General features: G+C 62.0%; 112 protein-coding genes (2 of these 112 only partly in view). 57 read left to right on the top strand and 55 right to left on the bottom strand.

All coding sequences use genetic code 11. The annotated features are described in order from the left end of the window. From P0M12_RS16470 to P0M12_RS16460, 3 genes are all read left to right on the top strand, one after another. Window positions 1-151, top strand: the 3' portion of a protein-coding gene (locus P0M12_RS16470; RefSeq protein ID WP_003945560.1) for an ABC transporter permease subunit. The gene continues 680 nt to the left of window position 1, outside the view; 151 of the gene's 831 nt are visible here — the last part of the coding sequence; the start codon falls outside the window, past its left edge; the stop codon is at window positions 149-151. After that, complete coding sequence (locus tag P0M12_RS16465; protein WP_054825129.1) at window positions 148-945, top strand: ABC transporter permease subunit; 798 nt, start codon at window positions 148-150, stop codon at window positions 943-945. The genes P0M12_RS16470 and P0M12_RS16465 overlap by 4 nt, the downstream gene beginning before the upstream one ends. Before the next feature lie 78 nt (window positions 946-1023). Further along, window positions 1024-2106: an ABC transporter substrate-binding protein gene (locus tag P0M12_RS16460; RefSeq protein WP_031332841.1), complete on the top strand. Its 1083-nt coding sequence runs from the start codon at window positions 1024-1026 to the stop codon at window positions 2104-2106. A 12-nt stretch (window positions 2107-2118) separates the two neighbouring features. Here the strand turns inward: P0M12_RS16460 and P0M12_RS16455 are convergent, their stop codons facing one another. Then, a complete protein-coding gene (locus tag P0M12_RS16455; RefSeq protein WP_031332839.1) occupies window positions 2119-2718 on the bottom strand; it encodes a TetR/AcrR family transcriptional regulator in 600 nt (199 codons plus the stop codon). A gap of 118 nt (window positions 2719-2836) precedes the next feature. Between P0M12_RS16455 and P0M12_RS16450 the strand changes: the two genes are divergently transcribed. Further along, entirely contained in the window at window positions 2837-3781 is a 945-nt protein-coding gene (locus P0M12_RS16450) for an alpha/beta fold hydrolase (RefSeq protein WP_081557356.1), read from the top strand. A gap of 17 nt (window positions 3782-3798) precedes the next feature. On the opposite strand, the gene P0M12_RS16445 is transcribed toward P0M12_RS16450, so the two are convergent. After that, window positions 3799-4155 carry a hypothetical protein gene (locus P0M12_RS16445; protein ID WP_054188055.1) on the bottom strand — a complete coding sequence of 119 codons (357 nt, stop codon included), beginning with the start codon at window positions 4153-4155 and terminating at the stop codon, window positions 3799-3801. A 125-nt stretch (window positions 4156-4280) separates the two neighbouring features. On the opposite strand from P0M12_RS16445, the gene P0M12_RS16440 reads away from it, so the two are divergent. Then, a complete protein-coding gene (locus tag P0M12_RS16440; RefSeq protein WP_003945598.1) occupies window positions 4281-4715 on the top strand; it encodes a cupin in 435 nt (144 codons plus the stop codon). Here the strand turns inward: P0M12_RS16440 and P0M12_RS16435 are convergent. After that, complete coding sequence (locus P0M12_RS16435; protein WP_158170143.1) at window positions 4704-5909, bottom strand: cytochrome P450; 1206 nt, start codon at window positions 5907-5909, stop codon at window positions 4704-4706. The genes P0M12_RS16440 and P0M12_RS16435 overlap by 12 nt on opposite strands. Before the next feature lie 139 nt (window positions 5910-6048). On the opposite strand from P0M12_RS16435, the gene P0M12_RS16430 reads away from it, so the two are divergent. From P0M12_RS16430 to P0M12_RS16420, 3 genes are all read left to right on the top strand, one after another. Further along, the gene (locus tag P0M12_RS16430; RefSeq protein ID WP_158170142.1) at window positions 6049-6909 is read left to right on the top strand and encodes an SDR family oxidoreductase; all 861 of its coding nucleotides are present in this window, start codon (window positions 6049-6051) and stop codon (window positions 6907-6909) included. Then, entirely contained in the window at window positions 6906-7634 is a 729-nt protein-coding gene (locus P0M12_RS16425; RefSeq protein WP_007734116.1) for an acetoacetate decarboxylase family protein, read from the top strand. Before P0M12_RS16430 ends, P0M12_RS16425 begins: the two co-directional genes overlap by 4 nt. 95 nt (window positions 7635-7729) lie before the next feature. Next, window positions 7730-9787, top strand: coding sequence for a neutral/alkaline ceramidase (locus P0M12_RS16420; RefSeq protein WP_158170141.1), 2058 nt, complete (start codon window positions 7730-7732; stop codon window positions 9785-9787). 81 nt (window positions 9788-9868) lie between these two features. Here P0M12_RS16420 and P0M12_RS16415 read toward each other — a convergent pair whose 3' ends face one another. Continuing rightward, a complete protein-coding gene (locus tag P0M12_RS16415; RefSeq protein ID WP_064075146.1) occupies window positions 9869-11065 on the bottom strand; it encodes an MFS transporter in 1197 nt (398 codons plus the stop codon). A 143-nt stretch (window positions 11066-11208) separates the two neighbouring features. Here P0M12_RS16415 and P0M12_RS16410 point away from each other — a divergent pair, with 143 nt between their 5' ends. Beyond that, the gene (locus P0M12_RS16410) at window positions 11209-11655 is read left to right on the top strand and encodes a MarR family transcriptional regulator (protein WP_003945852.1); all 447 of its coding nucleotides are present in this window, start codon (window positions 11209-11211) and stop codon (window positions 11653-11655) included. Here the strand turns inward: P0M12_RS16410 and thrS are convergent. Continuing rightward, entirely contained in the window at window positions 11652-12872 is a 1221-nt protein-coding gene (gene thrS, locus P0M12_RS16405) for a threonine--tRNA ligase (RefSeq protein WP_073512031.1), read from the bottom strand. The genes P0M12_RS16410 and thrS overlap by 4 nt on opposite strands. Window positions 12873-13202: 330 nt before the next feature. Between thrS and P0M12_RS16400 the strand changes: the two genes are divergently transcribed. Both P0M12_RS16400 and P0M12_RS16395 read left to right on the top strand, forming a co-directional pair. Further along, on the top strand, window positions 13203-14477 hold the full coding sequence (locus tag P0M12_RS16400; protein ID WP_007734105.1) for a hypothetical protein: 1275 nt from the start codon (window positions 13203-13205) through the stop codon (window positions 14475-14477). Between the two features lie 2 nt (window positions 14478-14479). Further along, on the top strand, window positions 14480-15304 hold the full coding sequence (locus tag P0M12_RS16395; protein ID WP_003945623.1) for an Abi-alpha family protein: 825 nt from the start codon (window positions 14480-14482) through the stop codon (window positions 15302-15304). A gap of 67 nt (window positions 15305-15371) precedes the next feature. Here the strand turns inward: P0M12_RS16395 and hsaB are convergent, their stop codons facing one another. From hsaB to hsaA, 4 genes are read right to left on the bottom strand one after another with little or no spacing between them, the layout of a single operon-like run. Then, a complete protein-coding gene (gene hsaB / locus P0M12_RS16390) occupies window positions 15372-15956 on the bottom strand; it encodes a 3-hydroxy-9,10-secoandrosta-1,3,5(10)-triene-9,17-dione monooxygenase reductase subunit (RefSeq protein WP_003945677.1) in 585 nt (194 codons plus the stop codon). Beyond that, window positions 15953-16855 (bottom strand): iron-dependent extradiol dioxygenase HsaC, encoded by a 903-nt coding sequence (gene hsaC / locus P0M12_RS16385; RefSeq protein ID WP_158170140.1) that lies wholly within the window; start codon window positions 16853-16855, stop codon window positions 15953-15955. The genes hsaB and hsaC overlap by 4 nt, the downstream gene beginning before the upstream one ends. After that, entirely contained in the window at window positions 16855-17733 is an 879-nt protein-coding gene (gene hsaD, locus P0M12_RS16380) for a 4,5:9,10-diseco-3-hydroxy-5,9,17-trioxoandrosta-1(10),2-diene-4-oate hydrolase (RefSeq protein ID WP_007734101.1), read from the bottom strand. The genes hsaC and hsaD overlap by 1 nt, the downstream gene beginning before the upstream one ends. Before the next feature lie 10 nt (window positions 17734-17743). Further along, window positions 17744-18919: a 3-hydroxy-9,10-secoandrosta-1,3,5(10)-triene-9,17-dione monooxygenase oxygenase subunit gene (gene hsaA, locus P0M12_RS16375; protein WP_039973406.1), complete on the bottom strand. Its 1176-nt coding sequence runs from the start codon at window positions 18917-18919 to the stop codon at window positions 17744-17746. 195 nt (window positions 18920-19114) lie between these two features. Here hsaA and P0M12_RS16370 point away from each other — a divergent pair, with 195 nt between their 5' ends. Further along, the gene (locus P0M12_RS16370) at window positions 19115-20275 is read left to right on the top strand and encodes a Rieske 2Fe-2S domain-containing protein (protein ID WP_003945847.1); all 1161 of its coding nucleotides are present in this window, start codon (window positions 19115-19117) and stop codon (window positions 20273-20275) included. Window positions 20276-20277: 2 nt separating this feature from the next. Then, entirely contained in the window at window positions 20278-20649 is a 372-nt protein-coding gene (locus tag P0M12_RS16365) for a hypothetical protein (protein ID WP_007734099.1), read from the top strand. Window positions 20650-20722: 73 nt separating this feature from the next. On the opposite strand, the gene P0M12_RS16360 is transcribed toward P0M12_RS16365, so the two are convergent. The 6 genes from P0M12_RS16360 to P0M12_RS16335 all read right to left on the bottom strand — a co-directional run bounded on the left by P0M12_RS16360 (window position 20723) and on the right by P0M12_RS16335 (window position 25275). Continuing rightward, a complete protein-coding gene (locus tag P0M12_RS16360) occupies window positions 20723-21556 on the bottom strand; it encodes a hypothetical protein (RefSeq protein WP_007734098.1) in 834 nt (277 codons plus the stop codon). A 197-nt stretch (window positions 21557-21753) separates the two neighbouring features. Next, entirely contained in the window at window positions 21754-22380 is a 627-nt protein-coding gene (locus P0M12_RS16355; protein WP_007734097.1) for a TetR/AcrR family transcriptional regulator, read from the bottom strand. Between the two features lie 74 nt (window positions 22381-22454). Beyond that, on the bottom strand, window positions 22455-23711 hold the full coding sequence (locus tag P0M12_RS16350; RefSeq protein ID WP_277376567.1) for an FAD-dependent oxidoreductase: 1257 nt from the start codon (window positions 23709-23711) through the stop codon (window positions 22455-22457). Further along, window positions 23711-23902: a rubredoxin gene (locus tag P0M12_RS16345; RefSeq protein ID WP_007734094.1), complete on the bottom strand. Its 192-nt coding sequence runs from the start codon at window positions 23900-23902 to the stop codon at window positions 23711-23713. The genes P0M12_RS16350 and P0M12_RS16345 overlap by 1 nt, the downstream gene beginning before the upstream one ends. A 30-nt stretch (window positions 23903-23932) precedes the next feature. Beyond that, the gene (locus P0M12_RS16340; protein WP_007734092.1) at window positions 23933-24103 is read right to left on the bottom strand and encodes a rubredoxin; all 171 of its coding nucleotides are present in this window, start codon (window positions 24101-24103) and stop codon (window positions 23933-23935) included. Beyond that, window positions 24100-25275 carry an alkane 1-monooxygenase gene (locus P0M12_RS16335; RefSeq protein WP_099697058.1) on the bottom strand — a complete coding sequence of 392 codons (1176 nt, stop codon included), beginning with the start codon at window positions 25273-25275 and terminating at the stop codon, window positions 24100-24102. Before P0M12_RS16335 ends, P0M12_RS16340 begins: the two co-directional genes overlap by 4 nt. Window positions 25276-26088: 813 nt before the next feature. Between P0M12_RS16335 and P0M12_RS16330 the strand changes: the two genes are divergently transcribed. Next, entirely contained in the window at window positions 26089-27696 is a 1608-nt protein-coding gene (locus P0M12_RS16330) for an FAD-dependent monooxygenase (protein WP_054188048.1), read from the top strand. Here the strand turns inward: P0M12_RS16330 and P0M12_RS16325 are convergent. From P0M12_RS16325 to P0M12_RS16300, 6 genes are read right to left on the bottom strand one after another with little or no spacing between them, the layout of a single operon-like run. Then, window positions 27683-28171: a VOC family protein gene (locus tag P0M12_RS16325; protein WP_058227278.1), complete on the bottom strand. Its 489-nt coding sequence runs from the start codon at window positions 28169-28171 to the stop codon at window positions 27683-27685. The genes P0M12_RS16330 and P0M12_RS16325 overlap by 14 nt on opposite strands. Further along, entirely contained in the window at window positions 28168-28920 is a 753-nt protein-coding gene (locus P0M12_RS16320) for an SDR family oxidoreductase (RefSeq protein WP_099697061.1), read from the bottom strand. Before P0M12_RS16320 ends, P0M12_RS16325 begins: the two co-directional genes overlap by 4 nt. A 3-nt stretch (window positions 28921-28923) precedes the next feature. Beyond that, complete coding sequence (gene dmpG, locus P0M12_RS16315; protein WP_007734084.1) at window positions 28924-29967, bottom strand: 4-hydroxy-2-oxovalerate aldolase; 1044 nt, start codon at window positions 29965-29967, stop codon at window positions 28924-28926. Continuing rightward, a complete protein-coding gene (locus P0M12_RS16310) occupies window positions 29964-30866 on the bottom strand; it encodes an acetaldehyde dehydrogenase (acetylating) (RefSeq protein ID WP_054826815.1) in 903 nt (300 codons plus the stop codon). Before P0M12_RS16310 ends, dmpG begins: the two co-directional genes overlap by 4 nt. An 8-nt stretch (window positions 30867-30874) precedes the next feature. Continuing rightward, a complete protein-coding gene (locus P0M12_RS16305) occupies window positions 30875-31660 on the bottom strand; it encodes a 2-keto-4-pentenoate hydratase (RefSeq protein WP_003945480.1) in 786 nt (261 codons plus the stop codon). Between the two features lie 3 nt (window positions 31661-31663). Further along, on the bottom strand, window positions 31664-33262 hold the full coding sequence (locus P0M12_RS16300; RefSeq protein ID WP_003945578.1) for an FAD-binding protein: 1599 nt from the start codon (window positions 33260-33262) through the stop codon (window positions 31664-31666). A 115-nt stretch (window positions 33263-33377) separates the two neighbouring features. On the opposite strand from P0M12_RS16300, the gene kstD reads away from it, so the two are divergent. The 3 genes from kstD to P0M12_RS16285 all read left to right on the top strand — a co-directional run bounded on the left by kstD (window position 33378) and on the right by P0M12_RS16285 (window position 37782). After that, window positions 33378-35102: a 3-oxosteroid 1-dehydrogenase gene (kstD, locus tag P0M12_RS16295; RefSeq protein WP_007734077.1), complete on the top strand. Its 1725-nt coding sequence runs from the start codon at window positions 33378-33380 to the stop codon at window positions 35100-35102. Beyond that, a complete protein-coding gene (locus tag P0M12_RS16290; protein ID WP_003945880.1) occupies window positions 35092-35949 on the top strand; it encodes a MaoC/PaaZ C-terminal domain-containing protein in 858 nt (285 codons plus the stop codon). Before kstD ends, P0M12_RS16290 begins: the two co-directional genes overlap by 11 nt. 69 nt (window positions 35950-36018) lie before the next feature. After that, a complete protein-coding gene (locus tag P0M12_RS16285) occupies window positions 36019-37782 on the top strand; it encodes a cholesterol oxidase substrate-binding domain-containing protein (RefSeq protein ID WP_277376566.1) in 1764 nt (587 codons plus the stop codon). Window positions 37783-37917: 135 nt separating this feature from the next. Here the strand turns inward: P0M12_RS16285 and P0M12_RS16280 are convergent, their stop codons facing one another. Further along, entirely contained in the window at window positions 37918-38154 is a 237-nt protein-coding gene (locus P0M12_RS16280) for a hypothetical protein (RefSeq protein ID WP_125050305.1), read from the bottom strand. A gap of 484 nt (window positions 38155-38638) precedes the next feature. Between P0M12_RS16280 and P0M12_RS16275 the strand changes: the two genes are divergently transcribed. The 4 genes from P0M12_RS16275 to P0M12_RS16260 all read left to right on the top strand — a co-directional run bounded on the left by P0M12_RS16275 (window position 38639) and on the right by P0M12_RS16260 (window position 42176). Beyond that, window positions 38639-38926 (top strand): MerR family transcriptional regulator, encoded by a 288-nt coding sequence (locus P0M12_RS16275; protein WP_003945791.1) that lies wholly within the window; start codon window positions 38639-38641, stop codon window positions 38924-38926. Between the two features lie 133 nt (window positions 38927-39059). Then, window positions 39060-40247, top strand: a complete 1188-nt coding sequence (locus tag P0M12_RS16270; RefSeq protein ID WP_054188101.1) for a serine hydrolase domain-containing protein — start codon at window positions 39060-39062, stop codon at window positions 40245-40247. A 188-nt stretch (window positions 40248-40435) separates the two neighbouring features. Further along, entirely contained in the window at window positions 40436-41245 is an 810-nt protein-coding gene (locus P0M12_RS16265) for a PE-PPE domain-containing protein (protein ID WP_003945630.1), read from the top strand. Between the two features lie 82 nt (window positions 41246-41327). Continuing rightward, window positions 41328-42176: a sterol desaturase family protein gene (locus P0M12_RS16260; RefSeq protein ID WP_007734069.1), complete on the top strand. Its 849-nt coding sequence runs from the start codon at window positions 41328-41330 to the stop codon at window positions 42174-42176. A gap of 18 nt (window positions 42177-42194) precedes the next feature. Here P0M12_RS16260 and P0M12_RS16255 read toward each other — a convergent pair whose 3' ends face one another. Further along, entirely contained in the window at window positions 42195-43502 is a 1308-nt protein-coding gene (locus P0M12_RS16255) for an FtsX-like permease family protein (RefSeq protein WP_047269622.1), read from the bottom strand. Continuing rightward, window positions 43499-44344 (bottom strand): ABC transporter ATP-binding protein, encoded by an 846-nt coding sequence (locus P0M12_RS16250; protein ID WP_019746872.1) that lies wholly within the window; start codon window positions 44342-44344, stop codon window positions 43499-43501. The genes P0M12_RS16255 and P0M12_RS16250 overlap by 4 nt, the downstream gene beginning before the upstream one ends. On the opposite strand from P0M12_RS16250, the gene P0M12_RS16245 reads away from it, so the two are divergent. Next, window positions 44319-45068, top strand: a complete 750-nt coding sequence (locus P0M12_RS16245; protein WP_192711922.1) for an AraC family transcriptional regulator — start codon at window positions 44319-44321, stop codon at window positions 45066-45068. The genes P0M12_RS16250 and P0M12_RS16245 overlap by 26 nt on opposite strands. A 9-nt stretch (window positions 45069-45077) precedes the next feature. On the opposite strand, the gene zapE is transcribed toward P0M12_RS16245, so the two are convergent. Next, window positions 45078-46025, bottom strand: coding sequence for a cell division protein ZapE (zapE, locus tag P0M12_RS16240; protein ID WP_158170137.1), 948 nt, complete (start codon window positions 46023-46025; stop codon window positions 45078-45080). Window positions 46026-46168: 143 nt separating this feature from the next. On the opposite strand from zapE, the gene P0M12_RS16235 reads away from it, so the two are divergent. Next, entirely contained in the window at window positions 46169-46735 is a 567-nt protein-coding gene (locus P0M12_RS16235; protein WP_047269626.1) for a TetR family transcriptional regulator, read from the top strand. A gap of 10 nt (window positions 46736-46745) precedes the next feature. Here the strand turns inward: P0M12_RS16235 and P0M12_RS16230 are convergent, their stop codons facing one another. Then, window positions 46746-47906, bottom strand: coding sequence for a lipase family protein (locus P0M12_RS16230; RefSeq protein ID WP_073512038.1), 1161 nt, complete (start codon window positions 47904-47906; stop codon window positions 46746-46748). A gap of 209 nt (window positions 47907-48115) precedes the next feature. Here P0M12_RS16230 and P0M12_RS16225 point away from each other — a divergent pair, with 209 nt between their 5' ends. After that, the gene (locus tag P0M12_RS16225) at window positions 48116-48910 is read left to right on the top strand and encodes a putative protein N(5)-glutamine methyltransferase (RefSeq protein WP_047269628.1); all 795 of its coding nucleotides are present in this window, start codon (window positions 48116-48118) and stop codon (window positions 48908-48910) included. Here P0M12_RS16225 and P0M12_RS16220 read toward each other — a convergent pair. Genes P0M12_RS16220 through P0M12_RS16210 form a run of 3 tightly spaced genes read right to left on the bottom strand, consistent with a single transcriptional unit; the run spans window position 48901 to window position 51314 of the window. Beyond that, the gene (locus P0M12_RS16220; protein WP_158170136.1) at window positions 48901-49530 is read right to left on the bottom strand and encodes a TetR/AcrR family transcriptional regulator; all 630 of its coding nucleotides are present in this window, start codon (window positions 49528-49530) and stop codon (window positions 48901-48903) included. The genes P0M12_RS16225 and P0M12_RS16220 overlap by 10 nt on opposite strands. Window positions 49531-49560: 30 nt before the next feature. Further along, window positions 49561-50361 (bottom strand): ABC transporter permease, encoded by an 801-nt coding sequence (locus tag P0M12_RS16215; RefSeq protein WP_003945537.1) that lies wholly within the window; start codon window positions 50359-50361, stop codon window positions 49561-49563. After that, complete coding sequence (locus P0M12_RS16210) at window positions 50358-51314, bottom strand: daunorubicin resistance protein DrrA family ABC transporter ATP-binding protein (RefSeq protein WP_019746865.1); 957 nt, start codon at window positions 51312-51314, stop codon at window positions 50358-50360. Before P0M12_RS16210 ends, P0M12_RS16215 begins: the two co-directional genes overlap by 4 nt. Window positions 51315-51358: 44 nt before the next feature. On the opposite strand from P0M12_RS16210, the gene P0M12_RS16205 reads away from it, so the two are divergent. Further along, window positions 51359-53317, top strand: coding sequence for a glycoside hydrolase family 71 protein (locus P0M12_RS16205; RefSeq protein ID WP_277376565.1), 1959 nt, complete (start codon window positions 51359-51361; stop codon window positions 53315-53317). 30 nt (window positions 53318-53347) lie between these two features. Here P0M12_RS16205 and P0M12_RS16200 read toward each other — a convergent pair whose 3' ends face one another. From P0M12_RS16200 to P0M12_RS16175, 6 genes are all read right to left on the bottom strand, one after another. Continuing rightward, window positions 53348-54808: an MFS transporter gene (locus tag P0M12_RS16200; protein ID WP_047269629.1), complete on the bottom strand. Its 1461-nt coding sequence runs from the start codon at window positions 54806-54808 to the stop codon at window positions 53348-53350. After that, a complete protein-coding gene (locus P0M12_RS16195; protein WP_003945658.1) occupies window positions 54805-55653 on the bottom strand; it encodes a mycofactocin-coupled SDR family oxidoreductase in 849 nt (282 codons plus the stop codon). The genes P0M12_RS16200 and P0M12_RS16195 overlap by 4 nt, the downstream gene beginning before the upstream one ends. A 103-nt stretch (window positions 55654-55756) precedes the next feature. Next, window positions 55757-56896 carry a serine hydrolase domain-containing protein gene (locus P0M12_RS16190; RefSeq protein WP_232330047.1) on the bottom strand — a complete coding sequence of 380 codons (1140 nt, stop codon included), beginning with the start codon at window positions 56894-56896 and terminating at the stop codon, window positions 55757-55759. A 180-nt stretch (window positions 56897-57076) separates the two neighbouring features. Further along, window positions 57077-57487: a VOC family protein gene (locus tag P0M12_RS16185; RefSeq protein ID WP_047269632.1), complete on the bottom strand. Its 411-nt coding sequence runs from the start codon at window positions 57485-57487 to the stop codon at window positions 57077-57079. Window positions 57488-57621: 134 nt separating this feature from the next. After that, window positions 57622-58623 carry a helix-turn-helix domain-containing protein gene (locus tag P0M12_RS16180; protein WP_007734026.1) on the bottom strand — a complete coding sequence of 334 codons (1002 nt, stop codon included), beginning with the start codon at window positions 58621-58623 and terminating at the stop codon, window positions 57622-57624. Between the two features lie 31 nt (window positions 58624-58654). Further along, window positions 58655-59221 (bottom strand): GNAT family protein, encoded by a 567-nt coding sequence (locus P0M12_RS16175; RefSeq protein WP_058227269.1) that lies wholly within the window; start codon window positions 59219-59221, stop codon window positions 58655-58657. An 85-nt stretch (window positions 59222-59306) separates the two neighbouring features. Here P0M12_RS16175 and P0M12_RS16170 point away from each other — a divergent pair, with 85 nt between their 5' ends. Further along, entirely contained in the window at window positions 59307-60611 is a 1305-nt protein-coding gene (locus P0M12_RS16170) for an HNH endonuclease signature motif containing protein (protein ID WP_277376564.1), read from the top strand. A 111-nt stretch (window positions 60612-60722) separates the two neighbouring features. Here P0M12_RS16170 and P0M12_RS16165 read toward each other — a convergent pair whose 3' ends face one another. From P0M12_RS16165 to P0M12_RS16140, 6 genes are all read right to left on the bottom strand, one after another. Next, on the bottom strand, window positions 60723-61892 hold the full coding sequence (locus tag P0M12_RS16165; protein WP_003945661.1) for a lipid-transfer protein: 1170 nt from the start codon (window positions 61890-61892) through the stop codon (window positions 60723-60725). Next, the gene (locus P0M12_RS16160; RefSeq protein ID WP_020968404.1) at window positions 61889-62329 is read right to left on the bottom strand and encodes a MaoC family dehydratase; all 441 of its coding nucleotides are present in this window, start codon (window positions 62327-62329) and stop codon (window positions 61889-61891) included. The genes P0M12_RS16165 and P0M12_RS16160 overlap by 4 nt, the downstream gene beginning before the upstream one ends. Window positions 62330-62331: 2 nt before the next feature. Beyond that, window positions 62332-63324: a bifunctional MaoC family dehydratase N-terminal/OB-fold nucleic acid binding domain-containing protein gene (locus tag P0M12_RS16155; RefSeq protein WP_064075134.1), complete on the bottom strand. Its 993-nt coding sequence runs from the start codon at window positions 63322-63324 to the stop codon at window positions 62332-62334. A gap of 7 nt (window positions 63325-63331) precedes the next feature. Further along, the gene (locus tag P0M12_RS16150; protein ID WP_050657066.1) at window positions 63332-64483 is read right to left on the bottom strand and encodes an acyl-CoA dehydrogenase family protein; all 1152 of its coding nucleotides are present in this window, start codon (window positions 64481-64483) and stop codon (window positions 63332-63334) included. Further along, window positions 64468-65508 (bottom strand): acyl-CoA dehydrogenase family protein, encoded by a 1041-nt coding sequence (locus P0M12_RS16145; protein WP_003945711.1) that lies wholly within the window; start codon window positions 65506-65508, stop codon window positions 64468-64470. Before P0M12_RS16145 ends, P0M12_RS16150 begins: the two co-directional genes overlap by 16 nt. An 83-nt stretch (window positions 65509-65591) precedes the next feature. Further along, window positions 65592-67754, bottom strand: coding sequence for an acyl-CoA dehydrogenase (locus P0M12_RS16140; RefSeq protein WP_042920534.1), 2163 nt, complete (start codon window positions 67752-67754; stop codon window positions 65592-65594). Window positions 67755-67848: 94 nt separating this feature from the next. On the opposite strand from P0M12_RS16140, the gene kstR reads away from it, so the two are divergent. Then, complete coding sequence (kstR, locus tag P0M12_RS16135; RefSeq protein ID WP_003945752.1) at window positions 67849-68487, top strand: cholesterol catabolism transcriptional regulator KstR; 639 nt, start codon at window positions 67849-67851, stop codon at window positions 68485-68487. An 87-nt stretch (window positions 68488-68574) separates the two neighbouring features. Further along, window positions 68575-71115 carry a trehalose-phosphatase gene (otsB, locus tag P0M12_RS16130; RefSeq protein WP_003945932.1) on the top strand — a complete coding sequence of 847 codons (2541 nt, stop codon included), beginning with the start codon at window positions 68575-68577 and terminating at the stop codon, window positions 71113-71115. A gap of 3 nt (window positions 71116-71118) precedes the next feature. On the opposite strand, the gene P0M12_RS16125 is transcribed toward otsB, so the two are convergent. Continuing rightward, complete coding sequence (locus P0M12_RS16125; protein ID WP_007733995.1) at window positions 71119-72207, bottom strand: LacI family DNA-binding transcriptional regulator; 1089 nt, start codon at window positions 72205-72207, stop codon at window positions 71119-71121. A 139-nt stretch (window positions 72208-72346) separates the two neighbouring features. Between P0M12_RS16125 and P0M12_RS16120 the strand changes: the two genes are divergently transcribed. The 7 genes from P0M12_RS16120 (at window position 72347) to P0M12_RS16090 (ending at window position 78248) form a co-directional block, all read left to right on the top strand. After that, entirely contained in the window at window positions 72347-73297 is a 951-nt protein-coding gene (locus P0M12_RS16120) for a zinc ABC transporter substrate-binding protein (RefSeq protein ID WP_007733993.1), read from the top strand. An 84-nt stretch (window positions 73298-73381) separates the two neighbouring features. After that, window positions 73382-74260 (top strand): metal ABC transporter ATP-binding protein, encoded by an 879-nt coding sequence (locus P0M12_RS16115; RefSeq protein ID WP_047269722.1) that lies wholly within the window; start codon window positions 73382-73384, stop codon window positions 74258-74260. Further along, on the top strand, window positions 74257-75138 hold the full coding sequence (locus P0M12_RS16110; RefSeq protein ID WP_003945811.1) for a metal ABC transporter permease: 882 nt from the start codon (window positions 74257-74259) through the stop codon (window positions 75136-75138). Before P0M12_RS16115 ends, P0M12_RS16110 begins: the two co-directional genes overlap by 4 nt. A gap of 34 nt (window positions 75139-75172) precedes the next feature. Further along, on the top strand, window positions 75173-75934 hold the full coding sequence (locus P0M12_RS16105) for a 5-oxoprolinase subunit PxpA (protein WP_007733991.1): 762 nt from the start codon (window positions 75173-75175) through the stop codon (window positions 75932-75934). Continuing rightward, window positions 75931-76548, top strand: coding sequence for a 5-oxoprolinase subunit PxpB (gene pxpB / locus P0M12_RS16100; RefSeq protein WP_007733990.1), 618 nt, complete (start codon window positions 75931-75933; stop codon window positions 76546-76548). The genes P0M12_RS16105 and pxpB overlap by 4 nt, the downstream gene beginning before the upstream one ends. Window positions 76549-76605: 57 nt before the next feature. Next, entirely contained in the window at window positions 76606-77478 is an 873-nt protein-coding gene (locus P0M12_RS16095; protein WP_007733989.1) for a biotin-dependent carboxyltransferase family protein, read from the top strand. A 77-nt stretch (window positions 77479-77555) separates the two neighbouring features. Continuing rightward, window positions 77556-78248 carry an LpqN/LpqT family lipoprotein gene (locus P0M12_RS16090; RefSeq protein ID WP_039973380.1) on the top strand — a complete coding sequence of 231 codons (693 nt, stop codon included), beginning with the start codon at window positions 77556-77558 and terminating at the stop codon, window positions 78246-78248. Between the two features lie 88 nt (window positions 78249-78336). On the opposite strand, the gene P0M12_RS16085 is transcribed toward P0M12_RS16090, so the two are convergent. Continuing rightward, window positions 78337-78978, bottom strand: a complete 642-nt coding sequence (locus tag P0M12_RS16085) for a hypothetical protein (protein ID WP_047269642.1) — start codon at window positions 78976-78978, stop codon at window positions 78337-78339. 365 nt (window positions 78979-79343) lie between these two features. Here P0M12_RS16085 and P0M12_RS16080 point away from each other — a divergent pair, with 365 nt between their 5' ends. Then, complete coding sequence (locus P0M12_RS16080) at window positions 79344-80063, top strand: hypothetical protein (RefSeq protein WP_003945935.1); 720 nt, start codon at window positions 79344-79346, stop codon at window positions 80061-80063. 171 nt (window positions 80064-80234) lie between these two features. Continuing rightward, window positions 80235-81032: an AraC family transcriptional regulator gene (locus P0M12_RS16075; RefSeq protein WP_031332820.1), complete on the top strand. Its 798-nt coding sequence runs from the start codon at window positions 80235-80237 to the stop codon at window positions 81030-81032. Window positions 81033-81036: 4 nt separating this feature from the next. Here P0M12_RS16075 and P0M12_RS16070 read toward each other — a convergent pair whose 3' ends face one another. Further along, entirely contained in the window at window positions 81037-82026 is a 990-nt protein-coding gene (locus P0M12_RS16070; protein WP_003945426.1) for an iron-siderophore ABC transporter substrate-binding protein, read from the bottom strand. A gap of 200 nt (window positions 82027-82226) precedes the next feature. Between P0M12_RS16070 and P0M12_RS16065 the strand changes: the two genes are divergently transcribed. Together P0M12_RS16065 and P0M12_RS16060 are read left to right on the top strand one after the other, a co-directional pair. After that, window positions 82227-83855, top strand: coding sequence for an ABC transporter ATP-binding protein (locus P0M12_RS16065; protein ID WP_277376563.1), 1629 nt, complete (start codon window positions 82227-82229; stop codon window positions 83853-83855). Next, entirely contained in the window at window positions 83852-85633 is a 1782-nt protein-coding gene (locus P0M12_RS16060) for an ABC transporter ATP-binding protein (protein ID WP_277376562.1), read from the top strand. Before P0M12_RS16065 ends, P0M12_RS16060 begins: the two co-directional genes overlap by 4 nt. Before the next feature lie 34 nt (window positions 85634-85667). Here the strand turns inward: P0M12_RS16060 and rlmB are convergent, their stop codons facing one another. The 5 genes from rlmB to carD are packed head-to-tail and all read right to left on the bottom strand — an operon-like array spanning window position 85668 to window position 89734. After that, window positions 85668-86639, bottom strand: a complete 972-nt coding sequence (gene rlmB, locus P0M12_RS16055; RefSeq protein ID WP_003945749.1) for a 23S rRNA (guanosine(2251)-2'-O)-methyltransferase RlmB — start codon at window positions 86637-86639, stop codon at window positions 85668-85670. A gap of 2 nt (window positions 86640-86641) precedes the next feature. Continuing rightward, complete coding sequence (gene cysS / locus P0M12_RS16050) at window positions 86642-88036, bottom strand: cysteine--tRNA ligase (RefSeq protein WP_003945830.1); 1395 nt, start codon at window positions 88034-88036, stop codon at window positions 86642-86644. Between the two features lie 11 nt (window positions 88037-88047). After that, window positions 88048-88524 carry a 2-C-methyl-D-erythritol 2,4-cyclodiphosphate synthase gene (gene ispF / locus P0M12_RS16045; RefSeq protein WP_047269647.1) on the bottom strand — a complete coding sequence of 159 codons (477 nt, stop codon included), beginning with the start codon at window positions 88522-88524 and terminating at the stop codon, window positions 88048-88050. Then, window positions 88525-89223 carry a 2-C-methyl-D-erythritol 4-phosphate cytidylyltransferase gene (gene ispD, locus P0M12_RS16040; protein WP_003945606.1) on the bottom strand — a complete coding sequence of 233 codons (699 nt, stop codon included), beginning with the start codon at window positions 89221-89223 and terminating at the stop codon, window positions 88525-88527. Window positions 89224-89245: 22 nt separating this feature from the next. Beyond that, a complete protein-coding gene (gene carD / locus P0M12_RS16035) occupies window positions 89246-89734 on the bottom strand; it encodes an RNA polymerase-binding transcription factor CarD (protein WP_003945666.1) in 489 nt (162 codons plus the stop codon). 265 nt (window positions 89735-89999) lie between these two features. Here carD and P0M12_RS16030 point away from each other — a divergent pair, with 265 nt between their 5' ends. Further along, a complete protein-coding gene (locus tag P0M12_RS16030; RefSeq protein ID WP_007726888.1) occupies window positions 90000-90635 on the top strand; it encodes a lipoprotein in 636 nt (211 codons plus the stop codon). Window positions 90636-90733: 98 nt separating this feature from the next. Further along, window positions 90734-92167, top strand: coding sequence for a DNA repair protein RadA (gene radA / locus P0M12_RS16025; protein WP_003945739.1), 1434 nt, complete (start codon window positions 90734-90736; stop codon window positions 92165-92167). Between the two features lie 23 nt (window positions 92168-92190). On the opposite strand, the gene P0M12_RS16020 is transcribed toward radA, so the two are convergent. Further along, window positions 92191-92751 (bottom strand): PaaI family thioesterase, encoded by a 561-nt coding sequence (locus tag P0M12_RS16020; protein ID WP_003945494.1) that lies wholly within the window; start codon window positions 92749-92751, stop codon window positions 92191-92193. Between the two features lie 96 nt (window positions 92752-92847). Here P0M12_RS16020 and disA point away from each other — a divergent pair, with 96 nt between their 5' ends. Continuing rightward, window positions 92848-93933, top strand: coding sequence for a DNA integrity scanning diadenylate cyclase DisA (gene disA, locus P0M12_RS16015; protein ID WP_024487741.1), 1086 nt, complete (start codon window positions 92848-92850; stop codon window positions 93931-93933). A 25-nt stretch (window positions 93934-93958) separates the two neighbouring features. Here the strand turns inward: disA and P0M12_RS16010 are convergent, their stop codons facing one another. Both P0M12_RS16010 and P0M12_RS16005 read right to left on the bottom strand, forming a co-directional pair. Continuing rightward, complete coding sequence (locus P0M12_RS16010) at window positions 93959-94702, bottom strand: DUF4232 domain-containing protein (RefSeq protein WP_277376561.1); 744 nt, start codon at window positions 94700-94702, stop codon at window positions 93959-93961. Between the two features lie 97 nt (window positions 94703-94799). Beyond that, window positions 94800-95438, bottom strand: a complete 639-nt coding sequence (locus tag P0M12_RS16005) for a carbonic anhydrase (protein ID WP_007726896.1) — start codon at window positions 95436-95438, stop codon at window positions 94800-94802. A 228-nt stretch (window positions 95439-95666) separates the two neighbouring features. Between P0M12_RS16005 and P0M12_RS16000 the strand changes: the two genes are divergently transcribed. The 10 genes from P0M12_RS16000 to P0M12_RS15955 are packed head-to-tail and all read left to right on the top strand — an operon-like array spanning window position 95667 to window position 105148. After that, a complete protein-coding gene (locus P0M12_RS16000) occupies window positions 95667-96521 on the top strand; it encodes an ABC transporter permease (RefSeq protein WP_254593782.1) in 855 nt (284 codons plus the stop codon). Further along, on the top strand, window positions 96521-97366 hold the full coding sequence (locus P0M12_RS15995; protein ID WP_003945610.1) for an ABC transporter permease: 846 nt from the start codon (window positions 96521-96523) through the stop codon (window positions 97364-97366). The genes P0M12_RS16000 and P0M12_RS15995 overlap by 1 nt, the downstream gene beginning before the upstream one ends. Then, the gene (locus P0M12_RS15990) at window positions 97363-98547 is read left to right on the top strand and encodes an MCE family protein (RefSeq protein WP_003945917.1); all 1185 of its coding nucleotides are present in this window, start codon (window positions 97363-97365) and stop codon (window positions 98545-98547) included. The genes P0M12_RS15995 and P0M12_RS15990 overlap by 4 nt, the downstream gene beginning before the upstream one ends. Then, the gene (locus P0M12_RS15985) at window positions 98544-99554 is read left to right on the top strand and encodes an MlaD family protein (RefSeq protein WP_050656749.1); all 1011 of its coding nucleotides are present in this window, start codon (window positions 98544-98546) and stop codon (window positions 99552-99554) included. The genes P0M12_RS15990 and P0M12_RS15985 overlap by 4 nt, the downstream gene beginning before the upstream one ends. Beyond that, window positions 99551-100543 (top strand): MCE family protein, encoded by a 993-nt coding sequence (locus tag P0M12_RS15980; protein ID WP_037132399.1) that lies wholly within the window; start codon window positions 99551-99553, stop codon window positions 100541-100543. Before P0M12_RS15985 ends, P0M12_RS15980 begins: the two co-directional genes overlap by 4 nt. After that, on the top strand, window positions 100540-101619 hold the full coding sequence (locus tag P0M12_RS15975) for an MCE family protein (RefSeq protein WP_007726908.1): 1080 nt from the start codon (window positions 100540-100542) through the stop codon (window positions 101617-101619). Before P0M12_RS15980 ends, P0M12_RS15975 begins: the two co-directional genes overlap by 4 nt. Then, on the top strand, window positions 101619-102692 hold the full coding sequence (locus P0M12_RS15970) for an MCE family protein (protein WP_042451872.1): 1074 nt from the start codon (window positions 101619-101621) through the stop codon (window positions 102690-102692). Before P0M12_RS15975 ends, P0M12_RS15970 begins: the two co-directional genes overlap by 1 nt. Then, a complete protein-coding gene (locus P0M12_RS15965) occupies window positions 102689-103927 on the top strand; it encodes an MlaD family protein (protein WP_042923604.1) in 1239 nt (412 codons plus the stop codon). The genes P0M12_RS15970 and P0M12_RS15965 overlap by 4 nt, the downstream gene beginning before the upstream one ends. Further along, a complete protein-coding gene (locus P0M12_RS15960) occupies window positions 103924-104448 on the top strand; it encodes a hypothetical protein (RefSeq protein ID WP_042451875.1) in 525 nt (174 codons plus the stop codon). The genes P0M12_RS15965 and P0M12_RS15960 overlap by 4 nt, the downstream gene beginning before the upstream one ends. 58 nt (window positions 104449-104506) lie before the next feature. Next, window positions 104507-105148, top strand: a complete 642-nt coding sequence (locus tag P0M12_RS15955; RefSeq protein WP_042451878.1) for a TetR/AcrR family transcriptional regulator — start codon at window positions 104507-104509, stop codon at window positions 105146-105148. Between the two features lie 3 nt (window positions 105149-105151). Here the strand turns inward: P0M12_RS15955 and P0M12_RS15950 are convergent, their stop codons facing one another. From P0M12_RS15950 to P0M12_RS15940, 3 genes are all read right to left on the bottom strand, one after another. Further along, a complete protein-coding gene (locus tag P0M12_RS15950) occupies window positions 105152-106690 on the bottom strand; it encodes a long-chain-fatty-acid--CoA ligase (RefSeq protein ID WP_054826798.1) in 1539 nt (512 codons plus the stop codon). Between the two features lie 91 nt (window positions 106691-106781). Then, entirely contained in the window at window positions 106782-107561 is a 780-nt protein-coding gene (locus P0M12_RS15945) for an SDR family oxidoreductase (protein WP_064443083.1), read from the bottom strand. Further along, a complete protein-coding gene (locus P0M12_RS15940; RefSeq protein ID WP_054826796.1) occupies window positions 107561-109273 on the bottom strand; it encodes a thiamine pyrophosphate-binding protein in 1713 nt (570 codons plus the stop codon). The genes P0M12_RS15945 and P0M12_RS15940 overlap by 1 nt, the downstream gene beginning before the upstream one ends. A gap of 99 nt (window positions 109274-109372) precedes the next feature. Between P0M12_RS15940 and P0M12_RS15935 the strand changes: the two genes are divergently transcribed. From P0M12_RS15935 to P0M12_RS15915, 5 genes are all read left to right on the top strand, one after another. Next, window positions 109373-110308 carry a helix-turn-helix domain-containing protein gene (locus tag P0M12_RS15935; protein ID WP_277376556.1) on the top strand — a complete coding sequence of 312 codons (936 nt, stop codon included), beginning with the start codon at window positions 109373-109375 and terminating at the stop codon, window positions 110306-110308. Window positions 110309-110420: 112 nt separating this feature from the next. Then, window positions 110421-111860 (top strand): aldehyde dehydrogenase, encoded by a 1440-nt coding sequence (locus tag P0M12_RS15930; RefSeq protein ID WP_042451887.1) that lies wholly within the window; start codon window positions 110421-110423, stop codon window positions 111858-111860. A gap of 121 nt (window positions 111861-111981) precedes the next feature. Then, window positions 111982-113388, top strand: coding sequence for a 4-hydroxyphenylacetate 3-hydroxylase N-terminal domain-containing protein (locus tag P0M12_RS15925; protein WP_064443079.1), 1407 nt, complete (start codon window positions 111982-111984; stop codon window positions 113386-113388). Window positions 113389-113420: 32 nt separating this feature from the next. Beyond that, on the top strand, window positions 113421-114404 hold the full coding sequence (locus tag P0M12_RS15920) for a nitronate monooxygenase family protein (protein ID WP_042451892.1): 984 nt from the start codon (window positions 113421-113423) through the stop codon (window positions 114402-114404). 16 nt (window positions 114405-114420) lie between these two features. Beyond that, a protein-coding gene (locus tag P0M12_RS15915; RefSeq protein WP_054826793.1) for an acyl-CoA dehydrogenase family protein crosses the window boundary here: on the top strand, window positions 114421-115343 show its 5' portion. It continues 229 nt past the right edge of the window; the window shows 923 of its 1152 coding nt (coding positions 1-923); the start codon lies at window positions 114421-114423; its stop codon lies beyond the right edge, outside the window.

Below are 115343 nucleotides of genomic sequence, written 5' to 3'. Positions count from 1 at the left end.
ACTAACGGCCGCTCAGACGTCGTACAACGTCCCGCGAACGTGGGGAATGGCTATCGCCGCCGCCTTGCTCGCCGGTCTGGGGTACGCCGTCGTCGCAGCGATCGCCCGGCTCGTCACGCCGTGGACCAGCGCTCCGGGAGCACAGAAATGACCTCGGTACGAGGAACATTGAGATTCCTCGCCCCGATTGCCATCGCCTCGGCGCTGTTGCTTGTCATCTGGGTGGTCTTCCTCAACGCCTTCCCCCAGGTCGGCCCGCGTGTGGGAAAGACGCCGGCCGACGTCTGGGAGTACCTGTTCTCCGGCCCAAAATCCGCCGACGCTCGTTCGGGCATCGTCGACAACCTGTTCATCACTCTGCGCGACGCCGGTGTCGGCTTTGCCGTCGGAATGACTGCCGCGCTCGTGGTGGCATCGATCTTCGTCGTTTCCCGCACTGTCGAACAGACTTTCATGCCCGTTGCAATGCTTCTACGATCTGTTCCTCTCGTTGCGATGACCCCGATCATCGTCCTGATATTCGGCCGCGGAATCGTGGGTGTGACAGTCATGGTTGCGATAGTGGTGTTCTTCCCAGCCCTCGTCATGATCATGGTCGGTCTACGTGCCGCTCCAGCTCAGGCACAAGACCTCATCGCTGCGTACGGCGGGAGTCGTTGGACCGCATTGCGAATGGTGTCCGTACCGTCCGCACTTCCGGCGGTGTTCGCCGCCGCTAGGGTGTCAGTGCCCGGCGCTTTGATCGGAGCACTGATCGGCGAATGGCTCGGTAGCGGTCAAGGCTTGGGTTCGAGCATGATCAAAGCCATTCCGCGCTACCAGTACAACGAATTGTGGGCATCTATCGTGGTGATCACCGTGGTGTCGATCGTCCTCTACGCCGTGGTCGGGATCTTCGAAAGCATCGCTCTGTCTCGTTTCGGTCCTTCGGCGGGCAAGTCGTGACATCTGTTAACACGACCTCAACAAACTCTCTCTCCCAAGCAAACTGAACGAAACCGACTGGCCCTAGTGTTCCGATTCATGACGCCATTCAAGCCCGTCCGCCAGCTGGACCGCAGGGCCTTCTTCCGCTACTCCGCGCTGACCGGCATCGCAGTCGCCGGTAGTGCGTCATTGCTCGCGTGTAGCAGTGACTCCAGCAGTTCGAGTGGCGGAACCACGGACGACGGTTCCGAATTCGGAACAGTTGCAGTGCAGTTGTCCTGGATCAAGAACATCGAGTTCGCCGGTGAGTACTTCGCTCTCGACAAGGGGTACTACAAGGATGCCGGGTTCGGGAATGTAGACCTGGTGGCAGGTGGCGCAGCCGGCACCGGCGTCGAAGCCGGCCTGGACACCGGCAAGGTGTGGATCGGAATGTCCGCACCGCAGCTCACAGCCCCCGCCGTACTCGACGGACTGGAGGCAAAGATCGTCGGTGCGACATTCCAGAAGAATCCGTTTGCGATTGTCAGTTCCGCTGCGGCACCGATCAACTCACCACAGGACATGATCGGCAAGAAGATCGGCGTCCAGGATTCCAATCAGCTCGTCTTCGGAGCTCTCCTGGCAGCAAACGGCCTGACCGAAAGCCAGATGACGATCGTGCCCGCGCAGTTCGATCCGAGCCCCTTGGCAAACGGCGAGGTGGACGGCTGGGTCTCCTACGTGACCAACGAGCCGATCACACTGGCCGCCAAAGGTTTCCCCAACGCCCACTTCCTCTTCGCGGACTACAACCTGCCGTTGGTCGCCGAATCGTTCACGGTTCTCCAGTCCACCATCGACAACGAGAGGGACAAGCTCAAGGCATTCCTGAAGGCCGAGATCCAGGGTTGGAAGGACGCGGTCGCTGATCCGGCAGAGTCGGCGCGGCTTGCCGTCGAGGTCTACGGCAAGGATCAGAACCTGGAACTCGAAGAGCAGATCAAGGAAGCCACCGCACAGAACGATCTTGTGGTGTCGGCAGATACCAAAGCAAACGGGTTGTTCACGATGACACCCCAACTGATCGAACAGAACATCGCGGCACTGTCGAAAGCTGGGCTGGAGATTACAGCGGAGCAACTGTTCGACATGTCGATCCTCGAAGAGGTGTACGCCGAGAATCCGGAGTTGATCTGACTGAGCCGAGCGTCAGCGAACCTCTCGCGCGAGTACGCCCGAGATGAATAGCTGTACAAGGACCTCGGCCTTGTACCGGTCATCGGACCCAGCACCGATACAAAGGTTCCCGATGCCTTTGAGCACGTTGTACGCATCAACCCGCGAAGCAGTGCCAACGGACTCGAGCGCTGCCGCGAGGAGGGAGTCACATACCGGGACGAGGCGGTCGACGAAGTAGGTATGCAGAGCGTCGGACCCGGCGCTGTCTCCCTGCAGTGCACCGGCGAGCCCATGCTTGGTGACCAGGAACTCCACGAACAAAGCCACCCATGCCCGCAAAGCCGCCTCGGGCGTTGCACTCTCCGCGAGCATCTGTGGGCCCGCGTCCGCACACGCCTCGACTTGGTGTCGGTATACGGCGACCACCAACTCGGGACGCGTCGGGAAGTGGCGGTAGATCGTCCCCATGCCGACGCCGGCCTTCGCCGCAATCTCCCGCACCGGAGCGTCGACTCCGGACTCCACGAACACTGCTGCCGCCGCGTCGAGCAGCGCCTGCTCGCTTCGACGTGGGCGACCGACTTGCTTGGGAGAGGCGACGCGCGACTGCTCGTCCTGGGCATCAGCCATGTGCACTCCTCGCTGACTCACAACATATGTTTGCATTACGGAACAACGCTCCGTAATGTTGCGGAGCGACGCTCCGATAAACAGTATCGCAGGGTGCAGCCTCAGCAAGGAACTTGCCATGACCTCATCAATGATCGACACCCTGAACGGCATCATCGGCGCCGGCGCCCCGGTCGTCTCCGTTGCCCCCGTCGAGTTGTTCGCCCCCGATCGACCTGTCCCGCTGGAAGTACGTGTGTCTGCTCCGGCAGCAGGCACGAACCTCCCCGTTGTGGTGTTCTCCCACGGCAACGGCTGGAACCTCGATGGATACTCGCCACTCACGGCATTCTGGGCATCCCACGGATTCGTGGTGATCCAGCCGACACATCTGGACTCGCGCCGGAACGGTTTCGGGTTCGACCACCCGGTTTTCCCCACGATCTGGACCGAGAGGATCGCGGATCTCACACGCATCCTTGATCAGCTCGACACCATCGAATTTGCCGTGCCCGGGCTTGCCGGCCGCATCGACCGCAGTCGAGTTGCCGCCACTGGTCACTCCTGGGGCGGGCAAACCGCTCAGTCGCTCCTCGGAGCAAGGATCTTCGACGAGGCCGGCCAGGTCGGCCAGGACATGTCCGACAGTCGCGTCACCGCGGGAATCCTGTTCGCAGCAACCGGTCTCGGCGGCGAGAACCTGCATCCGTTCGCGCAGGCGAACTTCCCGTTCATGCGCCCCTCGTTCCAGGAACTGACGACGCCGACACTCGTCGTCGCGGGCGACCACGACCAGTCCAAGATGTCCAGCCGCGGACCTGACTGGTTCACCGACGCCTACACGCACAGCCCCGGAGCCACCGACCTCCTTTCCTTCTACGGTGCCGAGCACGCACTCGGTGGAATCGTCGGATACGAAGTCGCCGAGACCACCGACGAGAACCCAGAGCGGGTCGCCGCCATCCAACGGATGAGTACTGCCTACCTTCGGACCGCGTTGCGCATCGATGAGACCAGTTGGCCAGCGGCCCGGGCCGCGTTCAGCGACAACGCCGACCCGATCGGCCGAGTCGACACCAAGTAATGCGGCAGTGATCCAACTTATTGGCCGAAGTTGAACCTGAGATTCGCATTTATCAAAGTGTTGAGCCGCTTTCGCATTCTGACAACCTCTGCCTCGGGCGGTATCGGATCGTCCAAGAAGAGCGTCCAACGCAGCATCGTGCTGTTTCCGACCGCCTCGATGTCGAATCGGATGACGGCGTCGGGTCGGTCCGGCCAGATCGACGACCAGATCACCAACTCCGGTTCTTCAGCCCTGACGATCTCCGGTGCGATCTCGCTCTCGAGAAGTTCCAGCCAGTGCCGGGCGGGCTGGCGGTACGGATCGATCAATGCCTCGAACATGAAGCGCGCAGGCGGCGGCTGGCTCCGGCGCCTCGTCGCGACTTGCTGCATGACACGAGCGTAACCGCCTCTCAAGGGCATACCTCTGCCGTCACCCTGCAAGATCCACGAAAACCGGGATAAATCGGACACTGTCGGAGGACACTCAGGAGTACATCCGTCTGGGAGGGCCGCTCATGCGTAAACGCCATCAGGTTCTGCTTGCAGTGTCCGCAGCGATCGGACTGTCGCTGACGCCGATCAATGCGTCGGCAACACCGAGCACGGGAGTACACGGAGAAATCCTCGGGCAGGTGACTTTCGACGGCAAGGACTACATCCTGCGCCAGATCACCATCGACCCCGGCGGTTCCACCGGTTGGCACTTCCACGACGGGACGCTCTACGCGCTGATCGCGCAGGGCACGTTGAGCCACTACCGATCCGATTGCTCCGTCGACGGGATCTACAGCGCCGGAAATACTTTGATCGAACCGAGCGGTTCAGATCATGTGCACATCGGAAACAACTCGCAGACAACACCATTGGTGCTCGAGGTCGTCTACGTCAATCCGGCGGGCAGCCCCCTCTCCGAAGATGCTGCGCCTCCTAACTGCCAACTACCCGGCTGACGGGGCAGAAGAGTTAAACCGCACCGGCATCGATTCGAGCCCGGACACGAAGTTGGCCGCACGCCGCTGCAACGGCGCGTCGGTGGCAAGTTCCATGTCCGGCAGCCTGGCGAAGAGTTGCTCGAACATGATCCGTCCCTCCAACCTGGCCAGCTGATTGCCCAGACAGAAATGAGTTCCGAAGCCGAAGGCCACGTGCGGATTCGGTGTGCGGCCGACATCGAACCGTTCGGCGTTCAGGAACACGGACTCGTCGAAATTTGCCGATTCGAAGAGCAGCAGCATCTTCTCACCTGCCTTCAGCTGCGCGCCGAAGAAATCGGTGTCACGGGTCAGGGTTCGAGCCATGTTCTTGATCGGCGAGGACCACCGCAGCATCTCCTCCATTGCCAAGGGAATGGCATCGGGATCGTCGACTAGCTCCCGGCGCTGGTCCGGATGGCGCAGTAGCTGTTCCATGCCGCCGCTGAGCACGTGCCGTGTGGTCTCGTCACCGCCGATCAGGATCAGCAGGGATTCGTTGACGATTTCCTGATCGGAGAGGGCTTCGCCGTCGACCGCACTGTGAATCAACGTGCTCACCAAATCGTCGGCCGGGTCGCTCCTCCGCTCGGCGATGGTTCGCATCATGTACGCGGTGAAATCGACGTACACAACCATCATGGCCTGCAGTTGATCCTGGGAAGCGTTGCTTCCCAATGCCTTCACCAGATCATCCGACCACCGCAGAAACAACGCGCGTTCCTCGGGACGGACACCCAACATGTCGCCGATGACGGCCATGGGAAGTGGTGCCGCCAGGTCTGCGACGAAGTCGGCTTCTCCTTTCTCACAGACGGCGTCGATCAGTTGATCGCAGATCTCCCGGATACGGCCGGCCTTGGCTTCGACCTTCTTACGTGTGAAACCCGCGTTGACCAAGCGTCGACGCGTGAGGTGCTGCGGGTCGTCCATGTCGATCATCTGCGGCAATGGACCCGTTTCGGGACGGATGCCGCCGGCGTTGGAGAACAGTTCGGGATCCCGCTCGGCTGCGACGACGGCGTCGTAGCTCGCGGCCGCGGTGATTCCGTTGGCGTCGTCTCGGTACACGGGCTCGTGATCACGCATCCAGGCGTACGCGTCGCGCACATTCCCGAGGTCTCCGCTGTAGAAGCGTCCGTCGATCAAATCGAAGGTCGGTCTGGTAGCCATCACTCCACCTCTCGCACAACCCTTGCCTCAATAAGTAGAACCTGTTCCTATATAGCGTGGGGCGTTTTCACCGAAGCCGAACCGGAAAACCTCCAGAATCAGCACGCGAGCCCGCCGGAGCAACGACCAGGAGACACGCATGGACGACGACACCGCCTCAGCGGGCATACCCACTTTCGCCGGCACATCGATACTGGTGACCGGCGGCGGTAGTGGCATCGGCCTGGGCATCGCTCGTTCGCTGGTTGGGTCCGGCGCTCACGTCACGATCTGCGGACGCAACAAGGAGAAACTCGATGCTGCCGCCGAATCGATCCGGCAGTCGAGTCCGGAAGGATCGGTCAGCGCCTCTCCTGCCGACGTCACGATCGAGGCAGACGTCGTCGCTGCTGTCGCCGCGGCGGTCTCCGTCACCGGAAAGCTCGACGGAGTGGTGGCCTGCGCGGGCGGGAACGAAACCATCGCCCCGGTCACGCAACTCGACGTCGACGCGTGGCGCCGCACCGTCGACCTCAACGTCACGGGGACCATGCTGACGATCAAGCACGGCGCGCGGGCACTGGTGGCAGGAGGCGGTGGATCCATCGTCGCGATCTCGTCGATCGCCAGCAGCAACACACATCGCTGGTTCGGCGCGTACGGAGTCTCGAAGTCCGGCGTCGACCACCTGGTGCGGTTGACGGCAGACGAACTGGGCGCCAGCAACATTCGTGTCAACGCGATTCGGCCGGGGTTGACCCGAACGGATCTGGTCGCGCTCATCACCGACGGTGGCCCCATCCTCGACGACTACCTGGCCAACACTCCACTCGAACGCGTCGGTGAAGTCGAGGACGTCGCCGGCCTCGCTTCCTTCCTCCTCGGACCGCAATCCACCTGGATCACCGGGCAGATCATCAACGTCGACGGAGGCCAAATGCTGCGCCGCGGACCGGATTTCCGCTCGATGCTCGAACCCGTCTACGGCTCCGACGGACTCCGCGGGGTGGTCGCGCCATGAGCTACACGATTCTGGGCAAGAAGGTCGAGATGCCGGTCGAGGTTCGCACCGCGTCGGCCTTCATGGCGCTGTATTCGGTACCCAGCGCAACCGCGCAGTCGATCATCGACTACACCGGCTTGACGGTGCTCCAGTACCGTCCCGGTCGGGCGCTGTGCGGCCTGGTTTTTGTCGACTACATCGACGGGGATCTGGGGCCGTACAACGAATTCGGAGTGACGTACATGGTGCGCAGCCACACTGCGCCTCCCGAAACCTCGGTGCTGGGAGATCTACGTTCGCTCGCTGCCGGAACTGCAGGGGCACTCATTCACGAGTTGCCGGTGGACGGCGAGTTCACCAAGGCCGCCGGCCGGGAAATCTGGGGATTCCCGAAGGTGCTCGCCGAGTTCGACACCGAGCACGTCGGCTCGGTCAAGCGCGGATCGGTCTCTCGCGACGGCAAACTCATCACACAGTTGAGTGTGAAATCCGGCGTCAGCGTGCCGGGCGGCGGAGCCAACATGTCGTTGGCCGCGTACTCACATCTCGACGGCGCCACCAGGTGCACGTCGTGGGACATGGCACCGACCGGCGTCAAATCGCGCCCTGGTGGAGCCGAGGTTCAACTGGGCAGTCACCCGATGGCGGCGGAGCTTCGGAAACTGGGACTCCCCCGCCGGGCCCTGATGACCACGACCATCAAGAACCTGGCGATGACGTTCGGGGAGGCCACAACAATCTGAGTGTCGGCCGACGGCACCCCTTTCGGTCACGTGTGACTCGGGCTACACTCCTGGACGGTTGACCAACTCGCGTCAGACCGCCCGAAAGGACACTCGTGCAGATCACCCGACGCACCGTACTGGCAGGCGCTGCCGCCGCACCTGCGCTCGCCGCTCTGTCGACGAACCAGGCCGTCGCAGCTTCGCCGGCACGCACCGTTTCACCCGCACGCACCGACAAGTCGTCGGCGTCACTGCAGGTGGGCGTCGGAATTTCCGACGTGACCGGACCGGTCGCCGAAGTCGGCATGATGGGCTACTCGAGCTTCGATCAACGCGCCGAAGGCCTGCACCAGCGAATGCGCGCACGCGCCTTCATCTTCGAGTCCGGCGGGTCGCGGGTCGCCTACGTGTGCGTCGACAACTGCATGATCTTCCAGTCCGTTCACGACGAGGTCCTGCGCCGACTGGCCGGGAGGTTCGGTGACATCTACACCGAACGCAACGTCATGTTGACGGCCATCCATTCACACGCGGCATGTGGTGGGGCCTCGCACAACTACGCGTACAACCTCGCAGTTCTCGGCTTCGAACTGCAGGTGTTCGAAGCCGAGGTCAACGGCATGGTCGAGGCGATCAGCGCTGCGCACGAGAACCTGGCGCCAGGCACGGTCCGTTTCGGGCGGTCCGATCTCACCGATGCCAGCGTCAACCGATCGCGAGTGGCGTTCGACCTCAATCCCGAAGAGGACAAGGCCTACTACCCCGGTGGCAACGACCACCACATGCGTGTCATGCGGATCAGTCGGGGCAGCAAGGACATCGGAGCGATCAACTGGTTCGCCACCCACTGCGCCTCGCTCACGAACGAGAACCATCTCATCTCCGGGGACAACAAGGGCGCCGCGGCGTACTTCTGGGAGCACGACGACCAGGGCGTGCGCTACCTCGACGGCGACACCAGCTTCATTGCTGCGTTTCCGCAGACCAACAGCGGCGACATGTCACCCAACCTCTTCCTCGAGCCCGGACGCGGACCGACCGAAGACGAATTCGAGAACGCACGCATCATCGGGCTGCGCCAGGTTGCGGCGGCTCGAACTGCCTTCGACGCGGCGTCCGACACCGTCACCGGTGGCGTCGACAGTCGGATCATGTACCTGGACATGGCAAATCAGGTGGTGAGCGGAAGATTCACCCCCGACGGACGCGAGCACCGCACCGCTCCGGCCGCGATCGGCGCGGCAATGAGCGCCGGAAGCGTCGAGGACGGACCGGCAATCCCGATCTTCCCCGAGGGCACCCGAAACCCCATGATCGACGCCCTGGGCGGTATGGATGCTCCTGTGCCTCAATGGCTTCAGGACGCACAGGCGCCCAAACTCGTAGTCGTTCCGGTCGGCCTGCTGCCACCGGGAGGATGGGTGCCGAACGTACTCAAGATCCAGATCCTGCGGATCGGTCAGTTCTACATCGTCGGTGGCCCTGCGGAATTCACCATCGTCTCCGGATTACGAGTGCGTCGAACCGTCGCCGAGGAGCTTGGGGTTCCCCTCGAGAACGTCATCTTCCAGGGATACGCGAACTCGTACTCGAGCTACTGCACCACACCACAGGAATACGATTCGCAGCAGTACGAGGGCGGTTCGACGATGTTCGGTCGTTACACACTGCCGGCCTATCAGCAGGGGTATGCCGCCCTTGCAGCCGCGATGCGCGACGGCACCGAACCTCCTCGCGGCCCCGCTCCGGCCGACCTGTCCGGGTTCCAACCCAGCTTCGGACCTGGCGTCGACTTCGACGAGCCCTTGCCGGGAACACAATTCGGCGACGCAACCGTCCAACCCGGCGACACCTCACCGGGTGGGCAGGTTGCCGTCGAGTTCGTCACCGGCCACCCCAAGAACGACACTCACCGAAACGGGACCTTCTACGAGATCCAGCGCAATACCGGCGGATCCTGGACACGGGTCGCCGACGACAACGACTGGTCCACCAAACTGCACTGGCGCCGGGTCGGGAGCAACGGTTCCGTCGTGCGCATCACGTGGGATGTTCCGGCCGATACTCCGGCGGGTACGTATCGAGTCCAACACTTCGGTGCGTCGAAGGCTCGGGGTAGCGGCGCGATTTCGCCGTTCTCCGGGGTGACCGCCGAATTCCGCCTCACCTGACCCGCGTGAACGTATCGCTCCCCTTGTTGGACAAGGGGAGCGATACGTTCACGCGATGGGGTCAGAGCGCAGTGGACAGGTTCAGGCGGCGGTCGGGTGCAGCGAGGTGCTCGGCGTCGACGGCTCTGACGCTGCCGGGCGGTCGATTTTCGCCGCGACGAGCAAGACCAGCAGACCGGCGACAGTGACTGCCGCTCCCATCCAGATCGGGGAGGTGAAGCCGAGTCCCGCGGCGATGGTGATTCCGCCCAGCCATGCCCCGAGTGCGTTGCCGACGTTGAAGGCGGCGATGTTGGCACCCGATGCCATGGTCGGTGCTGCCGACGCGTAGTTCATGATCCGCATCTGCAACCCGGGTACCGTCGCAAAACCGAAGGCGCCCATGAAGAACAGTGAGATCACTGTCATGACCTTGCTCTCCGCGGTGGCGGCGAACACGATCAGAACGACGGTCAGGATCGCGAGAATCCAGACCAGCGCCTTCGTGAGCGAACGGTCGGCCGCCTTGGCGCCGAGGAAGTTACCGACGAACAGGCCCGAGCCGAAGAGGATGAGCAGCCACGGAACGCTGGACGTCGCGAAGCCGGTGACCTCGGTGAGGGTGAAGGCGATGTAGGTGAAGGCTCCGAACATTCCGCCGTAGCCGAGGATGGTGATGGCGATCGAGAGCCATACCTGCTTGTTGCGGAATGCCCCCAACTCTCCGCGCAATCCGCCACCGGTCGTGCTGGCGGGCGTCGTCGGGACGAGTGCTGCAATTCCGATCAGGGCGATGACGCCGATGACGGTGATGGCCCAGAACGTCGAGCGCCATCCGAGTTGCTGGCCCAGCAGCGTGCCGAACGGAACGCCGAGAACGTTGGCGATGGTCAGGCCCGCGAACATCATCGCGATGGCGCCGGCGCGCTTGTTGGGCGCGACCATGTCGGCGGCAACCACCGAGCCGATTCCGAAGAACGCACCGTGGCACAGCGCCGCGACGATGCGTCCGCCCATCATGACCTCGTAGGAGGGAGCGAGCGCGGACATCAGGTTGCCGATGATGAACAGCACCATGAGCGAGAGAAGGACCTTCTTGCGCTCGAAGCGGGTGACGGCAGCGGTCAGGAGGATCGCGCCGATCGCCACCGACAGTGCGTAGCCCGAGATCAGGTAGCCCGCGACGGACTCGGTGACCTCGAAATCAGCCGAGACCTCGGGCAGGAGGCCCATGATGACAAATTCGGTGAGGCCGATCCCGAACCCGCCCATAGCGAGGGCAATGAGACCCAATGGCATCTCGATGTTCCTTTCACAGATTTACGCGTAAGCCGTTAGCGGGCGTGTGCATTAGTTGCAGGCGCGCTATAAATAGTTGCACGCGCGCGCTACATGCGCAAGCTGGTAACCTGGAGTCGCAGGAAACGGACAAGGAGAATCACATGGGGATCGCCGACGACGCCGTCGAAATCCGTTCGCAAGGGTGGCGCACGCTCGCAGCACTGCACGGCGCCCTCGACACCGAACTGGAACGCGCGCTCCAGCGTGAGCACAAACTGTCCGTCGTCGAATACACCGTGCTCGACGCACTGAGCCGCCAGGATGGCTGGCACATGCGGATGGCTCAGTTGGCTCGCGCTGCCGCACTGAGCAGCAGCGCCACGACGCGCTTGGTCAATCGACTCGAAGATCGAGGACTATTGACGCGCATCCTGTGCGCCGACGACCGTCGAGGCATCTACACCGAGCTGACGCCGGCCGGCCGCGAGCTTCTCGAAAGCGCACGGCCGACGCACGACGCCACCCTCGAAGCCGCACTCGACGAGGCATGCAAGACACCCGAACTCGCGCCACTGGTGCGCGCCCTCCACGAGCTTCCCGTCGGCTAGAAGTCTGCCGGAAGCAGGGCACGCTCTTTGATGCCCGAGACCACCTGAGCGACAAACACACTCGCATCGACGACCACCCGCCCACCACGCGCGGGGACCAGAACGTCGACGGTGCCGCCGTGCACCTCGTTGTCTCCGATCACCGCGATGTACGGGTCACGGTGAGTGCGTGCCTCGCGGATGCGACGTCCCAACGATCCGTCAGGCGCGATCGCCACTCGAACATCGCGAGCCTCGAGATCGGCCCGCAAACGCTCGGCCTCAACCTGGTGCCGGTCGCCGACGGGCAGAATCGAGACTTGGTTGGGTGCCAGCCACGGCGGCATCCGCCCTTCGAACCTTTCGATCAAAAGCGCAGTCATGCGTTCCATCGATCCGAGCAAGCCCCGATGGATCATGACGGGGCGAGCCTTGGATCCGTCCTCAGCGGTGTACTCGAGGTCGAACCGCTCCGGTTGATTGAAGTCGAGTTGCACGGTCGAGAGTGTTTCCTCGCGGCCGTGCGCGTCTCGCACCTGGACGTCGATCTTGGGACCGTAGAACGCTGCCTCCCCCTTCGCTTCCACGTACTCGATCGAGCGTGCATTCAGCGCCCCGCGAAGGTGATCCTCGGCGTCCGCCCACTGCTCGTCGGTGCCGAGGTACTGCCCCTCTCCCCCTCTGATCGAGAGGCGGTACTTCCGTTCGGCAATCCCCAGAGTCGAGTAGCAGCGCTCGATCGCGTCGAGCGCGACGATCACTTCCGCTTGCACTTGTTCGCGACTACAGAAGACATGTGCGTCGTCGAGATTGATCTGTCTGACTCGACTCAATCCGCTGAGAACTCCGGAGAGTTCGCTACGGAACATCGAGCCGAGTTCACGAACCCGGAAAGGTAGCTCGCGATAACTACGACCGCGAGCGGCGAATACCTGAGCGTGATGGGGACAGTTAGCCGGACGAAGGAGAAATGACTCTCCGCCTATCTTCATTTCGGGAAACATGTCGTCCGAGAACTTGGACCAATGCCCAGATCTCTCGTACAACTCTTTCTTCGCCATAACGGGGGTATAGACACCCCGGCATCCGGATCGCGCTGCTTGTTCGGCGGCGAACTTTTCGAGTTCGTTCCTGATGATCGCGCCGTCCGGTAACCAGAGTGGGAGGCCCGCCCCGACGATGGGGGTGGTGGCGAAAAACTCCAGGTCGCGCCCGAGTTCGCGGTGGTCAACGCTCATGAGAGGTCTCCAAATCGTTCAAGGGGAGACGCACACGGAGCGACGAAACAGGAAAGCCCCGGGGCGATAACTCCCGGGGCTGAAAGGGTTCGGTCAGCAGTTGCTAAACGATGCGCCGGAAGAGAACCGGCGTCGTCGTGTTGTGCGCAATACTGACCATGTACGTGAGGTTACATCAACTTCCTACCCACCTACAGCCCGAATTGTCGGGCCTCTATGCTGACGCAACTGGGAAGGCGCAGCAGTAGCCAACGAAACACCCACGAAGAGCGAAGTTTCGGCAATCATGTCCGAACGTGAGGTTCTCGGATATGAGGAGGATGTGCGACGGTGCCGGACCACTTGCTCGAACAGTTGATCACCATTCCTTTGTTCACGGGAATCATCGGGTACATCACCAATTGGTCGGGCGTCCTGATGCTTTTTGCGCCGATCAACTTCCACGGGATCAAAGTGCCCGGACTCAAACTGCTCTTCCCGTTCCTCCCCCGGCGCGTTCAGGTGATCCCCGCGATCACCAGCGACGGCAGATTCGGTTGGCAAGGCATCGTCCCCTCGCGGGCGGAGAAGATGGCGTCGATCGCCGTCGACAAATCCCTCGCGAAAGTCGGCAGCATCGCCGATTTCTATCGCGTCCTGGACCCGGACAGCATCGCCGAGCACTTGGTGAACATTTCTCGCAGTGAAGTGCGCGGCGTGGTCACCAGAATCATGACGGCCGAGAATCCTCAGCTCTGGCACAACCTTCCGACGTCGGTGAAGGAGGCCGTCTTCCGCAAGGTGGAGGACGATCTGCCGGCCAGCGTGCGCATGATCACCGACCGCATCGAAGAGGACATCGACGAGTTCATCGACGCGAAGCTGATGGTGATCCGCTACCTCTCTTCGCACCCCAAACTGCTCAACGACATCTTCCGCACGATGGGCAACAAAGAGCTCAGGTTCATGCAGAACTTCGGCTTCTACTTCGGGTTCCCGATGGGCTTCGTGCTCGTCGGAATCCTCCATCTGGTTCCGCAGTGGTGGGTGCTTCCCATCGGTGGCGTGATCATCGGGTACATCGTGAACTACCTCGGAATCACGATGATCTTCGAACCGATCACCCCCAGCCGTTGGGTGCCGTGGCGGCAGGGACTGTTCCTGAAACGCCGCACCGAGATCATCGCCGGGTACGCAAAAACCCTCGCCGATCACGTCGTGACGCTCGAGAACATCGGCACCGAACTCCTCGAAGGTCCCCGCTCGGACCGAACGCGGCGGATGCTCGATCAGGTACTGCGCGAATCCGTCGACGACGCAGCCGGCTGGGCAAAGTCGGTGGTCAAGATGACCGTTGGTTCGCAGAGCTACAAGCGTCTGCCCGGCCTGGCCACCACCGAAGTGCTCGACCTGTACCCAAGGGTCTTCGAGGACGCGGAGTTCGCCGAGAACCAGTCGGAGAAGATTCGTGTCTTCGTCACCGAACGCATGAGCATCCTTTCACCGGAAGATTTCAGCGAACTACTACGCTCAGCCGTCAAGCAGGACGAGTGGCTGTTGTTCGTACACGGGGCCGTGCTGGGCTCGTTTGCCGGTTTCCTACACCTCGCAATATTCGGAGTATGAGCATGAGTGAGCACGACCATCGCATGATCGTCGAAGCGGAATCGTACGACTGGGCTGCGGACATCACGCCGGTCGAATCCGTCGAAAAGCGTCTGATCCGTAGCCTCGTCGGGCTGACCGCCACGACGACGCTCACGTCGATCAAGCTGACAGGGTGGGCTTTCGGAACAGCGAAGGAGGCGACGCGGCAGATCGTTCAGGCTGCCGCCGAAGCCGCGGCAGAGGCCGCTGAATCGGCCAATGTTCAATCCGAACGTCGGGCCGAGAACTCCAACGGAGACGGCTCGCGGACCGAGAACCTACGGGCAGCAATGGCAACTCGTACCAATCGCAAGCAGAGCGTCGAGGCCACTCTCGCGGCGCTGCGGGCACGTGGCGACAGGTTGCTGGACCGTTCCGCGGACGTGACCGATCGTGACGATCTGCACCCGGCCTACGACCGGATCCTCGACGAGATCGCACCCGACGAAGCCCGAATTCTTCGGCTGTTGGCCACCTCCGGTGCGCAACCGAGCGTGGACGTACGCACGGCGCGGCCGTTCGGAGTCGGCTCGGAGATGATCGACGAGGGTCTGTCGATGATCGGAGAACTGGCGGGCTGTCGTCATCTGGACCGCATCAGCGCCTACCTGAACAACCTGCATCGGCTCGGTTTGGTGGCGTTCTCACGAGAGCCCGTCGAGGCCGACCGGTACCAGGTGGTCGAGGTACAGCCGTCGGTGATCGAGGCGGTCAAGCGCGCCGGCCGATCGAACAAGATAGTGCGTCGTAGCATCCTGTTGACGCCGTTCGGTGACGACTTCTGTCATACCTGTTTTTCTCTGTAGGGCCTCCGGCCCTGTGCGCCTTTTTGGTAGTTACCACTACCAAAAAGGCGCACAGGGGGCTTGCCCCCTAAAGCCAGGTATCTTCTGTCGTGGTCGTCAGGAACGCTTCCAGATCGTCACGCCAGGTAGCCGGAACAGTCTTGTCCGGCTCGATGCCCGTGTACTGCCCGCGATAGAAGAGCAGCGGGCGTTCGGTCTTGATCTCACTCATCGACGACACCCGACCGAAGACGACGTAGTGATCGCCACCGTCGTGGACGGTTTCCACCGTGCAGTCGATGTGTGCAAGGGACTTGTCGATGATCGGCGAGCCCAGAGGCGATGGCGTCCAATCGATGCCGGCGAACTTGTCCGGCTCACGTGACCCGAAACGAGCACACACCGCCTGCTGTTCCTCCGCCAACACGTTGACGGCGAACTTACCGGTCCGCTCGATTGCCGCCCACGACCGAGAACCCTTGGTGGGGCAGAACAACACCAAAGGCGGGTCGAGTGACAGGGCCGCGAAAGACTGACATGCGAACCCGACAGGCTCACCGTCGTCGACTGTCGTGATGATGGTGATACCCGTGCAGAATTGCCCGAGAACCGTGCGGAACTGGCGTGGATCGATCGCCTGCTCCGCACTCACCGACGCGTCGGGCGAACTCACGGCTTCATTCCCACCGTGAAGTCGTGACCCCACAGGCTCACGGCCGTGCTTTCCCTCGCGATCCAGTTTTCGTCCTCGACCTCTAGCCCCTCACAACCGAATTCGATGTCGAACCCGCCTGGAGTCTTCATGTAGAACGAGAGCATCTCGTCGTTGACGTGGCGACCGAGAGTCGCCGACATCTTGACCTTCTTGCGCAGTGCCCGGTCGAGGCACAGTCCGACGTCGTCGGAGTTCTCCACTTCGAGCATCAGGTGCACGATGCCCGTCGGGTTGGGCAACGGCAGGAACGCCAAGCTGTGGTGACGCGGGTTGCAGCCGAGGAACCTCAGCCACGCCGGGTCGCCGTCCGCGGGCCGGCCGACCATCTGCGGAGGCAGACGCATCGAGTCGCGAAGCTTGAATCCGAGTACGTCGCGGTAGAACCGCAGCGAAGCATCGTCGTCATCGGTGGTGAGCACGACGTGGCCGAGGCCCTGCTCACCCGTCACGAACCTGTGCCCGTACGGGCTCACGATCCGGCGGTGTTCGAGAGCAGCTCCGTGGAACACCTCGAGGGAGTTGCCCGAGGTGTCCTCGAACGCGATCATCTCGTCGACGCGACGGTCCTTGAGCTGCTCCGCCGTGCCTTCCTTGAACGGAACACCGGCTGCCGACAACCTGTCACGGATATCCTGCAGCTCAGCGGCATTCGCGGTTTCCCAACCCGAGACGAGCAGACGGTCCGTGTCGTTCGGAACGATGACAAGACGCGCCGGGAAGTCGTCCATACGCAGATACAGCGATTCCGCGTCGACGCCCTTGCCCTCGATCATTCCGAGGATCTTGAGTCCGTATTCGCGCCACGCAGCCATGTCGGTGGCCCCGATGCGCATGTACGCCAGAGATCGAATACCCATCATTTACCTCCGTCGAGCAGGAAGTCGGTTGCGAGCCGGTTGAATTCGTCGAACTTCTCGAGCTGCGCCCAGTGACCGCAACCGCCGAAGACGTGGAGCTGCGCGCGCGGGATCATCTTGAGCGCGACCAGTGCGCCGTCGAGAGGGTTGACCCGATCCTCACGGCCCCAGATCAGCAACACACGCTGACGAAGCTTGTACGCCTCGCGCCAGAGCATGCCGAGCTCGAAGTCACCGCTGGAGAAGGACTTACCCATCGCCTTGGCCGCAGCCAGCGACTCGGGAGTGCTGGCGGCAGCGAAACGTTCGTCGACGAGTTCCGGCGTGATCAGCTTCTGATCGAAGACCATGATCCGCAGGAATGCTTCGAGGTTTTCTCGGGTGGGCTGGTAGCTGAACTTTCCGAGGTTCTTGACGCCCTCGGTGGGGTCCGGCGCAAACAGGTTGACACTCAGACCGCCGGGGCCCATCAGAACGAGGCGACCCGCACGGTCCGGGTAGTCGAGCGCAAAGCGAACAGCAGCGCCACCACCGAGCGAATTGCCCAGCAGATCAACGCGACCGGTGATCTCGAGCGTGTCCAGGAGATCGTTGAGCGCCGACGCACTGTGCACGAAGTACTGCGGATGCTCCGTCGGCTTGTCGGACTGCCCGTAACCGGGCTGATCGACCGCGATGACGTGAAAGCTCTTCGCCAACACCGGAATGTTGCGGGCGAAGTTAGACCACGACGACGCGCCTGGGCCACCGCCGTGCAGCAGCACGATGGTCTTGTCGTTTCCGACGCCCGACTCGTGGAAGTGCAGTTTCAGATCGGGGCGCACTTGCGCGAACCGTGAAGTGGACTCGTAGGTGAGGGCTTCTTCGGTGGTTGTCACTGAGCCTCCTCTAGACCATCGTGTCGGTGATCGGCAGACCGAATTCGCCGGTTCCGAACATGACGTAGGCGCGTTCGGGATCGTTGGCGGCGTGGACGCGACCAGCGTGAGCATCGCGCCAGAAACGCTGGATAGGAGTGCCGTTCTGCAGCGCCGTGGCGCCGGAGTTCTCGAAGAGCTTGTCGATCGAGGCGATCGCGCGGCCCGTGGCGCGCACCTGGTCACGTCGAGCGCGCAGCCGCAGTTCCATCGGAACCTCTTCGCCCGCAAGGATCAACGCGTACTCGTCGGCGACGTTGCCGGAGAGCTGACGCCACGCGGCGTCGATGTCGCTGGACGCCTCGGCGATGCGCACCTTGGCAAACGGATCGTCCTTCGACTTCTCGCCGGCGAACGCAGCGCGCACACGCTTGCCCTGGTGCTCGACGTGCGCTTCGTAAGCTCCGTAAGCCATTCCGACGATCGGTGCCGAGATCGTCGTGGGGTGAATGGTTCCCCACGGCATCTTGTAGACCGGCGCGGTGTTGTTCTCGAGGCCCGGGGCGGTCAGTTCGCTCATCGCCCGGAAGCTCAGAACGCGATGCTTGGGAACAAAAACATCCTTGACCACAACGGTATTGGAGCCGGTTCCACGCAGACCGACCACATTCCACACGTCGTCGATCTGGTAGTCCTCGCGAGGAATCAGGTAGCTCACGAAATCGACTGCGCGGCCGTCCTTGAACACCGGACCACCGAGAACGGCCCAGCTGGCGTGGTCACAACCCGAAGACCACGCCCACGCACCGTTGACTTTGTATCCACCCTCGACTACTTCACCCATACCCATCGGGGCGTAAGAGGACGAGATGCGAACGTCAGTGTCGTTGCCCCACACGTCTTCCTGTGCCTGCTGAGAGAAGAGGGCGAGGTGCCAGTTGTGTACCCCGATGATCGAGGAGACCCACCCTGTGGAACCACACGCGCTGGCGATCTTCTTGACCGCGGAGTAGAACAGCACCGGATCGGCTTCGTATCCGCCCCACTGCTTCGGCTGCAGCAAGCGGAAGAAGCCTGTTTCCTGGAGAGCCTTGATGGACTCGTCGGGGATACGACGCAGATCCTCGGTCTCCTGTGCGCGCTCGCGCAGTGCCGGCAGTAGTGCGTCGAGCCTCTGCATCACCTCGTGGCTGTCATGGTTACCCACTTCGACGCTCCCGTCTTCCTCGATCGGTTGGTTCACTTACACTTGAGACTAGAACACGTTCTCTTTTCTGTCGAGACGCTGACAAAGGTCCCGTTTGTGGCCGCAATGCTGTAACAAGTGCCCCCAAAATCTGGCGGAACCGGATCGAGTTCTATAACGTGTTCTACTAACAGCTAGAAGGGATGTGAGGTCACAATGGCGCAGATTCGCGAGATCGACGTCGGAACGGTGCAAACTCGTTTCGCCCGCGGTTGGCACTGCCTGGGTCTACTGAAGACCTTCAAGGACGGCAAACCGCACGCGATCGAGGCTTTCGGTACGAAGCTCGTGGTGTTCGCCGACAGCAAGGGCGACATCAAAGTTCTCGACGGATACTGCCGTCATATGGGTGGTGACCTCACACAAGGCGAGGTCAAGGGCGATTCCATCGCCTGCCCCTTCCACGACTGGCGCTGGGGCGGCAACGGCAAGTGCACCGGCATTCCTTATGCCCGCCGCGTGCCTCCGCTCGCACGCACCCGCGCGTGGACGACCCTCGAGCAGAACGGTCAGCTCTTCGTCTGGAACGACCCCGAGGGCAATCCGCCGCCCGAAGAGATCGTGATTCCTCGTATCGAGGGCGCGTACAGCGACGAATGGACCGACTGGACCTGGAACTCCATGGTCATCGAGGGGTCCAACTGCCGCGAGATCATCGACAACGTGGTCGACATGGCGCACTTCTACTACATCCACTACGCCTTCCCGACGTACTTCAAGAACGTCTTCGAAGGTGAGATCGCCACTCAGTACCTCAACACCACGGGCCGTCCCGACATCGGAATGGCCTCCCAGTACGGCGGCGACACGCTGCTTCGCTCCGAAGCTGCGTATTACGGACCGTCGTACATGGTCAATCCCCTGTGGAACAGCTACAGCGGATACGAGGTCGAGAGTGTTCTGATCAACTGCCACTACCCGATCAGCCCGGACTCGTTCGTGCTGCAGTGGGGCGTGACGGTGAAGAAGCCGACGGGTGTCTCCGACGAGATGGCCGACAAGTTGGCCGGCAAGTTCACCGAGGGCATCAGCGAGGGATTCCTGCAGGACGTCGCGATCTGGAAGAACAAGACCAAGATCGAGAATCCCCTTCTCTGCGAAGAAGACGGCCCCGTCTACCAGCTACGACGCTGGTACGAGCAGTTCTACGTGGACAAGGCCGACGTCACCGAGAAGATGACGCAGCGCTTCGAGTTCGAGGTGGACACCACCAAGGCAAACGAAGCCTGGCACGCCGAGGTCGAGGAAAACCTCGCACGCCAGAAGGCCGAGAAGGAAGCTGCAGCAGAAGCGGCAAAGAAGGAAGCAGAGGTCTAGTCGTGAGCGCCTCGATCGGAACCGACGCACGGTGGGCTCGTTGGGCCAAGGCACCGGACTTTGCCGGGCAAACGGAACGGCTCGAGGCGATCGCGGCCCAGACGATCGAGGACAAGCACGAATACCTCGACTCGGGTCTGCAGGAAGTCGACTGCAAGGCATGCGGCGCGTGTGTACTGGTTCGCAAGAACACGTACAAACACACCAGCGTGCAGTGGACTTCCGACCCGGCGCTGCGTTGCCACACCTTCAAAGAGGCAATTGCTTCCGGGCAGTCGACGGCATTGAAAGACGGATGCCCGAAACTGCACGACAGCATCGCCGACGCGGTTAGGGACGGCACCATCACGGTGCGTGATCCCGAGGTCAGCTGACCTGATTGTGCAGAACGAGGGCCGACCCACCACGGGTCGGCCCTCGTTTTACGTTCCAGCGCCTGCGCGTCCGTCAGGCAGGCGGTCGCACCTTTCGTGCAGCCACCGCGTAGACGTCGCTCGACGTGGTGAGAGAGTTCTTTCCGCTGGCCGCCGGCACTCCCCCGCGTAGATTCACGGCCCAGTTGAGCGCACCCAGCGGTCCACACCCGCTGGCTCCCGGCGCCGCAAACACCGCATCCGAATGTGGGACTGCCGGGAACACTGCACCGGGGAACTCACCGATAGGTTCCGACGGAGGGTTTCCGGTTGTGGTCAGGTGAAGGTTGATCGGATTCGAAACCGAACCGATGTAGCAATCGTCACCGAGCAAGGGATTAGACAGTTTCAATCGAACAGGCATGGTGAGTTCCTGCTCGAGAACCTTCAGATCCGGGACTCCCACCGATTCCACCGTCGCGCTGATCTGAGTCAGTCCCAGCGGAGTATCGATCCCGAGAGCACCTCCGGGTACCGAAATCGGATTGGAATAGACCCCGTTGGACCCGTCCTGCTTGGCGACGAACGTCTCGACGAAACTGTTGTCCGGCTGGGTCGCGTATTTCACTCCGCCCGCAACCTTGAGGCTTCCGTCCGGGATCGGCACCGAAAGTGCGCCCAATTTCATGGTCCCTCCGCGAACTACGACGCTGGCGCACGTCGTCACCTCGAGATCCTCGATCGGGCACGTGCCCCAACCGTCGAAGGTCAACGGATCAACCGCTGCCGCACCGGAGGAACCGAGCGATCCGCTGCCGGAAGACCCTGACGATGATTCGTCGGCAATTGCCACACCTGCACCGGCCATGACAAATGTTGCAACTAGCGCGACTGTCGACATCACTCGAGATTTGTTGCGGCTCTTCATCTTCGAATTCCTCCACCGTTGACGGAAATTCACGAGAGCCACCCCCTGCGGATCGCACCTCGATCTACGCCCGGCACGCTACCGAGAAGTGAGACGCGGATTCACACATAACGACGATATTTCCCACCAAAGAACTACGGCGATCACGCTCGATCGAACTTCCGTCCTAGCCCGGAAACCGTATCGATCCTGTCGACTCAGTTCGGTTCGACTGTGCCCGAACCGATGACCTGATCGAGGAACGGCCCGAACATCTCCCCCAGGTTCTCGGCGATCTGATCGGGGGTACCGAAAGACAACGTCACGTGACTGATCGCCAGACGCACTATCGTGCTGCCGAACATCTCGGCATGGATGCGGTCGACGTTCGCCCAACTGGTCATGAAGATCTCGGCCAACCTCGCGCTCGCATGTTCGAGCAGCGGAGTCCCGTCAGTGGTGACCAAGCTCAGCAGGTCGTGCTGCGGCCGGGGACCGACAATGCTGACCACCATCGGATCCCGTGCACCGGCGTCGAAGAAGGCACGGAAGGCTGCCGAGACCGCGCCCCGCGGATCCGAATGATGCAGCGTTACTTCGCGTTCCACCTCTTCGAGGAACTCGTCGACGAAACGGATGAGGTATCCGGACGCCAATCCCTGGCGGGACGTGAACTCCTTGTACAACGTCTGCCGGCTCATGCCCGCAGCTTCCGCGATATGCGCCATCGTGATGTCGTTCCACGATTTCTCGGTCAAGAGTTCGCGTGTGGCGTCGAGCGCTGACGCACGGAGGAGTTGACGAGCTGCCTCGTGGTACGGGACACGGGCACGAGCGGTGGACATATCGGGAAGATTTCCATCGCCCGTGCTCGGTGTCAAAACGGTGGACACGCAAGCCACAGAAGTCACGAGTGCACTCAGAGCACCGGTGAGGCGACAAGACCCGCCGCAAGTTCGGTCAGATCCCTGTTTGTATCGGCGAGTACGTCGGCGCTGATGTCCGGGGAGCGTTCGATAAGGGTTCGGACGGCACGAATGTCCTTCGGCCGGCCCACGCTCACAGCACCGACGATATTTCCGTCGCGCATGCAGATCGCAGTGAAGTCATAGGAGTCCAAGTCTCCTCGAACAATCACGGTGCCGTCCGCGCCTGGCCAACCCGCTACTTGAATGTTGCGGCCGAATTGGTTCGACCAACTCCAAGGGACGGATTCGAAGGGTTCTTCCTTCCCGACGATGGTCTTGGCAACTGCAACTGCGTGGTCCTGCGCAGTGTTCCAGTGCTCACCACGGTGCATGCCGCCGAGAAAACCGTTGGGCACGTTGGCCACATCGCCGATCGCGTACACATTGTCGACGGAGGTCCGGAGGTATCGGTCTACCGAAATCCCGTTGTCCACCGCAATACCCGCAGCAGCAGCCACATCGGTATCGGGCAAGGATCCGATTGCGACGACGGCCAACTCCGCTGTCCACTCGCGTCCGTCACGCGCACGTGCGGTGACGCCGTCGGCACCCGTCGTGAGCGTCTCGAGGTCGACTCCCGTCTGCAAGGCGACGCCCGCCGAGACGTGCAGCGCGGCGATCTTCTCCGCTATCGACGGTGGAAGCAGCCTGGACAGGGGCACCGGTTGCGCTTCGAGAACCTGCACACTGCAACCCAAGTCGCGTGCCGTTGACGCCACCTCCGATCCGATCAAGCCACCGCCGACCACCAATAGCGAGGATCCTTCGATCAGCTGGGATTGCAAGCGTCGCATGTCTGCGATATCCCGAAGATAGTGAACGCGCTCGGAATCTTCCGCGGCCAACCGTCGGGACCGTCCACCCGTGGCAAGAATCAGAACGTCGTAGTCGATGCTGTCACCGTCGGCTAAAAGTACTGTGCGGGAATCTGTGTCGATACTCGTGACAGTTGCGCCGATCCGAAGATCGATACCCTGCTCGTTCCAGAAAGTCGACGGCCGCAACCGAACCCGATCGAACGACGCTTTCCCGGACAGTAGCTCCTTCGACAGCGCTGGGCGGCGGTACGGCTCCTCAGGTTCGCTGCCGATCAGGATGATGCTGCCGCCGAACCCTTCCTTGCGCAGGGCCTGCGCGGCACCGGAACCAGCGATGCCCGTGCCCACGATCACGACGGTGCGTGTGTCGGGCTCGCTGACCGCTGTCATCAGCGGTCCACCTCCACCATTTCGAAATCGACTTTGGCGGCACCACAATCAGGGCAGGACCAGTCTTCGGGAATCTCGTCCCAGCGAGTACCCGGCTCGATACCGTCGTCGGGCCAGCCGATCGCTTCGTCGTATTCGAACCCGCACTGGAGGCAGCGGAACAATTTGTAAGCAGTGGCAGTCTCGGACATCGGTTTTCCTTTCACCGGTGGGTATTTCGATCAGGATTGCGTGACGAGGGTGAAGTCGACCTTCTCGCGGACGCCGCAGTCGGGGCAGCACCAGTCGTCCGGAATACTCGACCACGGCGTGCCGGGCGGAAAGCCTTCTCGCGCAGCGCCTGTCGATTCGGTGTACGTGTAGTCGCAGATCGGGCAGATGTAGGCGTTCATGCGTTCACCCCGTAGGCTGCGAGGATCTTGGCCCGCTTCTTCGGCGCGATGTTGACCTGGGTGATGTCACCTCGGTAGTGCTCGAGAACGCGGTGGTCCATCACCTTGCGCCACAGGGGCGGGACTGTTGCGAGCATGATCATGCTGGCGTAGCCGCTCGGGAGCTGAGGGGCCTCTTCCATACTGCGAAGCGCTTGGTAGCGCCGTGTCGGATTCGCATGATGATCGCTGTGCCGCTGCAAGTGATAAAGGAAGACGTTGGTGCAGATGCGATCACTGTTCCAGCTGTGCGCCGGCGTGCATCGCTCGTACCGTCCGCTTGCGGTTTTCTGACGTAGGAGTCCGTAGTGCTCGAGGTAGTTGATCGCTTCGAGCAGCGAAAACCCGATGAACGCCTGGATCACGAGGTACGGCGCGATGCCGATCCCGAACACTGCAAACGCGACACCGAACAGAACAACCGACATGAGCCAGGCGTTGAGCACGTCGTTCTTGATGCTCCAGTGCGTGGTGCCCAAACGCTCGAAGCGGGTCTTCTCGAGATGCCACGCCGACTTCAATCCCCCGCCGACGCTGCGCGGCCAGAAACCGTAGAGGGTCTCACCGAAGCGCGAGGTCGCCGGATCTTCCGGAGTCGACACTCGCACATGGTGGCCACGGTTGTGCTCGAGGTAGAAGTGACCGTAAGCACTCTGTGCGAGAACGATTTTGGACAACCAGCGCTCGACGCTCTCCTTCTTGTGCCCGAGTTCATGGGCTGTGTTGATGCCGATTCCGGCCGTCACACCGATCGTCACTGCGAGTCCGATATTGGAGAGAACGCTCAAATCCCAACGCGCCCAGATGTAGCAGGACAGGAAGAAGGCCGTGTACTGCAGCGGCAGATAGGCGTAGGTGCACCACCGGTAGAAGCGGTCGTTCTCGAGTTCGTCGATCACCTCGTCGGGCGGATTCTTCCCGTCCTCACCCGCCAGGATGTCGATGACGGGAATGAGAGCAAAAGCGATCAGTGGGCCGGTCCACCAGAAGACATTCCATCCGGTGGCGGTAACAAGCCCCACGGCGATGAAAGTTGCCGATGACGGAATCAGCGCCAGCAGCCACAAGTAGCGTTTCCGGTCTCTCCAAGTTGCGAGCCGACCATCTGGCTCGGTGTACACCAACGCCGCCATCGAATTCTCCAGTTCTCGTTCGGATCAGTGAGTGCGTCCTGCGCGGTAATCCGCGACACGAACAACATCTATGTATAGAGAGTGGACAAATGATGGCGTTTTGTCAACGATTTTCAAGGTAAAACTTTTACAAACATGTCAATTTGTACATCTAGATGAACCCTCCGTTCGGGCTGATCGCAAATCTTCCGCCACCGCGCCACACTCGCTACAAAAGTGGAATGGGGACGTCAACGTGCGCAATATGCGCCAAACACCGAGGAACAGGCCCGCTCGTCAGCCCTCGAATATTCGAGGACGACTTCGTCGTTGTCTCCCATCGGCCCCCTCCACCACACGGACGTTCGGTTCCTGGATATGTGTTCATCGAGACCCGTCGACACGTGTCCGGGTTGCCTTCACTATCCGAACCTGAAGCACTCGCCATCGCACACGCGGTCTGGTGCGTCTCACGTGCCCTCGACTCGGAATTGACTCCGGAATTCGTGTTCTCCGCGATCGCTGGGCTAAGCGTCCCCCACTTTCATCAGCACGTTTTCGTCAGACCTTTCGGCGCTCCGAGTTCAGTGAGTTGGAACGACGTCGATTCATGGGACGACGCGCCACGCGTCGACGAGGTCGAGCTCACGCTTCTGTGCAGGAGAATCGCGCTCGGCTTCGAAGACGAGCAATAGCGCAAAACAGTCGGTGCGCGGACGGACAGAAGGTGCGAGACGCAACCTCTCGATGTCCGATTTGCGCGAATTTCCCCAAAACGAAAGTTCGCTTACCCATACTGAAATGACCGACTGTCCCCGACGTGAGTGGGTCCTCATGGATACCGACGTATTGGTAGCGGGCGCCGGCCCGATCGGCTTGACCACCGCGATCGAGCTGCGCAGACGCGGTATCTCCTGTCGAATAGTCGACCCGCTCGACGAACCGCGGCAATACGCGAAAGCCGTCGGGATTCAGCCACGCACTCTCGAACTCTTCGAGAACATGGGGGTGCTCCGCCAGGCACTCGACGCCTCGACATTGATGCGCGGTCAGATCATGTACACGAACGGCGTCGAGGTCGGCCGCGTCGACCTCACCCTCCCCGAGGACGTTCCTTACTGGTTTCTCTGTCTGCCTCAGTACTCGACGGAGCGCATCCTCACCGAGCGCCTCACCGAGTTGGGAACAACCGTCGAACGCGGAGTCGGCCTCACTGCATTCGAACAGTCCGACGACGCCGTCACCTGCACCCTCAGCGACGGCAGTACCGTGACGGCTCAGTACCTGGTGGGTTCCGACGGCGCGCACAGCGTGGTCCGCAAAGGGCTGGGCCTGAGCTTCGAGGGCGGCGCATTTGCCGAGAGCTACATGCTCGGTGACGTCGAAGTCGACTGGTCGATACCCAGCGGCTACTCCGTCCGCGCCAACCACACCAGCGACGACGGAACCACCGACGATCTACTCGTCTGCATCCCACTTCCCGGACACAAGCGGTACCGCATGTCGATGCTCGTTCCGGACGAGTTGATGCCGGACGAATCGTCGAACAAAGCCGCTGTACAACACGGTTTTTCAACCGGCAAGACACCTGAACTCCATCACATCCAGGCCGTGCTCGACAGACTCTCCCCAGAGCCGACAACCGCCTCGATGCTGCGATGGTCCTCGGTATTTCGCATCAGCCACCGCATCGTCGACGCTTACAGCCGCGGACGGGTTTTTGTCGCCGGCGACGCCGCGCATATTCATCCCCCGACTGGTGCTCAGGGTATGAACACCGGGATCCAAGATGCCCACAATCTCGCATGGAAGATAGCGCTCGCAGTCAAAGGTGTTGCAACAGCAGATCTTCTCGAGACCTACGACGCCGAAAGACGACCGGTTGGTGAAGAAGTCGTCGGGATGACCGTCCGAAATGCTCGAGAAGGAATCGGTTCGGGAGAGTCCTCGATCGACACGGCAATGCGGCGCCAGGCTCAATTGTTGATCGACTACTCGGAGAGTCCGCTGAACAGCGGGCGTGATTCTTCGAGTCCGCATGTCCAACCGGGCGAACGCGCACCCGATGCGCGCGGTTTGCGCCGAGACGGTGTTCAGTACCCAATTCGGTTGTTCGACTTGCTGTCAGGAGTCGACCACACGTTACTGCTGACTTCGGACGGATCCGCGGAGAGCATCAACAGCTTGGAGAAGGTCGCCGACGCCGCAATTCGATCAGCGCACGGCTTGCTGGACGTCTACGCGATAGTGCCACCGGGAACCGTGACCGTCGACTCGCTGGTGCCGATCATCGAGGACAACGCCTCGCAACTGTGCGCCGCGTATGGGGTCGAAGGTACGGCGGCGCTGGTCATTCGCCCCGACGGCTACCTCGGATTCCGTGGTCACCCGGAGAACGTTTCCGATTACTTCACGAAATTGTTTGCCGTCAATCAGGAATGAGCGAAGCGAACATCAACCGAATCTCGGGCGAGAGCTTCATCAACTCGACGTATCCACCCAACGGCCCGGCATCGAGGTAGGAGAACTCCATGCCGGCGCCCTCTACCCGACCTTGTTGCACCACCGACATTCCGCGACGCTCGGCCTCGAGCAACGTCGCCTCGTAATCGCCTGGAACCCAAGCCATGTGATGAACTCCGACGCCGTGAGTCTCCAGGAACTCCGTGTACAGGTTGCGTCCGGACACTGGTTGGATCAACTCGAGCTGTTGGCTGCCCGCATATCCGATCGACACGTGAACGACATAGTCCGCGGGCTCACCTCGATACGTTGTGGTCTCGGGACCAAAGGCGATGTCTGGCATACGTAGCCATCGCTCCACTCCCCACTGCCGAGTGAACTCCTGTTCGGCGGCCTCGATCTCCTCGACCGCCCAGCAGATCTGGAAGATCGGTCCCGAGACCAACGGGGTCATGCCATTTTTCCGTTGTCCACCGAGTAGACGGCCCCGTGTATCGCCGAGGCGTCGTCGGAGGCGACGAAAGCCACCATCTTCGCAACGTCCTCGGCTTCCATCAAGCCACGCGGCGAGGCAACCTTCATGACGAGGTCGAAGTCGACTCCGTCGGGGAAGGTGAATCCGGTGACTTGAGGAGTCATCATGCCGCCGGGGCAGATTGCGTTGACACGCAGAGACTTTCCGGTGAACTCCATCGCCATCGCTCGAGTCAGTCCGATGAGCCCGTGCTTGGCAGCGCAGTATCCAGCCGAGTACGCCTGCCCTTCCAGCCCCGCGATCGAGGAGACGTTGACGATGTTGCCGCCCCGCTCCAGCAAGTGCGGCAGTGCTGCTCGGGAAAGGAAGAACGGTCCGTTCAGATTGACCGCAAGGTCATGTGCCCATTCGGAATCCGCAATATTCGCCGTATGACGAAGCGAGTGCGATCCCGCCACGTTGACGAGGATGTCGATACCACCGAGTTCGTCGACACACGCTTGCACGGCCGCATCACACTGAGCGGAATCCGAGACGTCCGTCGCCGCGAAACGACGCTCTCCATCCGCGCCGACCACCTCGACCATCGACTGTCGCAGCTTTTCCTTGTCGCGGGCGATACCGAAAACCTGTGCGCCCCTGCGGTGGAGTATCTCGGCCACCGCGCGCCCCAACCCTGAGGACGCGCCGGTCACCAAGGCCACTTTTCCGGCCAGTACGTCTGCCATGACCTAGGAAGCCGCTGCTTCGCGCTGGAGTTCCAGCGCGATGTCGATCAACTGATCTTCCTGTCCGCCGACCAACTTGCGCTTACCTGCGCGCACCAACAGCTCCGCGGACGACACTCCGTACCGCTCGGCCTGACGCTCGGCATGCTTGAGGAAGCTCGAGTACACGCCGGCGTAGCCCATCATCAGTGCTTGACGATCGAGCAGGCATTCCTGCGGCATTGCCGGGCGCACAACATCTTCGGCTGCATCGGCGATGGCGAAGAAGTCGATACCGGTCTTGACGCCGATCTTGTCGCAAACACCGACGAAGGCCTCGACCGGGGCGTTGCCGGCGCCGGCACCGAACCGACGGGTACTACCGTCGATCTGCTTGGCTCCCGCACGAACTGCCGCAATGGAATTGGCGACGCCCAGGCCCAGGTTCTCGTGGCCGTGGAAGCCGACCTGAGCGTCGTTGCCGAGTTCCTGAACCAGCGCCTCGACGCGATCGGATACCTGCTCGAGCACCAGTGCGCCGGCGGAGTCGACCACGTACACACACTGGCAACCCGCGTCGGCCATGATGCGAGCCTGCTTGGCCAGCTTCTCCGGCGGAATCGAGTGAGCCATCATGAGGAATCCGACTGTTTCGAGTCCACGCTCACGCGCGAGGCCGAAGTGCTGGATGGATACGTCGGCCTCGGTGCAGTGAGTTGCGATACGGCAGATGGACGCACCGTTGTCCTGTGCGATGACGATGTCGTCCTTGATGCCCAGTCCGGGCAGCATCAGGAAGGCGATCTTCGCGTTTGTCGCGGTCTCGACGGCAGCTTTGATGAGTTCCTGCTCGGGAGTCTTCGAGAAGCCGTAATTGAAGGAGGATCCGCCGAGACCGTCGCCGTGAGTGACCTCGATGACCGGCACTCCGGCTCCGTCGAGGGCACCGACGATGGCTCGTACTTCGTCGACGGTGAACTGATGACGCTTGTGGTGGGAGCCGTCGCGCAGCGACGTGTCGGTGACGCGGATGTCCCAGCTCGAATCGAAATGAATCATGTCGCTCATGCCTTCACACTCAGAAGCTTCTGGGCGATTTCCTCGCCCACCTTGGTGGCTGCTGCCGTCATGATGTCGAGGTTGCCCGCGTACGGCGGCAGGAAATCGCCTGCGCCTTCGACCTCGACGAACGTGGTGACCGTTGCATAGCCACCGGAAACGACGCTCGGTTCGTCGAACTGCGGTTCGTTGAGCAACCGGTAGCCGGGCACGTACTGCTGGATGTCCTTGACGACGCGGTGAATGGAGTCGGTGATCGCGGCCTGGTCGGCGTCTTCGGGGATAGCGCAGAAGATTGTGTCGCGCATGATCATCGGCGGGTCTGCGGGGTTGAGGATGATGATCGCCTTGCCGCGCTGTGCGCCGCCGATGGTCTCGATACCGCGGCTGGTGGTCTTGGTGAACTCATCGATGTTCGCGCGAGTTCCCGGGCCGGCGGACAATGATGCAACGGAGGCGACGATCTCGGCGTACGCCACGTCGACGACACGCGACACCGCGTAGACGATCGGAATGGTTGCCTGCCCACCGCAAGTGATCATGTTGACGTTGGGTGCGTCCAGGTGCTCACGCAGGTTCGCGGGCGGAACCACAGCCGGGCCGACCGCGGCCGGAGTCAGGTCGACGGCACGGATACCGGCGGCCTCGTAGCGTGGTGCTGCCTCGCGGTGCACGTATGCCGACGTCGCCTCGAAGACCAGGTCCGGTTTCTCCGCCTGGCTGAGCAACCAGTCGACGCCCTCGGCGGAGGTCTCGAGTCCCATCTTGCGGGCGCGTGCCAATCCTTCACTCTCGGGATCGATTCCGATCATCCATCGCGGCTCGAGCCACTCGGAGCGCTGCAGTTTGTACAACAGATCGGTGCTGATGTTTCCCGATCCGACGATCGCCACACTTGCCTTGGTCATGACTACTCCTACGTGAACTGAAGAGAGACGGAACCGAGGCCGCTGAACTCGGCTCGGAAGTTGTCGCCTGGATGAGCGTCGATCGCTCGCGTGCACGAACCCGGCAGAACGATGTCGCCGGCCTTGAGCCGAACTCCGAACGTGTCGACCTTCTGCGCCAACCACGCGACGGCGGTGACCGGGTTACCGAGAACCGCATCGCTGCGCCCCTCCGCAATCCGCTCGCCGTTGCAGGTCAGCACCGCGTCGATCGCCTTGATGTCGATGTCCGACGGGCGAACTCGTTCCTTGCCGAGAATGAACCCGGCGGAGGACGCGTTGTCCGCGATAGTGTCCGAGAGGCCGATCTTCCAGTCCTTGATCCGGCTGTCGATCAACTCGATGGACGGCGCATAGGCGACAGTGGCGTCGATGACGTCTTGTTCGGTGCACCCGGCGCCCGGCAGATCTGCTCCCAGAATGAAGGCGACCTCCACCTCGACGCGGGGGAAGCAGAAGCGCGACGTGTCGACCGGACGGTCCTCGAACTCTTCCATCTCGGCGAGCAGGTGACCGTAATCTGGCTCGTCGACGCCCATCATCTGCTGCATCGCCAGTGACGAGAGTCCGACCTTGTGTCCGACTACCTTTGCGCCACCGGCAACACGACGCCTGATGTTGATGAGCTGGATCTCGTAGGCGTCGACGACGTCGATGTCCGGATACGTGGCGATCAGCGGGCTGATCGGAGCGCGATCCCGTTCCGCCGAATCAAGATGGTCGGCAAGTTCGCCGCGGATCTGCGTCGAGAGCATCGTTCAGGCCTTTCCGACTGTGGAGAATGCGGCTGCGTGCTGACCGGCTCGTCGTCCGGAGAATACGCAGTCGGCGAGCGACAAGCCGCTCACATACGAGTTGGAACAGATACCGACGGCGGTACGGCCGGCGGCATACAGGCCAGGGATACCCTCCCCGGCCTCGTTTTTCACCATGCCGGACGATTCGTCGACCACCAATCCACCGAGCGTGAGCATCGGGCACGGATTCATCATGTTGGGCTTGATCGAGACGTCGTACATCGTGAACGGCGCAGACAGTATCGGCCTGACGAAGTCCGACGGTTTGCCCATCGGATCAGGTTGTCCGGCAGCGGCAGCGGAGTTGTGCGCGTCGACGGTGGCTTGAAGGCCGGCGACGTCTATCCCCGCTTTGCGGGCGACCTCGGCAATGGTGTTGCCACGCACTGCAGTACGCATCATTCCGGTGGTCTGCACCCGCTGGAACCACATCGACTGGTCACTTATTTGCGATTTCGCTTCGCGAACGAGTTCGGAATCTGCCAGCAGCCAACCGATTCCGCTGCTCTTCTCCGCCATCGCCTGACCGAGAGCGGCACCGTAACGGGACTCGTCGACGATTCGCGCACCGGATTCACCCACCAAAATGGAACCGAGAAAAGCACTCGGCGGGACGATGAATCGCCAGGCGGACACATTGCCGAGCTTGTCGGTGGCTCCCCCGGCTTCGATACCGAGGTTGATGCCTTTGCCGTCGTCCCCGGACGTGCCGAGCGGGATACCGCCCTTGTAGGCGGGGGCATGGGTGCGCATCATCTCGCGATTGGACACGAAGCCGCCGGCGCTCAGGATCACGCCGCCGCGCGCCTGGATGCGAATCCGCTTGGCGTGCTTCTTCTCGATCTTCGCGATGAGTGCGTCGAGAATCGTGCGCAACTGCGGTGCGTAGACGCCGGGCTTGGAGGACAGGGACCCGAGCGTCGCGTGACGGCGACGAACTCCGGCAGGTGCGTCACGCAGCGTCAGTGCTTCGACGCCGATCACCCGGCCGTCCTCGATGATCAGCCGGTCCGCTCGCGTCTGGCCGAGCAACTGGACGCCCTTCGCCTCCGCGGACTTCGCGAGCGGGCCGTACAGCATCTTTCCCGACGTGCCACGCCCCTTGGCGCGATGACCACGCGGAGCAGGTTTTGCGATGTCACGGAACCCGCCGGCCGATTCGCTACCCGAGAAGTAGAGGTAGTGCTTGTTGCTCGGGTACGACGTCTTGTACGGACAGAGTGAGGCCTCGAACGGCACGCCGTGACTGCGCAGCCAGTCGATCGACGCCGGGCTCTCGTCGACGAACCGGCGCAGAGTCTGCGGCGTCACAGCGTCACCGACCTCGCGGTTCAGGTAGGCGAGCATGGCTTCGGGACTGTCCTCGACACCGGCTTCCTTTTGAATCACGGTGCCGCCGCCGGCGTAGTAGATTCCTCCGGAAATCGTGCTGGCCCCACCGCCGAGCGCTCGGTCGATCGCCAAAACCGACGAACCGGCCGCTACAGCTTCGAGCGCCGCACTGGCGCCCGCCACACCGAACCCGACCACAAGGACGTCAACCGAAGTATCCCAGGTCACACCGCACCATCCTCAATCTCACTGCAACGTGTTTCGTTATCAATGACAACGTCCGGAAATACTTCCTGGCAGAAAGCATGGACTGACACCCCCATCATTCTATAACGTGTTCTACATGAGCAAGCAGGAATACGACATCGTCGTCGTCGGCAGTGGTGCCGCAGGTATGACAGCGGCCTTGACCGCAGCCCACCAGGGCTTGAGTGTGGTCATCGTGGAGAAAGCCGCCCACTACGGCGGATCGACCGCCCGTTCCGGTGGTGGGGTCTGGATCCCCAACAACGAGGCACTTCAAGCGGACGGTGTCACCGATACACCGGAGGCCGCACGTTCCTACCTGCACAGCATCATCGGCGACGTTGTCGCTCCCGAACGCATCGACACCTATCTCGAGCGCGGTCCCGAGATGCTCTCGTTCGTGTTGAAGAACAGCCCGCTCGAGCTGCAGTGGGTTCCCGGCTACTCCGACTACTACCCGGAAGCACCCGGCGGACGCCTCGGTGGCCGCAGTGTCGAGCCCACCCCGTTCGACGGCAACAAGTTGGGCGCCGACCGCAAGAACCTCGAGCCCGACTACGTCAAGGCCCCCAAGAACTTCGTCATCACCCAGGCCGACTACAAGTGGCTCAACCTGCTGATGCGCAATCCTCGCGGACCCCTGCGCGCCATGAAGGTCGGCATGCGATTCCTCGCAGCGAAGGCCACCAAGAAGGATCTACTGGTTCGCGGCCAGGCACTGGTCGCCGGTATTCGACTCGGACTTCAGTCCGCCGGAGTACCCATCCTGCTGAACACCCCGCTGACCTCCCTGTACACCGAAGACGGCGCTGTTCGCGGCGTCAACGTCATCGTCGACGGCGAGGAGCAGGTCATCCGCGCTCGCCACGGAGTCGTGTTGGGATCCGGCGGATTCGAGCACAACAAGGAAATGCGTGAGAAGTACCAGCGCGCACCTATCGGCACCGAATGGACCGTCGGCGCGAAGGCAAACACCGGCGACGGTATCCGCGCAGGCCAAGAAGTGGGCGCTGCAGTCGATTTCATGGACGACGCCTGGTGGGGCCCGTCCATTCCGCTGACCGGCGGACCGTGGTTCGCTCTCTCCGAGCGCACCCTCCCGGGCTGCATGATGGTCAACATGTCGGGCAAGCGCTTCGGCAACGAGGCTGCTCCGTACGTCGAGGCGACCCATGCGATGTACGGCGGTGAGTACGGTCAGGGCGAGGGCCCCGGCGAGAACATCCCGACGTGGATGATTCTCGATCAGCGCTACCGCAACCGCTACACGTTTGCCGGTATCACTCCCCGCTCCCCCTTCCCCGGCCGCTGGCTCAAGGCCGGCATCGTGGTCAAGGCGGGAACCATCGCCGAATTGGCAGAGAAGACAGGGCTTCCCGTCGCATCGCTGACCGAAACCGTCGATCGGTTCAACGGCTTCGCGCGCAACGGCAAGGACGAGGACTTCGGACGCGGTGACAGTGGTTACGACGCGTACTACGGCGATCCCCGACTGAAGAACCCCAGCCTCGCCGAAATCAGCAAGGCTCCGTTCTACGCCATCAAGATGGTTCCGGGTGACCTCGGCACCAAGGGTGGTATCTGCACCGACGTCAACGGCCGAGCACTACGCGAAGACGGAAGCGTCATCGACGGCCTCTACGCGGCTGGCAACGCGAGCGCTCCGGTCATGGGCCACACCTACGCCGGACCAGGCGCGACCATCGGTCCCGCAATGACTTTCGGTTACTTGGCCGTACTCGACATCGTCGAGCGTGCGAAGAAGGCCGAGACAACCGAAGCACCGGCAGCTGAAAAGACGGCGGTCGACCATGCCAATTGATCCGAAGATCGCACTCGGCGCCGAGCTTGCGCCACAAGAGTTCTCGTGGACCCCGTCGGACGTGCAGCACTACCACTTGGCCCTGGGGGCAGGTGCTCGTCCGCTTGATCCGAACGAGCTTCGATACCTCGACGACGAAAAGCCTCAGGTACTACCCACCTTTGCCACCGTCGCCGCCAACTTCCACGCCACCGAAGCACCGAAGGTGTCGTTCCCCGGCGTCGAAATCGATCTGGCGAAGGTAGTCCACGGGAGCCAGGAAGTCACTGTCCATCAGCCGATCCCGGCAAGTGGAAGTGGCCGCACCACAACTCGAATCGCCGAGGTCTGGGACAAGGGCAAGGCCGCGGTGATCGTGCAGGAATCCGTCACGGTCGACGCCGAGGGCAACCCGCTGTGGACAGCTCGCTCGTCCATTTTCGCCCGCGGCGAGGGTGGTTTCGGGGGTGAACGTGGTCCGTCGGAGTCGATTACGCTTCCGGATCGCGAAGCAGATGAGACAGTGGTGACGCCTGTGCTTCCACAGCAGGCTTTGCTGTACCGGATGTGTGGTGATCGGAATCCGTTGCACTCGGATCCGCAATTCGCCTCCGCGGCAGGCTTTCCAGCGCCTATCCTGCATGGACTGTGTACTTACGGAATGGTCTGCAAGACCGCAGTGGATACCATGCTCGACGGCGACAGCAGTCGGGTAGCCGGATTTCGGGCCCGCTTTGCCGGGGTCGTATTTCCCGGCGAGAACTTGAGTATCCAGATCTGGAAAGACAATGGGCGACTCCTGATCTCAGCTTCTGTACTGGAGCGCGAAGCTCCTGCCCTGGCTGACGTAGTTCTCACTCTTGTCTGATACCAACCTGTCTGATACCCACCTGTTAGAACTCACCGTAGTTCTCGAACCCGATGGAGTAGCCCGAAGATGACGGCACAAGACGAAAAGTTCCGACTGTCCCGACGAGGTTTCATGGCCGCTGGAGCCGGCGCCGTGGCAGCGACCGCATTCGCCGGCTGGACGCCGGCCTACGCCGTCCCCGCCGGCTCTTCCGGCTCCGCGGGTGGTCCCGTGTCCACCCTCACACCGCCGCCTGCCTTCCCCGAAGGCATCGCGCTGTACCAGCAGGCATATCAGAACTGGTCCAAGGAGATCATGCTCGACGCGATCTGGACCTGTTCGCCCAAGACGCCCGAAGACGTAGTCCGCCTCGCTAACTGGGGTCATGCCAACGGCTACACCATTCGTCCCCGCGGCGCCATGCACGGCTGGACGCCGCTGACCATCGTCAACGGTGCGCCGGTCGACAAGGTCATCCTCGCCGACACCACGGTCCACCTCACCGGAGTCTCCGTCAACGCCGGTGGCAGCCCAGCCACCGTCACCGCAGGACCCGGCGCGACCCTCGACGCCATCACGACCGCACTGCAGGCACAGGGCCTCGGGTTCGCGAACCTGCCGGCGCCGGGTGTGTTGACCATTGCCGGCTGCCTCGCCGTCGACGCTCACGGCGCAGCTCTCCCCGCCGAAGGCGAAGCACACGTTCCCGGACAGACTTTCGGCTCACTCTCCAACCTCGTCACCTCCCTGACCGCAGTGGTCTGGAACGGCAGCGAGTACGCACTGAAGACGTACGCGCGTAGCGACGCGGCGATCAAGCCGCTGCTGGCTCACCTCGGACGCACCTTCCTCACCTCCGTCACCTTGCAGGCCGCCCCCAACTACCGCATGCGCTGCGTCAGCCACACCGACATCGGTTGGCAGGAACTCTTCGGCGCCCGCGGAGCGTCCGGACGCACCTTCGAGAAGTTCGTCCGCGAAAACGGTCGCGCAGAAGCAATCTGGTACCCCTTCACCGAACGCCCGTGGATGAAGGTGTGGTCACTTGCCCCCACCAAGCCGCCGTTCTCGCGTGAGGTGACCGGACCGTACAACTACATCTTCTCCGACAACCTCCCGGAGCCGGTCACCGACATGATCGGCCAGATCAACTCCGGAAACCCGGGCATCGCACCGGCATTCGGGCAGATCATGTACGCCACCACCGTTGCCGGACTCGCCGCGACGTTCTCCAACGACCTGTGGGGATGGTCCAAGGACGTCCAGTTCTACATCCGGGCCACCACCCTGCGCCTGACCGAGGGCGGCGGAGCCGTCATCACCTCTCGCGCCAACATCGGCCAGGTCATCCACGACTTCACCCAGTGGTTCAACGGCCGCATGGAGTACTACCGCTCCATCGGACAGTTCCCCCTCAACGGGCCCGTCGAAATCCGTTGCTGCGGCCTCGATCAACCGTCGGATGTCGAGGTCGACTCGGCAGGCGCCCCCACCATCTCGGCCATGCGCCCTCGCCCCGACCATCCGGAATGGGACACCGCCATCTGGCTCAACGTCCTCGGCGTCCCCGGAACCCCCGGCATGTTCGCGTTCTACCGCGAAATGGAACAGTGGATGCGTAATCACTACAACAACAACGACGCCACCTTCCGCCCCGAGTGGTCCAAGGGCTGGGCGTTCGGCCCCGACAAGCCGTACACCGACACCCCGATCATCACCCAGGGCCTCCCCCAGACCTACCGCGACGGCGTCCCATCGAGCGACAACTGGGACACCGCCAACGCCGCATTCAACGCGTTGGATCCGCACAAGGTCTTCAGCAACACCTTCCTGGACCAGTTGCTGCCTTGAGGTTCAAGTACTGAGCGCACACTCTGACAACTCGACGGTCGTCGCCACTCCCCTTACTTTCGGGAGTGCGGCGGCCGTCGTGCGTTGCAGTGAGCGGGATGAAGGAGTCCCCCGCATCCCGACGAGGCAGCTGCCTCAATCGCGATCAGGATGGATCGCCTCGTGCATACTTTCCACTGCCCTGGCGTGAGTTGAGAGCTCGGACCGAGCCGACCGAATCGTGGCGCTGTCGCTGCGTGCCCCCGGCTCGGACGACGACGAGTCCTCTCCGGGGTTCGGCGCGCCATCAGCTGGATGCTCGGAGGAGCCGGTGCGCTCTTCCCTCTCCGCGCGGGCGCGCAACAACGACTCGGACTTCGGGGTATTTCGCATCGGAGCATTGTCCCAGATCCATCTCCTATGACTCACATTGAGCGCTCTCACCCCCGGTGACCAGGCCGTTCCTGAATATCAACACCTAGAATGTTCGCAACAAAATATCTACAGCGGTCAGGGTAGACATTCTCGCGAGGCTGTTGTATCTTTTTTCTCGTAGCAAGGAACGAGTCAAGAGATGCGGGAGAGATGAACTACCCGCAAGCAGTACCGCAGGGCAGGGACGTGCCGGGGCCGAATTCGTGTGTGAGTGTGTAGTCGGACCCGGCACCCCCCTTCAAAGCGGCTACCGGATGTCTTGTGCGAGTCCGGAAGTTCGAAAGAATGCAGTTATGTAAGTAAGTTCAACCCCATCCGGCCCCCGGCGCTCCTCGCGCCGGGGGCCCCGTCCGTTCAGCGAAAGAAGCGAGCCATTCCGGCAGATACACCACCGGGGGACCCCTCCGGCAGATTCGACGACGAGAACTATCCTGCGTACAGCATGGGACATGCGGCCGAGATCCTCGGTGTCAGGCAAGCTTTCCTTCGTAGCCTCGATGCCGCGAAACTGCTTACCCCACAACGCTCTGAGGGCGGACATCGCCGCTACTCCCGCTACCAGCTGCGCATCGCAGCCCGCGCGCACGAACTCGTAGCCAACGGCACGGCGCTCGACGCTGCTTGCCGCATCATCATCCTCGAAGACCAACTCACCGAAGCCCGTCGCATCAACGCCGAGCTTCAGCAAGCGCAGGACCTGCGAGAGGAACCGGACGCGGCACCCGAATGAGGACTGCACTGGAACAGCAGTTGCGCCTATACGGTCGATCTGACCCCTCCTCCTTCCAACTGCGGTAAATTCGGCCAATTGGGACATTGCTCGGCGTCGGTTGCTCGATTTCCACATCGAAGGGATCGCAGGCATGACTTCCTCCCACCACCGCGCTCGGGTGCGGCTGTCTGCTCTGTCGATCGCCTTGACCGTTGCCATTGCAACCGCTGCGTGCAGTTCCGACGATGACTCCGCAACAAACACGGGCAGCGCCTCTCCCAGCACCTCGAGCAGTCGAGAATCCACCGAGATCACGGACATCGTCCGCCGCCAAGTGGCCGACTTGGGCCTCAGTGCCGCTGTGTTCGGGGTGTGGCGAGGCGACGACGAAGTTGCTCTCGGCGCCGTCGGAGAGTCCCCTGTCGGAGTTCCGGCGACAACCGACATGCAGTTGCGCGTCGGCCAACCGATGGAACCGATGCTCTCGACAGTCCTGCTGCAACTCGACGAAGAGGGAACGCTTCCCCTCGATCAACCGATCGCGAAGTGGGAACCGAACTTTCCGCGCGCAGACACCATCACTCCGCGAATGCTGGCCAACAGCACGTCGGGCATCTCCGACTACGTGACCGATCCACAGTTCCTCAAACTCTTCACGGACAACCCGATGAAGGGCTGGACCTCTCGAGAGATCCTGGATCTTGCCAACTCCCGCCCGCCGTTGTTCGAACCCGGCACCAGTTGGGCGTACGCGCACAGCGACCTGACGCTGCTCGGCGACGTCATGGAGAAAGCGACTGGAAAACCGCTGGGCGAACTACTTCAGCAGCGCGTCTTCGATCCACTCGGGATGGATCACAGCAGCGTTGTACTCACGTCGCAGATGGACGAACCGATCCTGCACGGTTACACCAATGAACGTGGAGTATTCGAAGACTCCACTTTCTGGAATCCGACGGCGTTCCTGCACAGCGGAAACATGAACGCGCCTGTCGCCGACGTCGGAAAGTGGGTGCGCGCGCTGGGAACGGGAGAGTTACTCTCCGACAAGGCTTTCGAGCAGCAGATGGCGCCGACGACTGCGGGCTTGGGAAGTATGACGGTGGACAAGTTCTTTTCCTTCGGGACCGGGCACCTCGACGGCTGGCTGGTGATGAACCCGTCGTACGGCGGTTACAACGGTCTCGCGCTCTACTACCCCGACTCGAAGACGACGATCGTCGTCTACGCCACACTCGGGCCGACAACCAACGCGGACCTCAACAACGCCGTGTCGATGGGGAAGGAGATCGGAACCCTCCTCGAGCCGGATCACCCGCCGCAGGTACCGACGCCGTGACGCCCCACACACGCTGGTAGTAAACAGCGCCGGTCGGCAACTTCCTGTTTACGCACGGATTACCTCCAGGACTTATCGCCCCATCACCATTCTCTTCAGTACCGAACGAAACGCGTCGGACCGCGGGTTGTCTCGCCAGTGAACGAGAACGTAGATAGATGGGGACAGGCCCGATGAGGAAATACGCGATGTCAGTGGCATGCACGGTTGCAGTCACAGCGGGGGTGACTCTTGTGATGTCGGTACCTGCCGGAGCGGACCCGAATGACGGTGGGTCGTGCCCGGCCGGTGCGGTATTCGCGGTCGGCGGAACGTGGGATCCGACGGGACAAACGACGCAACCCGTCACCGACCGCTACGTCGCCCAGGGTTACGCCTCCAAGCCGGTGACCTACCCCGCCAGCTTCTGGCCGCTCGGCGAACAGACGTACGACCAGAGCGTTGCCGCCGGCGCCCAGACGCTTCGCACCGAAGTCAACGCTTTCCACGCTCAGTGCCCGGGCAGCGAGATCGTCGTCACCGGATACTCACAGGGAGCACGGATTGCCGGCGACGTTCTCGGGGACATCGCACGTGACGGATCCATTCCCCAATCGCAAGTCGAAGGCGTCCTCTACGCCGACCCTCGCAACTCGGCCGGGGGCATCGAAACCGTAGTGCCCAATGTCGTTCCGGGAGCGACGATGTCCGGAGCACGCGGCGGATTCGGAGACATCGCAGTGCAGGAAGTCTGCATCGAGGGTGACGGCATCTGCAACATGCCCAAGCCGCGTGATGCGCCCGAGGTGTTCGTGGATTCGGTCTTCGGCTACTTCACGAAGCACAACACCTACACGCCGATGATGTCCGAGCCCGCTCCGCCTGCTCCCCCGGCGCTGCCGCAGACACCGTCGGTGCCACTGCAACCGGCTGACGTCGCCACTGCGATCGTGACACGGGTCGTCGAGAACATCACTCCGTATCTGAGCGCTGCACTCGCCACCGTGCTGACGAAGTAACGCGACACCGCTTGTTCGGCTGACTGAAAGTCGACCGATTCGTACAAGTCGAGGACCACCCGCGCCGTGCACCATCGAATACATGCTCACCTTCATCGTCAGATACGGGTACGTCCCGTTCATGCTCTTGGGAATCAACGGAGCCGCAATCGCGCTGGCGGCATCCGGCGCGCCGAAATGGTCACTGGTGGCATTGATTCTCTTCGCAGTGGTCTGCTCGTTCGCGGCCGAACGGGCGCTTCCCTACGAATCTTCGTGGAATGCCCCGGGACCGGACAGGTTTCGCGACGCTGTCCATGCGTTTGTCAACGAATCCCTCATCTTGGTCAGCGTCGCGGTAATCCCGTTGATGGCCGCGGTGATTCCGTTCGACGGGCTGTGGCCGAGCGGTCTTCCGTTTGTCCTTCAGGTCGTCTTCGCAGTGTTGGTTGCCGATTTCGGCATCACCGTGGTGCATTTGATCAGCCACAAGGTTGGATGGTTGTGGCGTTTCCACGCGGTTCATCACAGCCTCGAACGGTTCTACGGTATGAACGGACTGATGAAGCACCCCGTGCATCAGACTTTCGAAACCGCCGGTGGCGTCCTGCCACTGATCCTCCTCGGGATGCCCGTTCCAGTTGCCTCGGCGCTCGCGGTTTGTGTCGCTGTCCAACTCCTGCTTCAGCATTCGAATGCCGACTACCGCATCGGCCCCCTGCGTCCGATACTCGCCCTCAACGCCGGCCACCGATTCCATCACCTGAAGTGGGCGGGAATCGGTGACGTCAATTTCGGTTTGTTCACTCTGATCTGGGATCACATGTTCCGCACTTATTCTTTCGATCCGGAAAAGCGCTTCAGCAGTGACGATCTCGGAATGGCGGCCAAGCCCGACTACCCGGACGACTACCTCGGCCAGTTGGCCGAACCGTTCCGGAGACAGAACTGACGGACGAGGGGCGGAGATTCAGCCCGCGAGTACCCGTCGCATGACGGGCTTGGCTGCAAACGCACTGGCCAACACCAACGCGATCCCCACAGCCAGGGTGACGCCCAACTGAACCAGCGCCATCGGAGTGGTCAATACGGCTGCCCCTGCCAGTGGGAAGAGGAACAGCAGTGCAGCGCCGGCGCCGGCCAGTGCCATCACCACCACGGGAGTGCGAACGTGCCTCATGCGGGCGCTGTCCATCACCTCGACAGGTGTGCCGGCCAAAGTCAGACTCCGATACAGCTCACGGTTGTCGAGGATCCCGGATACCTGGGTGAGCGCAGACGAGATGGCCGCCAACGTGAATGTTGCTCCGAGAGTGAACAACACCCCGGTTCTCATGTCCGCGAACAGGAACTCCTGCCCTGGCTGCAAATCCTGTCCCTCCCCGTTGCCGATCGCGGCGAGGAGAGATGTGCCTGCGGCAACAAAGCTGGCCATCGTCACACCGCTGACCGTGCGCCACACAGCCTTCGGATTGTCCAAGACCCGACGCGCCGCAATCAGCGAAGCACCGTCTTTGGCGCATTTGAGCATGATCCGTCCAAGCAGCGAAATGACGAACGGACCGACCAACGCAACAACGCCGAAGCAGAGACCAAGGCCCACCAGGATTGCCGCGATGCTTGCCGCGGAGCCCCCGAATGCACTCCATCCCACAAGAACCCCCACCCCAGCCACCGCGACGATCATCTTCGGTGCGGCGCTGGGATTGCCCGCCGTGACGCCCAACGGGCTCACGAACACCTGGCGCATCCCGAGCATCGACGTCAAAGCAGCCAGGATGGTCATTCCGAATACGATGCCCACCAGCGGAAGTGCGCCTAACCAAAGCTCACTCCACTCGAATGTCCGACCTTGAAATCTCAAGAGAGCTACGAGCGGCAACGCGAGGAGGTATCCCACCACACCGATCAACGCACCGGCCAAGCCCTGGATACCCGATTCCGCAGCGCACAGCGCAACGATCTGGCGAGGGGTGGATCCGATGAGTCGCAGCGAGGCAAGTCGTTCGTCGCGACGGCGCGCGCCCAAGCGGGCCGCCGCCAGACCGAGAGTGACGGCTGGAACGATCATCAACACCGAAGCAACCCCTGCGAGCGCTAGGTACGCCTCGGCTTCGGGTTCGCTCGATCTGCCCGCAAATGCACCGTAGCCGCCGAGCACCGTCAGCAACAACGTCGTCGAGGCGGCAAATGCGGACACTGGGAGCGCGAAGGTACTCAAGGCCTTTCGGCCTTCACCTCGCACCGTCATCAATGCAACGCGCGCTGTGGCCTTCATGCCGCCACCTGTGTCCCGACGAGCGAACCGGCCTGCATCATCATCGTGCGATCACACCACCGAGCGACTTCGGCATCGTGAGTGACGACGACCAACGCAGAACCGATCTGTTGAGCCGAATCACGCAACACCCTCATCACTTCCCAACTCGTCTGCGCGTCGAGTGCACCGGTCGGCTCGTCTGCGAAGAGAACGGCGGGTTTGGTCACCAACGCTCGCGCAATCGCCACACGTTGCGACTGACCACCCGACATCTGACCCGGGCGACGGTCCTGCAGACCGTCCAGTCCCAATGGCGCGAAGAAGCCGTGCGCCGTCCGCTTGGCTTCGGCGATGGACAACCCGTTGAGCACCAAGGGCAAAGCGACGTTCTCGATCGCCGGAAGCTCCGGTAACAGTTGGCCCGATTGAAAAACGAACCCGTACGACTCCCGTCGGAGCCGGCTGCGGTCGTTCTCACCGAGGTTCTCGATATGCCTGCCGCTCAGCAAGATTGCTCCCGAGTCGGGCTTGACGATTCCTGACATGCAATGCAGCAGTGTCGACTTCCCCGATCCTGAAGGACCCATGATGGCCGTGGCAGTACCGGCGCGCACTTCCAGCGATACACCTCGGAGCACCGGAACGTCGCCGTACGACTTGCCCAGCGCGTGGACCGACAGGACTGCGGGTGCTTGTGCGTTGTTCATGATTCCACCTTCTCGTGAACCCTTCGCGAACACATCGGCCCAGCGCACGATCTTCGGACTGAGCTCGGTCCTACCGGAGGATGACCGGACCCCGAGCTCTGTCAGGGTCGTCACTATGATTTCCGACATGACCTGGTCCGGCGCCGTCCACATGCAGCCCGGAATTCTCATGTTCACCGGCGCAGTGGGATCCGCGCACATGCATTCGCACGCCGCTGTTCAGATCATGATCATCGACGACGGGGACGTCACGGTCACGGACGGGGACGGCCACAGTGAAGTCGTGCGGTCCGTGGTCATTCCATCCGGGGCGGTCCACGCGTTGTCCGCCTCCGAGGGCGCGCGGGGACGAGCGATTTACGTGGACTCCACCACGGGAATGGGCCGGCGCATCAGGCCGCCTGTATCCGAGCACGGTGGTGTGGCCGACTGGTCGGACCGTGGGCGGACCGCAGTAGCGATGACGGACCGTGGCGCTGATTCGGATCTGGAATACGCAGCGAGGCTGATCGATTCACTGTCCGAAAGCAAGCAGCCGTCGAACGTACGCGCTCTTCACCCTGCACTCGAGCATGCTCTGACGATACTGCCCGAGCGACTTTCGGGGCCGATAACGGTGGCGGACACCGCCGCGCTGGTCTCCATCTCGCCCGGCCGATTGGGAAGAATCTTCAACGATCAACTGCAGATGAGTTTTTCGACCTACATTCGTTGGTTGCGGCTACGACGCGCCATGGAAGTGATGAGCGGTGGCGCAAGCCTGACAACCAGTGCACACGAGGCCGGTTTCACCGACAGCGCCCATCTCAACCGGATCTGCCACAGCATGTTCGGACTCACGCCCAGCGCCGCGACCGGCGATCTCACCTGGAATTGACGCTGCTCCTCAACTGATGCTGCCCACCGCCGACCTCGCCAGTAGCGACAGACGACTGTAGAGGCGCGCCAACCCCGGCACGTCCCGGAGGCTGCCTGCCACTTCTTCGACGTAAGCGTCGGCGTAGATCGTCAGCCGCGCATCGACGTCATAGAGAACATCGACGACATTCGCGAAACGGCGAAGGGCAAATTCCGACGCCTCGGCGAGCACCGGCACTCCGAAGATCACCCAGTCGTCGAAGCGGGCGGCGAGCGCGAGGTAATCGGCAGCCGAGGTCGAACCAGTGCACAGCACCTCGAAGTCGAACCAGACGACACCGTCTCGAATCGCCGAGCACTCCAATGTGCGTGTGTCTATCGTCAATTCGACACTTTCGCCCGAAGGCCGCGTAATTCCCGAGCCGACGAGGAATTCCCCTGTCGCAAATCGGTAGTCCCCGGCACCTGGCTGTCCCACCGTCCGATAGTCGACGGAGCCACCCAACTCGATCACCTCGAGAGTCCGCTCCATCAACTCGATCGACGGAACGAACTGCTCGTGAAAAAGCGGATTGGGAAGAAGATCGGTCGGCGGAACATTGGACGTGACGACAACAGTCACGCCTTTCGCGACGATTGTGTCGAGAACCCTTGCCATGAACATGGCGTCGGCGACGTCGTCGAGGTGGAACTCGTCGAAACAGAGCACACGGATTCCATCGACGACGTGATCCAGTGCCACGCCCATCGAGCCGAGTTCATGCGCCCGAGAGTGCAGATCTGCAAAGAACCGATGAAAGTGAATGCGCCGCTTGCCGACCGGGAGCCTGTCGTAGAACTCGTCCATGAGCATCGTCTTCCCGCGGCCGACGCTACCCCAGAGATAGATCCCACCCCCGACCTCACCGCCCGAGATCCGGGCCTGCAGTGCGTCGAGGGCTTCGCGTGCCGCCAACTGCTCTTCGTCCAGTAGCATAAGACTCCTCTACGTCTGTAGAGTCGAGGCTAGTGATCGAAGGCAAATCGAGTCAATGTGACCCTCACGACGCACCATCAGCAACATTCAACTCCAGCAACATTCAACTCCGGCAGCATGCAACATCGACAGCAAGGAACGGCATGAAGCCCGATCGCAGAGCCCTCATCGCGGCATCCGCCGTCACGATCATCGCCGAGCAGGGCCCGCGTGCACTCACCCATCGGGCGGTTGATCAGTCCCTGGAACTTCCTGCCGGTTCGACGTCGTACTATTTCCGCACTCGCGAGGCACTACTCGAAGCAACCGCATTGCACATCGTGCACCGGTCACGTTCGATATTCGACGAACTCCGCGAGAGGCCCAGCGATCCTGCTGCCCTGACGGCCGAGTATCTCGATGATCTTCTCTCGCACCGCAGACACGAATTGATCGCGAGATATGCACTGCTCTTGGAAACTCCCCGAGATTCGGCATTGCACCAACTCCTCGAAGACAGCCTGTTTTCACGGGAGAAGGCAAGGCCTGTCTTCGACATCGTTGGCGTTGACGATCCTGACGTCGCCGCCGCAAATTTTCTGAGCCTTCTGGAGGGCTTGATCTTCGACTACTGCCTCGGAGCGCGTAGCCGAGATCCCCGCTCCTCCGAAACCGTTCGGCAACTTCGGATCCCGATCGACATCTATCTGCGCGGAGTTGGTGCCGCCTGAAAGATGTTGGTCAGCAGAGGCTTCCGGTGCAGGGCCGTTGACCAGAGAACAGTGCCGCGACAAACGGGGTACTGTCTGGAACCGAAGCCGGAACGGTTCCCAGATGATCAGTGGGATAGGTATGGAATGCAAAGTCGACACCGTTGGCAGTAAGGTCGGCCGCGAACTTCAGTGTCAGCGGTGCCGGAACATCGATGTCCGACAACCCCTGACCGATGAAGAACGGGCGGTCGTATCCTGCGGTCGGCACAGTGAGCAGGTCACGCGCAGCCTCCATGAATACTGGATTGTCCAGCGACTTCGTCAGCACCTGCCCGAGCGTGACGGTGCCGTACTTCGTGCGCGCCTCGGTGTAGCACATGTTGTTCTCGACGTCGTCGAGGATGGTCTTGCCGAGCGGGGTCAGATACGAGTCGATGTCGATATCCGGCCGCGAAGCACGCAGTCCATCAAGAACGTTCGCGATGTAGACCGTCGAACCCTTGAGCGGAAGCGCCGGGAAAGCCGGACCACCGAGCGGTAGAAGATTCTCGATGTTCGAGGGGACACCAGTGGCGACAGCGCCGCGGTAGTCCAACTCCGGCGCGTAAGCAGTGGCAAGCGAAGCGGTGAACATAGTCGCCTGCCCGCCCTGCGACTGCCCCATCGCAACCCATGCGCTCGACAGGTCGTCGTCGACCGCACGAGCGGCACGCACCATGTCCACAACGCTGTGTGCAGCGGAACGACCGTCGAGATACGGGTGAACACCGGGTGTTCCGAGCCCCACGTAGTCGGTGGTCACGACCGCGTATCCCTGCTCCAGCCAGTGACCCAGATGCGTCGCGGTCCGTTCGAGTGGAACACTGCTGCTCGGCGCACACTGATCCGCGACACCCACCGTCCCGTGCGCGTAGGAGATGACCGGCCAACCACCCTCGGGCGGAGCTCCCTCTGGGCGATACACCACACCGGTACTCGTCATCGGCGCATCCTTCGGGCCCGTCGACCAGTACGTCACCTTCGTTGCGCTCACGGCACCCGGGATCACCCGGTCGGGACCGAGCAACTCCTGACTCACGACAGCACCCGGAGCATCGTTCGGTTCCGCTCCGGCCGGCGCCGCAACTGTCAACGCCACCAACGCACTCGCGCTCAGTCCGACGAGCGTCCTACACAGTCGCTTACTCACGTACTTCTCCTACCGATTGCGGTGACGGTGCATATGTGGTGATCGGCCCCACATCAGCTGATCGAGTTCAGACCATAGAACAGCCTTACCATTTGGTCAACCTAAATTTCCGCTGCGCATCAACCGTCGTGACACGCCTGCTCGGGTAGGGTGGCGGTGTTCGATACGTGCAGGTCCCCCGCGAGATCAGGAGGCCGAAAGGCTCTCTCATGTCAGCACCTGATCTCCCGACCTTCCCTGCTTCGCAGCAGAAGTCGGTGGCCGCGATCCTCCGAGCAGCAGGTTGCGTCTTCGCCGAAGACGAGGCTCGCCTACTTCTTCACACCGCACGCTCTCGCGATGAACTCGACGCGATGGTCGACCGACGAGTTGCCGGCGAACCACTCGAGCCCGTCCTCGGATGGGCCGAGTTCTGCGGCTTGCGCATTCACATCGACTCCGGAGTCTTCGTCCCACGCCGGCGCACCGAGTTCCTCGCCCGGCAGGCCTGCTCACTTGTCACCCCAGGAAGCGTCGTCGTCGACATGTGTTGCGGCTCAGGAGCTGTCGGTGTTGTCCTGCAGTCGACGCTCGACGCCGTCGATTTGTACGCGGTAGACGTGGAACCGGCCGCAGTGCGGTGCGCTCGCCGAAACATCACACCGCCCGAGCGTGTACTCGAAGGCGATTTATTCGAACCACTGCCGACGAAATTACTCGGTCGCGTGGATGTCGTCGTCGCCAATGCACCTTACGTCCCCACCGAATCGATCAGGCTGATGCCGCCCGAAGCCCGTCTTCACGAACCGCTGGTCTCGTTGGACGGCGGTACCGACGGACTGGACCTGCAGCGTCGCATCATCGCGGACGCCGCGCCGTGGCTACGACCGGGTGGCTGTCTTCTCGTCGAGACGAGTACGGAGCAGGTCGAAATGACTGTTGAAACATTCACTCGGGGAGGGTTTCTCACTCGGGTGGCAACCTACAGCGAGACCGCGTCGACCGTGGTGATCGGTCAGCGTTGAAGGCGATCGGATCCTGGCGTGGACCACTCCCGAGCGCGGGCGGCAAAGCCGTCGACAAAAAGCCCGAACGCGCGATCGACGCGGGCCCGGTCCCCGGTGGCCAGAAGATCCATCGACAGACCCCGCATTTGCGAGAGCAACAGAGTAGCGACAGAGGCAACATCGTCCTCGGGGCAACCCGCTTGTCGTAGACCGGCTTCCAGTGCCTCGATCCAATCGCCCACAAAACGGTCCAGGAACCGTCCGTAGCGGTCGCGGTCGCCGAGCGCGAGGGCGTAGATCTCGACCATCACCCGGAACCGCGGCAGGACCTCCGGCGTCGTACGTTCGGTCCACCACGCAGTCAGCACTGTCGCCGGATCGACCCCCGGTTTCATCGGCACCGCAATCGGAATGGACTCACCACGCATGTTCTCGATGACCTCGGAGAGCAGATTCTCCTTGCTCTCGAAATGGTTGAGCAACGACGCATGCGACACACCCACGGCCTTGGCGAGCTGCCTCACCGTCAATTCCCCGACACCGTTGTCGATGACGTAGCGGGTCAGCGCGTCGAGCAACTCCTCACGTCGCCCGGCGTATCTCAGGCTGCGTTTGTCGATGCGATCGGGCTCCGGCACATATCCACCCTACCGGCCGGAATCACCAGGTCAGCGGCTGACTGCCTTCTGATACCGACGAATAGCGAACGGCACGAAGACGATCAGCAAACCGAAAGTCCACAACAACGACGCAATGACCGGATTCTGCAGTGGCCACGCATCCGGAACCGTCATCGCAGGATTGGTATTGCCGAACAATTCACGCACCGCCTGGGTAACCGCCGACACCGGATTCCATTCGGCGATCACTTTGAGCGGGCCGGGAAGATTGGTGGTCTCGACAAAAGTGTTCGCGATGAACGACAGCGGAAAGATGACGATGAAGCTCGCGTTGTTGAATACCTCCGGTGTCCGGATCCAAAGCCCGACAACAGCCATGACCCACGACAACGCGTACGCGAAGAACAGAAGCAGCGCATAACCCGCCACCGCTTCGAGGAAACTGGAGTGAATCCGCCACCCGACCAGAAGACCGGTCAACGACATGACCACCAAACTGATGACGTTGATCAACACGTCACTCGATGTTCGGCCGGTCAGCACGGCAGACGGAGCCATGGGCAGCGATCGAAATCTGTCGATGATTCCTTTCTGAATGTCTTCGACCATCCCCAAACCAGTCCAGGTCGCACCGAATATGACCGTCTGCGTGAAGATTCCGGCGATCAGGAATTCTCGATACGACGTGCCCGGGACCGAGATCGCACTGCCGAACACATACGCGAACAAGAGCACGAACATGATCGGCGACAAAGTGGTGAACACCAGCAGATCCGGAACGCGCTTGATCTTGATCAAGTTTCGCCTGGCGATGGTCAAACCGTCTTCGAGCGCCATCTGCACGGTCATTTCTGATCCTCCAGTTCAGCCTGGTGCCCGGTCAGTGTGAGGAAGACATCGTCGAGAGTGGGTCTGCGCAAGCCGACGTCGAATACGCGGATGCCTCGTACCGACAGAAGATTCAGCGCCGCCACCAACGCGTCGGTGCCGTCGTCGACAGGAACGGTGACGCGACGGACATTCTCTTGAACCTGAATGTCCCCCACGGCAAGCGAGCGCAATTCCTCGCGGACGATGTCGAGATGTTCGACCTCGTGCACGCTCAATTCGATGCGCTCACCCCCGACCCGCGCCTTCAACTGGTCTGCAGTACCGCGCGCGATGACCGAGCCGCGGTCGATGACGGCGATCTGGTCGGCCAACCTCTCGGCTTCCTCCATGTATTGCGTCGTGAGCAACAGCGTGGTCCCCTGAGCCACCAACCCTTCGATGACGTCCCAGAGACCGAGTCGCGCCCGAGGATCGAGGCCGGTGGTCGGCTCGTCGAGAAACAACACCTGCGGCCGAGCAACCAATGCGCCGGCGAGATCGAGACGTCGCCGCATTCCGCCGGAATAGCCCTTGACCGGCCGATCTCCAGCCTCGACGAGATCGAACTGCTCGAGCAATTCACGCGCTCGGGCCTTACTGCTTCGGGCGCCGAGGTGATACAGCCTCCCGACCATGTCCAAGTTCTCATAGCCCGTCAGGTACTCGTCGACCGCGGCGTACTGACCCGAAGCACCGATCTTGGATCGCAACGCCCGCGCATCCTCGACCACGTCCAGCCCGGCAACCTTGGCGCGTCCACCGTCCGGAATGAGCAGCGTCGTGAATATCCTTACCGCAGTGGTTTTTCCGGCGCCGTTGGGGCCCAATAGAGCCATCACCGAACCCTCGCGCACTTCCAGGTCGATGCCGTCCAATGCCGTGACGTCGCCGTACTTCTTGACCAGCCCCTCGGCCACAATCGCTTCGGTCATGAGCCCTCCCGCATCGGTAATCCGTCGGTAGTCCGTTCCCCAGTGTGACCCAGGAGGCCGACACATTCCAGGAAATTTCGTCAGTTGCCCGGCTGCAATCACCTCCCTGGTTTCGCCGGTGCCTTTCGGCCACGAGGTACGGAACAGACCACACGTCCCAGTCCTGTCCAATACAGCCGATAAATTTCACCGACCTTTCGACGGATATATACAGGAAAGAAAAACCCGAAATTCTTGAACAAAGACCGCTTTCAGGTATTCATGATGAACGCGGCAGCGTTACACTCGTACAGCAAGTGACACTCGGGCCGGTGACAGTTGACTTATGGTGTCGAATCTCGAATTACAAATCAGACAGAGGCCGAAAAGAATTGAATCACCGATTCAGTGCACGCGGGGAAGACTCACACTTCGGGGGATCGAGAAAGGCTGACTGTGCCATGAGTATCAGAACTCGATACATCCGAACTCCGTGGATCCGAAAAACGGCGAAATATTCCTTAGAGACCATCTGCTTCACCCTGGCCGTGATTGTCGCGGCCGCACTGATCGCCGCGTACAACACACAACCACGCTCCGCCTCGACGTACACGCCGGCCTCGTTCTCGGCGAATCCTGAATCTGCAGCGCTGCCCTTCGACATTCCACCCAAGTCGGCACTGAACGGAAAGTTGGTTTTCGCTCACTACTTCCCGCCCTATCCGGTTTCGATCGACAATGCGAATCCGTCTGGCGATTACTATGCGACACAATATCTTACGGTCAACGGCGAGAACAACAAACACGTTCGCTACGGAGGATTCCTCCGCGATCGGCCGACACCGCGGCAACCCATCGCCGATACGCAGTGGCGCCAACGCGACCTCGAAAACGAAGTTCGTTCGGCAATCGCCGCGGGCATCGACGGATTCTCCGTCGACATCATCGCCAAGGCAACCGACACCAGTTGGTGGGGTTCCACCGTGCCCACAGCCCTGATCAAAGCGGCCGCAGCAGTCGATCCGAATTTCAAGATCATGCTCATGCCTGATATGAACGGCGCGTTCAAAAACATGACCGCAGCTCAAATGGCAGCAGAGATGAAACCGTATTCGACCATGGCATCATCGTTCAAATTGAGCGACGGACGACTAGTGATCTCGCCATTTCTTGCCGAAAACAAGACTGCGGGCTGGTGGTCGGAGTTCATCACTATTATGAAAAATTCTTACGGAATAAATGTGGCATTTGTTCCGGTTTTCCTCGACGCAGCAGCCAACCGGAATTCTTTTGCATCGATCAGCTACGGGATGTCGAATTGGGGTAACCGAAATCCGGCAGGAAATCCGCTCTCGGGATCGAACCCGAACTCTCCGATGGGGCTTGCTGCTGCCGCTCACTCCTTGGGAAAGATATGGATGCAGCCAGTCGCCTTCCAAGATGTTCGTCCGAGTCAGTCGATCTACGACGAGGCACAGAATTCACAGAATCTGCAGAACATGTGGCAGATTGCGATTGCGTCCAACAGTGAATGGGTACAGCTCGTCACCTGGAACGACTACAGCGAGGGAACGTCGTTCGCACCCAGCGCCGGTCATGGGCGCGCGTTACTCGACATGAGTTCCTACGGGCTGTACAGCTTCCGCTCCGGCGCCTCACCCGCGATTGTTCGCGACACCGCGTATCTCGTCTATCGCAATCAGTCGGTCTCCGCGGTCCCCGTCAATCGCTCTGCTGCCCCTATGACACTGCGCCAATGGTCATCCCCCGCTCGCGATACCGTCGAGGTTCTCACCTTCTTGACCGCTCCCGCAGTCGTCAAAGTGACCGTGGGAACCACGATTACCACCTGCAATGCCCCGGCCGGGATGAGCAGCTGCATCGCCCCGTTGAAAGTAGGTTCCATCAAGGCCTCTGTCGTTCGCGGCACTACCGAGGTGTCTCGGGTGAGTTCGCACGCGGCGGTGACGGCCACACCGTACAACCAGAATCTCGAGTACCTGGTCGATTCCAGTCGGAGATAACGGTGACGAAGATCGGGTGAGTCCGTCGACTCACCCGATCTTCGTTGCGCCATCGGTTTCGGCTGCAATTGGTAACTCGGGCCGCGATACCGCCCCCGTCCGCTCCACCCTCACTGCCAAGGTCACCGCGGCCGCCAGTGCCGATACGCCCGCTCCGATCCAGTACAAAACCGCGAACGAATGCAGGGTCGGCACAGTGCTCGCACCGATCACCACCGTCGAACCGGCCAATACCGCTGCCGCAACGGCGCTTCCGGTGGAGGTACCGACCGAACGGAGCAGGCTGTTGAATCCGTTGGCCGAGGCAGTCTGATGGATCGGCGCAGATTCGGTGATCAGAGTCGGCATGGCTGCCAGAGAAAATGCCACACCGGCCGATACCACGGCAGCGCCGATCACGATATTGACCAGCGTCGGCGTCAACAGCACACGCAAGACGTATCCGATTGCGATGACGATCGCTCCTGAGGCCAACGTGGCCTTCGCTCCCCATCGCCTCGTCACCTTCGACGACACCGGCGCCAATCCGATCATCAGGACTCCGCCCGGCATCATCGCCAGTCCGGCTTCGGCAGCCGAGAGTCCGAGACCGTCCGCCGACGCCAGGGGCAACTGAAGTTCCTGCGTTGCCGCCAACGCGCTGATGAACATGGCAAAACCGAGTAATACTGCGCAGACGTTCGAAACCAGAATCGGAGCGCGAAGGGAAGTCCGCAGATCGACCAGCGGTGCCGGCGTGTGCAGTTCCCACGGAATCCATCCACAGAGCAAGACCACGCCGGACGCGATCAGAACCAGAACCTCGGGGCTTGCCCAGCCCCATTCTGTTCCTTTCGAAACGGCCAGCAGCAGTGCAGTCATAGCGAGCGTGAGGACTGTGGCTCCCAGAAAGTCGAAGCGTCCGCGACTCTTCACAGCCGATTCCGGCACCACCAGAGGCAAGACGACTATCAGTACGACCCCGAATCCACCGGTGACCCAGAAAAGCGCGGGTAGTCCCCAGTGCGCCGAGATCACCCCAGCCATCGGCATACCGAACATGCCACCGATCCCCAACGTCGCACTCATGAGAGCTACTGCACCACTGAGCTTTTCCGGAGGAAGGACATCGCGCATGATGCTGATTCCGACGGGCAGAAGTGCCGTCGCGAACCCCTGCAACGAGCGCCCGAGGATCAATAACCAGAAACTCTGGCTGAGCGCCGCAACCATGCAGCCGACGATCATCACGGCAAGACAGACGAGCATCATCGCGCGCTTGCCGAACATGTCGGCGAGTCTGCCGATGAGAGGGGTTGCGACGGCACCGGTCAGCAACGTCGAGGTCACCAGCCAGGAAGCGGTGGAGGACGATACTCCCGATGCCGTCGCGAACGCAGGCAGGACCGGCACCACCAAGGTCTGTTGCAGCGCGACCACCACGCCGCTCAGACTCAGGACGCCGACGACCCACCCGGTCCGCGCTTTCGCGCGAACAGTCTTGTCCGTCAAGCGTTCGAGCGAGCGGCTACTCCGGCGTCGACAGGAACCACGATGCCACTCATGTGGGCACTCGCGTCGGCGGCGAGGAACAGGACTACTCGCGTGATCTCGAAGGGATCCAGCCAACCGACCGGCTGCGCATGCAGAGTCGCGTACACGGGTTCGACGTCGTCTGCCGTCGGCGATTCGAGGTCAGGCCGCATCATCGCGTACATCATGTCGTTGTGAATCATCGGCGTCGAGATGTTCCCCGGTGCAATAGCATTCACGGTCACACCCGAGTTTGCCAGTTCGAGCGACACACTCTTCGTCAAACCGATGACGCCCCATTTGGAGGCGCCGTACGCCGCCATCTGGGTGCCACCGGATCGACCCATCATCGAGGAAATCGTGATGATGCGACCGTAACCACGTTCCGCCATTCCACCTGACACGGCCGCAACGGTGTTGAACACACCGGTCAGGTTCGACGAGATGACTTCGTTCCACTGTGCCGACGTCATCGACGTGATCGGAGCGGGCACGGACACACCGGCATTCGCGACGGCGATGTCGACACGGCCGAACTCGGCTTCAGCGCGGGCAACGAGCGCGTCCATTGCGTCGCGATCAGCAGTGTCTGCCTTGACGGCAATGCACCGACGACCGGTGGCTTCCACCAAACGAACGGTTTCCTTCAGATCCTCCTCGTTTGCGAGGGGGTAGGCGACGACATCACTGTTCTCGCACCGGTCGCAGATCACGATGTCCGCGCCACGCTCCGCGAATGCGACAGCGTGGGCGCGCCCCTGACCGCGTGCGGCGCCGGTGATCAGTGCAACTTTTCCTTCGAAGCTGCCTTCGAGGCTGTTCATGCCGTCTCCTAGTTCGTCGTATGCAAGCGTGCGCTGTACTGCATGCGTACTCCGAACCCGCCCGAAAGAAACAGTCGATCCCGGACAGCGGGAATCCAGCCGGTTACTGGTAAACGGCGGTCTCGAATTCCAGGTATCCGTTGATGGATCCAGGGTCCGCGAACGGCAGAATCTGCGTTGCCCAGAACCCGCCGACGCCGGTCTGCCGGTCGATCCAGTAATAGAGGTTGGCAAGACCCGCCCAAGCCAGCGATCCGGCCGGCCTACCGGTGGGTGCCACCTCTTCATTTGTCATGAAGGAGTATGCCCATCCCTTGGGCACACCGGGGAAGAATTCCGCATCGTTGGACAGTGTCGGGAGAACTCCGGGCAACAACCCCACGTGCTGGCCTTCGAGCCCGTTCTGAACGGCTGCAGCTACCGTCTCCGACGACAACACGCGACCCGAAGTGCCCGCGCCGTCGTTGAGCCACATACGGATGAACTTCATGTAGTCGCCGACAGTGCCGTGCAAACCGTGACCACCCATGTGCACCTCGGGTTCGGCCGGAAGCTCGAATCCGATGAGCGGAGTGAGGCTTCCGTCGCTCTCACGCTGATGGATCGGCGCAAGTCGATCCTTCATCGACGGGCTCATCGTGAATGCCGTATCGGCCATCTCGAGAGGTTCGAAGATGCGCTCGCGCATGACATCGCCGAGTCGCTGACCTCGAATCGACTCGACGACCTGTCCGGCCCAGTCGATGTTGGTGCCGTACTCCCACTTCTCACCCGGGTCGAAGAGCAGCGGTGTCGTGAGCGCCGCTTTGCTACACGTGATCACGCTGGGCTGCCCATGTTCCTGTGAGAGCCGGTTGTACGACTCGTTGAAGAAGTCGTAGCCGAACCCTGCAGTGTGAAGGAGCAGCATGCGAGTGGTGATGTCACGCTTGGGTTCCCGAAGAACGGGGTTTCCGCCGGCGTCGAAACCGTCCAGGACCTTCAGCTCACCGATGTCGGGAACATAGGTCGCTGCAGGTGCATCGAGATCGAGCAATCCCTCCTCCACACATTGCAGGACAGCGGTACCGGTGATCGCCTTGGTGGTGGAGAAGAGCGCAAAGGTTGTATCGAGGGTCATCGGAACGCCGGAACCGAGAGTCCGCTCGCCCGCAGCACCCTCGTAAATGTTGCCTTCTCGATCCGTAATCATCGCGACCACACCCGGGACGCGATCAGCCCCCTGAGTTGCTCGCGCCAGCACGTCGTCGAGGCGCTGCTTCGAAAGGGGCTTCCGCGCAATATCTTCGATCGTCACTGCATTTCTCCATCCGACTTGCAACTTGTCTTGTCGAACAGAATGTAACGGCGATCACATACCCGGTTCTGCCTCGAAACGGCAGGAAAACTGTCTCGTTTCGGCAGAACCGGGCAGAGCTTGGAGTCAGCTCTGGGGCGCTCCGATATTCACCAGCCAGGAAATGCCGAATTTGTCTGTACAGGCGCCGAATTCGTCGCCCCACATCTGCTTCTCGAGCGGAACGCTGACCGTACCTGTTCCCGACAGTTGCTCCCAGTACCCGCGCAGCACGTCGCCGTCGTCGCCGCTGAGGCTGACCGTGATGTTGTCGCCGGGGTTGTACGGCATGCCGGGCGGAGTGTCGGCACCCATCAGGGTGTATCCCTGATCGGTTTCGAGCATTCCGTGCATGATCTTGTCGCCGCCTTCACCGGGATTGCCGAACTCACCGAACGTGCTCAGCGCCAGCGTGCCACCAAAGATTTCTTTGTAGAACTCCAACGCCTCACGGGCATTGCCGTTGAAGCTGATGTACGGATTGAGTCGAGTTGCCATGACGTACTCCTAGCTCGTGGGATTGCTGTCACGTTCGATTTCAATCCTTGCAGAACGCTCCGACACGAAACAACGGATCACGGCAGTTCATCGAGTGCGTAAAACGATCGTCATGACCGTTCAAACAACTGTCCTCAGAGTCGATTCCGGGTCTCGGAAGGCAACTCTCCGAACCGTTTCCGGTATGTGGCCGCAAACATACCCAGATTGACGTAGCCCCAGGCGTTGGCGATTTCGGAGACGGTTCTCCCGTCGGAACGCAACAGTTCGCCGCGTACACCCTCCAACCGACGCGCGCGCAATCGTTGCCCCGGCGTGGTGTCTCGGTACCGTCGAAATCCCGCAGTGAGCGCCCGGACACTGACACCCACCGCAGCCGCGATCTCCGATGCCGTCGGCACCGAGCGAGCAAACGTATCGATGTACTCCTCTGCAGATCGCACGTAGGCAGGTTCGGCGGAGGCGACGTCGACGCCGAGTTGCAGCCCGGCCTGCGTCGCCCACTCGTCGAGAAGCTGAGCCGCGATGAGTTCTTGAACTCTGGCACCCAGCCTTTCGCTCGACATCGCCTCAGGCGACTCTGCAATTGCGCGAACGACGTAGTCCATCAATGCCAGCCAACTCGAGCCCCGCCCGCCGATGGTGCACTTGTGCCGCCACAGACGGTCGTCGGGAACCGACCCGAACCATTGCATGGCGTGATCGGCGACAAGCTGATGCGGCACAGTGAGATTCAGCTGCAGATGATCTTCGTCGAATTCGACGAAGTAGTCGGTCCGGCTACAGTCGGCGACAAAGGTCTCCCCCACGGCAGTATTCACCGCAGTTCCTCCGCCGAGGGCATGTCGACCGTTGCCTCTGATAGTCGTCAGAACCAGAATGTTTCCGGCCTCAGGCGAACATTCACCGACGGAGACCGGAATCCCGTAACAGAATCTGGTGACGTCGATCTTGCCGACTGCCGCGGAGTACATGTCCGAAGCCGGCTTCAACCGACTTCCGATCGGCGTGACCGTATACGGCATGTAGATGTTGTCGGACCACTCCTTGATGCGGTCCCAGTCCCGAGAAAAGGCCTGGTGATGCTGCATAGTGGGCCGGCCGGCCGCGTCGATGAGCAAGGCATCCTCGAACATGGTTCGAGTATCGCACCAGGGCCCGGGAAGGTCACGCGAAGTGAGATGACGTGATCTCTGGCTGTACGGCGGCGGGTCGTGTTGCAGCAAAAAGCAGCGAATCCACCGCGGTCCCCCGGATCACCATGTGTGCCCTCATTCGCCCCTCCTCCTCCATTCCGATTTTGGTGAGCACCGACGCCGACGCCGAATTCTCCGGACGACACGTTGCCTGCACTCGCTGCGCTCCGAAGCGAGCAAAGGCGAATTCCAGAACCGCGCGCCCCGCCTCCGACGCATAGCCTCGCCCTTGGAACTTCGGGTTCACGACAAAACCGAGTTCCGCCCGCCGGTGCGCGGCGGATACTTCCCACACAGCTACCGAACCGATGACCGCTCCATCGGCCTTCGACGTGATGGCCAGGGTGAACGTGCGACGTTCGACGAGCGCAGCTTCGAGTGCCGCGTCAGCCAGGAATGCCCTGGTCACCGCGGGGGTGTTCGGCCCCCAATCAACATATCTACAGACGGCAGGGTCGGACGCGTACTGATGGACGGCACCTTCATCCGCGGCAGTGAAATCTCGAAGAACAAGGCGTTCCGTAGTCAACGTGAACATCCAGCGATCCTAGAGCGAGCCCAAAAGCACCTCTTGACTCGAACGCATGTTCGAGTATGATTTGGGGAGGGGATCGGGGGATTCAATGAGTGTCTTGTTGTCGGACGTGGTGTCGGGTTCTGCGGTGGGGTTACGTGGACGTCTGTGGCAGTTGTCGGCTGCTGAGTTACGTGCGGCTGCGGTGTCGGCGAGCGCGGAGATTCTGCGCCTGGAAGCCGTTCGAGTGGCCGTGGTCGACGAACTCTCGTTGCGTTCCGATGATCAGGTGATCGCCAGCCGCGGTGTCGGTTCGTGGTTGGCGGCGAACACCATGCTGCAGGTTCGGGACGGGAAGAAGATCGCCGCGTTGGGTGCAGCTTTGCGGCCGTTTCCGGCGGTGGCGGCTCGGTTCGATGGCGGGGATTGTTCGTTCGATCATGCTGTGTTGATCGTGGCGTTCTGTGAGTCACCGCCGAAGGGCATGCCGGAGGAAGCACTCCCGAAGTGCATCGACCTGTTGTTGGCTGCTGCGTCGGGTGTGGAGGCGACGACGACGAAGGTGCGGAACGTGATCGCGACCTTGGAGCGGTTGTTCGAATCGGATGAGATCCCGCCCGCCGAGGATGTCGATCTCAATGAGTTGCGGATCGCGTCGACGTTGAACGGTCGGGTGGTGGTGCGTGGGGATTTCGATGCCCTGACCGGTGAAATGCTGTTGTCGGCGTTGTCGAATCTGACGATGCCGACCCCGGCACCGGACGGGACTCCCGATGCCCGGTCGGCGGCGAAACGCACGGCGGACGGGTTCACCGAACTGATCCGGCGTTATCTCGATTGCGCCAAGACTGGTACCGATGGTGGTCAGCGTCCGCATGTGAACGTGCACATCAACGCTCGGGATCTGGCGGAGCACCGAGACTGCGCCGCCGCACCCGCTGCTTCTGATGACGGAATGGCTGTGTCGGATCTTGATGTCGGGCACATGCCCTGGCTCGGACCGCTGTCCGTGTCGCAGACCAGACTCCTTGGGTGCGATTGTTTCCTGTCCACGGTGCTGCTCGATGATCACGGCGCGCCCTTGGATGCGCAACCAGGTAAACGATTGGTCACCGCCGAACAGCGAGTGGCGTTGATCGCCCGGGACAAAGGCTGCGCCTTCCCCGGCTGCACGTGCGTACCCGCCTGGACCGATGCGCACCACATTAAGCACTGGGCCAACGGTGGCCCGACGGTGATGAACAACCTGGTCCTGCTGTGCCGTTCACATCATCGGCTGATGCACCGCAAAGCCGCGTTCGTCGGGAAATGGGCGATTCGGATCGGTGTCGACAACAAACCGTGGTTCATTCCGCCGCCCTCGATCGACCCCGGACAGCAACCCAGGCCGGCGAACACCACCTTCAAAACCTGAGAGGTCAAACCTCTTTGGCGACAACAGAACACGGACCGAGCACCGCATCGAAGGAGACCTCGATGCGGTGCCAACCGGCCGTGACGCTTGATGAAGCTGTGCCCACGATAATCAGCGAGTCAGCACAAGCCCCGATGTCGGCACGCCCGTTCCCGCAGTCACCAGTACATTCTCGACGGAGTCGACCTGGTTGACCGAAGTACCGCGGATCTGCCGAACACCCTCGGCGATACCGTTCATCCCGTGAATGTATGCCTCGCCGAGCTGTCCGCCATGGGTGTTGATCGGAAGCTTGCCGCCGAGTTCGATTGCGCCACCGGCGATGAAGTCCTTTGCCTCTCCCCTGCCGCAGAAACCGAGTTCCTCGAGCTGCATCAGAACATAGGGCGTGAAGTGGTCGTAAAAGATCGCCGTCTGCATGTCCGACGGGCGCAGCCCACTTTGTGACCAGAGCTGATCGCCGACAAGGCCCATCTCCGGTAAGCCGGTCAAACCGTCGCGGTAATAGCTGGTCATGATGTATTGATCTGCCCCGCTGCCCTGTGCGGCGGCAGCGATAACGGCGGGGGTGTTCTTCAGATCTTTGGCTCGTTCTGCCGAGGTGACGACGATCGCGATGCCGCCGTCGGATTCCTGGCAGCAATCGAGGAGATGCAAAGGTTCAGCGATGAATCGCGAGTTCTGATGGTCCTCGAGGGTAATCGGTTTCCCGTAGAAGAACGCCTTCGGATTGGTGGCTGCATGCTTACGGTCGGCGACGGCGATTCGACCGAAGTCCTCGCTGGACGCTCCGTATACGTGCATGTATCGCTGCGCGACCATCGCGACAAACGATGCAGGAGTACCCAATCCGTGAGGATAGGAAAAAGCGTTATCCGTGCCCGACGAATTGACCTGCGCCACAAGGCCGGAGTTCACCTGCCCGAAACGGGCACCCGATCGCTCGTTGAACGCGCGGTAAGCGACGACGACGTCTGCGACGCCGGTGGCAACAGCCATGGCGGCCTGCTGAATCGTCGCCGCAGCGGCACCGCCTCCGTAGTGAATACGACTGAAGAACTTGAGGTTCGGAATCCCCACCGAACGAGCTACTGCCACTTCGGTGTTGGTGTCCATGGTGAACGAGGTAAGACCGTCGACGTCGGCGGGTGTCAGACCTGCGTCGTCCAACGCGGCTTGAACAGCCTCGGCGGCCAGTCGCAGTTCACTGCGACCGGAGTCCTTCGAGAAATCCGTGGCTCCGATTCCGACGATCGCTGCCTTGCCGGACAATGCGCTCATTCAATGTCTCCGTTTTCAATGTCTCCATTCGAGCCCGACGCCGGAAATGCCAGTGTGACCTGTGCGGTGATGTGATCTCCCAGGCTGTTCTTGCCGACCACCGCGAGCGACACGAGATCCTCGTCGTAGGAGGTCACCGTTCCGGAGAGCGTCAAGGTGTCGTAGGCGTACCAGGGGACTCCGAGGCGGAGTTTGATCGACGTGAGTACAGCCCGCGGTCCGGCCCAATCGGTCACGAATCGCTGCACCAAGCCGGTGTCGGTGAGGATGTTGACGAAGATGTCCTTCGAGCCGCGTTTCTGTGCGAGATCGCGGTCGTGGTGAACATCTTGAAAATCGCGGGTAGCGAGCGCCGCCGAGACCACAAACGTCGGGTCGCCGTAAATCGAGAGCTGCGGAAGAACCTCTCCCACAGTGATATCCGTCGTCAAAGTCATCGTCACTCCTTCACCGCAGAAACCGCAGACACCGAAACCGGCTGCCAGGCGTACAGAGTCCAGGGAGTTCCCCCGGTCTCGTCGTCTCCGGGGAAGTCGAGGTAGACCGCCTCCACCTCCATCCCGATCGACACACTCGACGGATCGATACCGCGCAATTCGCCGAGCATCCGCACACCCTCAGGCAGTTCGACCAGGGCAACGACGAACGGCAACGACCGACCAGGAACCTTGGGGGCGTGGTGAACGACAAAGCTGAAGACCGTTCCCCGACCTGACGCCACCACGTAGTCGGTCTGCTCCGACTTGTCTTTCCAGATCGCGGGCACCGGCGGGTGCTGTACCGAACCGTCCGCACGCAGTTGAATACGCAACTCGTGTGCGGCGACACCGTCCCAGAAGAACTGCGTGTCGAGGGATGCTGTCGGACGCAGCATTCGAGATGCGTCCAGGTCCGCAGGGACGTCAGTGGAGGAACTCTCGCTGACTGGCGGCGCGAACTTCAAGATCCGGAACATCATCTCCGAGACCAGTTCTTCGCCGACCCGCCAGAAGCTACGGGTAGTGAAGAACCACCCTTCACCAAGACCTGTCTTCTTGGGTCCCACAACGTCTTCCAACACCGAGGAGATGGTGACTTCTTCACCCGGCTTCAAGTAGCGGTGGTAGATCTGATCGCAGTTGGTCGCGACGACGGAGGTGAATCCGGCCTCGTCGAGGATGTCTGTCATCCGGCCCAACGGGTCGTCGGCTTCTCGAATTGCCCCCAGACCGCGCATCGTCCATACCTGCGCCATCGCCGGCGGTGCGACTATTCCGTCGTGTCCGGCGGCGCGGGCGGCCGATTCGTCGACATAGATCGGGTTCTCGTCACCGATCGCCTCGACCCAGTTGCGGATCATCGGCAGGTTCACGGGGTCCCGGCCGGCGCGAGGAGCGCTTGGCCCGTCCTCTCGAACCCGCTCGGCAGCAGTGAGAATGGGATCTGACACGATTTGTTTCCTATCTCGGAACGCGAGGAAGCTTCAGGCCGGCGGTCGCAATCAGTTCGCGCATCACCTCGTTGACTCCACCGCCGAAGGTGATCACCAGGTTGCGCTTGATCTGCATGTCCAGCCACTCCATGAGATCAGCAGTTTCGGGATCGATCGGATTTCCGTACCGCCCGACGATCTCTTCCGCGAGTCGACCGACCCGCTGGATACGCTCGGTCGCAAACACTTTGGTTGCCGAAGCGTCGGCGATATCCACCGACTCCGAATCACTCGACGCCACTTGCCAGTTGAGCAGTTCGTTGAGGCGGTACGTCGCATGAATTTCGCCGAGCGCGCGCCGCACGTCAATGTGATCGAGCAGGTTTTCACGCTTGGCCCAATCGAAGACGTGGTCGTAAATCCCTGCGACACGACCTGCCGGACCGAGCATGACGCGCTCGTGGTTGAGCTGCGTCGTGATCAGGCGCCAGCCCTGATTCTCCTCACCCACAAGCATGTTCGCCGGAACGCGAACGTCCTCGTAGTAGGTGGCGTTGACGTGATGCGCACCGTCGCAGGTGATGATCGGGGTCCAGGTGTAGCCAGGATCTTTGGTATCCATGATCAGGATGGAGATGCCGCGGTGCCGTGAATCGGCAGACCCTGTCCGCACGGCGAGCCACACGTAATCGGCGTCGTGCCCGCCGGTGGTGAAAATCTTCTGGCCGTTGACGACGTACTCGTCACCATTTCGTGCCGCCGAAGTGCGCAGTGCTGCAAGGTCGGTGCCGGCTTCCGGTTCGGTGTAGCCGATCGCGAAGTGCACTTCACCGGCGAGGATCGCGGGCAGGAATTTCTGCTTCTGCTCCTCGCTGCCGTACTTCTGCAGGGTCGGACCGACGGTCTGCAACGTCACCGAAGGCAGTGGGACATCCGCCCGCACAGCCTCGTTGACAAAAATCTGCTGCTCGACTTCACCGAACCCACGTCCGCCGAACTCCACCGGCCAGCCGACGCCGAGCCAGCCGTCCTTGCCCATACGACGGATGACCTCGCGATAGGTAGGGCCATGCCGCTCCACGCGCATGATCTTGGCCTCTTCGGGCGAGATCAGCGTCGAGAAGTAGCGTCGAAGTTCAGCTTGCAATGCGCGCTGACTGTCGGTCAGATCGATGAACACCGGGCCCCCACGAGGTCGAGTCGCTGCGAAGCGCCGCCGAGCAGGCGCGCCAGGTCTTTTGCAGTCGAGTAGTAACGATGAAGCGGATACGTGACGTCGACGCCCAGACCGCCGTGCAGGTGGTGAAGCACCTGCATCGTGGCGGGTACTTCCTGGGCGATCCAGTACGCCATGACGTCGAGGTCCGACTGGGCGTCCAGGCCCTCCGACACGCGCCAGGACGCCGACAACGCCGCGACGTGAAGAGTCCGCGAGGTGACATAGGCGTCGGCGATCTGCTGTGAGACCGCCTGGAACGTGGCCAGCGGCTTGCCGAATTGCTCGCGTGAGCCGACATGTGCCGCAGTGAGATCGACGGCACCGGACACCAAACCGTCTGCAACGGCTCCGATACTCGCCGTGGCGATCCGGTACAGCGTCTGGACGGCTTCCTCGCCGGCACCGAGAAGTTCACCGACTGCCTCGTCCATCGTGACTGCGAACTCGGGACTGCCGGAAGCACTGGGGGTCGGCGTCAATGCGACGCCGGCGGCGGTCGGATCGACGAGAACGACTCCGGCGTCGGTGGGCACAAGAATTCTGTGTGCGCTCGCCGCGAAAGGCACGGCAAGCACCGTCCCGCTGACGCGATACCAGTCGCCCGACTGCTGCGCGGTGGTCGACGGCTGCGCCGGGAACTGCTGACCCGGCTCACCGAGCGCCGCGGTGAACACCCGTCCGGCGCCGACTCCGGTGAGCAATTCGTCCTGTTGAGCGTCGGTCCCCAGAGCGACTATGGGGAGTACACCGAAGCCGAGGGTTGCGAGAGCCGGAATTGGAGCGGCGGCCCGGCCGACCTCGACGAGGAGGGAACCGACGTCGGCGACGGAGAGTCCCTCGCCGCCCAGACGCTCGGGCAGGGCCAACGTGAGCAGGTCGGCATCGGCGAATGCCGCCCAGAGCGCGTCCGGCTCCAGTTCGCGGGCAAGGAGCGCGGTAGCCACCTCGGCTACCGCTTCCTGGGTTTCATCGGGAGTGAAGTCCACGCTGGCAATCCTGTCTCTGATGTAGAACGTGTTCTAGTTGTATCACCAACGTGGACATTTCTAAAGGCCTCTACTCACGCCGTCTAATCACGGGGCAGGCCCAGAATTCTCTCCGCGGCGACGGTCAACAGAATCTGCGTGGTTCCGCCGGCAATCGACAGGCATCGCGTGTTGAGGAACTCACGCGAGAGCGGACCCTCCACCCATCCGGCCGGGCCACCCAATTCCATGGCGAACTCTGCGACATTCTGACGCTGGCGCACGCCCACCAGCTTGCGGACGCTCGACGCCGGACCCGGATCCTGACCGTCCAATTGCCGCAGTGTCGTGCGCAATTCCAGCAGTGAGCCCACCATGGCGGTTCCGATCAGCCCACCGAGCTTGTCTGCCACCACAGGATCGGGGTCGCCGGCCAGCTCGAGCAATTCCTCCATCGCACCGCCGAGCGAAGAGCCACCGCTCATTGCGACCCGCTCGTTGGCGAGGGTCGTTCGGGCCAGTTTCCAGCCTCCACCGAGCTGGCCGACGACGCACTCGTCCGGGACGAAGACGTCGTCGAGGAAGACTTCGTTGAACAGGGCATCTCCGGTGATCTCGCGCAGCGGCGAGATTCGAATCCCAGCCGTCTTCATGTCGAGAAGGAAGTACGTGATGCCCTTGTGCTTGGGAACCTCGCGATCGGTCCTGGCGAGGCAGATGGCCCAGTCAGCTTCACGCGCAAGCGAAGTCCAGACTTTCTGGCCGTTCAGCTTCCAACCGCCGTCGACCTTTTCCGCGGTCGTGCGCAGTGCCGCAAGATCCGAACCTGCGCCGGGTTCACTGAAGAGCTGGCACCAGGTGATCTCGCCCTTGAGCGTCGGAGTCGCAAATCTTTCGATCTGCTCCGCACTGCCGTGCTCGAGGATGGTCGGCACTGCCCACCAGCCGATCACCAGATCGGGTCGGCCGATACCGACGGCCGCCAACTCTTCTTCGATCAGAATCTGTTGCGCGGCCTTGGCGCCCCGGCCGTACGGCTTGGGCCAGTGCGGCGCAAGGTAGCCCGATTCGGCCAACGCGTTGCGCTGCTCGGATTCGGGCAGCGCCACCAATTGCGCTACCTCTTCGCGAATTTCGGACCGGTCGGATTCGAGCTCACTCAAGTCGATCTGAAGGTGACGCCGTGCGCCGCCGATCGTCAATTCCGCGACGCGTGCGCGCCAATGAGACGATCCGCCCAGAATCTGCCGGAGCGACAGTGCTCGACGAAGGTAGAAGTGCGCCTCGTGCTCCCAGGTGAATCCGATGCCGCCGAGCACTTGAATGCAGTCCTTTGCCGTGTCGACAGCGGCATCCAGCGACACCGCGGCGGCCACTGCTGCGGCGATCGGAAGTTCGTCGCCCGACTCGGCAGCGACCGCACCATCCCAGGCGACGGCTCCGGCATTCTCTACGCGACACAGCATTTCGGCGCAGATGTGTTTGATCGCCTGGAACGAGCCGATGGGCTTTCCGAATTGTTCGCGAATCTTCGCGTACTCCACCGCAGTACGCAGGCTCCACGCCGCAATTCCGGCAGCTTCGGCAGCCCCAAGTACCGCCGCTAGGTCGGAAACCGATCCTGGCGCAATGTCATCGAGGATTCGGTCGGCATCGACCGTCACTCGATCGAAGGAGACTCGCGCCAGTGGTCGCGACTTGTCGATCGTGTCGACCGCTTCGTAGGTCACGCCTTCGCTGTCTCCGTCGACGAGAGCCCAGACGACACGCGAGCCTTCGTCTTCGGACACGACGCCCGCCGACACGAGTACCGATACGCCTGAATCGCCGCCCCAGGCGTAACCTCCTTCGCCATGAAGCTCGATGCCGCCGGACGCATTCGCCGTTGCCGCAACTGGACTTTCGTCCAATACGACGGCACACGGCAGCGCACCGTCGGCGAGCGTTTCGGACCATCGCTTGGCAGCGGGCGACGAACTACGCCCCACCACCAGAGCTGCGAGTGCAGTCGTGAGAACAGGACCCGGCACGAGTTCGATTGCCGCCTGCTCGAGCATTGCTGCGAGATCGACGATTTCGGCCCCGGCTCCGCCTACCGCTTCGGGAACGGCGACCGAAAATATCCCGAGAGACGCGAACTCGGACCATTTCTCCCGCCACGAAACTGCTGGTCCACGGCGTACCATGTCCATCGGCGTGGCCGAGCGAGCCCAGGCCTCTATCGATTCCTGGACCGCCCGCTGTTCATCGGTCGTGGCGATTGTCACAACTGGTTCCCGCCTCTCGATAAGTGACACAATTGTTTAGAACGTGTTCTAATATGACACCTGGCCAAGAGTCAAGGCGCGAAGGAATTTGTCGATGACCACAACATCCCGATCCCGCTCCAACGCGGTTGCTTCTGCAACGCTCGGGGACGACGATCTCAGCTCCAACGCGCAACGTGAACGCCGCAAGCGGATTCTCGACGCAACACTCGCCTTGGCGTCCAAGGGGGGCTACGAGGCTGTTCAGATGCGCGCCGTGGCCGAGCGTGCCGACGTCGCAGTCGGAACGCTCTATCGCTACTTCCCGTCCAAGGTTCACCTACTGGTGTCCGCCCTGGCACGCGAATTCGAGAAGATCGATTCCAAGGGCAAGATCCCGCCTGGAACCAGTCCGCTCGAGCGGATGCAGCTGATCCTCAGCCTCATCACCCGCGCGATGCAGCGCGATCCGCTCCTCACCGAAGCGATGACTCGCGCGTTCATGTTCGCCGACGCCTCCGCAGCGGCCGAGGTCGATCAGGTGGGCCAGTTGATGGACCGCCTCTTCGCACGAGCGATGACCGAAGAGGAGCCAACCGAAGAGCAGTTGGCGATCGCGCGCGTGATCTCCGATGTGTGGCTGTCCAATTTGGTGGCATGGCTCACGCGACGCTCTTCGGCTACCGATGTCGCCAATCGACTGGAATTGACGGTTGAACTGCTGCTCGGTGACGGAACTCGGAAACCCGAATAGACATCCTTTGTCGCATCTGTCATTTTTGCACTGATCGGCCGGAAACGTATCGAGCCAGGAGTCGCTGCATCACCTAGATTTGAAGAGGTGAGCGCACAAGATCTGTCCATCGAACTCCGCCGAGCGCTGTCAGGCGTGGCACGCACGCCGCGTCTGCTCGTAGCCTCCGACTACGACGGGACGATGGCACCCATCGTCGCCAACCCGGACAAGGCGTATCCCCGGGCGGAAACGGTGCGTGCGCTTCGCTCTCTCGCCAGCCTCGCGTCGACGACGGCTGCCGTGATCTCGGGCCGCGCCCTCAAGGATCTGGCTGCGCTGTCCCGACTTCCCGCCGAAGTGCAATTGGTCGGCAGCCACGGCTCCGAGTTCGACATCGGATTCGTTCACGCGATCGACGCCGACGCCAGGAAACTGCTCGACGAGATCGTCACCGAGTTGGGCCGAATCGCCGCCGACACCCCTGGGGCAACGGTGGAGAAGAAGCCCGCCAGCGTTGCACTGCACGTACGCAACACCAGTGCCGACGACGCCGAGAAGGCGCTCATCGCCGTCCGCACCGAATCGGCACTCTGGCCAGGCGTTCAGGTCACCGAGGGCAAATCGGTGGTCGAGTTGGCTGTCATCGCCACCGACAAGGGCCACGCACTCGACTTGATTCGCCATCAGGACGGCGCAACCGCTGCCGTCTTCATCGGGGACGACGTGACCGACGAAAAGGCGTTCAGCAGGCTTCAGGGGCCGGACATCGGAATCAAGGTCGGCAGCGGGGACACCGTCGCCGACTATCGCGTCGACAGCACCGAGGACGTCGCTGCCGCTCTGGCGTTCCTGCTCGACGAGCGTCGTACGTGGCTTTCCGGCGCCGACGCTCCGCCCATCGAGCGACTCTCGATGCTCGCCAGTCCGCGCACCGTCGCTTTGGTGACCCCGGATGCGACGCTGACCTGGTTGTGTCACCCGGAACCGGATTCAGCGGCCGTCTTCGCACACCTTCTCGGCGGAACCGGGGCCGGCCACTTCTCGGTCGGGCCTCGACGCACAGCCTTGCCGCTGAGCCAGAAGTACATCGACAGCACGATGACAGTTCAGACCCGCTGGGCGAGCCTGTCCGTCACCGACTACCTCCCCCACGACGTCCCACAGGGACGAACCGACCTGACCCGCATCATTTCCGGTCAGGCCGACGCGATCGTCTCGTTTGCACCCCGTCCCGAGTTCGGCCAGGGTCAGGTCACGCTCGAGGTCGTCGACGAGGGCATTCGGGTCCTCGGCACCAACGAGCCGTACGTACTCCGCTCCCCCGGTGTGCTGTGGAACATCGCCACCGACGGAAACCAGCAGACCGCCCACGCCATCGTCGAGCCGTCCAAGGGTGACGTCGTCCTCGAATTGCGCTGCGGAACAGAAGAAATCGGCCCGTCCGACGTTCCGGAACTCGAGCGTCGAGCGACCTCGGAGGCCTACTGGTCCGATTGGGCCAAGACGCTCGAACTCCCGAAGCTGAAGCCGGACTTGATGAAACGCTCTGCACTGACCTTGCGCGGGCTGGTTCATGCCGATTCCGGTTCCATCATGGCCGCCGCCACAACATCCCTGCCGGAAGAGATCGGCGGAGTCCGCAACTGGGACTACCGCTATTGCTGGTTGCGCGACGCCGCCCTCACCGCAACAGCTCTCGTGAGCGTCGGATCCACCGACGAGGCCGAGAACTACCTGGACTGGGTCCACCGCGTGCTCGAAACACTGCCGGGACCCGAGCGCCTGCACCCCCTCTACACGCTCTACGGGACTTCGCTACCGCCAGAGGCCGTCATCGATTCACTTCCCGGATACGCCGGCTCCCGGCCGGTCCGCGTCGGAAACGCCGCGAATCAGCAGGTTCAACTGGACGTGTTCGGCCCGATCGTCGAGCTCATCGTCGAACTGGCGAATGCACGCGAAAAGGCCGGTGATCCCGATCCTTTGAGCGACCGCGACTGGGAACTGGTGTGCGCCATGGTCGAAGCAGTGCAGCGGCGCTGGTTCGAACCCGATCACGGCATCTGGGAAATTCGCGACAACCCGCGCCACCACGTCTATTCCAAGGTTATGGGCTGGGTCACCGTCGACCGCGCCGTCGATCTTGCGACCCGCTTTTCTCGCGAGGCCCTGCCCGAGTGGGCGGAACTGCGTGACCAGATCGCCGACGAAGTACGACACAAAGGCTGGAAGGACGACGTCCAGTCGTACACCGCAGCCTACGACGGTACCGATCTCGACGCGGCGACTCTGCACATCGGACTGTCGGGGCTGATCGATCCGACGGATCCGCGCTTTGCTGCAACCGTCGTAGCCACCGAGGCCGAACTACGCAGCGGCTCAACGGTATACCGCTACCATCACGACGACGGCCTGCCCGGCATAGAAGGTGGATTCCATCTCTGTGCCGCCTGGCTCGTCGAGGCATACCTACTGATCGGGCAACGCCTGCAAGCAGAGGCGCTGTTCGACCAGTTGGTCGCGGCAGCGGGTCCCACCGGACTGCTCGCGGAGGAGTACGACCCCATCGCGGAACGCTCACTGGGCAACCACCCCCAGGCGTACAGCCATCTGGGCTTGTTGCGCTGCGCCCAACTCCTGGCGTGAGCGCTACCCCTTGATCCGACCTGATGTTCGCCCGGCCAGTAGTTCGGTGTCGAGCATCTCGACTATCGGAACGCCGGATCCGGACGGCGACATCAGGAGCGCACCGGCGCGCCGGCCCTTCTCTTCCTGGGGCTGGCGCACCGTTGTCAGTGATTCGCGCAGCGCCTCGTCGACGCCGTCGAATCCGGTGATCGACAGTTGGCCAGGTACATCTATGCCCTGCCAGCGCGCCCAGTCCAAGGCGCCGAGAGCCAGCACGTCGGTGGTGCAGACCAGTGCGGTGATCTCGGGGTTGGTCGCGAGAGCTTCCGCCGCCGCCGAGTGCCCGGACTGCGATGTGTGGACGTACCGCTCGATCACGGTGAGTGAGAGTGGGTCCATGTCGGACGCCACCATCGCGTCGCGCACTCCTTCGATCCGCTCACGCTGGACGTGGAAGTGCGGGGACTTGAGTCGTTCCTGGCTGACCACGCCGTCCATCCGGTCGCGCCCCAGCCTCATGCAGAGCACGCCGATGTCGCGGTGGCCGAGCCCGATGAGGTAATCGGCGACCTTGCGCATGGCAGCGCGGTCGTCGATGCCCACGAGGGATGCACCGGGAATCTCGCGCGGCTGGTCGCAGACGACGATCGGAATGTGACGCTCGAGCACGGCAGCGAGATACGGATCGTCGTCGGCCACGGAGTAGACGACAAAGCCGTCGACGCCCGCCTGCTGGACCACGGCTGCAGCATCCACCTCGTCGCGGCCGGGCCCGGCCGGGATGAGCAGCAAGCCCTGGCCGGCGTCCTCACACGATTCCGAGAGACCGGCAAGGAAGCTCATGGCGGCCGGGTCACGGAACGAATAACTGAGTGCTTCGGTGAGCAGAAGACCGACGGCACCGGCTTTGCGAGTTCGCAAGGAGCGGGCGACCGGATCAGGTCCGGGGTATCCGCGTCGCTTGGCCGCTTGGAGCACTCGATCCCGCAGCTCGACGGAGAGCTGATCGGGTCGGTTGTACGCGTTCGAGACTGTAGTTCTCGACACATTGAGCTCGGCGGCAAGCGACGCCAAAGTGGCTTGACGGCGTGGCTGACGGGACCGGGGCATAAACGGACGTTAGCCGTAGTGCCCGCAGACGGCGCGTTGGGGCTGAACCGAAGGTGAACTACCAGCGACTATGCGCTAATGTGTAACGGTAACGGTTTCCAATAGCATTTAGCCCAGCCTTTGTTCAGGAGAAAAGCACGTGCGTTCGTCGTCGAAATTCCGCACCGCCACCGCCCTCGCGGCCGTCTCGGTCGCCGCAGCATTCGCGCTCACCGCGTGCAGCTCAACCTCCTCGAAGGACGACGGCATCACCGTCGTCGCATCGACGAACGTGTGGGGCGACGTCGCGCAGGCCGTCGCCGGCGACAAGCTGACCGTGACGTCGATCATCAACGAGCCGTCCGCGGACCCGCACTCGTTCGAAGCGACTCCCGCCGATGCCGCCAAGATCACCGACGCATCGCTCGTCGTCTACAACGGCGGCGGCTACGACCAGTTCATCACCGACGTCCTCGACGCGGGCAAGGGTGAGCAGAAGACGGTCAACGCCTACAACCTGCTCGACGGCGGCATCCACGCCGGCGAAACCGCGGGCGAATCGCATGACGGTCACACCCACGGCGCAGTCAACGAACACGTCTGGTTCGACATCCCGACCGTCGACGCCGTCGCACATTCGGTGGCCGATCAGCTGAGCGCTCTCGATCCGGACAACGCGGCGACCTACGAGGACAACGCGAAGGCATACAGCCAGAAGCTCGCCGGCGTCACAGCGATCACCGATTCCATCGCCGCTGCTCACGCAGGCGCACCGGTGGCGCAGACCGAGCCGATCGCGCACTACCTCCTGGTCGCAGCTGAACTGAAGGACGCAACTCCCGAAGAGTTCACCAACGCCATCGAAGACGGCAACGATCCGTCACCGGCCGCAATCGCCGCAACGCGCCAGCTCCTCTCGGAGAAGCAGGCCCGCGCATTGGTCTACAACATCCAGACACAGGACAAAGTGACCCAGGATATGCGCACCACCGCCGAAACCGCCGGAGTGCCCGTCGTCGAGGTTACGGAGACTCTCCCCGAGGGCCTGGACTACATTCAGTGGCAGACGCAGACCGCGGAGTCGCTCGCAAACGCCCTCTCTGCCCAGTAATTATTTGCCCCACCATTTCCGAGAAGAACCGATCGGCTTGTGACAGAAACTTCCGCGAATACTCCTGTGCCCCCTGGTAACACCGTGCCTTCTGGTAACACCGCGCCTTCAGCGGCCTCCGTGCCCGCTGTGACGCTGAAGGACGCTCGATTGTCCTTCGGCGCCCGCACATTGTGGGACGGGCTCGATCTCGAGGTACAGCCAGGTGAGTTCATCGCCGTACTCGGGCCGAACGGGTCGGGCAAGACCTCGCTCCTGAAGATTCTGCTGGGCCAACTACAACTCAGCGGCGGTAGTGCACAGATCGTCGGCACGCCGGCACGGGCCGGGAACTCACACGTCGGGTACATCCCGCAGCAGAAATCGATCGACGACGGCCTCCCGCTCCGCGGCCGCGACCTGGTCGGCCTCGGCGTCGACGGTCACCAGTGGGGTACGGGCCTACTGCGTCGGGGTCGTCGCCGCAAGATCGTCGACGACGCCATCGCACAGGTCAGCGCCCAGTCGTTCGCCGACGCTCCCATCGGTTCCATGTCCGGCGGTGAGCAGCAGCGACTGCGGATCGCACAGGCTTTGGTCGGCGACCCGCGGATCCTGTTGTGCGACGAGCCGCTGCTCAGCCTCGACCTCGCCAACCAGCACCTGGTCTCGACGCTGATCGACAAGCGTCGGCGCAGCCATGACACCGCGGTGCTGTTCGTGACGCACGAGATCAATCCGATCCTGCCGTTGGTGGATCGAGTGCTCTATCTGGTGGACGGTAAATTCCGGATCGGGACGCCGGCCGAAGTGATGACGTCCGAGGTTCTCTCGGATCTGTACAACACCGACGTCGAAGTGTTGCAGGTTCGTGGCCGCCTCGTCGTGATCGGCACCGGAGACGCCATCGACGCGCTCGGCAGCGCAGGCGGACTACGCCCGGGAGAAGGCGTTCACCATTCTGATGAGGATCACCACCAGTGAGTAACAAGTTCACCGACGCGATGTCGCGGATGTTCGACGTGTCCGCCACCGTCGACCTACTGCAGTACGACTTCGTCCAACAGGCGTTGATTGCCGGTGCCATCCTCGGATTGTTGGCCGGCATCATCGGGCCGCTGATCGTGAGCCGTCAGATGTCGTTCTCGGTGCACGGAACGAGTGAGCTGTCACTGACGGGCGCATCCGCCGCACTTCTCGTCGGTGTGGGCGTCGGCTTCGGTGCCATCGTCGGATCCGTGGTCGCGGCAGTGCTGTTCGGACTGCTCGGAGCCAAAGCGCGCGACCGAGATTCGGTGATCGGCGTGATCATGGCTTTCGGCCTCGGCCTGTCGGTGTTGTTCCTCTGGGCGTACGACGGTCGCACGGGAACCAGCTTCTCGTTGTTGGTCGGACAGATCGTGGCGCCGGGAAACAGTGGTCTCGAACTTCTGCTGCTGTGCGCGGTCATCGTGATCGGCACACTCGGATTCATCTACCGCCCTTTGCTGTTCGCAAGCACCGACCCCGAAGTTGCTGCAGCTCGCGGTGTTCCGGTCCGGGCACTGTCGATCGTGTTCGCAGTGTTGGTCGGCATCACCGCAGCACTCGGCGTACAGATCGTCGGTGCTCTGCTGGTGATGTCGCTGCTGATCACCCCCGCAGCGGCCGCCGCGTACGTCACGGCAAGCCCACTCAAGGCCACGATCCTCTCCGTCGTGTTCGCCGAACTGGCAGCCGTCGGCGGCATCCTTCTCTCGCTGGCCCCCGGCGTTCCCGTCTCGAGTTTCGTCACCTCGGTCTCGTTCGTGATCTACCTGATATGCCGACTCTTCGGATCCGCACGTCGCAAGAATGCCGGACGGATTCCGGCGCACGCCTGAACACCGAGAGCCCATACCTACCTAGAATCGAGGTATGGGCTACAGCGTTGATCTGAACAGCGACCTCGGCGAGGGCTTCGGAGCCTGGACCCTGGGCGACGACGACGCCATGCTCGAACTTGTCACCAGCGCGAACATCGCCTGCGGATTCCATGCCGGCGACCCGACAACGCTGTTGGCGACTTGCGAATCCGCCGCCGCCCGCGGCGTCCGGATCGGCGCGCAGGTGGGGTACCGAGACCTCGCCGGTTTCGGCAGACGCTTCATCGACGTGTCCCCGAAGGACCTCACCGCCGACGTCATTTATCAAATAGGGGCACTCGACGGTTTGGCTCGTGTCGCCGGATCGCGGGTCACGTACGTCAAACCCCACGGCGCGCTCTACAACGCAATAGTCCATCACCGACGGCAGGCGCGGGCCGTGGTCGCCGCCGTCGTTGCCTATGACAGTTCGCTACCTGTTCTCGGACTACCTGGTTCGGTGTTTCTGGAAGAGGCGCGCGAGGCCGGTCTCGACGCGGTCGCCGAGGCTTTTGCCGATCGTGCGTACACGGCGGAAGGCACCCTGGTCCCCCGCACCGAGTCGGGCGCCGTTCTGCAGGACCCGACACTTGTTGCAGAGCGGGTTCGGCGAATGGTCGTCGACGGCGAGTTGGACGCAGTCGACGGGAGCACGTTGAAAGTCGCTGCCGCATCGGTGTGCGTGCACGGTGACAGTCCGGCAGCCGTCGACATGGCCGTGGCAATCCGCGCTCTCCTCGAATCTTCCGACGTCGAGATCACGCCGTTCACATGATCGCGATCCTGCCCGCCGGTGAATCCGCAGTCCTCGTCGAGTACGACGAACTGCCGAGTGTGCTGGGCAACTTCAGGGCTCTCGACGCCAGTCGGATCCCCGGAGTGATCGACCTGATTCCCGCGGCGCGAACCATCTTGATCGAGTACGACAACACGATCACCGCGCACCAACTGGTGGAGAAATGGGTACGTGGGGCCGTACCGATCGAACTCACAGCTGACGAGAGTGGGCGGCCTGCCGTCGAGATTCCGGTCCGCTACGACGGCCCCGATCTCGTAGAGGTGGGCAAGCTGACCGGTCTCGGGGTCGACGGTGTGATCGACGCTCACACGGCTGCGTCGTGGACCGTCGCGTTCATCGGTTTCGCCCCCGGCTTCGCGTATCTGACCAGCAACGAGAGAAAGCTCGAAGTTCCACGTCGATCGGACCCGCGCAGGCAGGTCCCGGCCGGTGCAGTCGGGTTGGCCGGACCGTTCTCGGGCGTCTACCCGCGTAGCTCCCCGGGCGGCTGGCAGTTGATCGGAACGACGGAACTGTCGGTGTGGGATGCCGAGCGCCGCCCGCCGGCGCTGCTTCTACCCGGCACCACAGTCACCTTTGTCCGTGCATGATTTTGGTGCAAGCATGATTTTGGTGTCTTCACCGCGCTGTTGCGGGACAATGGATTCATGGCCTGGCTCGAGGTTGTGCGTACCGGCCCGCTCGCCACAGTTCAGGACCGCGGGCGGAGAGGCTACGGCGCCCTCGGGGTCGGAAGATCCGGCGCCGTCGACATGATCTCGCATGACAGCGCCAACAGACTCGTAGGCAACACTTTTCGAGCAGCAACCATCGAAGTCACCGCTGGGGGTTTCGCTATGCGGGCCGTCGGTTCGATGACGGTGGCAGCGACAGGCGCGCGGGTGCCGCTGGCCGTCGACGGACGGCCGGCACCTGACTACGCGAGCATCCATCTGGGTAGTGGCAGCATTCTCGAATTGGGTTACAGCACAACCGGGTTGAGAACGTATATCTCTGCACGCGGTGGCGTCGACGTCCCGCAGGTACTCGGAAGCAGATCCACCGACACGCTCTCCGGACTCGGGCCGCCGCCGCTCGCCGCCGGCGATCTAGTCCTCCTCGGGGCCGAGGAAGGGACGTGGCCCACCGAAGAGTTGATTCCACCGCCGGCACCTGCACTCGGCGCGGTTCCGATCGAGATCACGCTCGGCCCCCGAAATTCCTGGTTCACCGCCGCATCCGTTCACGCGCTCCTTCACACCACGTGGAAAGTCACCGAACACACCAACCGAGTCGGGGTCCGGCTACAGGGCCAAGGGCCTTTGCATCGCTCACGCACCGGGGAATTGCCGAGCGAAGGCGTCGTGACGGGATCCATCCAGGTGCCGCCAGGCGGCCAGCCCGTCGTGTTCCTCGCCGACCATCCCGTGACCGGCGGATACCCGGTCATCGCCGTCGTTTCCGACGCCGGGATTGCGTCGCTGGCACAGCTGCGGCCCGGCAGCACCATTACCTTCAAGGCCACTACTCGGCCGTCGTAGCGCTGATAGTCTCAGCCGCGCCAGCAATGCTGCCGGCGGCGCTCGGCCGTCGCCAAAACCTGAAGGACTGTCACACTATGAGCCCTAAGAGCAGCACACTTGCTCTCGGAATAGCGTCACTGATCACTGCTGCACTCGTCTTGTCCGGATGCAGCAGTTCGGAAAGCGGCGACGCCGTCTCCAGTGATACCAACACCAGTGAGACCACTGCTTCCGAAAGTTCTGCATCCTCGCCGTCTGCCGCTGCCGCGACGCCGACTTTGCGGGACGGAACACCGTTCATCGGTGAGCGGACGACGATCGAAACCGGCGACGACCCCGAAGCGCCGAGCATCAGCGTCAGCCTCCCGCCGAGCTGGACTCACGGCGAGAACATCCCTGCCGGCGTTACGGACGCGTTGTCCAGCAACAGCCAGGAACCCAGCGGTTTCATGCCGAACACCACGGTGACGGTCGAAAACCAGGGCACCGCAACAAAAGACGAGGTTCTTGCCGCTGCGCGTGAAACGATCGCCACTCTCGACGGGTGGACCGAGGTGAAGTACACCGAGATCGACGTCGACGGACAGCAGGGTTTCCGCCTCTCCGGAACCTGGACCGCCCCAAACCTGGACGTTCCGCTCTACGCCGTCATGACGGTCGTCGCTTACCAAGCCGACGACAACTCGCCGGTCTACCTGGTCAGCTTTGCAAACCAGTTCACCGACACGACGAACATGCAGACCTCCAACCAGGTGGAAGAAATCAACACCTCGATCGAATTCGGCTGAGCACCTGATGGTTTGAATACCCGATCTCCGAACAACCGCGGCGGGCCGAGACTACGACAGTCTCGGCCCGCCGTTTCACAACTCTCGCCTAGCTCGAACCGAACAGGCCGCTGAGGGAACCGAGGCCACCACTCAACGAGCCGAGCGATCCGATTCCGCCACCGGTTCCGGGGCCAGTGGGATCAACCGGATCAACGGGATCGACCGGGTCAACCGGATCGACCACATCCGCGGCGCGGACAGTGATGGACGGGCCCAAGTTGGCGAAATTCGCACTCGACTGGAATCCGTTGCCCATCACCGTGGCACCTACCGCCAATCCACTTCCGTACACGGTTCCCGGCGCACACGAAGCAGTAACCGTGTAACTGGTCTTCATGGTCACCGGTTTGCTGCCGTTGTTGATCCAGCCGGCACTGGTCACCTCGAGCGTCGTGGCTGTCAGTTCCGGCGTTTCAGTGGTTTCGGTCATCGTCCCGCCAACGTGAAACTTCGTGACCTTCGCCGAGCCCGGGACAAAGGTCAAGCATGCGGCATGCGTCTCGGTGAACCTGCTGATATACCCGTCGATTCCGCTCTTCTTCGACACTGTCGTGTAGGTGATCGTGTCACCGATCTTCGGCGACGCATTGTCCACGGTGCGAGTAAATGTGTAGGCACCGGAAGTTGCTGTCTCGGCAGTCGCGACTCCCGCACCCAGCGCGCTTGCGCCCACAGCAAGAGCAATCACCCCCAAACCAGCTCCAACGGTGGACAGACTACGATTCCTGGATCCAAACTTTGCCACGAACAATCTCCACTCTGTGTGGTTCCAGGACAACCGAATTCATTGATTACTGAAACTTGTTGCAACCCGACTCTCGAAGTACGATACAGTCGACCTGGACATTCGCCCAGCTTTTCGTCGAAATAGTCGACAATCAGTTAACGGCAGGCAATCGACACCGAAAAAGTCCTCTTAATTCGGACTTTTCCGCAAATTCTGCCGAACTGATACATAGGCAAGCGTCCGATAGGTTTCAATGGTTACCGCGGCGCAACCTTTGAAGAGTCATCCCATCGCCGTCAGCGTGAACCCCTCGAACGGAGAATTTCATGTCACGTTTTTCAATGCGCAAAACACTCACCGGAATCGCAATCGCTGCACTTGCCACCAGCGGACTCGTGATGACCGCAGGCACCGCGAGCGCCGATGCCACCCACCCGTCCGCGGCAACGGTCAACTCCTCCAACGTCCGGATCACCAAGAGCATCGTGGGCGACGGCGAAGTTGCACCCGGCGGCAAAGTCACCGTGCGCACGGTCATCTCCACAACAGGCCACCCCGAGCGTTACGTCGACCAGTTCGTCGACCGCTACCCCGCCACGTTCAAGTACATCCAGGGCACGGCAACGGTCAACGCGTGGCACTTGATCGGCGGTCAGAAGACCGAATCCGTCACGCCTTCGGTTGACACTGCCGCCCGAACCGTGAATGTGCCCAGCACCGGCTGGCTGATCTCACCCACCGGAAGCAAGACCGTGACGATCGAGGCGCAGTACCTCGTCGCCGACGATGCACCGATCGGCTCGTACCAGGAAATGTCGAGCTCGATCGGTATCTCGACGTTCAATACCGAACAGAACATCAGCGGCGTCTACGCCAAGATCCGCGCCAAGAACCCCGGCGAGGCGGCCGCATCGGGCTCGGCAGATCTGGGCTTCGGCTCTTCTGACGGCGAGGGCGGAACCGGTTCGGCCGGATCCTCCATCCTGGACAACCCGGCCGGCTTCATCTCCGACATCATCAGCGGTGTCCTGGCCAACGGCAGCTGATTCACTCGCTCCACCTGTAAACACTCCGTCGGGGAATGTGTTCGAGGGTGGCATCGAGTCTTCGGACTCGGTGCCACCCTCGATCTTTTGTGGCGATCACACTCCGTCGCGCCTGCATCAAAGAACCAAATAGGAAAGCATTACCTAAGTCATTCGCGGTATGATCCACCGATGAGTTCCACAGGATTTCCGTACTGGGCTGTGCCGGCAGGCCGGTACGTTCCGCTCCCCTTCTCGATGACGACGTCCACCATCGGGCGTGATCAGAAGCGCGCGTGGCGTGAGATCCGCCATCCCGAACACGAACTCCTCTGGGGCGCTTCCGGCGAGATGAGCGCGTACATCGACGACGTTCGTTGGCAGATACCACCGACGGTCGGCATGTGGATTCCGGCTGGAACTCCACGGCGCATCACGCTCGGCGCATCCACCGAGGCTCGTTTCACCTATTTCCGGCCCGAGTCGTTCCCCCACCCGTGGACAAAACCCGCGATCATCGGCATCGACGACGTCGTCAAGACGATGCTCATCCATCTGCACCAGCGAAATATGCCTACCGAGGCTCGCTTGCGCGCCGAATCCGTAGTCTTCGACACGCTCGCGCCCATCGAGGCGGCTGATGTCGCAGTACCGATGCCCGCCGATCCCCGGGCCCTCGCCGTTGCACGCCGCCTGATCGCCGACCCCGCCGATCAACGCGGGCTTGCCGATTGGGCCTACGTGGTAGGCGGAAGCCCCCGCACCCTGAGCCGCGTGTTCTCTCAAGGCACGGGGATGTCCTTCACCGAGTGGCGGATTCAAGTTCGCGTCCGCGCTGCGATGTCCTATCTCGCTGCGGGCGTTCCTGTTTCGACGGTAAGCCGTCGCGTCGGATACGAAACCCCCAGCGCCTTCACCAGCGTGTTCCGCAAGGTCACCGGACGCACACCGAAGAACTACTACTCGGACGCGTGCGAGTTGTCAGCCTAACTGGTCAGAACCCGTTCATCTTCGAGACCAGTTCCGCGAAAGCATATTTCACGCTCAGCGACGTGGGTGAAGCCAAGGCCATGACTCGCGCCAGACCGAGCTGCTGAATCAGCCTGCCGTCCTTGACTGCCGGCAGGTCGGCAAACAACTTGTCCCCCATCAATCCGGGGAGCCCCTGACCACTCGCGTCGTTGAGCACGATGACGTCCGCGTCCAGTTCGTTGTACTGTTCGCGCGATGCAGTCACCGACCCCTGGGTGTCGCCGCACAGCTCTGCGCTTCCGGCCGACTGCTTCAGTCCGAGCTGGGACATCAGGATGACTCGGCCGTCGTCAGCGCAGTAATTGGTGAGGCCGTCGATGTTTCCCGAGAGGAAGGTCAAGGTTTTCCCGTTCAGATTGGGGGATCCGGCAGCCAGGTCGGCTATGGAATCGTCAGTTTCCTCGATCAGCTCGGCAGCCCGCTTCGGTTGGCCGAGTACTGATCCGATGGTCGACAACTGTTCCTGCCACGTGGTCGCCCATGCGGTCTCCTTGAACGGAATGGTGGGTGCGATCTGGGAAAGACGTGCATAGTCGTCTTCGGTGATTCCCGAGACCACTGCGATGATCACGTCCGGCTCCAACGCCAGGATCTGCTCGAACGGCACACCGGACGTGCTGTCGAGCAACGTGGGTTCGACATCGCCCAACAATTCTTCGTCCCACGGCAGGATGCCGTTCTCCAAGCCTGCCCCACTGAACGACTCCATGGCGACGGGTGTCTTGCCCAGTGCGAGGACCGAATCCTGGCTGTTCCAGCCGATCGTCACGATCCGCTGAGGTTCGGTCTCGATGGTGGTCGACCCGTACGCGTGATCAACGGTGACCGGCAGCGCGCCGGCCTCGGCCAACTGCGTCGTGCCCTCCGACGCTGTTGACTCGGTGCTGCTCTGGCAGCCTGCGAGCAGGGCAATCGCGGCCAACGCAGCCACTATTCGGGTAGTGCTCTTCATCTTCTGTCAGCTCTCTTCGCAAACGTACTTTGTTTCGACCAGCCAGGTATATCGAGACCCGATCCCGGTAATGGGGTGTCGATACTCCATCTGTCCGCTGCCGCGTAGCCCTTGGCATCTGCGAGCACTTTCCGCACTCGCACCGGCTCTACCGTAGAACTGCACAACGAGTGTTCAGATCTGGGCGAGGAGTTTCACGAGTGTCAGCGCTGCCCGAAACTCGTTCCGGTCCGATGGAGATGATCCGAGTCGGATCATTCTCCTCCGGACGCGGCCCGCGACTGGTTGCAGCCGTCACCGGGCAGGCGTCGTATCAGGTAGCTCAAGCCCTCATCCCGGTGCTGATCGGCACCGTCGTCGACCGGGCAATCGGAAAGTCCGACAGCACAGCACTTCTCGTGTGGCTTGCGGTGCTGTGTGCTCTGTTCGTGGGACTCGCTCTGTCGTGGCGCATCGCAGTTCGCCTGAACACGCAGGTCTTCGTCTACGGCGAACACGACCTACGACTGAATGCTGCCAGACGAATACTCGATGCCAGGGGGATGAAAGCTCAGCGTTCGACCGGTGAAGTTCTCACCATCTCTACCTCGGATGCCTCACACGTCTCGGGCTTCTCCTGGGTTGTCGCCGAACAGGGCTCGGCATTTGCGGGGCTCGCCGCGGCAGTGATTTCGCTTGCCTTCGTCTCGTGGCCGCTCGCACTGATCGTCGTACTCATCACCGCTGCGCAGCTCATATTCATCCACAAGATCAGCGGTCCGTTGGACGAGCGCGTGTATGCAGAGCAGAAGAAGGCAGCCGAGGCAGGCATGCTTGCAACGGATTTCACGCTGGGACTGCGGGTACTGAAGGGTTTCGGGGCTGAACCCGCCGCCCTGTCGCGATACGTCAACGCGAGCCGGGAGTCGATGAAGGCAGCGATCCGGACGGTCAGAGCAATGTCCAGCCTGACCGCGCTCAATTCCGGGGTCTCCGCGTTGGTGCTGGCTTCGGTTGCGCTTGGAGCCGCGTGGATGGCGCATCAAGGCACGATCACCGTGGGCAACTTCGTCACCGTTGTCGGCTTGAGCAGAGTGATTGCCGGTCCGATGGAAACGCTGGGGTTCTTCGGTGCCGAACTCGCTGCCAAGCGAGGTTCCGCGCGCAGACTTTCCGAACTGTTGGCCGAGCCACACCTGATCGAATCGCTGGCCGCCACGGCCACGACCGAACCTGCCAGAAGTGGAGACGCCCTATTGATTTCGGCGGACAACGGAACTGTCGTCTCAGCTCGACGCGGAGAAGTGGTGGGCGTGCGCGCTGACGATTCCGCCGATCGACTGGCACGACAACTCGCCTTTCAGACTCCGCTGGACCTCGACTCTTACTTCGTATTCGGCACCGATGCAACCGACCTCGGCCCGGACGGAGTTCGTGATCAGGTGTTCGTCTCCGCTCATGAAGGAACCGTGTTCACCGGCACCGTCTTCGACAATCTGGCTGCACCGAACGTCGACTCGTCGGCAATGACGTCATCTGCGCTCGACGACGTGTTGACGCATCTGCCCGACGGCCACCTCTCCGAGGTAGGCGAGCAAGGAAAGAAACTCTCCGGAGGTCAACGCCAACGCCTTCTCCTCGCCCGCGCTCTCCATCAACCCCAGCCGATCCTGGTCCTCCACGAACCCACCACTTCCGTGGACTCTGTCACCGAGCATCGAATTGCACACTCCCTGAGAAACTTCCCCGACAAGGCCATTCTGGTGATCACCTCGAGCCCGACCCTGCTCCATTCGTGTGACCGTGTCGTCACGATCGACCACTGCGTTCGGGAGGGAGAGTCGCTGTGACCGATACCCTTCCGGATGCATCTGCTGTTCCGGTTGCATCCGCCCTGCCGATCGCGTCGACCAAACAGACCGTCCGCGCATTGATCGCACTGCTTCGGCCACGCAAGCGAGCGCTCGCACTCACGACCGTCGTGCTTCTCTCTGCTACGGCCTGCGGCCTGTCCACCCCGGCACTGCTCGGACTCATGGTCGATGCGGTCACGGAGGGCAAACCGTTTGCCTCACTCCTGCGTATCACCGCGTTCATGCTCGGCGCAGCGGCAGCAGGGGTTGCGCTGACCTGGTGGAGCACACAGCTTCTGGCGAACGTCGCGCAGAACGTGCTGGCCGATCTTCGTGAGGACGTGTTCGCCGCCACCCTCGCGCAGCCGTCGTCACTGGTCGAGGATGCCGGAACCGGTGATCTGATTTCCCGGGTCTCGGGCGACGTCGAAGCGGTAAACACAGTCATCGCGCGAGTACTACCCGCCACCGTGTCTGCCCTGTTCATGATTTCACTGACGCTTGTCGGTGTGGGAGTGATCGATTGGCGCTTCACCGTGGCAATCGTTGCCGTTGCGCCGATTCACTATTTCGCTCTTCGTCATTTCCTCCGACGCTCCGGACCCGTCTACCGACGCTCTCGCGCTGCGCAGGCCAGGCGGGGACAACAGCTCATCGAAACTCTCGGAGGCGCAGGCACTGTCACTGCCCTGCGGCGAACAGACGAGCACATCGACCGAATCGCCGAGACCTCCGAGCATGCCATCAGCTTCGACATGCAGGCAGTTCGCCTGCGCACCAACTTCTTCGCCCAACTCAACGGCGCCGAACTGCTCGGACTGGCCGCCGTCCTGAGCGTCGGCTACTGGCTCGTGACCACAGACTCGGTGTCCATCGGGGCCGCTACCGCCGCCGCCCTCTACTTCCACAGTCTGTTCAGCCCCATCGCGGTATTTCTCTCGAACATCGACGAATTGCAGGATGCGGGTGCCAGCCTGGCTCGCCTGATCGGAGTCACCGCGATGCCCGGGCGGCCCACGAGCATTCCTGCCTCGGCTCGGTCCGAACCCATCGGCGTCGAGGTGGACCGGGTTTCCTACTCGTACGACAACTCCACCCCGGTGATCGATTCGATCTCGATCTCGATCGCACCGGGGGAACGAATCGCCGTCGTCGGAAGCAGCGGCGCCGGAAAGACCACGCTCGCCAAACTGATTGCCGGCATCATTCCCGTCGGGGACGGGCGAATCACCGTCGACGGCACACTGATTGACGACCTGAGTGATGCCGAACTTCGGCACGAAGTCGTCCTCGTCAGCCAGGAAGTTCACGTGTTCGTCGGGACGATCGCCGACGATCTCCGGTTGTGTGCACCAGATTCGGACGATGCGAAGATCGCCGAAGCCGTCGACACGATGAAAGCTCAATGGATTCATGAACTTCCGGACGGACTCGAGACCAGGGTCGGGGCCGGTGGGTACCAGTTGACGGCAGCGCAGGCACAGCACATAGCCCTCGTCCGACTGGCTCTGCTCGATCCTCCCGTCGTCATCCTCGACGAGGCGACTGCCGAAGCCGGAACCACCGCAGCCGGTCTACTCGATCAGGCAGCCGAGCTCGCAGTCACCGGCAGGACCGCCGTGGTGATCGCACACCGGCTGAGCCAAGCAGTCCGCGCCGATCGCATACTCGTCATGAGCGGTGGCCGCGTAGTCGAGAGCGGGACACATGACGAACTGATCGGCGCGGACGGTTCCTACGCTGCACTGTGGGAAGCCTGGTCGGTGCGGAGCTAGAACCCCGCCAGACTCACCCGAAAGCCGTTACAACTCAGCTGCTACGACGCCTGCGGGCGATGTCCGCCAGGACGACTCCGGCGGCAACCGAGGCGTTGAGCGACTCGACCGGACCTGCCATCGGAATCGACAGGATCGCGTCGCAGTTCTCGCGGACGAGGCGCGAAAGGCCCTTGCCCTCGGAACCGACCACGATCACAACGGGACCGCTGCCGTCGAAATCGTCGAGAGTGGTGTCGCCCTCGGCGTCGAGACCGACGACCTGAACACCCTTCGATGCCCAGTCCTTGAGCGTGCGGGTGAGGTTGGTTGCCCGAGCAATCGGCAAACGAGCGGCAGCGCCGGCGCTGGTACGCCAAGCGACAGCACTCACGCTCGCGCTACGACGCTCCGGAATCACGACGCCGTGTCCACCGAAAGCTGCGACCGAGCGCACGACGGCACCCAGGTTGCGGGGATCGGTGATGTTGTCCAGCGCGACGAGCAGCGGCGGCTCGGCATGCTTGCGCGCCTCCGAGAGAAGATCGTCCGGGTGCGCGTAGCGGTACGGCGGAACCTGCAGGGCGATGCCCTGGTGAAGACCGTTGGCGCTGAGGCGATCCAGATCGGTGCGGGGGACCTCGAGGATCGAGATGCCGGCATCCGCAGCGAGCTGAACGGATTCCTTCAGTCGATCGTCGCTCTCGGTGCCGACGGCGACCCACAGTGCAGTCGCCGGAACGCCGGCGCGTAGGCACTCGACCACCGGGTTGCGTCCGAGCACTGTCTCGGGACCGTCGAGAACCTTGCGGCCCGGACCCGGACGGCCACCGCGGCCCTGCTTCTCGTCGGCACGTGCGGCGCGCGCTGCTCGCTTTGCCGCGGGATGCTTGGTGCGTGCCTCGGCGGGCGGCGTAGCGCCACGCCCTTCGAGACCGCGACGGTGCTTACCGCCGGAACCGGCAACCTGGCCCTTCTTGGTGCCGCCCTTACGGACTGCGCCGCGCCTGCTCGAGTTTCCAGCCATTGTTACTGCCCTGCCTTAAGGGACCATTCGGGTCCGTCGGGAGTATCGGTTACTTCGATACCCGCCTTGATGAGGCGATCGCGGACCTCGTCCGCCACCGCCCAGTTCTTTTCCGTACGTGCCTGCTGCCGACGATCGAGATCGGCCCGCACCAACACGTCCAAAGCTTCCATTGCCGTCTCGGTGTCGCCACCGGACTGCGTCCAATGCTCGTCGAGTGGGTCGACGCCCAGGATCGCGAGCATGGCCCGCACCTGGCCGGCAGCCACCCGAGCCGCGTCGAGATCACCGGCAGCGAGCGCGGAATTACCCTCGCTCGCCTTGCCGTGAATCTCGGCCAACGCGATCGGCACCGACAAGTCGTTGTCGAGAGCCGCCGCGAAACCTTCGGTCCACGTACCGAGTTCGACGCCGCCCGCACGCTTGTGTGTGCGCAGGACGAACGACTCGAGCCCCTGGTAGGACTTCGCACTTTCGTCCAACGCCTCGTCCGAGTACTCGAGATTGGAACGGTAGTGCGCACTACCGAGGTAGTACCGAAGTTCTTGCGGACGAACCTTCTTGAGCACGTTCGGCACCGAGAGAACATTGCCCAACGATTTGGACATCTTCTCGCCACTCATCGTGACCCAGCCGTTGTGCAACCAGTACTGAGCGAAATCGTCGCCGGCGCACTTGGCCTGCGCAATTTCGTTCTCGTGGTGCGGAAAGACGAGATCGCGTCCACCACAATGGATGTCGAATGCCGCCCCGAGATAGAACTCCGCCATGGCCGAGCACTCGAGGTGCCAGCCCGGACGGCCGGGTCCCCACGGTGTCGGCCACGAGGGCTCACCGGGCTTGACGGCCTTCCAGAGGGTGAAGTCGCGAGGATCACGCTTTCCCTCGGCAGCGCTCTCGCCCTGATGAACGTCGTCGAGTTTGTGGCCGGACAGTGCGCCGTACTCGGGGTAGCTCTGCACGTCGAAGTAGACGTCACCGCCCGCCGCGTACGCGTGGCCGTTCTCGATCAGACGTTCCATCATCTCGACCATCTGCGTCACGTGGCCCGTGGCCCGTGGCTCGATGGACGGTGGCAGCACGCCCAGTTGGTCGTAGGCCCACGTGAACGACCGCTCGAACGTCGCCGCCCACTCCCACCAAGGTCGACCGGCGCCGGCGGCCTTGTTGAGAATCTTGTCGTCGATGTCCGTCACGTTGCGCACGAAGGCAACGTCGTTGCCGTGCGCCAACAGCCAGCGACGCAGCACGTCGAAAGCGACGCCGCTACGAACGTGTCCGATGTGAGGATCGCCCTGAACTGTCGCCCCACACAGGTACACCGATGCATGTCCGGGGGCCAACGGAACAAAATCCCGAAGGGCCCGCGTACCGGTGTCGTATAGGCGCAGGGTCACGACCAGCGATCTTACCTGTCGTGTTCGGTTGTCATGACCAACGCGGTGGCCATGGCGGCGATCCCCTCGCCGCGACCGGTCAAGCCGAGGCCGTCCGTGGTGGTCGCGGACACCGAAACAGGCGCGCCGAGAATGTCCGAGAGCACCTTCTGTGCCTCGTCGCGACGTGGCCCGATCTTCGGACGGTTGCCGATGACCTGCACCGCGGCGTTGCCGACGGCGAACTGGTTCTCTTCGAGCAGTCGGCGAACCTCGGCAAGCATTCGAGCGCCGCTCACGCCGTCCCATTCGGGCCTGCCGGTGCCGAAAACCGAACCGAGGTCACCGAGGCCCGCCGCAGAGAGCAACGCGTCACACAGCGCGTGGACGGCGACGTCGCCGTCCGAATGGCCCGAGCACCCGTCTGCTTCCTCGAACAGCAACCCGGCCATCCAGCAAGGACGACCGACCTCGATGGGATGAACATCCGTGCCGAGACCGACGCGCATCTAATTTCCGTCCTGTGAATCCGCACTCAACGCTGTCTCCGAGCTCAGGAGCGCCCGTGCAAGGACCAGGTCGAGCGGAGTGGTGATCTTGAAGGCGAGGGCGTCGCCGGGAATCGTCTGCACCGAAACACCGAGACGCTCGACCAGAGCGGCGTCGTCGGTCGCGGCGACGTCACCGGCGTCGTACGCACTGCGCAGGACGTCGGTGGAGAATCCTTGGGGAGTTTGAACCGCACGCAACTCCGAACGCAGAGGCGTACCGGTGACTGCGCCGAGTACGTCGACCGACTTGATCGTGTCGGTAACCGGAAGTACCGGGATGACAGCGGAGCTGCCGGCTCGGAGAGTGTCGACGACGCGCGCGATCAACGCCGGCGGTGTCAATGCCCGTGCGGCATCGTGCACGAGTACAAAATCTGCGTCGCCGGCAGCACTGAGGCCGGCTCGAACCGAATCGGTTCTTTCGGCACCACCGCCGACGACGTCGACGTCCGCTGCACGACCGAGGTCGGCTACGACGGATTCGACCAGTTCAGGCGGCACAATGACAACAACGCGGTCGATCGCTCCGGATTTCCGGAGTCCATCGACCGCGCGTGCAAGCATGGTGCACCCACCGAGTTCGACAAATGCCTTGGGCAACTTCTCGCCCAATCGCACTCCCCGACCTGCGGCAGGTACCAGGGCTACTACTGCCACTGTCAGCTTTGTTGTGTTGCAGTCAGGACGCGGCCGCGAGGACCTCGTCGAGAATGGTCTCTGCCTTCTCGGTGTCAGTGCCCTCGGCGAGCGCGAGCTCTCCGACGAGAATCTGACGAGCCTTGGCGAGCATGCGCTTCTCACCAGCGGAAAGTCCGCGGTCCTGCTCACGACGCCACAGGTCACGAACAACTTCTGCAACCTTGTTCACGTCACCTGAGGCAAGCTTCTCGAGATTTGCCTTGTATCGACGAGACCAGTTGGTGGGCTCTTCGGTGTGCGGTGCTCGCAGAACCTGGAAAACCTTGTCGAGGCCTTCTTGGCCGACCACGTCACGAACTCCGACGTACTCTGCGTTGTCTGCAGGAACCCGTACTGTGAGATCGCCTTGAGCGACCTTCAGAACCAGGTACTCCTTCTGCTCACCCTTGATGGTGCGGGTTTCGATAGCTTCGATCAGCGCCGCACCGTGATGGGGGTATACGACGGTGTCTCCGACCTTGAAAATCATGTGTCCCGTGCCCCTTTCGATTCCACTAGTTTAACACGTGAAAGAACCGACCACTCATCAACTGTGCAGGTCAGGGGCATCCTTGCTCGAGCGTAGGGGTTGACAGGGCTTGTTGTACGTGCATTCAACTGGTCTGGAGCACCCCTGCGTAACGGACTGAAAGCCCACGCAGACAACCGTTGTGGCGACCCGACGGCCAGCCCGCGGGACCTTATCTACTACTCTGCCTAGTGGAGTGCGAACCTGACGCCGTGGAGGACAAATCGTGACTGCTATCCGTAAGCCGACTCGTCGAGTCGCTACCGCCATTGCACTGGCTGCAGGCGCAGCCATCGCGCTGTCCGCTTGCGGTTCCGGACAGGTGAGCCAGACCGCCGTCCAGCAGGCCGCCGTGAACGGCAACAGCGCCGACCTCGGTGAGATCGCACTGCGCAACGTGCACATCGCTTACCCCTCGTCCGAGGAGTACAGCATCGAGCCGGGCGGCAACGCCGTGCTCGCGTTCACCGTCGTGAACGACAGCGCCGAGACCACGGACAAGCTCGTCAGCATCACCACCGATTACGCAGCACGCGTCATCGCAGGTGAAGAGGTAGGTGGCTTGACGATCAAGCCGCAGACGTCGCTGCAGGCCGGTCAGTTGCCCGCAGGCGAAGGCGCCGCGACCGAGGCCGAGACCCAGATCAAGAACAACGAAGAGAACGACGACGCACCCGCTGCGCTCTCTCTCGTCGTTCTGCAGGACATCAAGGCAGGCGTTCGCCCCGGCTTGACCGTCCCGATCACCTTCAAGTTCGAGAAGGCCGGATCGGTCACCGTCGACGTACCTGTCGACGCAGGCCCGCAGCTCGAGCGCAACGAGTCGGACAAGTCACCCGACGTTGCAGAAGCTGGGCACTGAGCCTCGAATCACCAAGGCGCACAATGCGCCTCGCAGAACAACTTCAGAATCACAATAGAGGCGGGGTCCATGTCGGACCCCGCCTCTAGTCTGTCCCGGTGGCCAAAGTGAAATCGAACTACCGCTGCTCCGAATGCCAGTCGGTAGTGCCCAAGTGGGTCGGTAGATGTCCGGACTGCGATTCGTGGGGCTCGATGACCGAGGTCGCCGTAGTGGCACCCGTCGCCAGTCGCGCCGGCGCCTCACTCGCCAAAGCAGGATCAAGCGCCGTGCTGCCTACGACGCCGGCCACGCCGCTGACACAGATCGACAGCACCTCGACGCAGGCCAAACCCACGGGGATCGGTGAGTTGGACCGCGTCCTCGGCGGTGGCGTCGTACCGGGTTCGGTGGTGCTGCTCGCGGGCGAGCCCGGCGTCGGAAAATCGACGCTACTTCTCGAGGTCGTCTACCGCTGGGCGATGCGCAGCGCGGATGATCGAGCGTTGTACGTCACGGGCGAGGAGTCTGCCGGTCAGGTTCGGCTTCGGGCAGATCGCACCAACTCTGTCCACGAACGGATGTATCTGGCGGCCGAATCCGATCTCGCGACCATCCTCGGCCACATCGAGCAGGTCAAACCGACACTGGTCATCGTCGACTCGGTGCAGACCATGCTTGCTGCCGACGTCGACGGGGTCGTCGGCGGCGTGACTCAGGTCAAGGCCGTCACCAGCGCCCTGACCTCCCTGGCAAAGGCCAGCGGAATCCCGGTGCTTCTGATCGGCCACGTCACCAAGGACGGCGCCGTCGCCGGTCCGCGCTCGCTCGAGCATCTCGTGGACGTGGTTCTGCACTTCGAAGGTGACAAGCACTCCACCCTGCGCATGGTCCGCGGCGTCAAGAACAGATTCGGTGCGGCCGACGAGGTCGGATGCTTCGAGCTGAGCGAGCAGGGCATCAACGAGATCAGCGATCCGTCCGGCCTGTTCCTGCATCACCGTGAAGAAGCTGTGGAAGGCACTGCCGTCACCGTGATGATGGACGGTAAGCGACCTCTACTCGGTGAAGTTCAGGCGCTCGTCGCCGCCACGCCGCTACCGACACCCCGCCGAGCCGTCAGCGGGCTCGACACCGCCCGTGTGGCCATGGTTCTCGCCGTGTTGGAACGCCGCGTCGGAGTGTCGATCTCGAAGGCCGACGTCTACGCCGCGACCGTCGGCGGTATGCGGATGACCGAGCCGGGTGCCGATCTGGCTCTCGCCATTGCGGTCGCTTCCGCCGTGAAAGCCAAACCCGTCCCCAAGGGGCTCGTCATCCTCGGCGAGGTCGGACTCGCCGGGGAGGTTCGACGGGTTGCCGGGGTGAACCGACGGCTGATCGAAGCTGCCCGACTGGGATTCACCAGCGCCATCGTGCCGGTCGATTCCGGCCCGAACATTCCCGGCATGCGCGTCAACGAAGTGGCGAATCTGGCCGAGGCACTGGCCTACGCCGGATTGATGGGCGGCAAACAAGCCCCGTCTCGCCCCAAGCTCACGCCGGTGAAGTGATCGTCGTTCGGCCGACTACCTCGTCAGACCGACGAGGTGCCGAACGGGGACGTCGGTTCGCCGTCCACGAACTCCTTGGTCTTGGCGAAGTGTTCCGAGGTGATGGTCAGAAACAGTCCGCGGGAGGTTCCCACCACCGTGTCCGGATCCGCTGTCGGACCTTCGACGATCACCGCTTCTGCACTGGTGTAGACCTTGCGGCGTACAACACCGTCGATGCGAGCCCGGAATTCGAGCACCGATCCCAACGGGATCGGCCGGGCGAAGTCGATCTCGAGGTGCCCGGTCACCACCGGCGAGCCGAGAGCCATACATGCCATACCTTGAGCCTCGTCGAATGCCGTCGACAGAATGCCGCCGTGAATGACACCTGGACCGCCCTGATACTTCTTGGCGACCTCCAGACGACCGGTCACTTCCAGTCCGTTACCAGCCCTGAAACTCATCGCCATTCCCGCAGGCTGGTCGTCGCCGCAGCCGAAGCATTTCGACCAGTGCTGAGGCAGCTTCTCGCCGGCGGCCGGAAAGAATTCGACCGGCTCCGGGACAGTCAGGTCATCAGGCAGGGTCCAGGTACTACTCATGGATAGGTAATCTAAACGGGGATCCGTCCGGCGCAGGCATCGGACCCAACCGAAGTGACATCGACCTCAGCAGGGAGTTTCTCAATGATCAGTGCGATGGCGGACACACAGTCGTCGTCGGCATTGCGAGAGACCATCGCCAGGTTGGCGCCGGGTACCGCTTTGCGAGACGGGCTCGAACGAATTCTGCGCGGCCGTACCGGCGCGCTGATCGTCCTCGGATACGACGAGGAAATGGAAGCGCTGTGTGACGGCGGATTCAACCTCGACGTGGAGTTCGCACCGACCCGATTGCGCGAGCTGTCGAAGATGGACGGCGCGGTTGTCCTCTCGACGGACGGCACACGCATCGTGCGTGCCAACGTCCAGCTGGTTCCCGATCACAAGATTCCCACCGTCGAATCCGGCACGAGGCACCGCGCTGCCGAGCGCACGGCAATTCAGACCGGCTATCCCGTGGTCTCGGTCAGTCAGTCGATGTCGATCGTCAGTGTGTACGTCGGCGGTATCCGGCATGTCATCGACGGCTCGGCCACCATACTTTCGCGCGCCAACCAGGCCGTCGCGACGCTCGAACGATACAAAGCGCGACTCGACGAAGTGACACGGCAACTGTCGGTCGTCGAGATCGAGGATTTCGTGACTCTGCGCGACGCGTTGACCGTCGTACAGCGCCTCGAAATGGTTCGCCGCGTGTCGATCGAAATCGAACAGGATGTCCTCGAGCTCGGCACCGACGGTCGCCAGTTGGCACTGCAGCTCGAAGAACTGGTCGGCGACAACGACATTGCACGTCAACTCATCGTTCGGGACTATCTTGCCGGTCCCGAGCCCATCGGCACCGCGGCGATGGACAACGTCCTCGTCGCACTCGATCGCGTCACCGACGCCGATCTACTCGATCTCACGACTCTTGCGCGTGTTCTCGGTTATCCGGGCACGATCGAAGCCCTCGACACTCCGATGACTCCTCGCGGATATCGCGTGCTGATGCGTGTACCTCGATTGCAGTTCCATCAGATCCACCGGTTGGTCGGATCCTTCGGCACTCTCCAGTCGCTGCTGGCCGCTACGGCTGCCGATCTGCAGTCGGTCGAGGGCATCGGCGGGCTGTGGGCCCGTCACATCCGTGAGGGACTTTCCCGGCTCGCGGAAACGTCGATCACCGGATCCTTCAACTAGCGGGCCTGTTCGGGCTTGCCCGCTCTCATGCGATGTTGAACGGCTCCGGGGAGCTTCGCAGTGCACCGAGCTGCCCGACAACCGTGTAAGCGCCTGCGCCCACCGGATTGCGCTCGGGGTTCTGCGCGGTCGCGCACTCGGGGGTCGACGTCGTGGCCGACCAGGCGACCTTGAACGCAGCTTGCTCGCCGGGCGCGAGATTGCGTACGTCGGCTGCGGGCTGTGGGTAGCAGTCGACGTTGGACCACAACCGGGTCTTGCCGTCGATGCTGTAGACGAGCACCTGCTGAAGGCCGCCCGCCAGATCTCGATCACAGGGTGCCGAACCGATGTTGGTGATGACGATCGTGAACGACGGCTCTTCGCCGGGAGCGAAGGTCGCCTTGTCTGCGGTGGCCTTGACTGCCAGCGACGAGTCGGCGCACTGACCGGCCGGGACCGGAGCCCCGGTGGTCGACGAAGAGGAAGAAGACGAAGACGATCCCGAAGCCTGCGTGCCCGAGCCACCTGATCCACCGGCAGCGCCGCCACCCGAGCCACCGCCACCCTCCGGCGCGTTGGAACCGGAAGGGTTGGGGGTGAAGGAGACGTCCGTCGTCAGCGAGGAACTCGCAGCGGCCGAATCGGCCTCCGGGGTATCACTTCCACCGCTGAAGAGGGCGGACGCCGCCCAGATGATCAACGCCAGTGCAATGACGGCGGCACCAATGGCCAGCGCCCGGCGACGCCAGTAGATCTCGGGGGGCAGTGGTCCATTAGGTTCCAACACGGACTCAACGGTAGTTGGCGCAGGGTCCACTAACCGTCAGCTGAGGCGGCGTGTCGGTACCCATTGTCTGCTGCCAGGTACCACTGCCCCGGAAGATCTAACCCTCGACGGTCTCAACGCTCTCGCCGATGTCGCCGACCGCGCCCTGAACTCGCATGTGACCGTCGGACAACGTGTACGTGACGCCGACGATCGCGCACGCACCCTTGTCCACCTTGTCGGCGATGATCCGGGACCTCTGCATGATCAGCGAGCCGGTCTCCACGACGTGACGGCCTTCGAGTTCGTCCACGGTGGACAAGCCCTCGTTGCGGCCCATCAGGATGGACGGAGCAACACGCTCGACCACACTGCGGATGAATCCGTCGGGAACTGCGCCCTTGTCCAGGGCGTCGAGCGTTGCCTTCACGGCACCGCAACCGTCGTGCCCGAGGACGACGATGAGCGGCACGTTGAGCACGTGAACCGCGTACTCGATGGAACCGAGCACCGAATCGTCGAGCACGTGACCTGCAGTGCGCACGACGAACATGTCGCCGAGACCCTGGTCGAAGATGATCTCGGCGGCTACGCGCGAATCACCGCAACCGAACAGCACCGCTGTGGGGTGCTGCCCATCGACGAGTTTCGCGCGGTCCGCGATTCCCTGGCTGGGGTGAATGGACGCGTCGTTGACAAATCGCTCGTTGCCTTCGCGAAGGGACTTCCAAGCGGAAATGGGGCTTGATCGTGGCATTCACTCATTGTGCACCCGCCGCATTTCGGGCTCTCGCCGGGAAGGTTGCGTGGACGCAAACGAAAGTTCCGCGTCGACATTCGCGCCCGGTGATGAAGTGGCCGAAATGGAACTTACTTCAGAGTCAGTTTCCTGATACCGTCTCCGAACGTGACCTGGAGCACTTCGAGCTCCCGAGTGTGATCGAAGAAACCCGACCAGAACGATTCGGCCGGAGAGGGGGATGGCGTGAGCACCGAAGCTACGACGACCGGGAATGGAACAACCGGGGAAACAACTGCTGTCTCCCCCGCCAAGACGAACATGCTCTCGAACCTGCTCTCCGAGATCGGACTGCTCTTCACCTTCACCGTTCGCGTGTGCGTTGCGGCGTTCACATCTCTTCGACACAAGCGCCTCGCCTGGCGTGAGGCGCTCGACCAGATGTGGTTTCTCGCCCACGTCACCTCGGTCGCGTCCGCTCTGGTGATGATTCCCCTCGGTGTCGGGGTAGCACTGCAGATCGGTGCGCTCGCAGATCAAATCGGCGCGGGTGCGTACAGCGGTGCCGTCGTCGCGTTCCTCATCATCGGACAGGCCGGCCCCCTGGTGTGCGCCCTGATCATCGCCGGTGTCGGCGGTTCCGCAATCTGCGCAGATTTGGGAGCGCGAACGATACGCGAGGAAATCGATGCACTCGAAGTGCTCGGTCTACCCGTGCTCGAACGCCTGGTCGTACCCCGGATGATCGCCATTGCCGTCGTCTGCCTCCTACTGAACTCGATAGTTCTCGTAATCGGTTTGGGCGCAAGCCTCTTCGTTCACGTCCTGATACTCGACGGCAACGCACAGAGTTTCCTGCGCAATCTCGTTCAATTCAGTCAACCCAGCGACTTCGTCGTCTCCGGCATCAAAGCCGTTGCCTTTGCTCTCATCTCGGGAATCGTGGCCTGCTACAAGGGCCTGACCGTCAAGCGCGGTGCTCAAGGCGTCGGCGACGCAGTCAACGAGACCGTCGTGCTCTCGTTTGTCCTCGTGTTTGTCGCCAACCTCGCAATTACTCAGTTCTACCCACTGTTCGTCTCGGTGAAAGGTGCCTATTGATGCACCTGCCCATCGCAATTCGTGCCAAGCGGGTCAGTTCGCGGACCGTCGACGGCCTGAGTCGACTCGGCGATCAGTTCACGTTCCACGCGCGTGTCATCACCTCGATTCCCGCAACCCTCAAGCGCTATTGGCGTGAAGTCGCCCGTCTCGTCGCCCAGGTGGCATTCGGTTCGGGCACCCTGCTCGCCGGAGGCGGCAGCGTCGTCGTGATCTTCGCGATCTCGTTCTTCGCCGGTTCCCAGATCGGACTCGAGGGCTACCGCGGACTCAACCTCGTCGGCCTCGCACCGCTGTCCGGCGTGATGTCCGCCATCGCGAATACTCGCGAGGTGGCACCACTCGTTGCCGCAATCACCCTGGCAGCCAAGGTCGGAACCGGATTCACCGCGCAGCTCGGAGCGATGCGGATCTCCGAGGAAATCGACGCGCTCGAAGTCATGGCGATTCCCTCGCTGCGGTACCTGGTCACCACCCGAATGATCGCGGCGCTCATCGCGGTGGTCCCGCTGTACCTGGTCGGCCTGTTTGCTTCGTACATGGCAACGGCGCTTGCGGTGATCCGGGTCAAAGGCCAGTCGGAGGGAACGTACGGCTACTATTTCAGTCTTTTCCTCTCTCCCAACGACATCTGGTTGTCCTTGATAAAAGTCATGGTGTTCGCGGTCGTCGTGACCCTCGTGCACTGCTACTACGGTTACACCGCGACGGGTGGACCCGAAGGCGTCGGACGAGCCGCCGGACGAGCGTTGCGCACCAGCATCGTCTTCCTTGCATTCACCGACGTCGCGATGACCATTGCGCTGTGGGGACTCAAACCTCACGTACCCGGGCTGACCGGATGATCGTCACGAATTCCAGCCGAATCACCCTGGCACTGCGGGGTTTACTCGCCGTGGTCATCCTGATCCTCGCCTACGTCTTCTTGTTCAGCAGAGGTACGGACTCCACCGGTTCCACACCGCAGGTCAGTGCTGTCGTCCCCGCCAGTGCCGGTGCGCTGCGAGTCGGATCCTCGGTACAGTACCGCGGCGTCGTCGTCGGCGCTGTGGCCGAGATCGAGCCGGGCACCACCGCTTCGACTGTCTCACTCGCGATCGACGAGGGAGCGTTCGAGGACATACCGTCGACAAGTCAGGTGCGACTGATGCCCCGCAACATCTTCGGTGACTTCTTCGTAGACTTGATTCAACCTGACGGACTCTCGCGTGGTCCTGCTCTCGTGCCGGGTACCGAATTGGTATCCGATCAGTCCGAAGTCGCGGTCCAGCTCTACCAATCGATCTCACGGATCTACTCGCTCGTTTCTTCCCTCGACCCCGCCGACATCAACGTCGCACTCACGGCAGTCTCGGACGCGTTGAGCGGCAAGGGAAACCAGATCGGCGAATCGCTCGATTCAGTCCACCAAGCGTTGGTCGGTGCGCAGCCCGTCATCGACGGACTCGGTGACGACCTCGACGACATAGCCACCCTCGCCGACAGTCTCTCGACGAGTGCGCCGGACATGCTCGCCGCATTCGAGAACTCCATCACCACATCCAAGACCGTCGTCGAGAAATCCGACGGGTTGGCGGGGCTTCTGCGTGCCGGCACCAGCACGGGAGCTGCTGCCACGAGTCTGATCGGTGACAATCGCGACCGCATGATCACCTTGGTCGACGACGCCGATTCCCTGACCGGCGCAATCACTTCGCGGCCGGACCACATCACCACCTTCTACAACGGCCTGCGCAATCTCACGATCAAGCTCCCGCCCGCGTTGGCGCATGGTCCGTGGCTCAGCACCGATCTACGGCTGTCCGTCACAGATCTGTATCCGTACGGAAAGACCGACTGCCCACAGTACGACGGAACCCGCGGACCCAACTGTCCTGCCGCCGCGACCGCGTTCGGCGGAACCGTCGGCCCGGTCGGCAGCCCTGCCGAACAGTCCCTGATCTCGGCTCTCACCCAGGGCGGTACAGCTTTGGACACTCTCGTGGCGGGGCCGGTATTTCGCGGCACGACGGTGGTGGGCGGATGAGCGTGAAGAAATCTCTGATCAGGTTCGGACTGTTTGCTGCACTGTCGATTCTCGCCACCGTGGTTGTGGTGAGCACCCTGATCAACCCAGTCTCCGGGTCGAGTTCGCAGTACCGGGCCGTCTTCGTCAATGCCTCCGGCCTGGTCACCGGCAGCGATGTTCAGATCGCCGGGGTGCGAGTAGGGCGCGTCGACAGCGTCGAGCTGGTGAACAACCAAGCCGTCGTCGGCTTCGAACTCGAATCTGCACAACGTATTCCGTCCGACGGTCGCGCTGTGGTGAGGTACGCAGACCTGTTGGGAGCGCGAACAATTTCGATCGAACCCGGACAGGCCGAACGCGCAACAGGCAACTACCTCTCCCCCGGGGCCACAATTCCCGTGGAACAGACTCAGCCGGCGATCGACCTCACCGACATCCTCGGCGGATTCCGTCCCCTGTTCGACGCACTTGACCCCGCAGAAGTCAACGAGCTTGCCGCACAGGTCGTCCAGGTATTCCAAGGACAAGGTTCCACCATCGAAAGCCTGCTGGAGCGCACTGTTGCCGTCACCGAGAACTTGACGTCCCGGGACGCGATCTTGGACCAACTACTGAACAACCTCGACCGGGTCCTTACCGTGACCACGACGAATCGACCCAACTTCGTCGAGATGATCAACACGCTCGACACACTGGTCGGCGGTTTGGCACAGGACCGCCAACAGATCTCGGCCGCAGTGGATTCCGCAGGCGCACTGACTTCTTCACTTCAGGACTTGGTGACGGGCGTGGAACCGGACTTGGCTGGCGCGCTGACTTCGATCGATCAGTCGGCTCGCGTCGTCGTCGACAATCGTGAGTCGCTGGCGACCGGTATCACCGCTTTCGATCAACTGTTCACCCAGTTGGGGATCGCGATGAGCTACGGAAGCTGGGCGAACATCTACATCTGCAACTTCCGGCTCAGCGCGCTGGACCAATCGGTGACCCTCGGCGGCCCCGAGCGTTCGGCGGTGTGCCGATGAACTGGCTCACCGTCAAGAACCCGGTCCGCAACGGAATCATCTGCATCCTCGTCGGAGTCGGTGTGGTTCTGGCCGCACTCGTTGTCCCTCAACTGATCTTGAAGGTCAAGACCAACGAGTACCACGCCGTCTTTGCCAACGCCACCGGGTTGACGCAGGACGATCCGGTCAACGTCGCGGGAGTCCCGAGCGGGGTGGTCACCTCGTTGGCGGTCAGCGGCAACTCGGTTGAAGTCACCTTCCGACTCGACGACGGCGTCACTCTCGGCGAAGACTCCCGTGCGGACATCAAGATCTCGACTCTGCTCGGCCGACGTTCGCTCGACGTCACTCCGAACGGATCGCGCTCGTTACCCGCAGGTTCGACCATCCCCATCGAGAACACGAGCGTTCCGTTCACTCTCGACGATCTCGGTCGAGGAGCACAATCCACGTCGGAAAATCTTGATCTGCAACAACTGCGAAACATGCTGACCGTGGTGTCCGACAACTCACCGGACGATCCCGAACTCATTCGCCGCTCACTCGAGGGAATCGACGCACTCTCCGGAGTAGTCAACGACAACGACGTTGCGCTCCGTTCCCTTCTCACCGGAGCGCAGCAGACGACCGCAACACTGATCGAGCAGAAGGACACTCTGGAAACCCTTCTGGGGAATGCGGATCTGGTGATGTCCACGATCGCCGACCGGCGAGATGTGCTGAATGCGCTTGTACAAGACCTCAATCAGTTGAGCACCACACTTGCCCAGTTCCTGGGCGACAACCAGGCTTTGGTCGACTCGGTCATGGGAGACATCCACGTGGTGACGGGAGTTCTGTCCGAGAACGAACAATCACTGACCACACTGCTCGACAACTTCGCCCCCAGCGTCCGCTACGTCACCAACGCGACCGGTAACGGCAACTGGCTCGACCTCAACTCGCCCTCCACCCTCATCCCGGACAATTGGTTGTGCGTCGTCGGGCTCGTTCAGGGGTGTCGATGACCACGACCGTCAAGAAACTCGCCGTGCTGGCAGCGATTGTGATCTGCGCGATCGGTGCCGTCCTGTTCGTCACGCGTGACGAACACAGACTCACTCTCACCGCCGAATTCACCTCGACCGACGCTATCTTCACCGGGAACACAGTGACGATTCTGGGAGTTCCCAGCGGGAGGGTCGAGAGCGTCACGCCGGAAGGGTCCCGGGTACGAGTGGCGCTGAGCCTGCCATCCGGAACACGTATACCCGCCGACGCGCAGGCCTGGGTCCTGTCTCCCTCGGTCATCAGTGACCGCACGATCGAACTCGGCCCCGGCTACGAGGACGGTGAGTTCCTCATCGACGGCGCGGTGATCCCTCTCGAACGCACTCACTCCCCGCTGACGTGGGACCAACTCACCGCATCGGTGAACGAATTGACGGTGGCGCTCGGCCCTGGCGCCGACGGCGGCGGGATCGGTGACCTCATCGGAGAAGGCGCCCACGCGTTGGACGGCAACGGGCAAGCATTCAACGATGCCGTTCGGTCCATCTCACAGGCCAGTTCGGTACTGGCGGGTGCAAGTCCCGACATCTCCGAACTGGTGAAGAACCTGAACACCCTCGTGCAGTTGATCGCGGACAACCAGACCAAGGTCGACTCCCTGTCGAACTCGGTGACAGTCACCGCCCGCACGTTCAGCGCCCAGCGAGAAGACATCAGCGGGGCGCTCGATTCCCTGACCACGTTGCTCGGACAGGTCTCAGCGCTACTCGCCGAACACGGCGAGGCGGTCACCGCCGATCTGGGTACGCTCGCACAGTTGGCCGGTGCAGTCGCGACCAAACAGGATCAACTGCGCGAGATCATCGAAACGGCACCAACGGGATTCGAGAACGTCGCCAACCTCGTCACCGAAGAAGGCCGAGCCAGAGCACGATTGAACGTCGCCACCGATCTCTCACAGTTCGACACGACGCGAGAACTGTGCGAGAAGATGCCGATACCGCTGTGCACCGGGCCGGGCATCGTCAATCCCATCGAATTTCCTTCGGCAGGCAGCTCCGACCTGGCACGCATCCTCGGTGGGGGCAACTGATGGCGTCGAACAAGTCCGTGGTGAGCGTTGTCGTGGCACTTGTCATCGCGGCGCCATTGACCGGCTGCAGTCTCAACTTCCAGCACCTACCCCTCGGACGCGGTCTGCCAGGAGAGTCGTACCCGCTGAACATGGAATTCGTCGACGCGTCGTTACTTCCCGTCGGCGGCGAGGTGCGGATCGGCCAGGCAGTGGTCGGCAGAGTCACGTCGATGAGCGCGCAAACCTTTGCAGCCGTGGTACATACCGAAATCGCGTCGGACATCGAACTACCTGTCGGCACCCGCGCTCGGATCGAGCTGTCGACCCCGATCGGCGATGCGTTCGTCAACCTCGAAGTTCCGGTCGATCCAGCGGGCCCCATTCTCGAACCAGGTTCCACCATCGAGCGATCGGAGACCGTGCGCGGACCCGATGTCGCACAACTGCTCGGCGCCGTCGGAACTCTGTTGAACGGCAGTGGGTTGGCGCAGGTCAAGAACATCGTCAGTGAGGCTGATCAGATTCTCGACGGCAGGGAGGAGACGATCCGCGATCTGCTTGCACGCCTTGACACTTTTCTCGGAACACTTGACGACCGAAAGGAATCGATCAATTCGGCACTGGATTCACTGAACCGGCTCAGCGCTCTGATCGGAGACGAGAGCGCCACCATCGACGAAGGCTTGCGCACACTCACACCCGCATTGGGCGTGATCGCCGACCAACGACAACCGCTCCTCGATCTACTCGACGAAACCGATCGGCTCAGTACCGCAACCAATTCCGTACTCGACCAGTCGGCCGACCAGATTTCCGAGATCACCGGACGACTGTCACCCATCCTCGACCAGTTCTCGGCAATGGGGCCGACACTGGGTGAGACGATGGCCAACCTGGACAACGCAAGAGTGCTCCTCGAGCGTGCCAGCCCAGGCGATTACGTGAACATCGACCTCGACGTCGATGTCGAGGGCACCGTGACCGGAGTGCTCAACGAGATAATCCCGGGCGCCGCACCGCCACTGCCACCTCTGCCCGCCTCCGATCGGGAACTGCCGATCACGACACCCCTGCAAGGAGGAACGCGATGAAGAACCGAACCGTCTATTTCGAGATCGCCGCCTTTCTCCTCATCGCGGTGGTCAGCACGACGTACGTACTCCGGCAAGTCGGTGCCGGAGATCCGTTCACCGGAACCTTCTCGGTCATCGTCGAATTGGAGAACGCGGCCGGAATCGCTCCCGGTTCGGAAGTGGCCTATCGCGGAGTCACCGTCGGCGACGTCGAGTCGGTGGAGGTGGACTCTGCCCAGGACCTCGTCGTGATGACGTTGAGCATCGCCGCCGACAAACAGATCCCCAACGATTCGCATGTGGCCATCAGCCAGGACACTGCCGTTCCGGTATTGAAAGTTCAGTTGTCCTCGCAGACCGACGGCGGCCCGTATCTGGTTGAAGGTTCCGTCGTTCCGACTGAGCGCACTTCGATCCCGGTCGCGTTGGGAACCGTGATTGCGAATTTCAACGCTGCTGCCGACACCGTCGATCCGGCAGACCTGCGAACCCTCTCGCACGAACTCGGCGAGGGATTGAACGGATTGGGTCCGGATCTGCAGGCGCTCGTCGACAACTTCGACGTGCTCGCGCGCACTGTCCAATCCGATCAACCGCGTGTCAACACACTCGTCGAGAACTCGCGCTCACTGTTCACTGCGAACGAGGAAAATGTTGACGCTCTTCCCGAAGTTGCACTCACACTTCGCCAATTGACAGATCAGGTACGAAACTCCGATCCGCAACTGCGCACACTCCTCGATCGAAGCCCGAGTGTTCTCGACAATCAGATACTGCCTCTCATCGAACAGAGTCGTGAGCCGTTCAGTCTGCTGTTGGCCAATTCTCTCGTCTCCACTCAGATCGTCACTGCACGGATGCCCGCCGTCGATGCCTTGTTGGTGGTGGTGCCCAAAGGATTCGAGAAGTTCGGAAGTATCGTCAAAGACGGACGGGCACAGCTTGATCTGATCACAGCACTCGGACCGGTCTGTATCTACGACACGCCCCGGCGATCGGTACAGGACACCTCACCGACCACGCTCGACAAGAACCAACACTGCGCGGACCAGTCGGGCCGGATCCAGAATCGCGGATCGCAGAACGTCCCCACCGGAACTGGAACGATCGACGGGGTTGCTGAATACGATCCTGCCCTCGGAACGGTCGCAGCCGGTGACGGAACGTCGATTCGTCTGGGCCTCAACGGTGGTCAGAACACCGTTCTCGGCGACAACTCGTTTGCCGCACTACTAGTACAAGGAACGCAATGACCGAGACAACCGAACCCCAGACGCCCACAATCGTCGACAAGCCCAAGCGGCTTCGCAAGCAGACCGTAGCGATCGTTGCCGGCGCCCTGGTCGTGGTCGCGGCGCTCGGATGGGGCGCATTCGCGACCTGGCAGAAATCGGTCGACGAAAACGCGCGTATCAGCGCCCTGGACAGCGGACGGCAATTCGCCACTGATCTTGCGACGTACAACTTCCAGAACCTCGATCAGAATCTTTCCGTGGTCCGTGACAATTCTGTCGGCGAATTCGCCGGTCAGTACGCCCAGGTGGCAGCCAACTTGCAGAACATGATCGTGCAGTATCAGGCGACCTCGTCCGCTCAGATCATTTCAGCCGGGTTGGCGAGCAGTGATCGCGACAACGCCGAGGTTCTCGTGTTCCTCGATCAGACGATCACGAACACCAACTCCCCCGATCCGAGAATCGACCGCAACCGGATGCAACTTTCGCTGGTCCGCGAGGACGGCGAGTGGAAACTGAGCAACGTGCAGTTGTTGTGACTTCGTCGCGGCGTAGTATCTCCCCGAGCATTATCGAGCGATAGCTAGGGGACCACGTATGGCCACGAAAGATTCGGCGAAGGACGCCACAGCCAGTTGGCGACGGATCGAGCCGCTCGAGCTGACTCCTATCCTGGAAGCCGCCCTCGAAGGATTCTACGACAACGGGTTCCACGGTACTTCGATACGCGAGATCGCACGCCGCGTCGGCGTGACGATCCCCGCCCTCTACTACCACCACCAGAGCAAAGAAGGGATCCTCCTTGCTCTGCTGGAGATTTCGACCAGTGACGTCCTCGCTCGTGCCCACAGCGCGTACGCCGACGGCGGAGACGACCCTCGACAACAGCTCACCAACGTCGTCGAAGCGATCGTGCTTCGTATGACGACCCGCTCTCGGTTGGCAGCCCTCGAGGGGGAAGTGCGCTACCTCAGCCCCGAACACCGACAGCGATATCGTGTCGTACGCAAGGGCGTCGAAGAATTGGTGCTCGGCATAGTCACCGAGGGTTCGGAACGAGGTCTCTTCTCAGTAGCAGACGTGCCCGAGACCACCCGCGCACTTCTCGCGATGTGCCAGTCGATTCCGCGCTGGTATCACGCCGAGGGAGAACTCACCCCGGAAGAGGTAGCTCAGAAGTACGCCGTCATCGCACTGAATACGGTTGGATGCAAGCCCGGCCGCAAGCGTGCACGTTGATTCTCATACTGTCGAATATCGCGCCCGAAGTTCGCGCTTGAGGATCTTGCCCGTAGCACCCAACGGAAGTTCCGTGACTATCTCGATGGACTTGGGGCACTTGTAGCCGGCAAGTCGGCTTCGAACGAAACCTGAAATCGAGTCGGTATCGAGTTGATGCCCTGCAGCAGCAACTACGACGGCTTTGACCGCCTCGCCCCACAGTGGATCCTCCACTCCAATGACGGCAACTTGGGATACTCCCGGATAGTCGGCGATGACCGATTCGACTTCGATGGGATAGACGTTCTCTCCACCCGTGATGATCATGTCCTTCATCCGATCGGTGATGTAGACGTAGCCCTCGCTGTCGACCCGTCCCACGTCGCCGGTATGGAACCACCCGTCGGTATCTATCGCAGCGGCAGTCTCTTCCGGCCGTCGGTAGTAACCTTCGGTCGTTTGCGGAGACCTGACATAGATCTCGCCGGCCTCGCCGACCGCAACTTCCTCGCCTTCCGGTGACATCACCTTCAAGTCCACCCAGGGGTAGGGTTTTCCGACCGAGCGCAGCAGTCCGACCTTCTCGCCGTCCACCGCATGGTCACAAGAATCGAGTTGTGTTACTGCTCCATGCGTTTCGGTCAGCCCGTAGACCTGGAACAGGGGCTTGCGGAACGTCTCGAGAGCTCGCTTCAAGACCCATGGTGTGATCGGCGAGGAACCGTAAGCGATGGATCGGAGAGTTGCGAAATTGCGCTCTCGCGCGCCTGGTACGTCGACCAGCATCCCGATGACGGAAGGCACGAGAAAGGTATTGGTGATACTCATCCCTTCCAGTACTTCCAACAGACCGGCAGGTGTGAATTCTGGGAGAACGACGTTATGGGCGCCATTCGCAAGTCCCACGAGCGCCCAACCCAATCCACCGATGTGGAACAGGGGCATCGCACACAAGCTGACCGAGGATTCGTCGAATCCCCATGGCCCGCCGGTTCGCGTGCATGCCTCCAGGTTCCTGTTGGATGTGAGAACACCTTTGGGTTTTGCCGTCGTTCCGGATGTATACAGTTGCAGTACAACGTCGTCCAGGCTTCCGCGCCATCCCGGATCGACCGAACTTGCGCCTGCCGATCGCGCTTCGTAGTCGAACTCCTCGGAACCGTCGATCTTCACGACACGCAGCTTCGCCCCTTCCGATGCCTGCACCGCCGAGACCACACCCTCGAATTCACTGTGGAAGAACAACACACGAGCGTCCGCGTCGGCGAGCACCTCGGCAACCTCGGCGCCGGACAACCTCCAATTGATCGGGATTGCCACTGCCCCGATCTTCGCTGCCGCAAGTACGATCTCGACGACTTGAGTCGAGCCTCTGTCCACCACGGCCACCCTGGTTCCAGATCTACAACCCAGGTCGAGAAGAACGTTGGCCAGCCGACTGGTGCGGAGGTCGAGCTCGGCAAACGTCATCGACCCGTCTCGACCTGTCAACGCGAGGGCGTCTGGTCGTGCAGCAGCGTGGCGTCGAGACTCATCGGCAAGGCGATATTGCGAGCACATCGTGAAAAGCCCTTTCTGGATTGGACGTAACTTCCGGCCCGGGCGCGTGGACGACACCGGGCGCTATCAGAACCGACGAACTCTCGACGAGCTATTGCATCGCCTCGATGTGTTTCATCACGTCCGGGTACCGACGTAAGTGGGCACCGCCGTTGACATCGAGAACCTCGCCCGTGATCCACGAAGAAGCATCAGAAGCGAGGAAGAACACCGCTTCGGCAACGTCGCGTGGCAACCCATTACGTCCGAGCGGAGTGTTCTCGGTGAAGTCCGCCTGAATAGCCGGCACACCGGTGAGACCCTCGACAAGTGGCGTTTCGACAAGACCTGGCGAAACCGCGTTGACGCGTATCCCCCGGTCTCCGAGTTCGAGTGCCGCAACCTCGGTGAGCATGGCGAGGCCAGCTTTGGCGGAGCAGTATCCTGCAAAACCTGCAGCCGCCTGGCGTGCGTTCAATGAGGTAATGGAGACGATCGATCCACCGGCAGTCATGGCACGCGCCGCATGCTTGATCACGAAGAAACCTCCGGTGAGACAGATGTCAACGGTTCGCCGCCAACTTTGCGCCTCCAAATCCGTTATGTAGCCCGGCAGATTCACCCCGGCACAATTGACCGCGATATCCAGCCGACCATGCTGCGCCTGGGCCCCCTCGAATATCACCTTGACCGATTCTTCGTCGACGACGTCGACCCGGACTGCTTCAGCTCGCCCACCGAGTTCTACGGCGCGTTTCCGCCCGCCTTCGATGTCGATGTCGCCTATCACGACGCTCACACCTTCGGCAGCCAGCAATTGCGCTGTTGCCCAACCGATACCGGATGCTCCGCCGATCACGACGGCTACTGCACCTTCCATTCGCCCCGGCATCAGCGAGGAATGTTCTCGTAGTACGGGACAACGATTTCGTCAGTACTTGTGACGTCACCGAGCATCATCGTCGTGATGGGGTGGACTACGTGCGGGTCCACCTCGACGTTGATACATGCGGGAACTCCCGCGTCGAACGCGCGTTTCATAGCGTCGGCGATGGAGGCGACATCCTTAACACGCTCACCGTATCCACCGAAGGCCTCGGCGACCTTCTCGTATGCGCTGTCTGCGAGTTCGGATACGACAATTCCTTCGTCCCCGTACACCGCTTCCTGGCCGTGGATCGACATTCCCCACACTGCATTGTTGAATATCACTGTCACAACAGGTATTCCATGACGGGCCATTGTGTCGAATTCCTGGATGTGGAATCCTGCCGCGCCGTCACCGGTAATGAGCACAACGGGTGATTCCGGTCGTGCCCGATGTGCGCCGATTGCGAAACCGGGCCCCACACCCAGGCATCCGAGGTAGCCGAGCCTCAAGACACCACCAACCTCTTCGGTGGTAGTGAAGAACTCGCCCCACGACGGCGCCTCGGCACCGTCCATCACGAAAGTAGTACCGGGCGGGCAGGCTTCGACGATCGCGCGCGCTGCAAAGTACGGATGCGCCTTACCGCTTTCCGTCGCTTCGTCCTCGAAACCATGCCGGTGCGCATGTTTCGCACTGGTGGCGGCATCGACCCAGGCACTCCAATCGGGCCATTGACGTTGATCAGCAGCAGTTTTCAAAGCGATGAGCGCTTCTCGACAGTCGGCAAGTATCGGAACGTCCACGTCCTGCATACGCCCGATTTCGGACGCGTCGACGTCGATCTGGACCAACCGCGCACCGGGGAACAAGCTGGTGCGTCCGCCGGTGAACATCCCGGCTCGGGCACCGACAACGAATACCACGTCGGGGGTCGGATACCCAAGGGCAGGTAACGAGCCGATCGCCAACAGTCCGCCGCCGGCCAGTCGATGGCTTGCGGGTACCGCTCCATCGGACTTCCCGGGGTAGAACACCGGCACGTCCACCGTTTCCGCGAACGCCACCAGCGCCGCGCTCGCATGGGAGAAAGTGACGCCACCTCCGATCACAATGGCGGGGTTCGTCGCTTCACCGAGCAGATCGAGAGCGGCCTCGACCGCTGCAGCAGTCGGCCCCGACCTCGCACTCACGGTGTAGTTCACCGGAAATCTCACGGTGTCTTCGTCGGCTTCACCGAACATCACGTCGATCGGCACTTCGAGCAGCACCGGCCCCGGAATTCCGGTCGTCGCCTTACGAATTGCCAGAGCAACTATCTCGGGGACGCGTGCCGGATCGGTGATGCGGTATGCCCACTTGGTCACCGGAACAGCTGCGGCAATCTGATCGAAACCACCCTGAAGCGGATTCGTCTCGGTCTCACGCATCGGCGGAGCACCGACGACGAAGATAGTCGGCGTGCGATCGAGGAGTGCATTGGTCAGCGCGGTGTAGACATTCGTGAAGCCCGGGCCGGAGGTGACTACACAAACGCCGTAATTGCCCGTCACTCGCGCGTACGCATCCGCAGCGTGTCCCGCAGTGGCTTCGTGTCGGGTGTCGGTGAGCCGGATGCCGTGACGTCGACAGGCTACGAGGAAAGCATCCAAGTGCCCTCCGTGCAGGGTGAAGACCTCGGTTGTGCCCGCTTCAGCTAGTGCTCTGGCAAGTAATTCGCCACCGTTGACAATCATGTATTTCCTTCCGGAGTTTGCCGCTTGATTAACGATCGCTAAGTCATTCCACTGTATCGTGGGTCACAGTGCGACGCCAGAGTGGCATTATGCGAACACATGGCACGAAATTCCCCTCAAACCGATCGAATCGTCATGCTGACCGAACTGCTGGCATCCGACCCCACGGCGGGGCGGAGCCTCGCCGATATCGCACGACACCTCGGCGTCGCAAAGGCGACCTGCTACCCCATGGTCGTCGCTCTCGCCGAGGCCGGCTGGCTCGTCCGTCACCCGATCCGCAAGACCTACCAACTCGGCCCGGCGCTAGTCCCCATCGGCCAAGCCGCTTCCCGCGCAATCGATGTCGTCGATCTTTCACGCACCGTCATGCAAGAACTGGCCGACACATCCGAACTGGCCTGTCTCGGATTCATCCGATCCGGCGCCGACCTCGTTGTCGCCGAGGCAATTCAACCGATCTCCAGGCGCAGCGGAACTCTCGGCTTGCGCATCGGCGACAATGTGCTGATGGCACCTCCACTGGGTGCAGGCCTTGCCGCATGGCTCGACGAGAACGACCTCCACGAATGGTTTCTCCTCGGCAAGGAGGCATTGGACACGGAGGCCGCACTTCTACGGTCGGAGTACGAGCCAATCCTCACGGCCATTCGAGAGCGCGGGTTCGCCGTGGAATGCCTTCGCCAACAAGAACTTTCAATTTCCGACGCCGTCGCCGAGATGCGCGGCCCGGGAGTCGGCGGCCAGAGGGCAGCACTCGCACTGAGAGAAGCGCGACGTCTTCTGTCCGCGGATGTCGCGGTCGGAACACTCGACCTCGACGGCAATTATCAATTGCTGTCCGTCAATGCCGTCGCCTTCGCCCAGGACTCGACACCGGCGCTGATCCTCTGCTTGGTCGATGCCCCGTCACCACTGACCGGGGAGCGGATCGCCGCACTGGGCAAGCTCGTGAGTGAAGCCGCCGATCAGGTCACCACTCTCATGCACGGCCGGACACCTCGACCATTGACATCCACAGGCGGAGCAACATAGCTTGTGAGTCAAATGACTTATGTAACGATCGCTAAGTCATGAGTGTGGCGGTTTGCCTACGTCCACGTGAGCGCCCCGATCCCCGCACACCCACCCACCGCAAGGAGCCTGCATGATTCTCACTCACTCCGCCCTTTACATAGACGGAACCTGGCAATCACCGACGATTTCGGACGCCATCTCGGTGCACTCGGCCAGTACAGAAGAGAAGATCGGCAGCGTGCCGGGCAGCGCAACAAACGACGTCGATTCTGCCGTCGCGGCGGCGGGCCGGGCCTTTCGTACGTGGTCGCGACTCGAGCCTGCCGACCGAGCCGACGCCTTGGATCGATTTGCCACAGCCTTGGGGCGTCGCGCCGACCTCACAGCCCGATTGGTCAGCCAGCAGAACGGAATGCCCGTATCGATCTCCACTGTCGCTGAAGGACAGGGACCTTCAGGACTTTTGAGCTATTACGCCGCGCTTGCCCGCACGACCGAGCTCGAAGAACCCCGTCACGCGCTGGCCGGAACGGGAACCACCATCGTTCGGAAAGAACCGATCGGTGTTGTTGCCGCGATTGCACCGTGGAACTTCCCATCTCTTCTCGCAATGATGAAAATCGCCCCCGCGCTCGCATCGGGATGCACCGTCGTACTGAAGCCGTCACCCGAGACCTTGCTCGACGCGTTCGTCCTCGCCGAGGCCGCAATGGAGGCCGGTCTTCCTGCCGGTGTTCTCAACATCGTCACCGGCGGACCCGAAATCGGCAAATACCTCGTCGCTCATCCGGGTGTACACAAGGTCGCGTTCACTGGCTCTACACCGGCAGGCCGACACATCGGAGCAACCTGCGGACGACTTCTGCGTCCGGTATCGCTCGAACTCGGCGGCAAGTCCGCCGCAGTCATTCTCGACGATGCGGACCTCGACGCGACGATGGCAGGTTTGGCGACGGCATCGTTGATCAACACTGGACAAACCTGCTACGCCTCGACAAGAATTCTCGCGCCCGTCGGACGCTACGAGGAAGTGCTCGATGCCGTCACCGCAATGGTCGAGTCGCTGCCGGTGGGCGACCCGTTGGATCCCACCACCTTTATCGGCCCTCTCGTGAGCGCCGGGCAGCGCGAACGTGTCGAGTCCTTCATCGCCGCAGGCACTGCGGAAGGCGCAAGGATCACGACTGGCGGATCACGACCGCGCACACTCGAGCGCGGATGGTTCCTGGAGCCAACCGTTTTCGGTAACGTCTCCGCAAACCACACGATTGCAACCGAAGAGATCTTCGGCCCCGTACTCTCTGTCATTCCATACACCGACGAGGCACAGGCCATCGCAATCGCCAACGATTCCGAGTACGGCCTCGGTGGAACCGTGTGGACTGCCGACTTCGACCGCGGGATGGAAATAGCCCGCTCAGTCGATACCGGTTCGTTCGGGATCAACGGCTACACACTCGATTTCGGGGCACCGTTCGGAGGCACCAAGGCCAGCGGCATCGGTCGCGAGCTTGGACCGGAAGGCCTGGCCGCATACTTCCAGACCAAATCGATCTTCACCACGGCCTGATTCGTCACCTGCGCCATCAATGGCCGGAAATCGTCGAGCACATGATGATTGCACACTTACTTAACGATCGTTAAGCTAAGTTGAATGCAATAACCGCGACAGAAGATCAAGGAAGTATCCAGTGGCCGTGCGATCCAGTGACCAGTACCGAAAAGGGCTCAGCGACGATCGCCGAGTCTTCTACCGAGGCAAGAAGATTTCCGATGTCTACGCCGAACCCGAACTGACTCTCGCAGTTGATCATTCAGCACTGTGCTACGACATCGCCGACGATCGACCCGACCTCGCGGTCACCGATGTCGACGGCGACCCAGTCAGCGCGTTCTACGTGGCGCCGACATCTGCGGACGATCTGATTCGTCGCGGCGCCCTGATCGAGGAAGTATCGCGGCGCGGCGGCGGAACCATCGTCCTCAAAGAGGTGGGCAGCGATGCGCTGTTCGCCCTTCTTCGTGCAACCAGCGGTGAAGGTCTCGAGAATGCGCGCGCTTTCTACAAGCGGGTCTGCGACGGCGATCTCGCACTCGCCGTCGCGCAAACCGACGTCAAGGGTGACCGGTCACTTGGACCGCGCCAACAGGCAGACCCAGACCTCTACCTGCACATCGTCGACGAGGACGCCGACTCCATCACCGTGCGCGGCGCGAAGTGCCACACTTCGTTCTCGGCGAACGCCGACGAGTTGATCGTGCTGCCCACCCGCGCAATGGGCCCCGAAGACGCCGACTACGCAGTGTCCTTCGCCATCCCGATCGACACACCAGGTCTCGAGCTGTACGTCTCTCCCTACGCAGCCGGAGAACGCAACTCCTTCGAATTTCCGATCTCCACGAAACACAAACTCCTCGAATCGCTCACCGTCTTCAACGATGTCCGAGTACCGAAAAATCGAGTCTTCCTCAACCGTCAACCCGAACTTGCCGGACCACTCGCGTTGGCGTTTGTCGATTACCACCGTTTCACCGCCATCAACTACAAGTTGCCCCTACTCGACATCATGGTCGGAGCAGCTTCACTGATCGCCGAGGCCAACGGCATCAACAAGGCAGGCCATGTGAAGGGCAAGATCACCGAACTGATCACCTGGAGCGAGACCGTGCGCGGACTGGCTCAACTCGCCGCCGTTCGATCAAAGCCAGGAGCACACGGTGTCAGGCAACCAGATCCGCTTGCCGTCAACATGGCCAAATACCACTTCGCACATGGATTCCACAACGCGGTCGCCATCCTCACCGATCTCTCAGGTGGCCTCCTCGCCACCGGCCCCGGCGGTGAAGACTGGGAGAATCCCGAAATTCGTGTAGTTCTCGAAAAATACTACGCTGCAGCAGTTCCTGCCGAAAAGCGTCTCCGTCTACTCAACTTCATTGCGGATCTGACCGCCCGCGACTACGGCGGATATCAGTCAGTCCTGGCCACGCACGCAGAAGGATCACTCGAGGCCGAGAAACTGCAGATCTCACGCTCCTTCGATCCGACGAGGGCACGCGAATACGTCAGTGACCTCGCCGGAATATCCCACCTCTGACCATTCGTCCCGAGAGAACAACAAGGATTTTCATGATCTCGACAGCATTCACGGAAACGTTCGGCGTTCGCCACCCCATCGTCCAAGGTGGAATGCAGTGGGTCGGCAGAGCAGAACTCGTCGCAGCCGTTGCCAATGCCGGCGCATTGGGATTCATCACTGCACTCACGCAGCCGACGCCGGCCGACCTGGCGAACGAAATCGCCCGATGCCGCGACCTGACCGACCAACCGTTCGGCGTCAACCTCACAATTCTGCCGTCGATCACGCCACCGCCGTACGACGAGTACCGCCAGGTGATCGTCGACTCAGGCGTGAAGATCGTCGAGACCGCAGGTTCCAATCCCGGTCCTCACCTGCCGATCTTCCATGACGCCGGAATCAAAGTGCTCCACAAGTGCACAACAGTCCGGCATGCGGTCAAAGCACAGGATCTCGGTGTCGACGGAATCAGTATCGACGGATTCGAGTGCGCCGGCCATCCAGGGGAAGACGATGTCGCAGGCTTGGTCTTGATTCCAGCTGCCGCAGAAAAGATTTCGATACCCATGATCGCTTCCGGCGGCTTCGCCGATGCACGTGGTCTGGTCGCCGCGCTGGCGCTCGGAGCAGACGGCATCAACATGGGTACGCGATTCATGTGCACCACCGAGTCTCCGATCCACCAGAACATCAAAGAAGCCATCGTCGCTGCAGACGAAACACAGACCGAACTGATCTTCCGACCACTCCGCAATACTGCACGCGTGGCAAGCAACATCGTCAGCCGAGAGGTTGTCGACATACTCTCCCGCGGCGGACAATTCGAGGATGTGCGCGACCTGGTAGCAGGAGCGCGTGGGCGAAGCGTATACGAAACCGGTAATCCCGACGCCGGTATCTGGACGGTCGGCACATCACAGGGGCTGATCCACGACATCCCCACCGTCGACGAGTTGGTCCAGCGCATGGTGTCCGAAGCAGAGGCCATCATCGGGGCACGCTTGCGTTCGATGACCGAACGCGTTTCCGTCTAGGACAGGAGAGCAACCCATGCGTCGAACACTGTTCACAGCCGACCACGAGGCCTACCGAGAGACTGTGCGCGAGTTCATTGCCCGCGAGATCACGCCTCACTACGACAGCTGGGAAGAAGCCAGGCTCGTCGACCGATCAGCGTGGCTCGCGGCCGGCAAGATGGGTATTGTCGGCCTGGCCGTCCCCGAACAATACGGAGGCTCGGGTGAACTCGACTACCGGTACCGGTACGTGGTCGCCGAAGAGATCGCCCGTACCGGCACCACCTCGTTCGGCGCCGGACTAGGCCTTCAGGACGACATCGTCATTCCGTACATCGCCGACCTCGGCACAGACGAGCAGAAAGCACGTTGGCTACCTGGTATGGCTGCCGGTGAACTCATCTGCGCCATCGCGATGACCGAACCGGGTACCGGCAGTGATCTGCAAGGCATCAAGACCTCCGCTGTTCGAGATGGTGACGACTGGATCTTGAACGGACAGAAGACGTTCATCACCAGCGGAATTCACGCCGACATCGTCATCGTTGCGGCCCGCACCGATCGCAAAGCGGGGTCGCGGGGATTCAGCCTCCTCGTGGTCGAACGCGGGATGGACGGATTCACCCGCGGTCGCAAACTCCACAAGGTGGGGTTGGCGGGTCAAGACACAGCCGAGTTGTCGTTCGACAACGTAAGAGTCCCGGCAAGCAACCTCCTGGGCGAGGAGGGCGGAGGCCTCATTCATCTCATGGAGCGTCTTCCCCGTGAGCGTCTGTCGATCGCCGCGAGCGCAATCAGTTCCGCGCGTGCGGCCTACGAATGGACCAAAGACTACGCGTTCGACCGCACCGCCTTCGGCAAGCCGATCGGCGACTTCCAGAACACTCGATTCGCCCTCGCCGAGATGCTGACCGAGATCGACGTGACACAGGCATACGTCGACAACGCAGTCCTGGC

Source organism: Rhodococcus sp. RCBS9, assembly GCF_029457415.1.
In the GTDB taxonomy this organism is placed as follows: domain Bacteria; phylum Actinomycetota; class Actinomycetes; order Mycobacteriales; family Mycobacteriaceae; genus Rhodococcus_F; species Rhodococcus_F qingshengii.
The sequence above is the reverse complement of the archived record's forward strand: the minus strand, read 5'-3'. Positions and strand labels throughout refer to the sequence as shown.

Excerpts from the sequence above, each read along its gene's own strand:
- P0M12_RS16465 (WP_054825129.1), top strand. The coding sequence starts at position 148 with ATGACCTCGGTACGAGGAACATTGAGATTCCTCGCCCCGATTGCCATC.
- P0M12_RS16460 (WP_031332841.1), top strand. The coding sequence starts at position 1,024 with ATGACGCCATTCAAGCCCGTCCGCCAGCTGGACCGCAGGGCCTTCTTC.
- P0M12_RS16455 (WP_031332839.1), bottom strand. The coding sequence starts at position 2,718 with ATGGCTGATGCCCAGGACGAGCAGTCGCGCGTCGCCTCTCCCAAGCAA.
- P0M12_RS16450 (WP_081557356.1), top strand. The coding sequence starts at position 2,837 with ATGACCTCATCAATGATCGACACCCTGAACGGCATCATCGGCGCCGGC.
- P0M12_RS16445 (WP_054188055.1), bottom strand. The coding sequence starts at position 4,155 with ATGCAGCAAGTCGCGACGAGGCGCCGGAGCCAGCCGCCGCCTGCGCGC.
- P0M12_RS16440 (WP_003945598.1), top strand. The coding sequence starts at position 4,281 with ATGCGTAAACGCCATCAGGTTCTGCTTGCAGTGTCCGCAGCGATCGGA.
- P0M12_RS16435 (WP_158170143.1), bottom strand. The coding sequence starts at position 5,909 with ATGGCTACCAGACCGACCTTCGATTTGATCGACGGACGCTTCTACAGC.
- P0M12_RS16430 (WP_158170142.1), top strand. The coding sequence starts at position 6,049 with ATGGACGACGACACCGCCTCAGCGGGCATACCCACTTTCGCCGGCACA.
- P0M12_RS16425 (WP_007734116.1), top strand. The coding sequence starts at position 6,906 with ATGAGCTACACGATTCTGGGCAAGAAGGTCGAGATGCCGGTCGAGGTT.
- P0M12_RS16415 (WP_064075146.1), bottom strand. The coding sequence starts at position 11,065 with ATGCCATTGGGTCTCATTGCCCTCGCTATGGGCGGGTTCGGGATCGGC.
- P0M12_RS16410 (WP_003945852.1), top strand. The coding sequence starts at position 11,209 with ATGGGGATCGCCGACGACGCCGTCGAAATCCGTTCGCAAGGGTGGCGC.
- thrS (WP_073512031.1), bottom strand. The coding sequence starts at position 12,872 with ATGAGCGTTGACCACCGCGAACTCGGGCGCGACCTGGAGTTTTTCGCC.
- P0M12_RS16395 (WP_003945623.1), top strand. The coding sequence starts at position 14,480 with ATGAGTGAGCACGACCATCGCATGATCGTCGAAGCGGAATCGTACGAC.
- hsaC (WP_158170140.1), bottom strand. The coding sequence starts at position 16,855 with ATGGGTATTCGATCTCTGGCGTACATGCGCATCGGGGCCACCGACATG.
- P0M12_RS16370 (WP_003945847.1), top strand. The coding sequence starts at position 19,115 with ATGGCGCAGATTCGCGAGATCGACGTCGGAACGGTGCAAACTCGTTTC.
- P0M12_RS16360 (WP_007734098.1), bottom strand. The coding sequence starts at position 21,556 with ATGAAGAGCCGCAACAAATCTCGAGTGATGTCGACAGTCGCGCTAGTT.
- P0M12_RS16355 (WP_007734097.1), bottom strand. The coding sequence starts at position 22,380 with ATGTCCACCGCTCGTGCCCGTGTCCCGTACCACGAGGCAGCTCGTCAA.
- P0M12_RS16350 (WP_277376567.1), bottom strand. The coding sequence starts at position 23,711 with ATGACAGCGGTCAGCGAGCCCGACACACGCACCGTCGTGATCGTGGGC.
- P0M12_RS16345 (WP_007734094.1), bottom strand. The coding sequence starts at position 23,902 with ATGTCCGAGACTGCCACTGCTTACAAATTGTTCCGCTGCCTCCAGTGC.
- P0M12_RS16340 (WP_007734092.1), bottom strand. The coding sequence starts at position 24,103 with ATGAACGCCTACATCTGCCCGATCTGCGACTACACGTACACCGAATCG.
- P0M12_RS16335 (WP_099697058.1), bottom strand. The coding sequence starts at position 25,275 with ATGGCGGCGTTGGTGTACACCGAGCCAGATGGTCGGCTCGCAACTTGG.
- P0M12_RS16330 (WP_054188048.1), top strand. The coding sequence starts at position 26,089 with ATGGATACCGACGTATTGGTAGCGGGCGCCGGCCCGATCGGCTTGACC.
- P0M12_RS16325 (WP_058227278.1), bottom strand. The coding sequence starts at position 28,171 with ATGACCCCGTTGGTCTCGGGACCGATCTTCCAGATCTGCTGGGCGGTC.
- P0M12_RS16320 (WP_099697061.1), bottom strand. The coding sequence starts at position 28,920 with ATGGCAGACGTACTGGCCGGAAAAGTGGCCTTGGTGACCGGCGCGTCC.
- dmpG (WP_007734084.1), bottom strand. The coding sequence starts at position 29,967 with ATGAGCGACATGATTCATTTCGATTCGAGCTGGGACATCCGCGTCACC.
- P0M12_RS16310 (WP_054826815.1), bottom strand. The coding sequence starts at position 30,866 with ATGACCAAGGCAAGTGTGGCGATCGTCGGATCGGGAAACATCAGCACC.
- P0M12_RS16305 (WP_003945480.1), bottom strand. The coding sequence starts at position 31,660 with ATGCTCTCGACGCAGATCCGCGGCGAACTTGCCGACCATCTTGATTCG.
- kstD (WP_007734077.1), top strand. The coding sequence starts at position 33,378 with ATGAGCAAGCAGGAATACGACATCGTCGTCGTCGGCAGTGGTGCCGCA.
- P0M12_RS16290 (WP_003945880.1), top strand. The coding sequence starts at position 35,092 with ATGCCAATTGATCCGAAGATCGCACTCGGCGCCGAGCTTGCGCCACAA.
- P0M12_RS16285 (WP_277376566.1), top strand. The coding sequence starts at position 36,019 with ATGACGGCACAAGACGAAAAGTTCCGACTGTCCCGACGAGGTTTCATG.
- P0M12_RS16280 (WP_125050305.1), bottom strand. The coding sequence starts at position 38,154 with ATGCGAAATACCCCGAAGTCCGAGTCGTTGTTGCGCGCCCGCGCGGAG.
- P0M12_RS16275 (WP_003945791.1), top strand. The coding sequence starts at position 38,639 with ATGGGACATGCGGCCGAGATCCTCGGTGTCAGGCAAGCTTTCCTTCGT.
- P0M12_RS16270 (WP_054188101.1), top strand. The coding sequence starts at position 39,060 with ATGACTTCCTCCCACCACCGCGCTCGGGTGCGGCTGTCTGCTCTGTCG.
- P0M12_RS16265 (WP_003945630.1), top strand. The coding sequence starts at position 40,436 with ATGTCAGTGGCATGCACGGTTGCAGTCACAGCGGGGGTGACTCTTGTG.
- P0M12_RS16260 (WP_007734069.1), top strand. The coding sequence starts at position 41,328 with ATGCTCACCTTCATCGTCAGATACGGGTACGTCCCGTTCATGCTCTTG.
- P0M12_RS16255 (WP_047269622.1), bottom strand. The coding sequence starts at position 43,502 with ATGAAGGCCACAGCGCGCGTTGCATTGATGACGGTGCGAGGTGAAGGC.
- P0M12_RS16245 (WP_192711922.1), top strand. The coding sequence starts at position 44,319 with ATGACCTGGTCCGGCGCCGTCCACATGCAGCCCGGAATTCTCATGTTC.
- P0M12_RS16250 (WP_019746872.1), bottom strand. The coding sequence starts at position 44,344 with ATGTGGACGGCGCCGGACCAGGTCATGTCGGAAATCATAGTGACGACC.
- zapE (WP_158170137.1), bottom strand. The coding sequence starts at position 46,025 with ATGCTACTGGACGAAGAGCAGTTGGCGGCACGCGAAGCCCTCGACGCA.
- P0M12_RS16235 (WP_047269626.1), top strand. The coding sequence starts at position 46,169 with ATGAAGCCCGATCGCAGAGCCCTCATCGCGGCATCCGCCGTCACGATC.
- P0M12_RS16225 (WP_047269628.1), top strand. The coding sequence starts at position 48,116 with ATGTCAGCACCTGATCTCCCGACCTTCCCTGCTTCGCAGCAGAAGTCG.
- P0M12_RS16215 (WP_003945537.1), bottom strand. The coding sequence starts at position 50,361 with ATGACCGTGCAGATGGCGCTCGAAGACGGTTTGACCATCGCCAGGCGA.
- P0M12_RS16210 (WP_019746865.1), bottom strand. The coding sequence starts at position 51,314 with ATGACCGAAGCGATTGTGGCCGAGGGGCTGGTCAAGAAGTACGGCGAC.
- P0M12_RS16195 (WP_003945658.1), bottom strand. The coding sequence starts at position 55,653 with ATGAACAGCCTCGAAGGCAGCTTCGAAGGAAAAGTTGCACTGATCACC.
- P0M12_RS16185 (WP_047269632.1), bottom strand. The coding sequence starts at position 57,487 with ATGGCAACTCGACTCAATCCGTACATCAGCTTCAACGGCAATGCCCGT.
- P0M12_RS16180 (WP_007734026.1), bottom strand. The coding sequence starts at position 58,623 with ATGTTCGAGGATGCCTTGCTCATCGACGCGGCCGGCCGGCCCACTATG.
- P0M12_RS16175 (WP_058227269.1), bottom strand. The coding sequence starts at position 59,221 with ATGTTCACGTTGACTACGGAACGCCTTGTTCTTCGAGATTTCACTGCC.
- P0M12_RS16170 (WP_277376564.1), top strand. The coding sequence starts at position 59,307 with ATGAGTGTCTTGTTGTCGGACGTGGTGTCGGGTTCTGCGGTGGGGTTA.
- P0M12_RS16165 (WP_003945661.1), bottom strand. The coding sequence starts at position 61,892 with ATGAGCGCATTGTCCGGCAAGGCAGCGATCGTCGGAATCGGAGCCACG.
- P0M12_RS16160 (WP_020968404.1), bottom strand. The coding sequence starts at position 62,329 with ATGACTTTGACGACGGATATCACTGTGGGAGAGGTTCTTCCGCAGCTC.
- kstR (WP_003945752.1), top strand. The coding sequence starts at position 67,849 with ATGACCACAACATCCCGATCCCGCTCCAACGCGGTTGCTTCTGCAACG.
- P0M12_RS16125 (WP_007733995.1), bottom strand. The coding sequence starts at position 72,207 with ATGCCCCGGTCCCGTCAGCCACGCCGTCAAGCCACTTTGGCGTCGCTT.
- P0M12_RS16105 (WP_007733991.1), top strand. The coding sequence starts at position 75,173 with ATGGGCTACAGCGTTGATCTGAACAGCGACCTCGGCGAGGGCTTCGGA.
- pxpB (WP_007733990.1), top strand. The coding sequence starts at position 75,931 with ATGATCGCGATCCTGCCCGCCGGTGAATCCGCAGTCCTCGTCGAGTAC.
- P0M12_RS16095 (WP_007733989.1), top strand. The coding sequence starts at position 76,606 with ATGGCCTGGCTCGAGGTTGTGCGTACCGGCCCGCTCGCCACAGTTCAG.
- P0M12_RS16090 (WP_039973380.1), top strand. The coding sequence starts at position 77,556 with ATGAGCCCTAAGAGCAGCACACTTGCTCTCGGAATAGCGTCACTGATC.
- P0M12_RS16080 (WP_003945935.1), top strand. The coding sequence starts at position 79,344 with ATGTCACGTTTTTCAATGCGCAAAACACTCACCGGAATCGCAATCGCT.
- P0M12_RS16075 (WP_031332820.1), top strand. The coding sequence starts at position 80,235 with ATGAGTTCCACAGGATTTCCGTACTGGGCTGTGCCGGCAGGCCGGTAC.
- P0M12_RS16070 (WP_003945426.1), bottom strand. The coding sequence starts at position 82,026 with ATGAAGAGCACTACCCGAATAGTGGCTGCGTTGGCCGCGATTGCCCTG.
- rlmB (WP_003945749.1), bottom strand. The coding sequence starts at position 86,639 with ATGGCTGGAAACTCGAGCAGGCGCGGCGCAGTCCGTAAGGGCGGCACC.
- ispF (WP_047269647.1), bottom strand. The coding sequence starts at position 88,524 with ATGCGCGTCGGTCTCGGCACGGATGTTCATCCCATCGAGGTCGGTCGT.
- carD (WP_003945666.1), bottom strand. The coding sequence starts at position 89,734 with ATGATTTTCAAGGTCGGAGACACCGTCGTATACCCCCATCACGGTGCG.
- P0M12_RS16020 (WP_003945494.1), bottom strand. The coding sequence starts at position 92,751 with ATGAGTAGTACCTGGACCCTGCCTGATGACCTGACTGTCCCGGAGCCG.
- disA (WP_024487741.1), top strand. The coding sequence starts at position 92,848 with ATGGCGGACACACAGTCGTCGTCGGCATTGCGAGAGACCATCGCCAGG.
- P0M12_RS16005 (WP_007726896.1), bottom strand. The coding sequence starts at position 95,438 with ATGCCACGATCAAGCCCCATTTCCGCTTGGAAGTCCCTTCGCGAAGGC.
- P0M12_RS15995 (WP_003945610.1), top strand. The coding sequence starts at position 96,521 with ATGCACCTGCCCATCGCAATTCGTGCCAAGCGGGTCAGTTCGCGGACC.
- P0M12_RS15990 (WP_003945917.1), top strand. The coding sequence starts at position 97,363 with ATGATCGTCACGAATTCCAGCCGAATCACCCTGGCACTGCGGGGTTTA.
- P0M12_RS15985 (WP_050656749.1), top strand. The coding sequence starts at position 98,544 with ATGAGCGTGAAGAAATCTCTGATCAGGTTCGGACTGTTTGCTGCACTG.
- P0M12_RS15980 (WP_037132399.1), top strand. The coding sequence starts at position 99,551 with ATGAACTGGCTCACCGTCAAGAACCCGGTCCGCAACGGAATCATCTGC.
- P0M12_RS15975 (WP_007726908.1), top strand. The coding sequence starts at position 100,540 with ATGACCACGACCGTCAAGAAACTCGCCGTGCTGGCAGCGATTGTGATC.
- P0M12_RS15970 (WP_042451872.1), top strand. The coding sequence starts at position 101,619 with ATGGCGTCGAACAAGTCCGTGGTGAGCGTTGTCGTGGCACTTGTCATC.
- P0M12_RS15965 (WP_042923604.1), top strand. The coding sequence starts at position 102,689 with ATGAAGAACCGAACCGTCTATTTCGAGATCGCCGCCTTTCTCCTCATC.
- P0M12_RS15960 (WP_042451875.1), top strand. The coding sequence starts at position 103,924 with ATGACCGAGACAACCGAACCCCAGACGCCCACAATCGTCGACAAGCCC.
- P0M12_RS15955 (WP_042451878.1), top strand. The coding sequence starts at position 104,507 with ATGGCCACGAAAGATTCGGCGAAGGACGCCACAGCCAGTTGGCGACGG.
- P0M12_RS15950 (WP_054826798.1), bottom strand. The coding sequence starts at position 106,690 with ATGTGCTCGCAATATCGCCTTGCCGATGAGTCTCGACGCCACGCTGCT.
- P0M12_RS15945 (WP_064443083.1), bottom strand. The coding sequence starts at position 107,561 with ATGCCGGGGCGAATGGAAGGTGCAGTAGCCGTCGTGATCGGCGGAGCA.
- P0M12_RS15940 (WP_054826796.1), bottom strand. The coding sequence starts at position 109,273 with ATGATTGTCAACGGTGGCGAATTACTTGCCAGAGCACTAGCTGAAGCG.
- P0M12_RS15935 (WP_277376556.1), top strand. The coding sequence starts at position 109,373 with ATGGCACGAAATTCCCCTCAAACCGATCGAATCGTCATGCTGACCGAA.
- P0M12_RS15930 (WP_042451887.1), top strand. The coding sequence starts at position 110,421 with ATGATTCTCACTCACTCCGCCCTTTACATAGACGGAACCTGGCAATCA.
- P0M12_RS15920 (WP_042451892.1), top strand. The coding sequence starts at position 113,421 with ATGATCTCGACAGCATTCACGGAAACGTTCGGCGTTCGCCACCCCATC.